Genomic DNA, 115,343 nt, shown 5'->3' on the forward strand with positions numbered 1-115,343 from the left:
AGCACGGCCACCGACAACATCACGAACTGAAGCGAATAAATCACGGACAATGTTTGCACCCATAATAGCTTCACCATTTACAATATCAATATACTCAATAATTTCTTTACCTTGAATTCCAGAAGTTGTTGTTACAATCATGACTGACACTCTCCTAATAAGTTGTAGTTTTGATAAGATTTCTTATGCTTTAGAAAAAGTGGTTCTGGTGCCAAAAATACTCGATAGAAACATAGAGTATTTTTGCATCAAAACCTGCAATTGTTTAACATATGTATCGCTATGACATATGCAATTGAATGAAAGTGATGCAATTGTTTAACATATGTATCGCCATAACATATGCAATGGATCTCTTAGAAATAAGATAAGCTACAGTAAGTATCACCGAGCCAGGTAAATAAATAGTAATATCCGAAAGCTGATTCGTATGAAGAACTGTAAAAATTATAATCGAAATGATAGATGCAATAGCAGTACCAATATAATGTGAAAAACGATTTAATATTATATGACAAAACACAATTTCTTCAAGCAATGGCCCTAGAATACCAAATACTAGCAATGTAAAAATAAGAGGTATCCCCGTGCCTGTTCCAAGAAGCTGTTCTTGGTTCTCTGGCTGGGCAGTTGCTAGAAAACGCATAACAGATTGTTCTACAATTACCGTAAATAAAACCACCAGAGGAACACTTACTATTTTCAAAATTGTTTTCTCTTTAAAATAAGTAAAACTTTCAATAATTTCTTTCCTAAAGAAAATTATTCCTACAATAGCAGGTACAGTCAAACCGATGGCACTAAGAGCAAATTCTGATTCAACTAAATTACTGTTAGTTAAAAGTGATAGGCCAAATAATATGAACAAGCCAATTTGGAGTAGTGCAAACATTGTATAAACTATTAGCATAATAATTTCTTTTTTATTCATTTTTATAAAGTTCACTTTATTGCCCCCGTAATTAAATTACCTATAATCTTTGATTTTTCTTTCTGCATAACGTTCTCCTTCTAAATATATTTATATTAAAAACCGGACGGTTCGGTCTGAATCGAAATCTAATGATACTACAAGTTTCTAGTTTTTTAAACCCTTTTAACGAAATCAAAATGGTAAAAAGCAAATATATTTATATCTCAGTTGCTTTGTTACAATTTAATTCCAGTAATCATTAATGATTAATCTTTTATAGAATGAAGTGAAAGTGGGGGAGTTCGAACACTTTAGCTAAACATATTAATAAAAATTATATATAATAATCATATGTCTATACGTTAAAATTAACTATATATTTTTACCCCTGCTACGAAGTTAGGTGAAAGTAGTTGTATAACATGACTGAATTGAATAATTGATCATGTTAATTTTGACAGAAAATTCATTTGAGTGATATAGATAATACAATTTGATTAACCTCTTTTCAAACCGTATTGTTTGAGGTTCAGATAATATAGGGGTTGATAAGATATTTTTGTTCCAAACTTCTTTATACTTACAAAAAAATTCAAGAAAATAGATGGTAAATATCACCTGAAATATTAAGCTCGTTTTTATTAGGAGGATTACAAAGCATGACTAAAGTTGATAAGGTTAAAGAAAAAATTATTGAAACATCTTTATATTTATTTAATACTAATGGGATAACTCGCACATCCATCCAGGATATAATGACAGCTACTGAATTACCTAAAGGATCTATTTATCGTAGATTCAAAAGTAAAGAAGAAATTGTCCTTGCTGCCTACGACAAAAGTGGTGAGATTATGTGGAGTCATTTTCATAAAGCAATGGAAAATAAAAAGACAGCAATTGATAAAATCCTTGCAATTTTCCTTGTATATCAAGATGCAGCTAATAATCCTCCTATTGCTGGAGGCTGTCCATTACTTAATAGCGCAATTGAAAGTACTGGAGTATTTCCAGAATTACAAAAAGCAGCAGCAAAAGGTTATGATGATACAGTAATGTTAATGGCTTCTCTCATAAAAGAAGGAATAGAGAAACAAGAACTTAAAGAAGATATAGATATTATATCGCTCGCTTCTTTTCTTGCATCTTCAATGGAGGGAGCTATTATGGCAAGTCGCGTATCTAACGATAATATACACCATCATTATTTTATTGAACAAATAAAACATCATCTTTTCTCTTATTCTAAATAAGTGAGAATTTGCAGTGTTTCCATCCGATTTTTATAAACTTAAATTGAATACATACCCCTTATGAACAGTATCTTTTGTTTATGAGGGGTATTTGAATAGCTTTTAGACGATGTTTCATGTTTCTTATTGAACGGCTTTGTTATCGTTACTACAGGAAAAGCAATAAAGAATGAATTACATATAAACTGATTTATATGTTGTAAGTGTTTCTATATTGAGTTTGTAAATCTACACAATAAGGTTTCATTGTATATAATACGTAGAATAGAAGTTCAGTTAGATAAAATTCGGTAGTCGAATTTTTTTGCATAAAGCTGTATAATGCTTGTAACGAAAGGGAAATACAGGAAGGGATTTGTAATGAGTTACTATGGAAAAAGATAAACAACAATTAAGCGTTGAAGTTGCAAGATTATATTATCAATCAGATTATAGTCAGCAAGAAATTGCTAACAAATTAAATATTTCAAGACCGACGATTTCTAGATTGTTAAAGTACGCGAAAGAAAAAGGGTTTGTTCAAATTAGCATCGCCGATCCATTTGCGGATTTAGATAACGTTGGGAATTTACTGAAAGAAAAGTACAACTTGTTAGAGGCACATGTTGTGTTTTCTCCAGTACCGGAATATGCAACGATTACAGAGTATATAAGTAAATATGCTGCTGAGTATATGGAAAAGACGGTTAAAAACGGTGATATTGTTGGTGTAAGCTGGGGAATGACGATGTATGAAATTGCTAGAAAAATCGTACCGCAACATGTAAAAGGGGTAGAGGTTGTCCAGCTAAAAGGTGGCATTAGTCATTCGAGTGTAAATACATATGCGAATGAGACGATAGCTTTATTTGCAGATGCTTTTCAAACGACGCCAAGAAATCTACCTCTTCCAGTTATATTTGATAATGCAGTGACAAAAGAATTAGTAGAGCAGGATCGACATATTCATCACATTATCGAAATGGGGAAACAAGCGAATATTGCAGTTTTCACTGTAGGAACAGTGCGAGACGAAGCGCTGTTATTCCGATTAGGTTATTTCGATAAGGATGAAACAAGTTTACTCAAAAAACAATCGGTCGGTGACATTTGTTCACGTTTCTTTGATGGAGACGGAAATATTAGTAGCGAAGAGATTAATCAGCGTACAATTGGAATTGAGTTAGAGGAACTGAAATTAAAGAAACGCTCTATTTTAGTTGCAGGTGGTAATAGAAAAATAAAAGCAATTGATGGTGCGTTACGTGGCGGGTATGCAAATGTATTAATTATCGATCAGCATACAGCAAAAGAACTGTTACATTATGAAAAAGGTTAGAAATAAAAGGAGTTCTCAAAATGTTAATTTTGAGAACTCCTTTTATTTTGTTATGTATGAATGATAGGAGTCTTTTTTGAACACAAATTGCCTTTTTAAAAATAATTATGGATATGGAGATACATACTACCATTGTTAACATAGAAAATTTGATTATATATGAAGTGTTCTTTGTTAGAATGCGCTTTATTTACTACAAGAAAATGCCTTTTAAAAAAGAATGAACAAAATTTCAAAAGTGTATTTACATTTGTTCAACTAAGAGTTAGAATGAAGTTGTTAAAAGATATGAGGAGTGAAGATAATGAACATTGCAAAGTTAATTGACCATACAATTTTAAAAGCTAATACTACTAAAGAAGATGTTATGAAAGTAATCGAAGAAGCAAAGGAATATAAATTCGCTTCTGTTTGTATTAACCCAACATGGGTAAAATTAGCGGCTGATGAACTAGCTGGACATGATGTAGACGTTTGTACTGTAATCGGTTTCCCATTAGGAGCAAGCACTACTGAAACAAAAGCATTTGAAACAAAAGATGCTATCGCAAAAGGTGCAACTGAAGTTGATATGGTAATCAACGTAGGCGCTTTAAAAGATGGCGATAACGAATTTGTTGAAAAAGACATTTATGAAGTAGTACAAGCAGCAAAAGGAAAAGCTCTTGTAAAAGTAATCATTGAAACTTGCCTATTAACAGATGAAGAGAAAGTACGTGCTTGTGAATTATCAGTAAAAGCTGGTGCTGATTTCGTAAAAACTTCAACTGGATTCTCAACTGGCGGAGCGACTGCTGAAGATATCGCATTAATGCGTAAAACAGTAGGACCAAACGTTGGTGTAAAAGCATCTGGCGGTGTTCGTACACGTGAAGATGCAGACAAAATGGTAGCTGCTGGAGCTTCTCGCGTTGGAGCAAGTGCTAGTGTTGCAATCGTATTAAATGATGCAAAAGGTGCTACAGATAACTACTAATCGATAAAAGCTTAAAGCAATAGATATACGTTTAAAGTATATCTATTGCTTTAATAATTGAAAAAAATGTAAGCGGATACGAATGGGAGGAAACGGCTTATGAAATACTTAATCGGTGTTTTTGGCCTCGTATTGATTTTAGGTATCGCTTGGCTTGCTAGTAATGATAGAAAGAAAGTCAAATATCGTCCAATCATAACGATGGTTATATTACAATTCATTTTGGGGTTTCTATTATTAAATACAAGTGTAGGGAATATATTAATTAGCGGAATAGCAGATGGTTTTGGAGAGCTATTAAAATATGCCGCTGACGGTGTGAATTTCGTATTTGGTGGATTAGTAAATCAAAAAGAGTTTTCGTTCTTTTTAAGTGTATTAATGCCAATCGTATTTATATCAGCCTTAATAGGTATTTTGCAACATATTAAAGTATTACCTATTATTGTGAAATCTATTGGTCTAGCATTAAGTAAAGTAAATGGAATGGGGAAACTAGAATCATATAACGCTGTGGCATCGGCGATTTTAGGACAATCGGAAGTATTTATTTCGGTTAAGAAACAACTAGGGTTATTGCCAGAGAAAAGAATGTATACATTATGTGCATCAGCAATGTCTACAGTTTCTATGTCTATCGTTGGATCATATATGGTTTTATTAAAACCACAATATGTTGTAACCGCTTTAGTGCTTAACTTATTCGGTGGCTTCATCATTGCTTCTATCATTAACCCGTATGAAGTTACTGAGGAAGAAGATATGTTAGAAGTACAAGAAGAAGAGAAAAAGACTTTCTTTGAAGTATTAGGGGAATACATTATTGATGGATTTAAAGTTGCGATTACAGTAGCAGCTATGTTAATTGGTTTCGTAGCTCTTATCGCATTCATTAATGCAGTATTTAAAGGTGTAATCGGTATTTCATTCCAAGAAATTCTTGGTTATGCATTTGCACCATTTGCATTTATTATGGGTGTACCTTGGCATGAAGCAGTTAATGCCGGAAATATTATGGCAACAAAATTAGTATCAAATGAATTTGTCGCTATGACAGATTTAGCACAAGGAAACTTTAATTTCTCAGATAGAACGACAGCGATTATCTCTGTATTCTTAGTTTCATTTGCAAACTTCTCTTCAATTGGGATTATTGCAGGAGCAGTTAAGAGCTTAAATGAAAAGCAAGGGAATGTAGTCGCAAGATTTGGTTTGAAATTACTATTCGGTGCAACATTAGTAAGTTTCTTATCAGCAACAATCGTTGGTTTATTATTTTAATAGATTTATATAATATAAAAAGGAATGGTGATTGTAATGAGAATGGTAGATATTATCGCAAAAAAACGTGACGGCAAAGAATTAACGACTGAAGAAATCAAATTCTTTATTAATGGATATACAGACGGAAGTATTCCTGATTATCAAGTGAGTGCACTTGCAATGGCAATCTTCTTTAAAGATATGACAGATCGCGAACGTGCAGATTTAACGATGGCGATGGTTGAGTCTGGAGAAACGATCGACTTATCAGCAATTGAAGGAATTAAAGTAGACAAACATTCAACTGGCGGTGTTGGTGATACAACAACATTAGTATTAGGACCATTAGTAGCTGCTTTAGATGTACCAGTAGCAAAAATGTCTGGTCGTGGTTTAGGGCATACAGGCGGAACAATTGATAAATTAGAAGCGGTAGAAGGATTCCACGTTGAAATTACGAAAGAACAATTCATTGATATTGTAAACCGTGACAAAGTAGCTGTTATTGGACAAACAGGAAACTTAACACCTGCAGATAAAAAGATTTATGCATTACGCGACGTAACAGGAACTGTTAACTCAATTCCTTTAATCGCAAGTTCAATTATGAGTAAAAAAATTGCAGCTGGTGCTGACGCAATCGTACTTGATGTAAAAACAGGTGCTGGTGCATTTATGAAAACAGAAGAAGATGCAAAAGAATTAGCACATGCAATGGTACGTATCGGAAATAACGTAGGACGTCAAACAATGGCAGTTATTTCAGATATGTCACAACCTCTTGGATTTGCGATTGGTAATGCTCTAGAAGTGAAAGAAGCAATTGATACGTTAAAAGGTGAAGGTCCAGAAGATTTAACAGAATTAGTACTTGTATTAGGAAGTCAAATGGTCGTACTTGCGAAAAAAGCAAATACGTTAGAAGAAGCTCGTGAAATGCTAATTGAAGTGATGAAAAACGGAAAAGCAACTGAGAAATTTAAAGAGTTCTTAAGCAATCAAGGCGGAGATAGCTCAATTGTAGACAATCCAGAAAAAATGCCACAAGCGAAGTATGTAATTGATGTACCTGCAAAAACTTCAGGTGTTATTTCTAACATTGTTGCAGATGAAATCGGTATCGCAGCTATGTTACTTGGTGCTGGCCGCGCAACAAAAGAAGATGAAATTGATTTAGCAGTAGGTTTAATGTTACGCAAAAAAGTTGGCGATGCAGTAAAAGAAGGCGAGCCGTTCGTAACAATCTACGCAAATCGTGAAAATGTAGAAGATGTAAAAGCAAAAATTTATGAGAACATCTCTATCGCTGAAACAGCAGTGGCTCCTAAATTAGTTCATACAGTTATTACTGACTAATCATTATTTCATTTACTTTGAGGGGGAAATAATATGGATAAGAAAAAATATATTGAAGAAGCAAACAAGATGTTATCGAAAGCGTATATTCCGTATTCTAAATTTCCTGTTGGCGCAGCGTTAGTTACGAAAGAAGGGAAAATCTATACTGGTTGTAATATAGAAAATGCTTCTTACGGTTTATGTAACTGTGCAGAAAGAACAGCAATATTTAAAGCAGTATCAGAAGGTGAGCGCGATTTTAGTTACTTAGTTATTACAGGAGAAACTGATGGACCGATTTCACCATGTGGTGCGTGTAGACAAGTAATTGTTGAATTCTGTGATCCGAAAATGCCTGTATTACTAACGAATGTAAAAGGTGATGAAAAAGAAGTGACTGTTGAGCAATTACTTCCAGGTGCTTTCACAATTGACGATTTAAAATAAGTTAAAAAGCCATTTTGCAATTATTAATTGCAGAATGGCTTTTTTGTTCATATTCCGTTCATAAACTTTGCGTAAAATGATTGCAGCGAATATGGAAAGTTTACAGCAGGAGGAATATAATGAAGAAATTCTATAATGCGGCATGTAGTTACTTATTGGTTTATGATTTTGCTAAAAAAGTCATTTAAATAGATAGGAGTGGAAAGTATGATAGCACTTTTATCAAGTGTCATAGCGGTTTGTATGGCTGTTGGGGTAATGTTTCTACGTTTTAAAGCAGCGAAAAAGCCGGTAACGAAAAAGAAAATTATATTACCACCAATTTTTATGAGTACAGGCGCGATGATGTACTTTTTACCAGAGTTTCGATTAACATCGTTAGAAATAGTCGAGGCAATTAGTATAGGGCTTATTTTCTCTATTTTTCTTATTAAAACAACTAAGTTCGAAATAAAGGGCGAACATATATTTATGAAACCGTCAAAAGCATTCATATTCATTTTAGTAGGCTTATTAGCTGTACGCGTGGCATTAAAGTCATATTTAAGCCAATCAATTGATTTGGCAGAGTTAAGCAGCATGTTTTTCTTACTTGCATTTGCGATGATTGTGTCGTGGAGAATTGCGATGTATCGCTCGTTTACTAAATTAGAAAAGACAATAAACAGAGCTGGAATTTCTATATAGGAAATCCAGCTCTGTTTATGTTTTATTGAAATTCTTTAGCGTGGAACTCATTTGCTTAATTTTAAACGTATTTGAGCATCTTGTAATGCAACTGGTGTAACGTTAAGACCATTCGAATCAACAATTTTTGTATTTAATAAAATGGAATCTAGGCTTCCACGAAATGTTTCTGTATAGTTTTGACGTAACATTTGTTGTTCTTGTTTTTCATCAACTGTTAATCCAGATGTTCTTTCTTTTTTTGATAATTCATTAATACGGAATAAAATATTTTGCATTTTGTTCACCTCTTGTTTTAAATTAAATTAGTAACTTACTAATTTATAGTTATTGTAACTTGTTTAGTTGTTTGTGTCAATACTATCTAAAAATAAGTTAGAAATTGACGAAAAATTATAACAATAATAGAATAAAGTGTATTGAATAATTAGTTTCACAATTATACATAAAACGCTAGGGGGATTATTATGAAATCAACATTTTTTGCTCAAAATAGAGAAAGACTAACGAAAACATTACCTGATGAATCCGTTACGATTTTATTTGCGGGACAAGCACCGCATATGTCAGCTGATGCACATTATAAATTTGTACCGAATCGTAATTTTTACTACTTAACGGGAATCGATGAACCAAATGTTATTTTTATGCTAAAAAAGTTTGGGAATAGTGTAGAAGAGACACTTTTTATTGAAAAATCAGATCCAGTAATGGAAAAATGGGTTGGGAAAACAGTTTCTAGCGAAGAAGCAGAGGGAATTTCAGGTATAAAGAAAGTTGTATATTTAGATAGCTTTGAAAAGACAATGTCAAATATACTTTTTACAGAAAATGCGAAGCATCTATATTTAGATATAGAACGTCGTGAGTGGAATGGTACGGAGACAAAAACATTAGCATTTGCTAAACATGTAAGAGAACAATACCCACACGTAACAATTGGTAATGTATATCCGAACATTTGTGAATTACGAGTATTTAAAACAGAGGAAGAAATTGAAATTATTAAAGAAGCGATTGCTATAACGCAAGACGGTATTTACAACGCACTTAAGCATGCAAAAGCAGGTATGATGGAGTATGAATTAGAAGCTCAATTTGATTTTACACTGAAATCATCTGGCATTAAGCACCATGCGTTCAATACAATTTTGGCAAGTGGTAAAAATGCTACAGTTCTTCATTATGAAGATAATGATGCACAAATTCAAAATGGTGATTTAGTATTGCTAGATTTAGGTGCTCAAAAAGACTACTATAACGCTGATATTAGTTATACATTCCCGGCAAATGGAACATTCTCTAGTCGTCAAAAACAAATTTATAATATTGTATTAAAGGCATTAAAAGAAACAACAGAGATTATTAAGCCAGGATTAAAGTTCGCTGCATTAAATGAGCATACAAAAAAGGTGCTGGCAGAAGAGTGTAAAGCAATTGGCTTAATTCAAGAAGATGAAGAGTTATCAAAATACTATTATCATGGTGTCAGCCATTTCCTTGGTTTAGATACACATGATGTAGGAACATATAAAGATAGAGTGTTAGAAGAAGGTATGGTTATAACAATTGAACCTGGTCTTTATATTGAGGAAGAGTCGATTGGTATTCGAATAGAAGATGATATTCTTGTAACGAAAGACGGGTATGAAAACTTATCAAAAGATATCATTAGAGAAGTTGAAGAAATTGAAGAATTTATGAGTGTAAATAATGAACATGTAAAAGGAAACCAAGCTGTAGTTAAATAATAAAAAAGTCATCACTAATTTATTTGAACTTTATCTCGAATCGTGGACAATTAAAAAATCCAGGATTCGGGATAGGGTTCTTTTTATCTTCGAAATACTAATCTTTAATTATTAATCCTAATAAAGTTGCAAACTGAACAGCTTGATATGTTGATACTTTACATCCTCTTAAATCGTTCACTGAAACTGTAAGTGTATCAAAGGTAGAAGAACTAATATCTATCCCCTTCAGTGATGTCTGATCAAAATTAGCTTCATCAAGACTACATAATTGGAATTCAACTTTTTTAAGTTTACAGTCAAAAAAATCTGCATTATTTAATGAAGTTTCATTAAATATAATTTTTTCTAGTTTAGAATTCCCAAATGCTGCTAAATTCAAAATTGAATTCTCAAATTTAACATTTCCTAAGCTAGATTCTGCAAAATTAACCCCGATTAATTTACTGTTTTTAAATTCGACTCTATGAACAGAAGAATTGCTTAAATTAACATTTGATAAATCGCAGTTTTCAAAACAAACATCTGTAATATCAATATTGCTAAAGTCTGTATTAGTGAATTTACAATTCTTTATCACTGCATCATACAATCGCACTCTATCTACAGATTCATTTTCGAAAGTGGAGTCTATAATTTCACACACTTCTAATGTTGGATCTTCTTCATAAAAAATATCTTGAAAATTCTTTGAAGATAACTCTGGTGAAATTTTTGGTCTATCAATTTTCATCGTATATCAATCCTCTTCTATTTGATATATTTGTGTAATTTGAGTCTATTGTCTTCTTGTAAGGAACATTAGTTCTTATTATACAAAAATGTAAGTTCTTTTGTGAAGAGCATTTTAGCTACATTTTTCTTATTTAATAATAGCAGTGTTATTGTTTCTTAAGAAATAACGCCAAAACAAATACGAGAACGGCTAGTATAGTCGCTACAAGGAAAATATTTTGTATTTCTAAAATATTCGCCTCTTGTAATGTCTCCGCTTTTAGTAATCTTCCAATTAGCTTACGTAAGATCTAATTACATCTCCTTATTTTCTTGAAAATCAACTTCTATAATGATTTTGAAAAAGAAAAAGGAGGGATTTTCCATGAAGCGATTTGTATTAGCAGCCGTTACAGTCTCTGTAATATTTTTAATTGCTGCCTGTTCTGTGACGACAAATACAACAAATGATCATAAAAATATGAATGATAAAAAAACACTACAGACTGAAACAGCTACAACACCATTGAAGGTTGAAAAAGGACCAGAAGTTACTTTAATTGCGAAAGAAGAAAAGCAAAAATTAAGTAACGGTGTTATTGTTCCAGTCTGGACATTTAATGGCTCATCTCCTGGTCCAGAAATTCGGGTGAAAAAAGGTGAAAAGGTGAAAGTGACATTAAAAAATGAATTATCTGCACCAGTATCTATTCATTGGCATGGATATCCTGTCCCAAATAACATGGATGGAATTCCAGGCGTGACGCAAGATGCGGTTGAACCAGGAAAAAGTTTCACTTACGAATTTGAAGCGAACGTACAAGGAACGTACTGGTATCACTCGCATCAAGATTCTGTAAATCAATTAGATAGAGGTTTGTATGGAGCGCTCATTGTAGAAGATACAAAGGAAAAATATGATAAAGATTACACATTAATGTTGGATGAATGGGTTACAGATAAAGAAGAAATTAATAAGCAGTTAAAAGAAATGACAAAAGGGCAAATAGGTAATAAATCTAAAGGTAATGAAAATGGGGAAAAGAATGATGATATGGACATGGACAGTGATAGAAAAGACTCTAGTAATATGGCAGGAATGGACCATGGAAATATGAAGATGGAAGGTCATGATATGAGTATGTATGATTTATTCACAATCAATGGAAAAAGCGGTGATTTAGTAGCGCCATTAAAAGTGAATAAGGGAGATAAAGTTCGTCTTAGACTCGTCAATGCTGGTTATCTATCACATGATATACATGTTCATGGTCATGATATAAAAGTAATTGCGACAGATGGTCAGCCAATAAACGATCCAAAAGTTATAAAGGATAAAGTAATTTCAATCGCACCGGGTGAACGTTATGATATTGAATTTACTGCTAATAATCCTGGGAAGTGGTATGTTGAAAACCATTCAAAAAATAAAGGTGCAAAAGGAATGAAAGCTGTTATTGAGTATGATGGCAGCAAAGAGATGAAAGATAAAGCAGACGAAAAAGAAAAATTACCGAAAGTAGATATAATGAAATATGGTACTAAAAAATTAGGTAGTTTCACGTTAAATCAAGAGTATACTGCCACATATAATATGGACTTAAATACGCAAATGAATGGAAATGAAATGGTATATACAATTAACGGAAAGGTATTTCCAGATATTGACCCAATTCAAGTGAAAAAGGGTGATTTAGTAAAAGTGAAGTTGGTAAATCGTTCTAAAATGGATGATCACCCAATGCATTTACACGGGCACTTCTTCCAGGTGTTGAGTAAAGATGGAAAACCGATAAAAGGTTCTCCAATTGTAAAAGATACATTGAACTTAAAACCGGGTGAAGAATATGAAGTAGCCTTTGTAGCAGACAATCCGGGTGAGTGGATGTTCCACTGTCACGACCTACATCATGCTTCAGCAGGGATGGTAACGGAAGTGAACTATACAGATTATAAATCTGACTATGTTCCAAACCAAAACATTCCTAATAAGCCAGAATAATAGGAAGCAGTTATCCTATGGATAGCTGCTTATTCATTTTTGTTGCAAGTACTAATGTATATGTTGATTATGCCCAGGTGAAGGAGTATGATCTGGGAATGTCGCGAATACGGCAACGATAATTACTACACTAATTGAAAGTAATAACAAAAAACGCTGTTGGATAAAAGTAGAAAAGTTCTCCGATAACAATTGAATCACACAGGACATAGTAATCGTTATAGTAAGTAAAAGGCTAATGAACAATATACTATGAGCTTGTTGAGCATTTAACATTTCTGTAATCATTGCTCCCATCATACTTGCCATTAATCCAGAGAACATTCCTTCTAAAGCAGTATATAGGTGAAAACGTAGACCGATTAAAAAACCGATAAAACCACTAATTAAAATAGCAAGCAAAGTAGAATATAGTAATTCCCCCTTAAAGAGAATGCCTAAATAAAAACCAATACTTAAACCGATACTCATACTAAAAGACATAATAAATACCATATACTCCATTAGGGTACTCTTACGTTTAGAGATATTGGATGCAATAAGAATTGAGGTACAGCAAAGTGTTAAGGTAGTTAACGTATAAGCAAACATTATGATACCTCCTTGTCCTATCGTTCATTTCATCATATGTTTATATGGAGAGTACTTATGCTTATTAATATCTGCATATTATCTGCACAATTTCATAGATGTAAGCAAAGGAACGCTTGATTTTTTAGGGCGTCTTTTTTAATTGTAAGCATGTGAAAGAAATTGTTATATTATGAGTTTCTATTGTGAAGCCATAAAGAATAAGCGTATAATATTATAGGTCTCACATTTGCGAGACAAACCGCGAATGATAAATAAGATTGTTGTTTTATCATCGCTTCTAAACATATATACAATGAAAGTAACACTGGAATACAGATAGGGAGTTATAAAATGAAATTAATTATTGCCGAGAAACCAGATCAAGGTTTGGCTCTTGTTTCACAATTTAAATATCGCCGGAAAGATGGGTATTTAGAAGTAGAAGCGAATGAGTTATTTCCAAATGGAGCGTACTGTACATGGGCAATTGGTCATTTGACGCAGTTATGTAATCCAGAGCATTATCACGCAGAGTGGAAAAAATGGTCACTTAATACGTTACCGATGATTCCAGAGCGTTTTCAATTTGAAGTAACAAAGTCAAAGTATAAGCAATTTAACGTTGTGAAACAGCTGTTACATAATCCACAGGTAACAGAAATTATTCACGCAGGCGATGCTGGGCGTGAAGGGGAACTGATCGTACGAAATATTATTAATCTTTGTAACGTGCAAAAGCCGATGAAGCGTCTATGGATTTCGTCTTTAACGAAGCAAGCTATTTACCAAGGATTTAAAAATCTACTTGATGAATCAGATACAATTAATACGTATTACGAAGCATATACAAGATCTTGCGCTGACTGGGTTGTTGGTATGAATGCATCACGTGTCTTTAGTATTTTGCTAAAGAAAAAAGGAATGAATGATGTATTTTCTGCTGGTCGTGTCCAGACACCAACGTTAGCATTGATTGTAAAGCGAGAGAAAGAAATTGAAAACTTTAAGTCAGAGCCGTTTTGGGAAGTGTTCGCAACCTTTAATATAGAAGGAAAGAAATATGACGGGAAATGGGAAAAGGATAATGAATCCCGCTTAAAAGACCCTGATATGGCGAATAAAATTGCGGCATTTTGCCAAGGGAAACCGGCTGTTGTGAAGGAAATGAAAACGGAGCGTAAAGAGTTTCAGCCGCCGCTTTTATTTAACTTATCAGCACTGCAAGCGACAGCGAATAAAGCCTTTAAATTTTCACCGAAAAAAACGCTTGATATAACGCAAGCACTATATCAAAAAGGGATTGTTTCTTATCCACGTTCAGATTCTAACTATGTTACTCAAGGAGAAGCAGCGACGTTCCCTGATATTTTACAGAAGTTAAGTCAGTTTGATGAATATAAAGGTTTATTACCGGCTCCGGTTGAATCCATTATGAACAATAAGCGTTATGTGAATGAAAAGAAAGTTACAGATCACTACGCGATCATACCGACAGAGCAAGTTACAAATCCAAGCAAACTATCAGGTGATGAAAAGAAAATTTACGATATGATCGTAAGAAGACTAATTGCGGCGCATTATGAAGTAGCGATTTTTGACTATACAACGATTACAACTCTTGTAGATGAACGTGCTGAATTCATTTCAAAAGGAAAACAGCAAATTCAAGAAGGTTGGCGTAAAGTTATTTTCCAAGATGATAAAGATGACGAAACTATTCTTCCAATTGTAGCTGAAGGCGAAGAAGGAAAAGTTGTAAAGGTGAAAGTGAAAGAAGGAAAAACACAGCCACCGAAGCGCTATACAGAAGGACAACTTATTACGTTAATGAAAACAGCTGGTAAGTATTTAGAGAATGAAGAGCTGGAGAAAGTATTAAAGAAAACAGAAGGTTTAGGTACGGAAGCGACTCGCGCAGGTATTATTACGATGCTGAAAGACCGTAAATATATAGATGTGCAGAAAAACCAAGTGTATGCGACCGATAAAGGAAAAGTATTAATTACAGCAATCGGTGATAAAATACTCGCTTCACCAGAAATGACTGCAAAATGGGAGCAACGCCTTGCGGAAATCGGGGAAGGTACAGCTTCACCAGCTACATTTATGGAACAGACGAAAAAGCTATCAGCTAAAATTATTGAAGACGCAGTTGAAATGTCTGAGAAATGGGATTTCACTGGATTACATGTTGAATCGATTGAACGAAAAGGATCGAAATTTACAACAGGTAAAAAGGTTGGTAACTGTAAAAAATGTGATGGCGATGTAATTGATAAGTCAACGTTTTATGGTTGTTCTAACTATAATACAACGCAATGTGATTTCACCATTTCAAAGAAGATATTAAGTAAAACAATTTCGCAAAAGAATATGACAAAGCTCTTAAAAGATGAAAAGACTGATTTAATTAAAGGCTTTAAAAAGGGCGAGAAAACGTTTGATGCGAAATTAGAGTGGAAAGATAATAAGATTAATTTTGTATTTGAGAATTAATTTGTTAAAAGAGCATGACATAAAACTGTCATGCTCTTTTGTTTTTCTTTTATATAAGATTTAACGATAAAAAAAATCCTTTAAATAATAATTTTTTATTGTAAAACGATAAATTTTGTATTAAAATCAAAATCATAATAAATGAGTGAGGTGCTTTTGTTAAAAGGTAACAACCTTATTTTTAAAATTAGAGGAGGTATAACTATGAACATTAACAATTTGATTGTTAAAAATATGGATAACTCCCATGAGTTGGAGAAGATGTATAGAAAAGATCCGAAAGCTTTTAAAAAAGCATTCTCACAAGCATGGGACCAAAACCCTGATTCTCAAGTTCTAGGTGCTTGGTATGAAAGGTTGCATTTCAAGGAGAAAGTAAATAAAGAAAAAACATCTTTGTTTCAAAAAGGTTTCTTATTCATGGGCCTTTTAGCTATTCTGGCCGGCATAAGCACCAGGATCATTTTCCACTTTGTTGAGCAGGAAGCAATTGCTCCAATTAATTTGGCTTTTGGTGTAATTCCCTTTATTGCTGCTTATTTTGTTTACAATAATACTCCGAAAAAAAGTATTATTTATTCCCTTGCAGCGTTGTTCCTAATTTCCGGGATGTATCTTAATACGTTGCCATTAAATTATAAAGACAGTACCATTCTTGCTTATTTGCATCTTCCTATATTTTTATGGGTCTTAGTAGGGCTTGCGTTTACAGGAAATGAATATTCAAAAGGCAGTACAAGATTAGCCTATATAAAATTTAATTTAGAATATTGTCTTCTCTACGCCAGCATGGCAGTGAGCGGAATGATACTAGCAGTATTCACCATGCGTTTATTTAGCTTTGTTGACTTAGATATAGGAGAATTCTATTTTAGTAATGTTGTTTTATTTGGAGCAGCGGCTCTCGCTATTGTGGCTGCATACTTAGTATCAATGAATCTTAAGCTTGCTAAAAATATTACACCATACATATCTAAAATTTTTAGTCCTCTCGTCCTGATCACGTTGCTTATCTATCTTATAACGGTAATTTGGGTCGGGAAAAATCCGTTCTTGGATCGCAATTTCCTAATGGCTTTCAACGGAATACTCCTTGGTGTATTGGCTGTTACCATATTTTCTATCGTTGAAAGTGACTCGGACGAGAAAAAGAACATTTCAGATTATATAAATTTTTCCTTAATTGTTCTGGCGCTTATTATTGACACTGTCGCATTGTCAGCCATAGTATTTAGACTTTCTTCTTACGGGATTACGCCTAATAGACTTGCTGTTTTAGGAGTAAACGTACTGATTTGGGCAAATCTCATTTGGATTATGTTTTCCTATATGCATTTCTTGCAAAACAAATCAGGACCGACAGCTATCCAAGATGCCGTTACGAAGTATTTGCCAATATACGGACTTTGGGCAGCTTTCGTTATATTTACGTTCCCTATCATTTTTAATTAGAAAGGATTTGTTAATGTAACGAAAAGTAAATTTTCTATAGCATATAAAATTTTTAGTGCCGATTGATTTATAATTGGTATTATTACGTTTGTAGTTTCGGTAATTTCATTTGTATCGATAAATAAGAAATAAGTGTTGTATGTAATCTTTCCATAATAAAAAACGTCCCAAAATGGGACGTTTTTTATTATGCGTATTGCCGTTTTCTCTTAATAAGCAACAAAACTTGTGACACACAAGCTAGTACCGGTAACTCAATCAACGGTCCAATAACGAGTGCAAGTGCGATAAGAGGCTCGTCTGGAAAAGCTGTTACAGCGATAGCGAGTGCAACAGGTGAGTTTCTTGCTAACGTTGTTAAGCTTAGACTTACTGTATCTTTGTAAGATAAATGCATGATGCGTCCGATAAATTGTCCTAGTAAAAAATTAATGATGAAGAACAATAGAACAGGAACGAGTAATAATAAAACGACATTCATATTTTGCAGCAAATATTTACCTTGTGATGCAAACATCGCTACTATTGCTAAACTTAAAAATACAATTTGAGCAGAGCTGAAAAACGGAATGAGTTTATTCTCGAGAGTTTCAGCTTTTTTCATTTTATTCATAATGAATTTTGTAGCGTGTGCAAGTATAAATGGTAAGACGATTACGATAACAATACTTTCTACTAAAACAGAAACCGCTACAGTTTTCATGACACCAGCAAATAAAAATAAATAAATTGGAAGGAGTAGTACTTGCAAAATTAAATTTACCGGTAAAATTGCAGTAGAAAGTGCTACATTTCCTTTCGCTATTTCAGTAAAGATTAAGTACCAATCTGTGCATGGAGTAACCATTAACATTATAAATCCAACCCAAAGTGCTGGATGATCTGAAAGAAATAGTGCTCCTAATCCCCAAGCGAGTAAAGGTGTCCATAAGAAGTTAATAGTAAGACTTGTTCCAGCAAATTTTAAATTGCGAAATCCGTTTTTTATTTCTTTTAATGGGATGCTGAGGAATAATCCATATAGCATGAAAAATAAGAAGGGGACAATAAACTTGTCTGAATACGTATGTATCATATTTAATTGTCCGAGTACGATGCCGCATGTAACAGCAAAAAGAATAATAAAAGTTTGAATCTTTTCTATAGTGCTCATGAATAAATCCTTTCTATATATGAATTTTCCTCTCTAAGTTTATTATACAAGTAATAAAGATGTATTTGGTGTTCAATTGTATTTTAGTTAATATTTTTAAATTGAGATTTTGTTTTTTATTAAAAGTTACTTGACTAAAGTAAGTGACTATATTACAATAACTTACATAAGGTAATTAAATAACAAAAAGTTTCGGAGGCTTAACTTAAGGTATCTATTGGAACTTTTTCTTAGAATAAGAATTTTTATGATGATGAATAATGAATATGAAAAGAAAGATTAGGTGAAGAAAATGGGACTATTTAGTTCATTATTTGGTAAAAAAGAAGAAAATACGAATGTAGAGGGGAATAAAAAAATGTCAAAAGTATTATTTGTAAAAGCAAACGATCGTCCAGCGGAGCAAGCAGTTAGTTCAAAAATGTATGAAACATTTGTAAGTACTTATAAAGAAGCAAATCCAAATACAGAAATTACGGAATTAGATTTATTTGCATTAGATCTTCCTTATTACGGAAATATCGCGATTTCAGGTGGATATAAACGTAGCCAAGGCATGGAGTTAACAGCTGAAGAAGAGAAGGCGGTTGCTACAGTAGATCAATATTTAAATCAGTTTTTAGAAGCTGATAAGGTTGTATTTGCATTCCCATTATGGAACTTTACAGTACCAGCACCATTAATCACATATATTTCATACTTATCTCAAGCTGGAAAAACGTTTAAATATACAGCAAATGGTCCAGAAGGTTTAGTTGGTGGTAAGAAAGTAGTTGTGTTAGGTGCTCGTGGTTCAGATTACTCTTCAGAGCAAATGGCTCCTATGGAAATGGCAGTTAATTACGTAACAACTGTACTTGGATTCTGGGGAATTACAAATCCAGAGACAGTTGTAATTGAAGGACACAATCAATATCCAGATCGTTCACAACAAATTGTTGAAGAAGGTCTAGAAAACGTTAAAAAAGTAGCAGCGAAATTTTAATTTATGATAGTAAATGGAAAAACCAACATGGATGACCGTGTTGGTTTTTTAGTCTATTTTTCATGTTAAAAAATGTATATTTATAAAATAAAAGAAAAGTTCGAAAATAGTATTGCAAAATATTATATAGCAAACTATAATGAGTTCAAGAATAGTTGATACTTAAATTAAATATTCAGAAAATTCAATTAGTTAAAATTGGAAAATGAGATAAGGAAATTTGAATGGGGGTTATATTATGGCGAATAAAGTACCGTTTTCGTTCATAGTAGTTATTGGATTAATGTTATTTGCACTATTTTTTGGAGCAGGAAATTTAATTTTCCCAGCGATGCTTGGTCAATCAGCAGGAGAGAATGTATGGATTGCTAACGCTGGATTTTTAGTAACTGGTGTTGGATTACCATTACTAGGTGTACTAGCATTTGGTTTTTCAGGTAAAGATGATTTACAGTCATTAGCAAGTCGTGCTCACCCAGTGTTCGGGATTGTATTTACAACAGTCTTATACTTAGCGATCGGTCCGTTATTTGCAATACCGAGAACAGGAAATGTATCTTATGAAATTGGTCTTAAGCCGTTTATGCCAGAGGGAGTAGGTTCTACACCTTTAATTCTTTTCACAATTATATTCTTTAGCATCACTTGTTTTTTTTCGCTAAATCCCGCGAAAATTGTCGATATTGTTGGAAAAATTTTAACGCCAATTAAGTTGACTTTCATCGGTATTTTAGTAATCGTTGCTTTTATACATCCGATTGGAGATATGCAAGCACCAGTGGAAGCTTATACATCACATGCATTCTTTAAAGGATTCCAAGAAGGATACTTAACGATGGATACGCTTGCATCATTTGTATTCGGGATTATCATCATCAATGCTATTAAAGAAAAAGGTGCGAAAACGAAAACACAAATTATGGTCGTTTGTGCAAAAGCGACAATAATTGCAGCATCTATTTTAGCAATTATCTATACAGCTCTTTCTTATATGGGTGCTTCAAGTGTTGCAAAGCTTGGACATTTAGAGAACGGCGGAGAAGTATTAGCGAAAGTTTCTAACTACTATTTCGGATCATATGGCGGAGTATTATTAGGATTAATGATTACAGTAGCTTGTTTAACAACTAGTGTGGGACTTGTATCAGCATGTTCTTCATTCTTCCATAAGTTATTCCCAAATGTTCCTTACAAAGCAATTGCAATCACACTATGTGTATTTAGTGCAATTGTTGCAAACGTAGGATTAACACAGTTAATCGCAGTTTCTGTTCCAGTATTAACAGCAATTTATCCACTAGCAATCGTATTGATTTTCTTAACATTCTTCCATTCATTATTCAAAGGAAGAGCTGAAGTTTATCAAGTGAGCTTAATCGTAACATTTATCATCAGCTTATTCGATGGATTAAGTGCAGCTGGAGTTAACATTGAAGTAGTAAGCCAAGTGTTCACTAAATTCCTTCCGATGCAGGAAGTAGGATTAGGCTGGATCTTCCCAGCGATTATCGGTGGATTTATCGGATATGGCATTAGCGTTGTAAAAATGAAAAATCAAGTTCAACCAGCAACTAGAGCGGATAAGAAAATAGGTTAAATAAAAAAGTTATAGAACTTGTTTCTATAACTTTTTTTGTTACTATTAATAATGAGAAAAAATAAAGTAGTAGGGGAAATAAAATGAAAAAAACAATTGATCATATCGGAATCGCAGTTCGTGATATAGATAGTACTATACGTTTTTATGAACAGGTTCTATCAGGAGAATTAATAGATCGTTACGTAAGTGAGGCACCAGGTGTAGAAAGCGAAGTAGCCATTCTTGAAGTGGATGGAGATAGAATTGAATTACTTGCGCCGACAAATAACACCACTTCACCAATTGCCCGATTTATAAAACAAAAAGGTAAAGGTGTACATCACGTTGCGTATCGAGTAGATGATTTAGATGTAGCTTTAGAGGAATTGAAAGAACAAGGAATTCGAACGTTAGAGCATACACTGCGCATTAATAAGCACGGTAGAAGGTTAATTTATCTTAACCCAGCGGATACAGAAGGAACGATTATCGAGTATTGTGATTATCCGGAAGAGAAATAGAAGAAGGGTATTTTTAAAAAGGTGTTACGTAATAACGTAACACCTTTTTATTTATGTATTTCACATTTTCTTCACAAATGATTCACGATAACTTTTCTTTTTTAATAACTTACATAAATATATTTTATGATATAATAACAATCGGCTTTAAAAATGTAAGTTGTATCTATCATAATAGTTACTATTATATTGGAAGTTTAGAGGTGGAAGAGAAATAAAGAGTTATACTTTATAGAAATTTATATTTAATCAGGTTAATATTTCTACGGAGAATCAAACTTTGGAAGTTAAAGTAATGAAAATAGAGCAATGAGGAAGAGAGAAGTGAAATGAGTGTGAAAGTAATGAGAAGATTAGGGATATGGCTATTACTTGTGTGTGTGCTTATCATATTGATACCGCAAAGTGCATTTGCTCATGCGTACGTTGTGAAATCAAACCCTACTGAAAATGAAACATTGAAGAAAGCACCATCTGTTGTAAAAATCGAATTCGATGAGGACATACAAGTTTCAAGTTTTAATACATTGTACGTGAGAGATACATCAGGTAAAAGAGTCGATTTAAAAGATGCTCATATTGATAAAAAAAATAAAAAGCTATTAGAAGCTGGATTAAAAGACAATCTCAAAAATGGTCTTTACTCCATTCAGTGGAAAGCTATTTCAGCTGATGGACATCCAATTCAAGGGGTTATTCCATTCCGTATTGGATTAGCGGAAGCGGGAGCAGACGATGTACAAGTGGAAGAGATGGGGTATGTCCCGCAAATCGATATGATTATGGAACGGGGGATTCTATATACGAGTTTCTCGCTATTTTTAGGAGTTCTCTTCTTTAATCTTATTATGTATAAAGGGAATGCAACCTCGGTTCGATCAAGGAGTAAGAACATAATATGGATCTCCTTATTTGGGATATTTATTAGCTTGTTATTCAACCTACCATTGCAAGCAAAAATAAATGCTGATGTTTCGTGGCTAGAAGCATTCAACCCTTTACTATTAAAAGAAACATTACAGCTTTCTGTTTTTGGTTATATATGGATCACTCAAATGGTTCTCATTAGTACGCTTATAATTGTTACGTATTTTGCGGTGAAGCATGAGAAGTTTTCGTCGTTTAAAGTATGGAGTATTCCAATACTATTATTTATAGGGTTACTTGTTATGAAAGCATTTAATAGTCACGCATATGGTTTAAAGTTTAAAGAGATTGCTGTCGTTATGGATTTTCTACATTTATTCGCAGCTTCATTATGGGTTGGTGGTTTATCATCTATTATTCTTCTTTTACGTAAAGAGGATAACAAGTGGCATATGTATTGGGATATGATTAAGCGTTTTTCACCGTGGGCAACAGGTGCTGTCATCGTGATTTTAATAACAGGCCTTTTTAACAGTACATTTTTTATTCCAACAATCCACTCGTTATTTGATACGAAGTATGGATTGGCTTTATTAACAAAGATACTTTTATTCATTTTCATGGGGATATTGGGAATTATTCATTATGTGAAAGGGAGAATGCGAGCGCAGCAAGGATTAGGAGCTACGGTGAAAGTAGAGTTTGTCATTGGAAGTATTATTTTCGTAATCGTAGCTTTTATGACAAACGTACAAACACCACCGATGCCTCCTACTGGACCTTTTACAGAGAGTAAGCAATTAGATAATGGATATGAACTTACGCTAAATGTAAGTCCGAATAAGGTAGGACAAAATAAATTCCATATTACACTAAAGGATGAAAAGGGACAGCCTATTACTGATATGGAACAAATGATATTGACGACTCAATCATTAGATATGAACATGGGAAAAGGTTCATTTAAAGTTTCGGTAGTTTCACCGGGAGAATATGAAGCAGAAGGTATGTATATTAACATGACAGGAAACTGGAATATACATGTTCATGGATTAACAAAATCTCTTGATAGTTTCGATACAGATTTTAAATTTATTGTCGGTGGCAGATAAAAAGAAGCTATGTATGAAAAGGAGCTAATAGAAAATGAAACGTATAAAAAAATTAGGAACAACAATGATCGCAACAATTATTGCAATGGGAATTTTTTCGTTACCTGTTAGTGCGCACGTCACTGTAAAACCAGCAACTTCTGACATTGGTTCTTGGGAGACTTATACGATAAAAGTACCAGTTGAAAAAAATGTAGCAACGACAAAAGTTACACTGAAAATACCGTCTGGAGTAGAGTTCCAGCAGTATGAACCAGTGCCAGGATGGAAAATTGAGGAGCAAAAAGATACAGCCGGAAAAGTTAAAACTGTAGTATGGGAAGCGACAGGAGAAGGGATTTTAACTGGCCAGTTCCAGCGATTTACTTTCGTCGCTAAAAATCCGGATAAAGAGCAAAAAATAGCTTGGGACGCATATCAACAATATAAAGACGGAGAAATTGTTGAATGGACAGGTGATGAAAAAGCTGAAAAACCGCATTCACTTACTACAATTGCAAAAGGTACGTCATTAACAGGAGAACATGGTGAAGTGTCTAGTGTAGAAAAGAATGAAGGTGCTAGTAATATGCAATTGATAGCAATTATTTTATCTATTTTGGCGATTGTATCGTCGGTAAGTGCGTGTGTTTTTGTAGTACGTCGTAAAAAGTAAGACGTAAGAAAGAGCCTACAAACAGTAGGCTCTTTCTTACGTTTATTTCACTTCAACCCGCTGCCTTACAGCAAATGCTTTCGGTTTTATATTTACAAAACAAATGCTCACAACAATAAATAATAGCCCAATAAATAAGCTCATTGTAATGGCCTCATGTAAGAAAATTGAACTTACAATAATAGCAATTAGTGGAATGAGGAATGTATAAGCCCCAACTTTACTTGCTTCACCAGCTCCAACAAGTGTGAAGTATGCAAGCCACCCCATTGCAATAACAAAGAATGAAATAAAGAGAAGTACGCTAACAAATGGTATACTCCAAGCGATACTAGACCAGCTTTCAAACTCTGAACCAAATCCGATTAAGCAAAGGCCACCAATAATAAGCTGAAGTGTTACCATCCAAATGGCATTAACACGGTGACCAGTCTTCTTAATAAATACTGTGCCAAGTGCCCAGCCAATAGCGCATCCTAACGCGAGAAGGATTCCAATAATAGAAATATGTCCTGTTAAACTGCTAGAGCTAATAACACCTACACCAATAAATCCGAGAACAAGCCCGAAAATTTTCAAGCCGTACATTGATTCTTCAAGCCATATCCACGAGAAAATACCGAGTAAAACTGGTTGTAGAAATACAATGGCGGAAAATAACCCAGCAGGCATATATTGAAGGCCGACAGTTTGTAACCCGTAAAATATAATGATGTTAAGTAAAGAAGAAATAACGTATAAATGCCACGTTTCTTTTAAATGTAACTCTTTGTATTTCGGTAATGCGAACAGGAGTAAAATGAATCCTCCAATTAAAGTTCGAACGCCTGCAAATAAAACAGGTGGTGTATAATGCAGGGCAAACTTTGATAAAGGCCAATTGATTCCCCACATGAAAACGAGAAAGGTAAGGATTATGGCCGTCTTAGTTCGAGAAAGCTGTGTCACTGAAAGACCTCCTTGTTGTTATTCATTTCACTATGATATGATATCGACTGTAATAAATAAAATGAATCTTTTTTATAAGGAGTATAAGTGATTAGTTATGACCATTACACAACTGCAAGTATTAATAAAAACTGTTGAGTTAGGTAGTTTTACGAAGGCCGCCAGGGTATTAAATATGACGCAGCCAGCTGTTAGTCATGCGATTTCAAGTATTGAGTCAGAGTTAGGCGTTACTATTCTTATACGTGATAAACGAAAAGGGCTCCTCATTACGGATGTAGGAAACAGGATTCTTGTACATATTAGAGAGATTTTGAACGGTGTAGAGAAGATTGAACAAGAAGTTGCGATGGAGAAAGGACACGAAGTTGGGACGATTCGAATTGGTAGTTTTCCGAGTGCTTCTGCACATTTCTTACCCAAAATGATAAACCTTTTTAAGGAGAAGTATCCGAACTTAGAAGTAGTTCTTTGTGAAGGAACGATTAAAGAAGTTGAAGATTGGTTAGTATCGAGGGTTATTGATATAGGAATTGTTATTTTGCCTAATAAAGATATGGAGATTGTTCCATTAACGAAGGGGAAAATGGTTGCTATCTTAAGAGAGGATCATCCTCTCTGTAAGAAGGACTCTATTACCATTAGTGATTTAGAGAATGAACCAATCATATTATGTAAGGGCGGATACGAACCACCTATTATTGACATGTTTAAACAAGCAAACGTACCACTTCGGACTGAGTATGTAATTTCGACAGTTACTACAGCTTTAAATATGATTCAAGAAGGATTAGGCATTGCAATATTAGCTGAATTATCTTTAACAAATTTACCAAAAAATGTGCAAACGAGAGAATTGGAACCACAAGTATGGAGAGAAATTGCTTTAGCTGTTCCTTCATTAAAGGATTCTTCAATCGCTGTGCAGCTATTTATTGAAGAATTTCAAGCGCTATTTGCAGAATAAAAAGGGGTGTCTCATATATTATAATGGGACACTTTTTAATTTACTTATAAAAAAATCTATGAAAAGGATTGACTTATCTTTTTGTTGTAACTATAATGATTACAACAAGGTGGTGATTACGATGAAAATTAGTAGCCGCTTTTCTATAGCTGTTCATATTTTATCTATTTTAAAAAACAATCCATCTTCACTATGCACTTCAGACTTTATGGCTGAGAGTGTGAATACAAATCCAGTAGTCATTCGTAAAATTATGTCGTATTTGAAACAAGCTGGCTTTGTTTATGTAAATCGTGGACCAGGTGGCGCGGGATTACTAAAAGATTTACATGAAATCACATTGTTAGATGTGTATCATGCAGTGAATGTAGTAGAAGAAGACAAGCTATTTCACATTCACGAGCAACCAAATCCAGATTGTCCAATTGGGGCGAATATTCAAGCGGTGTTAGAAATTATTTTAATTCAAGCGCAATCCGCGATGGAAGAAGTTTTGAGAACTATTACGATGGGGCAATTGTTTGAAACTTTGCAAGAAAAAATGAATGCTTAAATAATATTTGTATTTTTTTGCCATTAATGTAACCGATTCAATTACAACGATGAAGGTAAGGTGTAAAAGTTATGACTGTAAAAATGAAAGTATACTCAGATTTTATATGTCCGTTTTGTTTTTTAGCAAAAGGTCCACTAGATGAGGTAGCGAAAGAGAAAGATGTAGAGATTGAATGGATGCCATTTGAATTACGTCCAAGTCCATATTCAAAAATTGATCCATGGAATGAGCCAGAAAAATTAGGTTCATGGGATGCTTTCATTCTTCCGACAGCGAAGAAATTAGGAATTGATATGCGCTTGCCACGTGTTTCACCACATCCATATACGCATTTAGCTTTCGAAGGATGTCAATTTGCGAAAGAACGTGGACTAGGTAATGAGTATCATCACCGCGTATTCACAGCATTTTTCCAAGAAGAGCAAAACATTGAAGATATTGATGTGTTAACAACATTAGCGGTAGAAGTAGGACTTCCTGAAGCAGAATTTAAAGATGCTTTAGTAACTCGTAAATATAAAGAAAAACATCAAGAAGCAATTCAGCACGCATATGATGAAGCAAAGATTATGGCTGTTCCAACTGTCATGATTGGAGATGAAGTCATTCAAGGACTTGCTAGTAAAGAAACACTAGAAAGGGTCATTGATAAAGAAATTGAAAAGGATAAAACAAATTCATTTGAAGGTATGTAATGTAATACTGATGGATATTGCTAATTCGCTTGTTATGAAATAACAAAATAAATTATAAAACAAACATTTGGAGGAATTAAAATGTCAGCAACTACAACAAACTTAAAAGAAGCAATCGTGAACCGCCGTTCAATTCGTAAAGTAACAAAAAACGATGCAATTACGAAAGAAAGAATTGAAGAAGTGTTAAAAACAGCTTTACACGCACCAACATCTTTCAATATGCAAAGTGGTCGTATGGTTGTATTAATGGATGGAGAGCATGAAAAGTTTTGGGATATTGTTAAAGAAACACTAAGAGCTCGCGTACCAGCAGAAAACTTTGAAGCGACTGTAGAAAGACTAAAAGGCTTCCATGCAGGTGTAGGAACAGTTCTATTCTTTGAAGATCAAGCAACTGTAGAAAAAATGCAAGAAAATGCACCATTATATAAAGATCAGTTCCCATTCTGGTCTCATCAAGGAAATGCGATGTTACAACACACTGTGTGGATGCTATTATCTGCTGAAGGAATTGGGGCGTCATTACAACATTACAATCCAATCGTAGATGCTGAAGTGAAAGAAACTTGGAACATTCCGGCAGAGTGGAGCTTAGTAGGTCAAATGCCATTTGGTGAACCAAACGAACAACCAGCAGAAAGAACGTTCTTGCCTACTGAAGATGTAGTGAAATTTTATTAAGAAATACAATATGTAACGAGAAGGAAGCTGTGCTTAAAAACAGCTTCCTTTTTTGTAGTGGTGTTAATTTATACGCATTTAGGGAAGAAATATAAGAAATAATCCGGTGAGAAGGGAATTAGAAAAATGAATGATGAGAAAAAATATACAGTGGTAGGTACTGATGTTGAGGAAGTAAAGCGTTTAAATAAAAATTCAGGGTTAACGTATAATCAAGTGAAAGAAATGTTAGCGAAGCAAATGCAAAAAAAGAAGTAATTAGATTGAAATCTTTCGTTTTTTCATTTAGCATTTTGATTGGAGAGAGTTAAGTAAAAGGTAACTCTCTTTTTCGTATTAAAGAAGCACCTTATAGAGTGGAGGAAACAACATGAAGAAATGGGTAAAGGTAACGCTGTCTATCTCTGGAGGCATTGTCTTATTAGCATGTGCCGGCGGATATTACGTGTATAAAAATTATTTTCCAAAGGAACCAGAGCGTATTGTATATGATAAAGAAAGAGTGCTACAACCGATACATAATCAGCTTAAAGGAATCAATATAGAAAATGTAAAGATAAAAGAAAAAGAAGTCGTAAATGCGACTGTAGATGAGCTTCAAAAAATGATTGATGATGGAAAGTTGTCATATGAAGAATTAACGAGTATTTATCTCTTTAGAATACAAGAACATGATCAAAATGGAATAACATTAAATTCTGTTACAGAGATAAATCCTAATGCGATGGAAGAAGCAAGAAAGTTAGATCAAGAGCGAGGTAGAAACAAAAAGTCGAATTTATATGGTATTCCTGTCGTTGTAAAAGATAATGTACAGACGGAAAAAGTGATGCCGACTAGTGCAGGAACTTATGTATTAAAAGATTGGATTGCAGATCAAGACGCAACAATTGTGAAGCATTTGAAAGAAGAAGGGGCATTTGTTTTAGGAAAAGCGAATATGTCTGAGTGGGCGAACTATTTATCTTTTACAATGCCAAGCGGGTATAGTGGGAAGAAAGGACAAAATTTAAATCCGTACGGTCCGGTCACATTCGATACTTCAGGGTCAAGTTCAGGATCTGCTACAGTAGTTGCGGCAGATTTTGCGCCGCTTGCAATTGGAACAGAAACGACGGGATCGATTGTTGCACCTGCAACGCAGCAATCAGTAGTTGGTTTACGTCCATCTTTAGGTATGGTAAGCAGAACAGGAATTATTCCATTAGCTGAAACTCTTGATACAGCAGGACCAATGGCAAGAACGGTAAAAGATGCAGCAACGTTATTTAATGCAATGATAGGTTATGACGAAAAAGATGTTATGACAGAAAAAATGAAAGATAAAGAAAGAATTGATTATACAAAGGATTTATCAATAGATGGATTAAAAGGGAAAAAGATAGGCCTTCTTTTTTCTGTAGACCAACAAGATGAAAATAGAAAAGCAGTAGCAGAAAAAGTTAGAAAAGACCTTCAAGATGCAGGTGCAATATTGACTGATTATATTCAGTTAAACAATGGGGGGGGGAGATAATTTGCAAACATTAGAATATGAGTTCAAGCATAATGTAAACGACTATTTTTCACAGCAAAAGAATGTACCGGTAAAATCGTTAGAAGAGATTATAGCGTTTAATAAAAAGGATAGTAAAAGACGAATAAAATACGGACAAACATTAATTGAGGGGTCTGAAAAATCTGCTATAACGAAAGAAGAGTTCGAAAACGTAGTACAAACGAGTCAAGAAAATGCAAAAAAAGAGCTAGATAGGTATTTAGTAGAAAAAGGTTTGGATGCTCTAGTTATGATTAATAACGATGAAGTTCTTCTATCAGCTGTAGCTGGTTATCCGGAATTAGCGGTTCCTGCTGGATATGATAAAAATAGAGAACCAATCGGTGTAGTGTTTGTAGGGAAACAGTTTGGTGAAAGAGAGCTTTTCAATATTGGATATGCGTATGAACAGCAGTCTAAAAATAGAAAATCACCTAGTGTATAAAAAGATTATATGAAAAATAACTGAGATCCACCGAAATATGTTGGTGGATCTCAGTTAAAAGAATCTAACAATATGAAAAGAAAAAAAGGATTCTTCTCAATTAGTAAGAAAGATTGTCTATAGGAGTTCATAAAATGTAATATATTCAATTTCCATCCATTGAAGGGGGAGGTTAATTCTTAATGAATGAAGTAAAGAGTTTTTTTCGAAGTAGAGGGTTTCAACGGTTTCTCGTTTTAATAATAGTAGCGCTTGTATTATATGCATTAAAAAGTATGATCAATTTAATATTAATTACGTTTATACTGACGTTTTTAATGGATCGATTTCAACGTTTTATTTCAAGAAAATTGAAAGTAAACCGGAAAATTGTTATTGCATGTTTGTATATAATACTAGTTTCCTTTATAGGCACAACATTATATAAATATTTACCTGTGCTGACGATACAAATTTCACAATTAATTTATCAATTTAAACTGTTTTTTCAAAATCCACCTGATAATGAAATCGTTAAATATGCACTTTCGACAATTAATGGGATGGAAGTATCAAAATATATAGAACAAGGTGTAGATGTCATATATCAATCAATAGCAAATATAGGGAAGGTAAGTTTACAAATATTATTATCTCTAATTTTAAGCTTATTTTTCTTATTAGAAAAAGAGCGTATTATTACATTTACATCTAAGTTTAAAGACAGTAAGCTAAAGATCTTTTATGAGGAAATTGCATATTTTGGTGAAAGATTTGCAAGATCGTTCGGTAAAGTAATTGAAGCTCAGTTTTTAATTGCCGTTGTAAATTGTATTCTTACTGTCATTGCATTAATCGTTTTAGGATTTCCACAGCTACTCGTATTAGCTGTTATGATTTTCTTACTAGGGTTGATTCCTGTTGCAGGTGTGATTATTTCTTTGTTTCCACTTTGTATCATTGCTTACAACGTAGGCGGGGTTATGTACGTAGTATACATAATCGTGTTCATAACAGTCATCCATGCTCTTGAAAGTTATTTTTTAAATCCGAAGTTTATGTCTGCAAAAACAAATTTACCAATCTTTTATACATTTATGATTCTCATCTTCTCAGAGCATTTCCTCGGAATATGGGGGCTTATTATCGGCATACCAATCTTTATTTTTTTATTAGATGTGTTTGATATAAATAATGAGGATACGACTGGAAAATAAGAAATGATAGAAAATCATTAAAAAGTCATAGGGGATAATGAAAATAAAAAAAGCAATCCAAAATAAATTGGATTGCTTTTTTATCTTAATTAAAGAACTGGAGCCATTGTTTCTTTCAATACTTGAACAGAGTGATCGAATTTTAATTCTTCTTCTTCACTTAGTTCAACTTCTAAAATTTCACGAACACCGCCGCGATTTAAAACAGCAGGTACCCCGATGTAAACATCTTTTTGACCATATTGACCTTCTAAGTAAGCTGATACAGTTAATACACTATTTTCATCGTTTAAAATTGCTTTTGTAACACGTAGAAGTGACATACCGATACCATAATAAGTTGCGCCTTTACGCTCAATAATATGGTAAGCTGCATCACGGACGTTTATGAAAATTTTGTCTAAATCTTCTTGATTATACGTGTTGTCTTTTTCAAGCAGTGTTTGTAGTTTTTGGATACCAACGGAAACATGACTCCAAACTGGAAGTTCAGTATCGCCGTGTTCTCCGATAATATAAGCGTGAATGTTGTGTGGGCCAATATTGAAGTACTCACCTAACATATAGCGGAAACGAGCAGAATCAAGTGTTGTACCAGAACCAATTACACGTTCTTTCGGTAAACCAGATTCTTTCCAAGTTACGTAAGTTAAAATATCTACAGGGTTTGTTGCGATTAAGAAGATGCCATCAAATCCGCTATCCATAATACTGCGAACGATTTGTTTAAAGATTTTAGCGTTTTTCTCAACTAAATCTAAACGTGTTTCGCCTGGCTTTTGTGGTAATCCAGCTGTAATAACTACAAGGTCAGCATCTTTACAATCTTCGTAGCTGCCTTTCCATACTCTAGTTGGAGCTGGTGCGAATGGAACAGCATGACTTAAATCCATTGCTTCCCCTTCAGCTTTTGCCTCATTTACATCGACTAAAACAAATTCTTCAGCTACGGCTTGGTTAATCATGCAGTAAGCATAACTACATCCAACTGCTCCTGTTCCTACTAATACAACACGGTTAATACCTTTTTTCATTTCAAAATTCCTCGCAATTTCATTGATTTTATTATGTAAGATAATACGTCTTACTTCTATAGAGTCATATCTAGTTTATTACATTTTATAAAAGATATTCAAGTATTTGAAAATGTATCCGTGTAATTCCTTGCCCAAAACATAGGAATGAAGGTAACCGAATATAATTCAGTAAAATCCTTTATAAAAGGGGAAAAGGACATGGAGCAGCCATTAACGATGGAAAGAATGCTTCATATTATTAATGTGGGGCTCGTTAAAACGAACAATCCAAAGCAGATTATTATTGTTGGTGCAGGAATTTCAGGGTTAGTTGCAGCATCGTTATTAAAAGAAGCAGGTCATAAAGTAACGATTTTAGAAGCGAATAACCGAATAGGCGGGAGAATATATACGATTCGTGAATCGTTTAGCGATGGTTTATATTTTAATGCAGGACCAATGAGGATTCCTGAAACTCATAAGTTAACTTTAGCTTACATTCGTAAATTTAAACTACCGTTAAATCTTTTTATTAATAAAACTCCTTTAGATATCATTTATACGAATAATATTAGAACGAGACTGAGTGTGTTTGAAAACGATCCGAGTGTACTTAAATATCCAGTTTTAGAGAATGAAAAAGGAAAAACGGCAGAAGAATTAATGTTAGTGGTATTAGAACCCATACTTAATTTTATTAAAAAAGATCCTAATACAAACTGGATTATCGTAGAAAAAAAATATAAAACATACTCGCTTGGGTCATTTTTAACAGAGTATTATTCAGATGGTGCAATAGATATGATCGGGGTACTTCTTGATATGGAAGCTTATATGGGAATGTCCTTAATTGAAGTATTACGTGAAATGATTTTCTTTACTTCAACAACGAAATATTATGAAATAACTGGTGGAATGGATAAGTTATCGAATGCATTCTTACCACAATTAAGGGAACATATTTTAATGCCATATAAGGTTGATAAAATCATACAAGAAGATAATAAAGTAATGATGCAAGTAAACAACGGAGAAACGTTAAAGCGGTTTATAATTACAGGTGACAGTGCAATTGTCACCATTCCATTTTCCGCGTTACGATTCGTAGAAATCCAGCCGTATCACTTATTTTCTTATTTTAAAAGACGCGCAATCCGCGAATTAAATTATATCGCTGCGACTAAAATTGCAATACAATTTCGAAGTAGATTTTGGGAAAGAGAAGGGCAGTGCGGAGGTAAGTCTATTACCGATTTGCCTATAAGATTTACATATTATCCGAGTTATGGCATTCATACGCCGGGACCGGCTGTTATGTTGGCTAGTTATACGTGGGCGGATGAGGCTTTAACTTGGGATAGTTTACCTAATGGGGAACGTGTGCGGTATGCATTAAATAATCTAGCACAAATATATGGAAATGTAGTTTATAGTGAATTTGTTACTGGTACATCATTTAGTTGGAGTAAGAATCCGTATTCTTGTGGAGCATTTACAGCTTTTGAACCAGGGCAAGAGCTAGAGTTATTCCCATATATGACATCACCGGCAGGGAAAGTCCATTTTGCTGGTGAGCATACGACATTAACACATGGATGGATGCAAGGAGCAATTGAGTCTGGAGTTAGAGTTGCATATGAAGTAAATGAACAGTGAATCTGTTATATTTACAAATGGTCATTCTTTTAATAAAATGATAAATATAAATCGTAATTATTACGCTTTGAATACATTTGAAGTAAAGAAATGGATGGTCGGTTGAATGAATAAAGTGGAGATTCATATATTAGGTGGTTTTTTAGGTAGTGGAAAATCAACATTATTACAAAATTTATTGTTAGCAGAGAAAAAGAAGAATAGAAAAGTTGCAGTATTAATGAATGAAATTGGTGAATACTCGGTAGATACAGATATTATTGGAAAAGAGAATGTTTTAAGAGAACTTCTTAAAGGCTGTATTTGTTGTACGTTAAAAGAAGAGCTTGAAATACAATTACATTCGTTATACCAACAAGAAAGACCAGATGTAATTTATATAGAAACGACAGGTGTTGCGCATCCAATTGAAGTGTTAGACGCATGTGTCTCACCAATTTTAGCTCCTTTCCTGGAAGTGAAATCAATTGTAGTCGTTTTAGATGCAGTAAGGTGGTTAAACCGAAGTATATTAAGTGCAAATGTACAACAGCTATTGCATGAGCAACTGAAATTTGGTAGTCATATTCTTGTTAATAAAGCAGATTTACTAACAGATGAAGATAAGAACACAGTACTTGAAGAAGTAAAGGCAATAAATGATCATGCGAAAATATATGAGACGAAGTATTGTAATATATCTTTACAAGATATAGAAGAAGCAGAATTTACAAATGATGAGGAACATGAGACACTACATGTCAAACAGCATTTACATATACAAACGATGACGTATCAATTTACGAAACCGATCGATCAAGACAAATTATATGAATGGCTTTCGAATTTACCAGATAGTATTTATCGAGTGAAAGGTTTTGTGAAATTCCATGGAGATAAATACCCTCACCTATTCCAATATTCTTTCGGAGTACCGACTTTACTAGAACAAGACTTCGGTTTCCCGACAAACTTAGTAGTAATAGGAGAAGGACTAGATAAGAAACAATTGGCTGAAGGGTTAGAGAAAGTAGAACTTAACTCTAATTAAGGGGAAAAGACTAACTTAAAAATAAGTTAGTCTTTTTGTATGGTCATTACTGAAATGAAACAGTATTTTCAATTGGATTGCAGAATATATATTGATTGTATGTCCGTTTCCATTACATAGGAAGGTGATTATATATTTGTGCCGAATGTAGAGGGTACTACAAGAGTCTTCCATTATCTATCGAATTAGTTAGTCATGATTACGGACAGGGGATTTTGGCGTGTTTGATTCTATCAGAAAGTAAAGTATGGGGAGGATCACAATGTCGATGAAAAAACGTAAGTGGCTAAAGACGATGTTTACTGGTTGTGTTCTAGGTTCATTATTAATAACGGCAGCTTGTTCAGGGAAGAAAACAAGTACAGAGGATGAAAGAACGATTAAAGTAGGGGTTCTTGCCTCATTAACAGGTCCATTAGAATCGTATGGAAAACAAACAGTGAACGGATTTGAATTAGGGTTAGACTATGCAACTGGTGGAACTGGGAAAGTAGATGGGAAAAAGATTAAGTTTGTTGTAGAAGATACAGAAACGAAAGCGGATGTAGCAGTTAAAAAAGCTACGAAGTTATTAGAAGAAGAGAAAGTTGATTTTTTAGTTGGATCGTCTAGTTCAAGTGATACGTTAGCGGTTTTACCACTGGCTGAAGAATATGAAAAGATTATGGTTGTAGAACCGGCAGTTGCGGATAGTATTACCGGGAAGAACTGGAATAAATATATTTTTAGAACTGGAAGAAGTTCCTCACAAGATGCGATTGCAGGAGCAGCAGCAATTGCGAAAAAAGATGTAAAGATTGCGACATTTGCCCCAGATAACGCTTTTGGTCGTGAAGGGATTGCTGCATTTAAAGCGGGTGCGAAAAAATTAGGTGCGAACATTGTAAATGAGCAATACGCGGATACAAATTCAACAGATTTTACAGCGAATATTCAAAATGTCATTAGTTCAAAACCAGATTATTTATTTATCGTTTGGGCAGGGGCAAATTCACCTTGGAAACAGTTGAAAGATATGAATGTGGAAGCGCAAGGTATTAAAATTTCTACAGGTGCGCCAGATATACCAGCATTAAAAACAATGGATGCATTAGTAGGTATGCAAGGTTTTTCTGTATATTATCACACACTTCCAAAAAATAAAGTGAATGATTGGCTAGTTGAAGAGCATAAAAAACGTTTTAATGGTGCAGTGCCAGATTTGTTTACAGCGGGAGGAATGTCAGCAGCAATTTCTATTGTAGAAGCCTTAAAGAAAACAAAAGGTGATACAGATGTAGATACCTTGATTAAGAAAATGGAAGGAATGGAATTCGATACACCGAAAGGAAAGATGAAGTTTAGAGAGAAGGACCACCAAGCGATGCAGACGCTGTATTCTATCACATTGAAAAAGCAAGATGGTGTTGATTATCCGGTGCCGGTGTTAGAGCGAGAATTAACGATGAAAGAAACAGAACCACCAGTTCAAAAATAAATAGACTGAATTTTCTGTTGTTTCATTATATAAAGAGGGGGGACCCTCTTTATATGTATTTCTTTCAAACTCACGGCTTTAAAGGGAGGGATTTCGTGACACATTTGCTAGAGACGAAAAATCTTAGCGTATCTTTTGGTGAACATCATGTTATTAAAGATGTGAATTTAACTGTCCAAAAAGGAAAGCTCATTTCTATTATCGGGCCAAACGGTGCAGGGAAGACAACATTGTTTAATTTACTAAGTGGCCAGATTTCACCCACAACAGGTGAAGTGTATTTTAAAGGGCAAGATATTACAAAACTATCGATTTCAGATCGAACACGCTTAGGAATCGGTCGCTCTTTTCAACTTACAAACATATTCCCAGAATTAACGGTACTTGAAAATGTCCGTTTAAGTGTTCAATCATTCGTACAAGATTACTATAGTTTTTTCCCGAGTCCAGCAAAATTAAAGCAACAAGTTGGAGAGGCGAGACGTTTCTTAAAAACAGTATTACTTCACGAGAAAGAGAACGTATTAGCGAAAGATTTGGCACATGGAGAGAAAAGAAAGCTAGAACTTGCGATGTTATTAGCTTTAAAAACGGATGTGTTATTACTTGATGAGCCGACGGCAGGTATTTCGGTTGAGGAAGTACCTGCTATATTACAAGTGATTGAAAATATTAAGAAACATCCAGAGAGCACAATTGTACTTATTGAACACAAAATGGATATGATATTAGGTTTGTCAGATCATCTTATCGTTTTATTTCATGGAGAGTTATTAGCTGAAGGATTGCCAGAAGAAATTATGAAAGATGAGCGTGTACAAAGTGCTTATTTAGGGGGATTATATAGTGGCACTATTACAAGTGAATAATATAGAGACGTATTTAGATCAGTTTCATATTTTGCAAGGAGTATCTCTTGCTGTTGAGAAAGGGACGATTACTGTACTGTTTGGTAGAAACGGGGCAGGGAAAACAACGACATTACGTTCAGTTATGGGGTTTCACCGGATTGCAGATGGTGAAATTTATTATGATAGTGCAAAAGTAAGTGGATTAGCTACACATTTAATTTCAAGGAAAGGAATAGGGTATGTACCAGAAAATCAAGGTATTTTTCATGATTTGACAGTAGAAGAAACATTCGCTCTTGCTAGGGGAAAAGGTGAAGAAGTAGAAGGGAAAATAGAGTGGATGCTGGAACTATTTCCGGATTTAAAGCAGTTTTGGAACAAGAAAAGTGGGCTCTTGAGCGGAGGGCAAAAGCAAATGTTGGCTATTTCAAGAGCGTTTATTAATAGTGATGGATTATTACTTATTGATGAGCCGAGCAAAGGGCTATCCCCGATAATGGTGGAGAAATTAATGGTAGCTATTTTGAAGATGAAAGAGAAAACAACAGTTTTACTTGTTGAGCAAAATTTTATGATGGCTAGTCAAATTGGCGATTATTTTTACATTATGGATAACGGACGAATTGTTCATAACGGTTTTATGAATGAATTAAAAAAGGATAAGGAAATGTGTCATAAATATTTAGGAATCTCTTAACATGAACCCGAGGTGAAAAGGATGGATGTGTTAATAAATTTATTTGTAAATGGGATTTCAACAGGGATGCTCATTTTTTTGTTAGCATCAGGTCTTTCACTTATTTTCGGTCTAATGAGCGTTTTAAACTTTGCACACGGTGGTTTATTTGCGTGGGGAGCATTTACAGGTGTTTGGTTATTTAATATGACAGGAAGTTATATATTAGCTTTAGTTGGAGCAGTAGCTATGGGAATGTTCCTAGGATTTATTTTAGAAAGGTTTCTTATTAGACCAGTATATGGAAATCATGTTCGACAGCTGCTCGTTACGCTTGGAGGAATGCTCGTTCTTAGTGAGTGTATTAAAATATTTTGGGGGCCAAACCCTATTAGTGCAAAATTACCGTTATGGTTACAAGGAAGTTTTACATCCGGAGGTATTATATTAATTAAATATCGTCTATTTGTTATTTTGATTGGGATAATTATTTACATTGCACTACTATTATTACTCAAAAAGACGAAGATAGGTCTTATGATCCGTGCTGGTGTAATAGATAAAGAAATGGTTCAAGCGCTTGGTATTAATGTAAAAGCGATATTTTCTTTCGTCTTTTTATTAGGAGCAGGGATGGCAGCTTTGGGAGGTTTCTTATTAGCACCGTATTCGGGCGTTATTTTCGCCGAGATGGGCATGCAGTATGCAATTTTAGCTTTTATAGTAGTAATTATCGGAGGATTAGGAAGCGTACAAGGTTCAGCTCTTGCGTCTTTAATTGTCGGATTAGCTGGTGCTTTTACAGCGTATTTTATACCAGATTTATCACTTGCAATTAATATGCTAATGTTACTATTTTTCTTAATAGTAAAGCCAACTGGGCTTGTTGGTGAAAAGGGGTGAAATGGTGAACAACACATCGGACCGAATTAAAGTATACTTCGGAGTATGTATGCTAATTTGTTTAAGTGTATTTCCGTTCGTAAATGATTCACGGAGCCTGTTAATTTTGTTCACTCAAATCTTCATCTTTGCTATTTTTGCAATGAGTTTTGATGTATTGCTTGGGTATACAGGGATTGTATCGTTCGGTCATTGTATGTTCTTTGGGATAGGAGCATATGGGGTAGCGCTTTTATTTGATCGGCAAGGCGTATCAATAACGAATTTTTTAATAGGGATAGTAGCTGCAATTATTGTTTCAGCAATCGTTAGTTATATAATTGGTTTGCTTTCTTTACGGTTGAAAAGTCATTTTTATGCAATGTTAACACTTGCTATTTCACAGTTGTTTTTCGTACTTGCTGAAAAATGGCGTGGGCTTACTCACGGAGGAGATGGTTTTACATTTGGGGTACCAGAAATATTCCGTGATCGTTTTACTTTTTATTATGTATCACTTATATGTTTACTCTTCATTTTTATTCTATTACGTCTTTTTACAAAGTCTTCTATTGGGAAAGTATTAAAGGCGATTTCACAAAATGAACAACGTGTTGAAGCACTTGGATATAAAGTCCTCCATTATAAAATAATCGCAAGTGTAGTGGCAGGAATAGTAGCTGCAATTAGCGGTGGTTTATTTGTTATTACATTACGCTTTGTCAATACGACTGTATTTTCAATTGAAATGACATTAAATGCATTATTGATGACGATGATTGGAGGGGTTGGAACGTTAATTGGAGCTATTGCTGGATCTGGGATTATTGAATCACTAAAATATTATTTATCAGAACTGGCGACGGAATATCCGATTTTTGAAAGATGGACGATTATTCTAGGTTTATTGTATATTATCGTGCTACTTGTTTTTCCGAAAGGATTGGTTGGGACGGTTAAGAAATTGAAGGGTTTTAAAAGGAATAAGAAGGAGAAAAGTACAGAAGTGGAGCAAAACGTGTGAAAAATCAATTGTATTCAAAATAAAAATCCCTCTTTTAGATTCGTTAAAGAGGGATTTTTATTTTGAAAAAAGTTTGTCAACGAAGTCATTTTATTAATCAAATAGTTCATCAGGGATATGCTTTATAAAGGTTTGATTCGTAAAAAAATGAACAGCGAAATTCTCAATGGGAACATCTGCAATTATTACTAATGTATCATTTTTAATCGGTAAAAAAGCTATTCCTTTTCCATCATTAATAAACTCTTCCATAAGCGAATAAGAATCCAACTGTTGAAGTTGGCGCTGAGATAAATTGTTTTCTTTTAGGAATTGTATTGTCTTATTCCTAAAAGGGCACTTTTTGTCATTGCTAACGAAGAAAATTTCTTTTGAATAATCAATGGTACATTTTTCTTTCGCTTTTAATAAGCCTACAGAAATTGAGGTCGTGAACACTTTTTTAAACGATGCGTCAGGATAATCCTCATAAGTTATGACCATATCAACTTTTTGTTGCTGCAGTAATTTTTGCAAATGACTACTACTTTCTACATATATTTCATAATTTCTGAAGTTTTCTGCAATACGCTTACTTAAATAATTTGTCAAAATAGATTGTGACGTCGCTATTATATAAGAAGAACCACTCATTTTAATTTCATCTTTTACTTCTTCTAATAGAGTTAATATTTTATTCGTGTAATCTAATAAAATGTCACCAGCAGGTAATAAGGAAACGCCTTTGTTATCTCTATGTAGTAAAGGTGTTTCTAACTCTTGTTCTAATTTTTTGATTCGCTCAGTTACGTTCGGTTGAACATATCCTAACTCTTTAGCAGCTTTACTAATAGAACCCTCACTGGCCACAGTTTTGAATATAATAAGATCATTTATTTCCATGTATCTCAGCCCCTTATGCACTATCATTATAAATGATACCAAACATAATTTATACCTATTTTACGTTAGCCGCTTATCGATTTATCATAATGTATATAAGATTGAAAGCGAGTGATAAACATGATTGGAATGCAATATAAGGTCATTCTTCCAAAGGATTATGACATGGAAATTATTAAGAAAAGGGTAAAGGATAATGGCTATAAAACTGATGGTTTCCAAGAACTAAATTTTAAAGCTTATTTAATTACGGAAACGGAGAAAGACGGGAATTTTTATAACTGCTATGCACCTTTATATATTTGGAATGGTCATGAAGGGATGAATAAATTTATCTTTGAAGGGTATTACGATAACATTTTACAATCTTTTGGATGGCAACAAATACATATAGGTGTTCCATTAGTGGTTAATCTAAGTGATGGATTTAAGAAAAGTAGATATGTTGTTGAATATGCAGGAAGTATTTCTCAAAGTAAAACACTGATTGGGACTCAATTAAGCACTATGAATGAAGATGTACAAAACAACGAAAAGTGTTTAGGGAATGTAATCGTTTATAATCCGGATAAATGGGGATATAGTAGGTTTGAGTTTTATGAAGAGAAGCCTAATATTGTAGTGAATAAGGGTGTTACAGTATATGAGATTTTACACATTTCACGATGAAATTTTGTTGTATATTAAAAATAAGAAAAGGAATGAAAGTCTATGCCTTTTGTGAAGGTTTATTATCCTGAAAACATATTAAATGAGGAAAAGTTGTGGGAAATAGGTAAATGTATCCATCTTTCATTAATTGAACATTTTAACATCCCTGAAAATGATTATTTTCAAATGTTCTTACCTTATCAACAAAACAAATTTTTATATAATCCATATTATTTGTTGGAAAGAGGAGAAAAGAGAACAGAGAATATGATATATGTTTCTATTACATGTGGACCGGGAAGAACGGTGCAACAGAAAAAAGATTTGTATCAATCTGTATCCTTAAAAATCCCGCAATATTCCGACGTTAAAGTTTCGGATATTTTTATTACACTAAATGAGACAGCTGCTGAAAACTGGTCATTTGGTCAAGGAATAGCACAAATGGTGAAAATAAAGGGAGAAAAAAATGAAGAATGAACTTATTGAAGTACAGATTAAAAAGAAAATGAGAGAAATGGCACCTGCATTTGCTCATTATAGTGAAAAGATATTGTTTGAGGAAGTGTGGCGGGATGCCACTTTAACATTAAGAGAAAGAAGTTTGTGTACTGTGTCAGCACTAATCAGTCTCGGTAATACAGAACAATTACCATTTCATCTGAAGCTAGCTAAACAAAATGGGGTTATGGAGAATGAATTGGTTGCATTAATAACACATATGGCTTTTTACGTTGGTTGGCCAAAAGCTATGGCAGCTTTAAATATAGTAATGAATGAAATGAAAAGTTAAGAATAATGATAAGTAAGAATTCATGTTTATATGAATTCTTACTTATCATTATTTATGCAATACTCTATCGCTATATTTATTACATTTTCTCTTGCTTTTTTATCACTTGCGTAGTAAAGTGATAGTAAGATGAACGCTAGGAAGTGATGAAACATGCGTGATAATACGATAGGATCATTAATATGGTTACGTTTAATACGATTTACGAACCAAAGTAATCAAATGTCAAATGAGTTTTTAAAACGTTTTGATTTAACGACAGCTCAATTTGATGTGCTTTTGCAAATACGTACGTATCAACCACTAACACAAATGGAGTTAGCTGAAAAGGTAACTGTTACACAAGGTGGCATTTCTCGAATGTTAACTCGTCTTGAAAAAGAAGGATATATTGTACGAAAACAAGATTGGAAAACGAAAACAATTAGTCTTACAGAGCAAGGAGAAGCAGCTTTAGAGGGAGCCTTGCCAGAGCAACTTGCATTTCAATCTTCGTTTTTTGATGATGTATTAAATGAAGAAGAGCAGAAAATATTATACGAGCTGATGACGAAAGTTCATAAACATAGTGAAAAAAAAGAATTACCGCAAGAGTAATTTTTTTTACATTATCAATTGACTAATCAATTGAAGAGATAGGTAATACGAAGATATGCTTGACTTACCAACGTTTTTAGAAGAAAAACTAATACTACTTTATTAAAGGGGAGAGTAACTATGGAAAAATCCCGTATAGATACAAGAAAAGGAATTGAGTTTGGGTTATATTCAATTGGCGATCATGTTTTAAATCCACATAATGGGGAGAAAATTACGCCAGAGAAAAGAATTAACGAACTAATTGAAACAGCTAAGTTAGCAGATGAGGCAGGGCTTGATGTGTTTGCTGTAGGCGAAAGTCATCAAACGCATTTTACAACGCAAGCTCATACAGTTATTTTAGGTGCGGTCGCGCAAGTTACGAAAAATATAAAAATTGCAAGTTCCGCAACGATATTAAGTACATCTGACCCAGTTCGAGTATATGAGGATTTCGCTACCATTGACTTGATTTCTAATGGTCGTGCTGAAATCGTAGCTGGTCGTGGATCTCGTATTGGAGGATATAGTTTACTTGGTTACGATGTAAATGATTATGAAGAGTTATTTGAAGAGAAGATGGATCTTTTATTAAAAATTAATAAAGAGGAACATGTAACATGGAATGGGCAGTTCAGAGCACCACTTGAGTATGCTTCAGTTATCCCTAGAGCTAAAAATAATAACCTGCCAATTTGGCGTGCGGTTGGTGGACCGCCAGCTAGTGCAATTAAAGCAGGACGTGCAGGTGTGCCAATGATGATAACAACACTTGGTGGCCCAGCAATTAACTTTAAAGTGTCAGTAGATGCTTATCGCGAGGCTGCTCAGCAAAGTGGATTTGATCCAGCTAGTTTACCAGTTGCGACAACGAGTTTATTTTATACGGCAAAAAATTCACAAGATGCACTTAGTGAATATTACCCTCACATTAATGCTGGTATGCTTACACTGCGCGGTGGTGGGTATCCGAAACAGCAATTTACAAATGCAATAGATTACCGTGATGCTTTAATGGTTGGTAGCCCACAACAAATCATTGAGAAAATGCTTTACCAATATGAATTGTTTGGCCAACAACGCTTTATGGCACAAATTGATTTTGGCGGTGTACCATTTGATAAAATTGAGAAAAATATTGAATTAATTGCTACTGAAATTTTACCAGCCGTTAGAAAACATACAGCAAAATAAATAAAAAAACTGGGAGTCTAATTGACTCTCAGTTTTTTATTTGTTATGGAAAAATGACAAAAAAATGAACTTTTAATCGAGGGAGAGGGAAGTTATTTTCTATTTTTGAATAACATTATTTCGAGTTTGAATTTTGGAAATACATTTTTCTCTTGACAAAAAACAAGCATTTATCGAGGGTGGATGCGAGGACATTTTTTCGGTTAAAAGTCAAGTGTATGAAGAAAAACACGATTGTTTTATAGATATAAAAGTAAGCCGTATATTGAAAAAACACATTTTACTAATGAGGAAAATCTGATTCAAAAAAATGACAAAAGACATATTTCAGACAAAATGATGTCAATAATACGTCAAAAATAACCTGAATTTACTATGTAGGTATATTATACAATTCGATTAACGAATAAAACACTACAGAAATAGTGAAAAGGTAAAAATTAGCATTGCAATAGTTTGAAAAACTGAAACTTCATATTTTTCGACAATACATACAAAATGTTTTTGTCTTTTCGTATTTCTTAATAATTGAGTTTGATAAGATTGCTCAATTAACTTTTATTATAAAAACTATGAAGGAAGTGATTTTAGTATGGAAACGCTCGAATTGGCACGAATACAGTTCGCATCAACAACGATTTTCCATTACTTTTTTGTTCCGCTGTCAATTGGTTTAGCTTTTATTATTGCGATAATGCAAACGTTGTATGTGGTAAAAGGACAAGAAGTATATAAGAAGATGGCAAAGTTTTGGACGCAATTATTCCTTATTAACTTTGCAGTAGGTGTAGTAACAGGTATTTTACAAGAATTTCAGTTTGGTATGAACTGGTCAACGTATTCACGTTTTGTAGGTGATGTATTTGGTCCCTCGCTTGCAATTGAAGGATTACTGGCATTTTTCATTGAGTCTACATTCCTAGGTTTATGGGTATTCGGTGAGGATAAATTACCGAAGCGAATTCACTTAATGTGTATTTGGCTCCTTTCAATTGGAACGATGTTATCAGCATTTTGGATTTTAACTGCAAGTGCATTTATGCAGTCACCTGTCGGGTATGAAATGGCAGCTGATGGTCGTGCACAAATGAATGATTTCTTAGCCATTATTCAAAACCCACAACTATGGGTACAATTCCCGCATACAATTACAGCAGCAATTGCAACAGGTGCATTCTTTATTGCGGGTGTAAGTGCATGGAAAATTACAAAAGGACAAGAAACTGTAGTATTTAAAAAATCTTTCCGCATTTCTATCATTGTTGGAACAATTACAACGGCGCTTGTATTATTCTTCGGTCATGCACAAGCGCAACAATTAATTAAGACACATCCAATGAAGATGGCGGCAGCTGAAGCACTATGGAATACAAGTGAGGATCCAGCGCCATTTACAGTATTTTCGAAAATTGATACAGAGAAGAAAGAAAATTCGTTTGAAATTCAAATCCCTTATATGCTAAGTCTATTATCGTATGATAAGTTTAGCGGTCAAGTTGAAGGGATGAATCAAATTCAAAAACAATATGAAGAAAAATATGGACCTGGGGATTATATTCCTCCAGTGCATACAATGTTTTGGAGTTTTAGAGCGATGGTAATGAGTGGAACATTCATGCTTCTTCTAGGAGCTTACGGATGGTTCTTATCAAGAAAAGATCGTTTAGCTGAAAAAACGTGGTATTTAAAATTAATGGTGTATGCAATTTCTCTTCCATTCATCGGTAATACAGTAGGGTGGATTATGACTGAAATGGGTCGTCAACCTTGGGTTGTATTTGGTGTAATGAAAACAGAAGATGCTGTATCACCAAATGTAACATTCGGTGAAGTATTATTCTCACTTATTTCATTCACATCAATGTATTTAATTATGGGTGGAATTTGTGTGTACTTATTTGTTCGTACCATTAAGGGCCACACAAATAAGAAAATGAAAAAGGATTATCAAAGCCATGATCCATTTGATAAGGAGGAAGAGTATGTTATCTCTTAATGAGTTATGGTTTTTAGTTATTGCAATCTTATTTGTTGGATTCTTCGTACTGGAAGGTTTCGACTTTGGGGTAGGAATGGTTTCGAGGTTTTTAGGAAAGAATGATTTTGAAAAACGAGTTTACTTAAATACAATAGGACCGTTCTGGCACGCGAATGAAGTATGGCTTGTTTGTGCTGGTGGAGCCATGTTTGCGGCATTTCCGCACTGGTATGCAACTTTATTTAGTGGTTTTTATATTCCGTTTGTATTTATGCTTCTTGCTTTAATTTTAAGAGGTGTTTCTTTTAAATTTCGTGCGAAAATAGATAATCATAAATGGAAGAGTGCGTGGGATTGGGGGATGTTTATTGGAAGTATGTTACCTCCTATCCTTTGGGGAGTTGCGATTGCAAACTTTATGGTAGGTGTACCTATTGATGAGAGCAAAAATGTTGTTGGTGGATTCCTGCAATTACTTCATCCATTTGCGTTACTTGGGGGAGTAATGTTTCTCCTACTATGTATTGTTCACGGATTACAATTTCTTACGATACGTACAACTGGTAAATTGAGAGAACGTGCACGAATTGCTGCAATAAAAATTGCACCATTTTCATTAATTACACTTCTTGTTTTTGCTGGTGTGGGGTTATGGAAAACCGACATTTTCACTGCTCATGGAACAGAATGGATTATGGTACCAATCGGAGCTTTTGTAGCACTATTAGTGTCCACGTTATTAAATAAAAGAAGAAGAGATGGTTGGGCTTTCTTTATGACGAGTTTAACAATCATTTTACTAAGTGCGAGTGTATTTATCGGTATGTTCCCACGTGTTATGATTAGCTCTTTAGGAGCAATGAATGATTTGACAATTTACAACGCAGCATCAGGAGCTTATGCATTAAAACTTATGACTTACTTTGCGATTGCTATTTTGCCTTTCGTTATCGGAAGTCAAATATGGAGTTATTATGTATTTAGACAACCTGTTAAGTCAGACAACGATTTGGAGTACTAATGAAAAGAAAAAGAGGACTTCCGTCTTATCCCGGTAGCCGTATTTTATATGTAGCGTTAACGATTATTAGTATTTTAGAAGCTTTTAGTATTATTGCGCAAACAATCTTTTTAGCACGAGCTATTACGTTTTTATTTCATGGAGAGACAGTACAAACAATATTAAGTGAAATTGTTTATTTTGGTATCGCGTTTGCAGCGCGTAACATAGTAGTTCGAACATCACAAATATTAGTGGAACGTTTTGCCGAAAAAACAGGGTCGTTACTAAGAAAACAATTGATAGAGGCATATTTCACATTAGGTCCAAGGTATGTTCAAACGGTTGGAACGGGTCATCTGGTTACCTTATCAATTGAGGGGATTGAGAAATTTAAAACATATATTGAATTAACGATTCCTAAAATGATTAGAAGTAGTATCGTTCCAGGTCTAATTGTACTATATGTTTTTACGCTAGATATTGAGTCTGGAATCATTTTAGTTGTAACGATTCCTATCGTGATCATATTTATGATTCTTCTCGGATTAGCAGCGCAAAAAATGGCAGATAGTCAGTATGAGATATATCGTGTACTTTCGAACCATTTTGTAGATACGTTAAAAGGTTTAGAAACATTAAAGTATTTAGGGAAAAGTGAACAGCACGAAGGAAAGATTGAAAAAGTAAGTAAAAGATATAGAAAAGCAACGATGCGTACTTTGCGAGTTGCTTTTCTTTCTTCTTTTGCATTAGATTTCTTTACGAGTTTATCAATCGCGTTTGTGGCAGTTGGATTAGGGATACGCTTAATAGATGGAACGATTATACTATTACCAGCCCTTACAATTTTGATTTTAGCTCCGGAATATTTTCTGCCGATTAAACAAGTGGGAGCAAATTATCATGCGACATTAGATGGACAAATTGCGATGGAGCAAATAGAAGAGATTTTGCAACAACAAAAAGGAATAGAAAAGAAAGATTTAAATGAAGATATAGTATGGAATGCCTCTAGTAGCTTGAAATTACAAGATATCAAAGTTAATAATACTGAATCTGAAAAGGCTATATTAGAAGGAATTAATTTTACTTGGGAAGGTAACGGTGCTATTGGTGTTATTGGTGAAAGTGGTGCGGGGAAATCGACGTTAATCGACGTATTAGCCGGGTTTTTATCTCCTTCGAGTGGAAAGATGTTAGTAAATGGTCTAGAAGTTGATGGATCTACTCGTGAAGATTGGCAAAAAAATATTGCTTACATTCCGCAGCAACCTTATATTTTTCCGCTTTCATTAAAGGATAACATTCGTTTTTATGAAACAAAAGCAACAGATGAAGAAGTTGAAAGAGTTATTAATGAAGTCGGCCTTCGTTCACTCGTTACATCACTTCCAAATGGGATGCACGAAAGAATTGGAGAAGGTGGACGTATGCTAAGTGGCGGACAAGAACAGCGTGTTGCTATGGCGCGTGCACTTTTAAGTAAAAAACCAATCATTTTATTAGATGAGCCTACGGCACATCTTGATATTGAAACCGAATTTGAAATAAAGCAAGCGATGTTACGTCTATTTAATGGAAAGTTAGTATTTTTAGCAACTCACCGTCTACATTGGATGAAACAAATGGACCATATCCTTATTTTAAATAAAGGGGAAATGATAGAAAGTGGGACGTATGAAGAACTTTTAGAGAGTGAGACATTACATTTTCATAGGGAAGAGAGGGGAGAGAAATGAGTAACTGGGTTAAACCTTATATAAAACAAAATAAAGGTAGAATGACTTTAACTATTTTCCTTGGTCTTCTTGGAGTTAGTTCAGGAGCGATGTTACTTTTTATTTCAGGTTATTTAATCTCAAAATCTGCCCTTAGACCAGAAAATGTAATGGCTGTATATGTTCCTATTGTTGCAACAAGAGCGTTTAGTATAGGGCAAGCTGTGTTTCATTATATAGAGCGCTTAGTCGGACATGATGTCGTACTACGTATATTAGAAAAAATGAGAACGAAGCTATATAGAATAGTAGAACCACAGGCGTTATTTTTCCGTTCTCGATTTCAAACGGGTGATATGTTAGGAGTGTTATCCGAAGATATGGAGCATTTGCAAAACCTATATTTACGTACAATATTTCCTAGTATATTAGCGCTAGTTGTTTATAGTATCTTCGTACTTGTTATCGGTGCATTTGACCTTGTGTTTGCACTTATTGTAGGTTGTATGTTAGCTATTATCGTGTTTCTTCTTCCATTTGTATCATTACTTTTGATGAAGAAACACCATGTTACTTTAAAGCAAGGCAGAAGCCGTTTGTATCAACAACTGACGGATGCTGTTTTTGGATTATCTGATTGGCAGGCAAGTGGTCGTAAAGGTGAATTTATTAATGAGTATGTAAAACAAAATGATCAGTTGTTAAAAATCGAAAAGAGAGTGAAACGCTGGTATCATATTCGGGACAGTATCATTCAATTAGTAGTAGGTATTGTAGTTATTTCGATGATTATATGGACTGGAAATGAAGCGGCAAGTGAGCAAATTGCTCCTACAGTTATCGCAGCTTTCGTATTAATGACTTTATCTGTAACGAATGCGCTTATTCCTATTGCAGATGCCATCGATCGAATCCCGTCGTATGTAGAATCTACCCATCGTCTTAATGGCGTAGAAAGTGATAGTGTTTTACATGATAAAATGGATTTGTATGGAGATAATGATTACGTTGAACCAAGACATGTAGATATTGAACTGAATCACGTATCGTATAGTTATCCAGATAGTAATGAGATTGTATTAAAAGACGTATCATTACAAATAAAAGCAGGGAAGAAAATTGCTATTTTAGGCAGAAGTGGGACAGGGAAATCTACTTTACTAAAATTGTTAACAGGGGCGTTAAGCCCAGTAAACGGCCAAGTTGTATTGAATGGTGAACGAGCTCATACGAATCTTTTATCTAAATATATTTCTGTATTAAATCAAAAGCCCCATTTGTTTGATACGACAATTGGAAATAATGTACGAATTGGCAAACCAGAGGCGACGGATGAAGAGATATGGAAAGCTTTAGAGAAAGCACAACTAGCTTCACATGTTACTTCTCTTCCAGACGGATTACAAACAAAAATGCATGAAATGGGAAAGCGGTTTTCTGGTGGTGAAAGACAAAGGGTTGCTTTTGCTAGAACTCTTATGCAAGAAACACCCATCATTGTACTTGATGAACCGACTATCGGTTTAGATCCGAAAACAGAATTGTCTTTAATTGAAACAATGTTTTCTGCAACGGAAGAAAAGACGGTTATTTGGATTACGCACCATCTTGTAGGAATAGAACATGTAGACGAAGTTATATTCCTTGATCGTGGCCAAATTGTCATGCAAGGTAGTCATAAACAACTTTTGAAAGAAAATGAAAAGTATCGTAAACTTTATGAGTTAGATAAAGGAATATGATTTGAATAAGCAATAATTGTAAAAATAGCTACGCCTAATGGTGGAGCTATTTTTTTGTTAGATTGCAGGTGTATATGATTGTTACGAATTAAAAATGAATTTCATATTATACATATAATGGAGGGGATGCACATGAAGGAGCAGTATAAAATCATTGTTTTAAGTGATGAATTATCCGGGGAGAGGATTCGAAATACATTAGACAAAAATAAATGTAAAACAATAGTTCATGTTGTAGACGTTTCAGATGTTGTTCGAATAGAAAATTCTTTTCAATATATAGTCATTTGGAGAGTGGACGCAGAAAAACTTACAAATGACTTGATAAATAGGGGCGTGCAAAGTTCAAAAATTATTAATTTAACAAAATACATGTATGAATGGAAGGATAAATTAATTTCTATCTATCAAATAAATCCAGAGCTTATGTCTTTATACATTTCTATGAAAAAAGCAAAGAGTGATCCGACGTATGAATTGTTTGCTACCGGTTTGTCTTATCCGCATTGTGGCATAAGTACGGAGCTCCTCTCAAAAAAGTCAATAAAATTAACACTTCCATCGCAAGATCTATACTATGATTATTTAATAGCGTCACAACTCCTATCAAACACTCATTCATTTCAATATTGTTTAATAGGAATAGCCTATTTCTCGTTTTTCTTTGATATGTCGTTATCATCTGAATCATATAGAATTCACAAAGTATATTATCCATTGTTTCAAGATGGTCATCATACTGTAGTTCATTCTCCTCTACTCACTGATGGATTCTCACATCTAAATACTCCGAAACCACTTCTTTCTATTTTTAATTTGCATTTTGAATATATTTTATTAGATGAACTAAAAGATGAATCATTGGTACTGCCTTGGATAAATGCTGAATGGAATACTACTCCTCTTTACATTCCTTTTGAAGAACACGGGAAAATAAGAGCAGCTTCACACGCTAAATTGGCGTATCCTCATACTTTAGTTGAAAATAAAATGATTTTTAAGAAATATTTAGAATTACTATTAAAAAACGATATAAAGCCATTAATTGTTGTATTCCCTGTTACTTCACATTATTTCAATTGTAGTAGTAAGAAATTAAAAGAAGATTTTTATAAAGTTATAAATGAGTTTCAAACTCAATATTCTTTTCAAATCATAGATCTATTTGATTCGCCATTATTTTGTGAGGATGATTTTTATGATAGTGATCATATGAATAAAAAAGGTGCAAATAAAATGTCCGCGTTATTAAATATGTTTATTCAGGAACGAAAAGTATGATATTTTGTTTCATGTTTGCATAAAAGTATATAGGCTCCATACAGTTAAAGTAATGTGATTTTTGTGTCGCGTATATAAATAATATGCGAAGAGGTGAGAGAGTTAAAATGAGAACTTGTATTGAAAGAACTGAAGAGGTCGTAGAGCAACTTCCATTGGTAAGTGTGTTAATTCCTACGTATAATCGTCCTCGCTACTTTGAAAAGGCGTTATGTAGTGTGTTAGAACAAACGTACCCTAATATAGAAATTATAGTTGGAGATGACAGCACGAATGACGAAACAGAAAAGGTGTTACAAAAATATTTATGTGATCATTTAAATATTATTTATATAAAAAACAGATCAACTCTCGGACAATTTGAAAATGCGCTAATGTTATTTCATGAAGCGAACGGTGAGTATATAAATTTTTTAATGGATGATGATATATTTCATGTGAATAAAATTGAAAAGATGATGAAGTATTTTTTCAATGATCTAGATAATGAAATTAAGCTAGTAACATCTCATCGTCAAGTAATTGATGATAAAGGGAAAGAACTACGACATATTTATTCAACTGTCCGTTTATTTGAAGAGGATACGATTATAGAGGGAGTAGAATTAGGAAATAAGGTAATTGTGGATCAAAAAAATTATATTGGAGAACCAACAACAGTTTTATTTCGTAAAAATGAGTTACAAGAACCGTATGGGATTTTTGATAAGAGGCGGTATTTATGTAATGTAGATATAGCTTCATGGTTATCTTTATTAAGTGAAGGAAAAGCAGTATATATAGCAGAGACACTTAGTTACTTTCGATTACATCCAGATCAACAGTTAAATGAATCTAATAAAATGATGGATGGGTTAGAAGATTTTTCACACAGTATTATAGCGGGAGAAAAATATGGTTTCTTATCCAACGAAAAAGATTTAGACAAAGCGATAACTAATTTTCTAGATTATGCAAGAAGGATAGTTCCATCATCGATATTATATACATTAGACTATTACCAAAAAATTAGAGGAAAGAAAATAAATATAGAAAAGAAAAAACAGCATATAAATAATAATTCTTCTTTACCGAAAGTAAGTATACTTATTCCTGCATACAATAGACCTTATTACTTGGAATTAGCGCTCAACAGTGCTCTGAATCAAACATATGAAAATATAGAAATTATTATTTCTGACGACAGTACAAATAATGAAGTCAATGTTATGATTCAACCGTACTTACGTGAATATGAGTGTATTACATATGTTAAAAATGAAACGCCATTAGTTGCCGAAAACTTTAATAAGTGTATAGAACTTGCGAATGGGGATTATATAAATTTTTTATTAGATGATGACTTATTTCATCATGAAAAGATCGAGAGAATGATGAAATACTTTTTGGCATTAGAAAACATTTCATTTGTGACGTCATATCGTGAACTGATTGATGAGAATGGAGAGATATTACCACCGTCAACATTGAATATGAAAATCGCGAAAGAAACAACACTTTTTGAAGGAAAAGAATTAGGGAATTATATGTTAAAAAACTTAAAAAATATAGTTGGTGAGCCGACAACTGTTTTGTTTAATCGGGATTTGTTTGAAGGTAAGTTTGGGTATTTTAAAGGAAAGGCTTATTCTGCTATTAATGATATTGCAACTTGGATAGATATGATGAGAAAAGGAAAAGTAGTTTATATACAAGAACCTCTTAGTTATTTTAGACAACATAGTGGACAAAATCAAAAACAAATGCATTTTATGTTAATGACAATTGAAGAGTGGATTGAATTAATTATAGATGCATATAATAGTGGATTTTTAAGTTCTGAAAGTGAGTATAAAGAGAGTTTATCTTATTGTTTAGAAAATGCGGGATTTATAGTTAAGGATGCAGTAAGAAATGGCGAAATAGATCAAATTTATAATGAAAAGATAAAAAAAGGGTTACACAAATTAGTTGCTCACATGTTTGAGAAAGAATTTTGTTATTGTCAATATTGCAATCAACAATTTGAAAAATTTTCACCTTGGCCAGCACATTATGATTTTCCGAAATATAAATTTGAGATGTGGAATAAAGATACAGGGATATGTCCAGTTTGTAATTCGATGGATCGTGAAAGATTGTATCGTACATACATTGAAACGGAAACAGACTTGTTAAATAGAAACTATACTATGCTTCATATTGCACCTGAAGCGAAGTTAAGAGATTGGTTTAACGAGTATAAAAATATTACGTATGTATGTGGTGACTTAGAACCAAAGGATCCATTAATGAAGGAAATTGATGTTACAAGGATTACATATGATAGTAATACTTTTGATGTAATATTATGTAGCCATGTGTTAGAACACGTTCCTGATGATGACAAAGCAATGCGAGAGTTATATAGAGTGTTAAAGCCAAATGGATGGGGAATTATTCAAGTACCAATCGTAATGAATGTAGATTTTATTGTAGAGAATGAATTAATTGTAACACCACAATTGAGGAAATTAGCTTTTGGTCAAGAAGATCATGTGAGAATTTATAATCAATCGGGATTTATTCAACGATTAATGAATGCAGGATTTAAGGTGGAATTATATAACATAGCGGAAAAACAAGGAATGAAAAGTGCTAGGAAATTTGGATTATCTGAAACAGATATGCTCTATATTGTCCGAAAATGATAGAAAGGAATAGATAGATATGGAGAATATTCCTTTTTTACGTGCTTCAACTGTACCTGTAATTGAGTATTTGGACGAATTGAAGGAAATTGATACATCTCACATATATACGAATTATGGACCTATAAATCAACGTTTTGAGGAAACAATTATGTCGGCATTTTTTCAAAACAGGGGAGCTGTTACAACAGTAGCAAATGCAACGTTAGGGTTAATGGCGGCTATTCAACTAAAGAAAAGAAGAAAGGGAAAGTATGCTCTTATGCCTAGTTTTACATTCCCTGCGACTGTCTTAGCGGCTATTTGGTGTGGATTGGAACCTTATTTTATTGATATTTCAATCGATGATTGGTATATGGATAAAACCGTACTTTTGGATAAGATAGAAGAATTAAAAGAAGAGGTTGCGATTGTTGTCCCGTACGCAACTTTTGGATCATGGATGGACTTAGAAGAATATGAAGAATTAGAGAAAATCGGGGTTCCGGTTGTCGTAGATGCGGCACCGGGATTTGGATTAATGAATAGTGGTATGCATTACGGTCAGGATTTTAGTGGAATGATCGTATATAGCTTTCATGCAACAAAGCCTTTCGGAATTGGTGAAGGAGGGCTCATATATAGTAAAAACGAAGAAGATATACAACGTATTAAAAGAATGGGGAATTTCGGATTTGATAAAAATCGTGAATGCACGATGATGGGGTTTAATTGTAAAATGTCTGAATACGCAGCAGCTATTGGGATAGCGACTATAAAAAGATGGGATCAAAAATTAAAAGAACGCACCCGTATTTCTGAATGGTATAAACAGTTATTGCAAAGTACTGGGTTAATGAAAAAAGGGTGGGAAGTCCAAAAGACAGAAGCGGTTATTCATCAATTTATGCCTATCATTTGTCCAGAAGAAGTTCACAACATACAAGTAATAGAAGAACTGAAAAAACAGAAAATAGAAGCTAGATTATACTTTTCACCATCTTGCCACCAACAAGTTCTTTTTAGAAAATATAAGTCTACAGATTTAACAAAAACGAATAAAATAGCAAACCGAATTGTAAGTTTACCTTTATGGGAAGGAATGACGAAAGAACTAGTAGAGCAAATTGTAATCTGTTTAGAGCAGAAGGTGGTGTTGGTAGATGAATAGTTTTTATAGTCAAGAAGAACTAAAGAAAATTGGATTTTTATCTGTTGGGAAAAATGTATTGGTTAGTAAAAAAGCAAGTATATATAATCCGGGTGCTATATCAGTTGGCAATAATGTAAGAATTGATGACTTTTGCATTTTAAGTGGCAAAATCACAATTGGAAGTTATTCGCACATCTCGGCGTATACAGCGTTATATGGAGGGGAAATTGGGATTGAAATGCATGACTTTGCAAACATTTCAGCTAAAACAATCGTATATGCAGTACTTGATGATTTCAGTGGAAATACATTAATGGGGCCAACCGTCCCGAATCAATATAGGAATGTGAAAGTAGGAAAAGTTATTTTTAAAAAACATGTGATTATTGGTGCTAATTCTATTATTTTTCCAAATGTAACTGTAGGAGAAGGTACGGCAGTCGGCGCGATGAGTATGGTAAAAGAGAGTTTAGATGATTGGTATATTTACGCTGGAGTTCCCGTAAGGAAAGTAAAACCTCGTCAAAAAAAGATGCTAGAGTTGGAAATTGATTTTTTAAAAAGCATTCATTCTTAATAAAAAAGAATGAATGCTTTTTATTTTTATCCCGCTATTTGCCGGGCAGTAAGACTTCACCTCAAAATTCAGCGAAAGCAAAGAAATTAGGTGGGAGCTGATTAAAGTTTCACTTTATGATAGAGCAGAGTGTATCTTAACTTATTATGTTTTAAATTTTGCTGACCAAGGCAATACTGAGCCATAGTGAATGTAAAGTTGGAGGGCGAGCGTATATGTTTGATGAGGATGGGATTGTTTTAATTATGGAACCAGCTGATGAAAGAAACTTGAGGAGATTTATTTTTTCAGTGCCACAGTCAGTGTATGAAAAGAAGGGGATTACATTACACTATGGAGCAGCTATAGGACAAGGATATATGGATATAATTGAAGATATTATAAGCGTACATATAGAAATAGATGTTGTAACAATAATAGGGCATGTAAGAGTATAAATAGCTATTTGAAAAAAGGTTGTAAGCAATTTAGCTAGAAGTTATGATAGAGAAAATTATAGACAATTATAAAGACGAAGGGAGTCTGAAATGAAAATAAAATCAATTTTATTAGTATTTATAGTTTCAATTGGTTTAATGGGATGTTCAATAGTGGAGGAAGGAAAGAACTCCATAGATTATGCTCAAAAGGCGACAGACTATGTAAATGAAATAAGCGCATTTGCAAATGAAGCACCGGCATTAGCAGAGAAAGCTATTAACGATGGGACAGCTCGAAAAGAATTAGAAACGAAGCTGAATGAAATTAAACAAGATATACCAGCTTTCAATGAATTAACGCCACCAGATGTAGCGAAGGATCTTCATCAACAAATCGTTGGATATAATGAAAAGCTAAATTCGTTAATTGATACGTCTATGAAAAAGATAGAGGAAGGAAAAATGGACGTAGAGCAATTTAAAAACTCAGAGCTCATGCAGACGATAGATCAAGTTCGTGATTTGAAAGATAAGGTGCAAAATTTAGGTCAATAACAAAAAGCTCCGTTTGTAACAAACGGAGCTTTTTGTTATTGGATACAATAAACGATTACACCAACGATAATAATCATGTTGCCGATGAGTTTACGTTTCGTTATTTTTTCCCCTAGGAAATACCAACCGAAAATTAATATGATGATATAACTTAAGGATTCTAATGCTGATGCTTGTTTTAATTCCATGCCCTTCATGGCGATTACATTTAATCCAGCATTAAGTACAAATAAAGAGTAACCGATAATAACATAAGGATTCACATATTCTTTTATTCTAGAATCGTATTGTTGTAAAGTAGCTTTTTTTAATAATATTTGTGAGTAATTTGCTAAAATTATCCCGAAAATAAACAATAGCATATAACTATTCATCTTTTGTCACCACCACAATTCCGACGATAATAATAGCTGCACCAAGTAAATGATTCCACTGAATTGTATCTCCAAATAGAAATACTGACCAAAGCATTGACCATAGTATAATAATCCCTCGATGTGAATATGCTTTTGAAATTTCGAAATGTTTAATTACTTGTTGCCATAAAATTGCATATCCGAATAAAAGTATAACTAGTCCGAAATAAGCAACAAAAAATGAGATTGAAGCAATTGGAAATTGAGCTGCCCATTTCATGTAAACCATAATGATAGAATATATCAAAAAAGCTACATGTAAAAATACATAATTTTTAATAGTTGGTTTCATTTATTCACTCTCTTTTACATATAAATATCTATTTATATCTGTTTTTTTAATGATAGATATAGAAATATATTTTGTTTAATCTTTCACATTCCAAATTATATAGTATCATGGCTTTTATTGTAAAACAATAGAAGCCATGCATTCATTTTTTCCAAGATTCTACAATATGTATCGTTTTATTTGTTGCATCCAACTCTACTTGAACACCGAAAGGTATAGTAATCATTGGATGTGTATGACAACAATCGAAGTCAGCTAGAAAAGGAATTCTTTGATTTTGAAGTACTTCCAACAGTATTTCAAAAGGTTTTCGATTTGTACCACAATCATCAAATTGCTCATGTTTTCCAAGAATGATACCTGAAATTTTATCAAATACACCGTTAATTTTAAGGAATGAAAAGCTTCTTTCGATAGTAGCTGCATCTTTTGAACTGTCCTCAATAAAGAGAATATCGCCTTCTTGAATATGTGGCATATAGGGGCTAGCCCAAATTCCTTGTATCGTGTTTAAATTCCCGCCAATAATACGCCCAGTAGCTTTTCCGTCAATTACTGAAATCCAATTGTTTGGTCGAAGTTCTTTCTCCTTCGTCTTTTCTTCCCAATTAATAAATTCATCTGACCAAAATAATGGTTGTTTTATATGATAAGGAAGAGATTGATCATGTAGTAAAGTTTCTGCAAAATATTTGTATGTGCAGTTAACAAAAGGTTCAAATTCGCCAAAGGAAGGGACGAGAGCGGGCCCATAAAATGTAGGGATTCCTGTTTTAGCATAAATTCCTAGTAATAAAGCAGTTGCATCTGAATATCCAATCATTATTTTAGGGTTATTTAGAAAAGCATCATAATCAATATAAGGTAATATTGAATTTGAATTCATCCCACCAATTGTTGACATAATACAAGAAATATTAGGGTTTCTTATCAAGGCATTTAGTTCATCAGCACGCTCTTGTATACTACCAGAACGATAAAAATCATATCGACCTGTTAATGAACCTTCTAATATACGAAACCCTTTCTGTTGTAAGTAAGATTTTGCTCGTTCAAATCTTTTTGGAGAAGTGTAGGTTACTGGTGAAGAAGGGGAGTAGATCCCAATTGTGTCACCATATTTTAATGATTTTGGAAGTAGCATTTGTATGAATCCCTTCTATTAAATAGTTTATTTACAAGATTTTATTGTTGAATATTCTTATATTTCAGTATTATAAGTGTAACATAAACAAATTAAAATAATAATTACTGTATATGAATAAATATACTTTTTACCTTGACTGTATAAAGGAAATGTTGTTAAGGTTAAATGTGAGTGTATAAAAGGTTTGCTAAAGGAGTTTTGAAATGAATCGGTTAAAATGGGGAAGGATGACAGTCCTATTAGTCATTATTTTAGGGATATGTTGGTTCTTATTCCAAGGAAATCAAAAGAGCGTAGCGAATGTAGAAGGACAACCTTTGCAAGTGGCAGAACTACCTAAAGCAGGATTTACTGAAAAAGTAGTCCCGCCAAAGTACATCCCACCAGAAATTAACGCAAAAGCGGCTATGATTATCGATGCGAGTGATGGAGATATTATTTATCAATATAATGAAAATGAAGCTTTTGCACCGGCTAGTATGTCTAAGATGATGACAGCGTATCTCCTACTAGAGAGTATACATAACGGGAAAGTTCGCTGGGAAGATCCAGTTAAAATGAGTGCGAAGGCGGCACAAACAGAGGGAGCGAGAATCCCAGTACAAGTTAATGACACATTAACTGTTAAAGATTTATATCATGCATTAATGATTGAGTCAGCTAATAATTCAGCTGTGGCTTTAGCAGAACATATGGCAAAATCGGAGAAAGATTTCGTTCAGCTTATGGATGCAAAAGCGAAACAGTTAAAAATGTCGGAACATGCTAAATTTGCAAATGCTTCTGGATTACAAGAGCCAGATGGAAGTGAAACAAAAATGACGGCTGCTGATGTAGCACAATTGGCGTATCATCTTATAAAAGATTATCCGGAAATATTAGAAGTGACTCACTTGCGTCAAAGTCAGCTAGCATTTAATAATATTAATGTTATAAGCACAAACGACATGTTAAACAAAAATAATAAAAGTTTATATATAGAAGGAATGGACGGACTAAAAACAGGATTTACAGATAGTGCAGGATATTGTTTTACTGGGACTGCCAAGCAAGGTGATAACAGAATTATTACAGTAGTCATGGGGACCTCAAGTAAAACAAAACGTTTTACAGAGACGAATAAGTTAATGTCGTATGCATTTGGATTAGTTAATTAAGTAAGTAAAATACCAATCTAGATCGCTACATAAGTAAGGCTGTTTGTTGTTACTAATTTTAGATAACAATAAACAGTCTTTTTATTTTAACTTTAAAAAGGAAAAAGATTCTAAATACAAGTGTTATCATTTGAGTTTAATTGTTGCTGTGATATTATAAAGTTATAAGCTTATTAATAATAAGTTTGAGGGGCGTAATATGCTGTATACATATGAAATAGCCTCAATTGAAAATTGGAGGGAATTATGATGGCAAAAGATTTTTACTCAGCAATTGAAGACAGAAGATCTATTTATGCAATTAGTAAAGAGCAAGTAGTTTCTGATGAGAAAATTCAAGAAGTGATTTATCATGCTGTAAAACATACACCTTCAGCTTTTAATTCTCAAAGTGCTCGTGTTGTTGTTTTATTAGGAGAACAACATGATAAATTATGGGATATTACGAAAGAAACGTTAAGAAAAATTGTACCTGAAAATAACTTTGCACCTACTGAAGAAAAAATGAATGCATTTAAAAGTGGTTATGGGACGGTTTTATATTTTGAAGACAGTGAAGTAGTGGAAGGCCTTCAAGCAAACTTTGCATTATATAAAGATAATTTCCCAACTTGGTCTCAGCAATCATCAGGAATGTTACAATTTGCAATTTGGACAGCTTTAGAAATTGAAGGGTTTGGTGCTACGTTACAGCATTACAATCCGCTAATTGATGAAGAAGTGAGAAAAGAGTGGGATATCCCAGGGAATTGGAAACTAACTGCGCAAATGCCATTTGGTAAACCGGTAGTACAGGCTGGTGAAAAAGAATTCCAACCGTTAGAAAACCGTGTGAAAATTTATAAATAATTTGATAAAAGGTGAACAGGAATATAACCTGTTCACCTTTTATAAGTAGTAAGGGTTTTTTTGTTCGGCATTTTTCATCTGATTCTTTAATTCATTTTTACGTGTTACAATCGCTGATACTTTTTGTAATGTTATCATTGAAACGAATTGAATAAAAGCATAGTATAGCTCTATATTTTTTTGTATTGGATCATCTATTATATTTCTCATAAATATGCCTCCTCTTTTTATTCAAATAAAACTCCGCATTAATGGGCAACCCGAGTGGTGAGGGTTAATAATTAGCGGAGGATGTATAAACCCCTTACTGATTAAAGTTTCATTTTATAAGGGAATGAAACTTTAATCAGTTCGCTAAAATTCTTTTTTATTAAGATATGTATATAATACTATAAACATCCTATAAATTCCATTATCGGAAAAAGAGAACAGTTGATATAGTGTGTGTTCTCTTTAAAGGAGAAATGACTTTTGTGAAATAAATCTTACAATTCGTCAAATTATTTCAAAATTGTAGATAGTATAGAAAATTAGTTTTCTAAAAATATTATACTATTGATAAATAGAGTGATTTTTGTCATGATGAAAGTATACTTCATGTAAGGAGCTTTATAAGGAAATACATACTTTAGTTTGTATTAGGTTAATAGAATTTTTTGTAATAGATAGAAAAGGGATATTTTATATTAAAATATTAAATAGAATGTCGAATTTTCATGCGATATATAAGAAATTTGAAAAAACCATTGCAAAAACACTATATTTAATGATAAAGTTCACATGAAGTTCACACGGATTTCACTTTGTTCATTTAAAATGAACTCTGTGTGAAAAATAAAACTCTTGCTAAAAAATGGAACTGGATGAATATTTTACTTTGATAATATTGTAAAGTATTAAAGTTTTAAGTTTTTTTTAAGAGGATAGTAGGGAAAGGAAGTAAAGACAACTTATGAAAAAAGTAATTGCAGGTTTAGCAGCAGCTTCTGTAGCTGGCGTTGCAGTTCCAGGAATGGATTCTGCTCATGCACAAGTTTCAAATGAAGCGCTAAAAGAAATTAATGGACAAACTCAAACTCAAACTCAAACGACTGTAACTGAAACAAAAACTGTAGAAACAACTTCTGAATTAAAATACACAGTAACTGCTGATGTATTAAATGTTCGTTCAGGTGCTGGTACAGGACATAACGTTATTTCTAAAGTGAAATCAGGTCAAGTGCTACAAGTAGTTGGACAAGAAAATGGTTGGTTCAAAGTAAACGTAAATGGTCAAACAGGTTATGTAAGTGGTGACTTCGTAACGACTGGTGGCAAAACAGGAACGACTGTTCAACAAGGAACAGGTACTTACACAGTAAACGTTTCTTCACTTAACGTACGTACAGGCCCAAGTACATCTCATACAGTATTAGGTTCTGTAAACAAAGGTAAAACAGTACAAGTTGTAGGTGAAGTACAAGATTGGTTTAAAATCAACTTCAATGGTGGAACTGGATACGTAAGCAAAGACTTCGTAACAAAAGGTGGTTCTGCTGTATCTAACGAAACACAACAACCAACTACAAACAACAATACTACAACAGTTCAAACTGGTGGTTCTTATGTTGTTAACACTGGTGCTTTAAAAGTACGTACAGGCCCAGCTACATACAACGCTGTAATCGGTGGAGTAACAAATGGTAAAGTATTAAACGTTACTGGTGCTGAAAATGGTTGGTACAAAATTAACCATAACGGCCGCACGGGTTACGTAAGTGCAGACTTCGTTAAGTTTGTAAAAGGTGGAGTAAACAACGTTACAAATAACAATAACGTTACAAATAACGTTCAACAACCAGGTAAAGATGTACAAAAACCAACAACAGGTGGAGATACATCTTCAATCGCTGGATTCGCTAGATCTTTAAATGGTTCACCATACAGAACTGCTGGTACAACACCTGCTGGTTTTGACTGCAGTGGATTCATTCACTACGTATTAAATCAAACTGGTCATAAAGGCGCTCGTCAAACAGTTGCTGGATACTGGAGCTCTAAAACAAAAACTAGCAATCCACAACCAGGTGATTTAGTATACTTCCAAAATACTTATAAATCAGGTCCTTCTCACATGGGTGTTTACTTAGGAAACGGTCAGTTCATTAGTGCAGAAACAGATGCAACTGGTGTACGTATTAGTTCTGTAAGTAACTCTTACTGGAGCAAGCACATTTTAGGTTACACAAAAGCATACTAAGAAAAAGTAGTTTATATACTTTTCGTATAGAGAAAAGGCTTTCCAAGGAAACTTGGGAAGCCTTTTTATAGTTGAATGAATTGGAAGTTTAATAGTTTTTATTTTAACTTTCCATTTAAAAATCGATCATATAAGTCGTGGAAATAGTTAGGACGAAATAAGTTAGCTGCATGTCCTGCTAAAGGTATTTCCTTGTATAGAACGTTAGGTAAAATAGATTTCAAATCAAATAGACAAGATTTATAGAGATGATCATGCTCTCCCATTACCCATAGTATAGGGTGAGGAAGTGATTTTAATTTAGACTTTAAATCGAATTCTAACCGATGTCGTAATGACTGGGCAATAATGGATGAATGTAATTGTAATCCGAAACGGTAGTAAATATTTCTTGAAATGACTGCAAACGGATTTGATTTTAGTATACCACTTGGAAAAATAGTATTTGCGTATTGAGAGAGCCATTTAGAGTATTCATCTCCTCGTTTCTCCCAAAATTTTTGGAATACGTTATATAAGCGAGAAGGATTATTGTAATGTCCTCCAATATGACAAATACTTAATACTTTTTCTGGATGCATTTGTGCAAAAATTGTAGAGATGTAACAGCCGTAACTTAGCGCACAAATATGAGCTTTTTTAATACCTTCTTGTTCATATAAGTTTAATAATTGATCTACGAGGCGCTGTAATGAAAAGTCGATTGCTTCTCCTTTATCATCACCGTGACCTAATAAGTCATAAGTTATAATGTTGTAGGAGGCAGAAAATCGTTTTTGCTCCTTTTTGAAGGCGCGACGGTTGCCAACTAATCCATGAATAAAAATAATTGTTTCCTTTTCAGAATGTATATTTGTTTGCAAAAAGGATACTCCTTTCACTAACTGGAGATTTATATCGTGTTGTAAATTATTTATCTATAATTTACATAGAATAATATTAAGTACCAGGTAATAATATCAGATGTTTATATCTGTTGTAAAGATGAGTTTTTATGTATATTTTGTAAAAATGGAAAAAGTGTGTTTACATTCAGTTTACATTTGTATCGTATTCTAATTTTAGAAAGAACAGTTTGGTTTAACACGAGGAGATGAACAGGAATGGAAGTTAGAAATGAAATGAAGAAAAAAGGGAGCTGGAGGCAGTTTTTACGCCTTATTCAAGATACAAATCCTCCGAAAGGAATTTTAATTTTTGCGTTATTAATGAGTTTGCTTTCTACGGGAGCGAGTTTATTTATTCCTATGCTGACAAAAGGATTAGTAGATAATTTTTCGCTTTCTTCAATTAGTGCAGGACAAATTGTTGGGTTAGTTGCTTTCTTTGTAATGCAAACTATTGCGGCAGGGTTGTCTATATATTTACTAAATTATATTGGGCAGAAGATTGTAGCGGGACTAAGAGAACGTTTGTGGAAAAAGGTACTTATCTTGCCGGTATCTTATTACGATCAAAATAGAACAGGTGATACCATTAGCCGTATGACGAATGATACAGGTGTTGTGAAAACGTTAATTTCTGAGCATTTGTCAAACTTATTAACAGGTGGTATTTCAATTGTTGGATCGTTAATTGTATTATTTGTGTTAGATTGGAAAATGACTGCGTTACTTTTAACGGTTATTCCGTTGTCTGTATTAATTTTAGTTCCACTTGGACGAAAAATGTATAAGATTTCAAAAGCGCTTCAAGATGAAACGGCATCTTTTACAAGCGTGTTAACGCAAGTGTTATCAGAAATTCGTTTAGTGAAATCTTCAAATACAGAAAAAAGAGAATATGAAACGGGTAATACAGGTATACAAAAGTTATTACAATTTGGTTTGAAAGAAGGAAAAGTGCAAGCATTAATTTCGCCAGTTATGTCGTTTGTTTTAATGGCACTACTTGTTATTATCGTAGGATATGGCGGGATGAGAGTTTCTAGCGGTGCATTAACAACTGGTGAACTTGTAGCGTTTATTTTGTATTTAGTTCAAATTATAATGCCGATGAGTCAATTATCTATGTTCTTTACACAATTTCAAAAGGCAATTGGTGCAACGGAAAGAATTAGTACGATTTTAGAATATAAAGTAGAAGATCATGAAACTGGTGTGAAAGTGACAAATGCTAAGCAGCCGATCGTTCTTGAAAATGTACATTTTGAGTATAACGAAGAAGAGCAAGTTTTGAAAAATATTGATTTCACAATTGAATCAGGAAAAGTGACAGCGATTGTAGGACCAAGTGGTAGTGGGAAAACAACGTTATTCTCATTACTGGAACGTTTTTATGAGCCAACTAGCGGTGCCATTAAATTAGGAAAAGAATCAATTACGAGTTATTCATTACAGTCATGGCGACGTCAAATCGGTTACGTATCACAAGATAGTCCGTTAATCGATGGAACGATTCGTGATAATATTTGTTACGGCGTTGAAGGCGAAGTAACGGATGAAGAAATTGAAAAAGTAGCAGCAATGGCATATGTTGATGCATTTATTCATGACTTACCAAACGGTTATGCAACAGAAGTTGGAGAACGCGGTGTGAAGCTTTCTGGTGGACAAAGACAGCGAATTGCCATTGCCCGGGCGTTACTTCGAAATCCGCAAATTCTTATGCTCGATGAGGCAACTTCAAGCTTAGATAGTAAATCTGAGTCTGTCGTTCAAAAAGCGTTAAATAACTTAATGAAAGGCAGAACAACGTTAGTGATCGCGCATAGACTTTCTACTGTTGTAGATGCAGATAAAATTATCTTTATTGAAAAAGGGAATCTTACAGGTAGTGGTACGCATGATGAATTATTACAGACGCATGATATGTATCGCGAGTTTGCAACGCAACAATTGAAAATTAAAGAGGGTGCATTATAAAATGAATCATCAGTGGGATTTTACTCCACTGATGATTCATTTTAAAAAAAATATATTAGATGCTAAGTAGAAAGGAAATGGTTCCTTTGATACCTAAAATTTTAATAGTAGACGACGATCCACACATTAGGGAACTCGTTTCTGTATTTTTAGAACGAGAAGGTTTTCAAACATATGAGGCAATTGATGGAGTAGATGCACTTCGGAAAATGGATGACGTAAAAGTCGATATGGTTATTCTTGATATCATGATGCCAAATATGGATGGATTTGATGTATGTTTTGAATTAAGAAAATACTATGATATCCCGGTTCTGATGCTAACTGCCAAAGGAGAAACATCACAAAAAGTAAAAGGATTTCACCTTGGGACAGATGATTATCTTGTAAAGCCATTTGATCCTATAGAACTAGTAGTGAGAGTAAAGGCATTATTGAAACGTTACCAAATTACAGTTTCACAATCGATTCAAGTTGGAAATGTATTATTAAATCGTAAAACATTCGAAGTTACATCTGGAGAACAAACGGTTACGTTACCGTTAAAAGAATTTGAGCTGCTCTTTACTTTAGGGTCTAAATCGGGAAGAACTTGTTCGAGAGAGCAATTAATTGAAGAAATATGGGGATATGATTTTGAAGGGAATGAACGTACACTAGACGTTCATATTAATCGGTTACGTGAGAAGTTTCAAGAAGAGCAGTCGAAATTTAGTATTAAAACAATAAGAGGATTAGGGTATCGCTTAGAGGTAAGTAAATGAGAAAAGGAAAACGAATGAGTAAGTTGAAGATGCTGAAAGTATTTGGAGCGGTATTAGCGCTCTTTTCTTTTCTTACTATCATTTGGTCTATCGCATTTTATGTAGCAACTAGTATATTGAATGCTTTTGACGTAAACGTATCGCCATTTGTTGCCTTTCTAATTAGTGATATGGTCGGTTTTGTATTTATTATTCTTATTTGGACATTAATTGGAATATTAATGAGGCCAAAACGAGAGGCAATGATTTGGACTATTATTGAACCGATACAAAAAATTGCAAAAGGAGATTTCTCCGTAAAAATACGAAATGAAGAAAAGTATGATGGAGAAATTGGCGTGCTCGTAAAAAGTATAAATGATATGACAGATGAACTGAATACGATGGAGAAAATGAGACAAGAATTTGTATCGAATGTTTCTCATGAAATACAGTCACCATTAACTTCTATAAAAGGATTTGCTAGAGCACTACAAGACGATAATCTTTCTGAGAAAAAAAGAAAGCATTATCTTACCATTATTGAAACTGAAACAACGAGATTATCTAAACTAAGTCAAAACTTATTAAAGCTAACTCTTTTAGAATCAGAAGAGTATATACCAGAAAGAGTGAGTTATCGATTAGATCAGCAGTTAAAGCAAATTGTGTTAAATAGTGAACCACTCTGGGCTGAAAAAGAAATTGAGTTAGAACTAGATTTAGAAAAAGTACATGTTATTGCTGATCAAGAAAGTATGAGTCAAGTGTGGATTAATTTAATTCATAATAGTATTAAATTTACTCCAAGCGGTGGTACGATTATTATTCAGTTAAAGGAACATGAAACAGTAGTGGAAGTGCGTATCCGTGATTCAGGAATTGGTATATCTGAAGAACAGAAACAACATATTTTTGAGCGTTTTTATAAAGCGGATTCTTCACGAAATCGTGCTTATGGAGGAAGTGGCTTAGGTTTAGCTATTGTAAAAAAAGTACTCGATCTTCATCATGGGGAAATAAAAGTTGAGAGTGAGGAAGGGAATGGTACTGAATTTATTGTGTGTATTCCTAAATATAAAGAGAAATAGTGTTAGGGTGATATCTTCTAACACTATTTCTCTTTATAAATACATTTACCATTGTTGCAGCTATATTGATAAGCTCTTCCTTCGCTATTCATACGGTATGAGTAATCTGATTCTTTATCTTTCTTAAAGTCAACGTACGCTTCTGCACCGTTTTTATCATCATCTATATCAATGAATTGAACGGATCGTATAGAATAATCTTCCTTTTCACTTAATCCCTTTTCTTGCAAATTTTTATGTATACTGTCTACTAACTCGTCAAACAATGACCAGTTTAAATTAAGATTTTCAAATGACTCAGTATGTCTTCCTAAAATGCCTTCGTCTTGTATTATTTTATTATTATCGTATGTATAAGAGTATGTAAAATAGGGTTCGTCTTTATATACTACTGTTGCATAATAGCCGATATTATAAAGGGGAGTATATTTTCCGGTTATGCTTTGTATTTCTTTTTGCTTATATCCTTTTATAGTATGGAGATAGTCGCTAGTATCTTTTTCTATTACTTTATAATGTAGTGGATTACCAAATATAAAATACATAGCCAAAAATATGATACATAGTCCGACTGCAGTTAGTGATAAGAACCATTTTTTTCTTTTCATACACATACACGCTCCTATGCTGGATTTATTTTTATTTTATATGAATAATGGAAAAAACATGATACTTATAAATAAAAACTTTTTATAGTTACCTACAAGTAACCTACGCACATGAAAGTGCATCATTGCCTTTTTACATAAACATAGATACAATTTTAATATAATACATAACTGAGATGATTAAGGAGTGTTATACTTGGCAGAATTATTACAAGGCAAAAATGCTTTAATTACAGGAGCAGGTAGAGGGATTGGTCGCGCTGTCGCAATCGCATTAGCGAAAGAAGGCGTAAATGTAGGACTATTAGCTCGTTCAGAAGAAAACTTAAAAGCTGTAGCGAAAGAAGTAGAAGCAGAAGGTGTAAAAGCTGTTATTGCAACTGCTGATGTTTCTTCATACGAAGAAGTAACAACTGCGATTGAAACGTTAAAAAATGGTTTAGGATCTATCGATATTTTAATTAATAACGCTGGTATTTCTAAATTCGGTAAGTTTTTAGAATTAGATGTTGCTGATTGGGAAAAAATCATTCAAGTAAACTTAATGGGTGTATATTATGCAACTCGTGCTGCTTTACCAAGCATGATTGAACAACAATCTGGTGATATCATTAACATTTCATCTACAGCAGGACAAAAAGGTGCACCTGTAACAAGTGCATATAGTGCTTCTAAATTTGGTGTTCTTGGTTTAACAGAATCGTTAGCGATGGAAGTTCGTAAGCATAACATTCGTGTAACGGCTTTAACACCAAGTACAGTAGCAACAGACATGGCTGTAGATTTAGGATTAACTGACGGAAATCCTGATAAAGTTATGCAAGCTGAAGATATTGCAGAATTTATCGTAGCACAGCTGAAATTAAATAAACGTACATTTATTAAATCAGCTGGACTTTGGTCTACTAATCCATAAGAATTACATTTATTAATAAAAGAAGGGATATCTATTCTGTAATGGGATAGATGTCCCTTCTTTATTTTTTGTGTTTAAGACAGAATTTTCTGTATAATCAAAAGGGAATGGTAGAAAGTATTGGAAAATTGAAAGGGGTGGTATTTGCATGATTGGAATTGAGAAATGGACGGCTGTTGATCAATATATGAGTGATGTATTAATACCGAAAGATTCTACATTAGAAGGGGTTCTTCAAACTAATGCTGCAGCTAATTTGCCAGCACATGATGTATCACCAACGCAAGGTAAGTTTTTACAACTATTAGTACAAATTCAAGGGGCCCGTAATGTTTTAGAAATTGGTACGCTAGGCGGATATAGCACGATATGGATTGCTAGAGCATTGCCATCTGGAGGCCGAGTTGTTACATTGGAAGCAAGTGAAAAACATGCAGAAATTGCACGTAGCAATATTGAGCGTGCTAATTTGACTGATAAAATTGAAATACGAACAGGATTAGCGTTAGATTCTTTACAACAAATAGAAAACGAGAAGTATGAACCGTTTGATTTTATTTTTATAGATGCTGATAAACAAAATAACCCTGCTTATTTTGAATGGGCACTAAAACTATCACGACCGGGTACTGTAATTATTGGGGATAACGTAGTACGTGAAGGAGAAGTTATTGACAATACTAGTACCGATCCTCGTGTACAAGGGATACGTCGTTTCTATGAATTAATAGCTGATGAGCCACGTGTTAGTGCTACAGCGCTTCAAACTGTCGGAAGTAAAGGATACGATGGGTTTGTAATGGCAGTAGTAAAAGAGTGATACCGTTCGAAAGTCTATTATATTTATAGTAGACTTTAGGGGAGTGAGAGATAATGAATGAAGCAGCACAACAATACTGGGCGGAGTATTGGAAAGATGCTGAGATACCAAAAACGGTGAGTGCTTGGAAATTTGGTGATACCGCAAATCGTCTTGCTAAGCAAGTAGTTGACGGAACGAAAACGGCAACTTGTTCTGCATATCTCTTCTATGAATTAAAGAATGTACCGTTACCAACTACAGAGGACTACTCTGTTATTTTGGATTACGATGAAAATCCGGTAGCAATTGTAAAAACAATTGAAGTAACAATAGTACCTATGAATGAAATTACAGAAGAGTTTGCAATTGCTGAAGGGGATGAAAGATATAAAAAAATAGGAGGAGAGAAAATGAAAAAGAAATTTCAAAAATTATAACATGTATCTTGTACAACGCAGCTACCTCGTGGACCTCCAACATACTTGGAAATATAAGTTTATATAAAAATTGGAGGTTAGGAATAGATGAGAACTGAAAAAGAAATGTTAGACTTAATTATAAATACAGCAAAAGAGGATGAAAGAATCCGAGCAGTTATCATGAATGGATCACGTGTAAATTCAAATGTGAAGAGAGATTGTTTTCAAGACTACGATATTATGTATGTTGTACATGATATACAATCTTTTACGTCTAATCATAATTGGATTCATAGATTTGGAGAAATAATGATTGTACAAATGCCAGAAGAAATGTCATTAATTCCAGCGGACGAAGACGGGAAATTTCCGTATTTAATGCAGTTTATGGATGGAAATCGAATTGATTTAACGCTCGTTCCATTTGATTTGATAAATAAGTTCGTTGGACAAGATAGTTTAAGTAAGCTGCTTCTTGATAAAGATAATTGTATTGTTGAATTTCCACCAGCAAGCGATAAAGACTACTTAATAAAAAAGCCTACAGAAAAAGAGTTTTTAGATTGCTGTAATGAATTTTGGTGGTGTAGTACGAATGTAGGGAAAGGACTATGGAGAGAAGAACTTTCTTATGCGAAAGGGATGCTTGATGGTCCAGTACGAGATATGTTCATCGTAATGCTAGAATGGCATGTTGGTATGAAAACAGATTTTACAGTTAATGCAGGTAAGTTTGGAAAGAATTTCGAGCAATATGTTGAAGAAGATATGTGGAAGCAATTTAAAAAGACATTTTCTAATGCAGAATACGAAAACATATGGGGCTCATTCTTTGTCATGGGTGATTTATTTAGAGAAGTGGCGAATGAAATTGCTAACACATATGGATATCAATATCCGCAAGATGATGATGATAAAGTGACGAACTATTTAAAACATGTGAAAGCTTTGCCAAAAGATAGTACATCGATTTATTAATAATATAAAGCAGTAAGACTGTCCTGTTAACGGACAGTCTTATTTTTGCTTATGAATAACAATTTCTCTAACAAAGTGCAGATGAATCACATATGAAAATTTAGGGAGGTTTTTATCATGTATTATTTTTATTCGCCAGAAATGTTCGTTCCATATCAATGGGGACTAGAACGAGATGTTTCGTATGCTTATATGCCATATAACTCATTTTATTATGGAGACTATAAAAGCTCATTACCTTACGTATATACCCCTCAAAATTATGAAGTACCAATGAAAGCATATGAGCGTGGATCATGGACACCATTTTCGTGGGTCGAAAAATATGCGTATGCATTTTCAGGTTCTTACAATAAAGCGGAAGTAGCCCTTACATTTGATGATGGGCCAGATTTAGTCTTTACGCCAAAAATATTAGATAAGTTAAAACAACATAATGTGAAAGCGACTTTCTTCCTGCTTGGTGAAAACGCAGAAAAGTATCCAAACGTAGTAAAGCGTATTGCAAATGAAGGGCATGTAATTGGTAATCATACGTATAGTCATCCGAATTTAGCAAAAGTAAATGACGTTGAGTACCATAATCAAATAATAAAAACGGAAGAAATATTAAATCGTTTAGCTGGTTACGCACCAAAGTTTATACGTCCGCCATACGGTGAAATACTTGAAAATCAATTAAAATGGGCAACAGAGCAAAATTTTATGATCGTACAGTGGAGTGTTGATACGGTTGATTGGAAAGGTGTAAGCGCTGATACGATTACAAATAATGTGTTAGGGAATTCATTTCCTGGAAGTGTCATCCTCCAGCATTCAACACCAGGTGGGCATTTACAAGGATCTGTAGATGCACTAGACAAAATCATTCCGCAGTTAAAAACGAAAGGGGCACGTTTTGTAACACTTCCAAGTATGTTTCAGACATCAAAAGAAAGAAAGAAAGTGAATGTGTTATGGATTGGAAAAAATAGGGTTATGCCGTATAATGAAAGTGTAAGTTTAGGAGGGATATAATTGATTTATGCACTAGTAAACATAGGAATAAGCATATTGATTGGAATTATATTTATACTTGCGGCACTTATCCTTCAAAAAAATCCACCGACAGATATTAATGCGGCATATGGTTATCGTACGAAACGATCTATGAAAAATAAGGAATTATGGGATGCGGGTAATAGGTATAGTGCAGCAGTGATGAAGCAAAATGGATTCATCATGATGTTAATTGGGAGTGTTATTAGTATACTGTTTAGATATCCACATACAATGATAGCGATTATGGTGGTTATGCTGTTATTAATTATGCGTTTATTTATACAAGTAGAGAGTAGATTAAAAGTACTTGAGCAATAATGAAAAATAGGACTCCACGCAATATGATGCTGAGAGTCCTATTTTATTTATAAACTATTATTTTTTAATACTTCTTTTCCTTGCTCTATAACAAATTCATAGTATGCAAGATCATACGGATAAATATCTTCAAATGTTATCGTAATCGGTGTATTGTTTAAGACTGAAATAGTCTTTAAAGATGAAATTTCTCTTTTTAATAGTTGTAGAAAAGAAGTTGCATGTACTTTCATCACATCGTCTACTTCTTCACCTGGTGCGAATGGAAGTGGATTGATAACATTGTGAAAATACATATGACAAAATTCACGATCAGTAAGATTTGAAATTTCATAATCTATTTTAAAGATGCCTTTGTATATTAAATCAGTAGTTTGAAAGGAAAGCCCCAATTCTTCTTCGATTTCACGAAGGCCACCAATTTGTACATCTTCATCATGCATAATATGTCCAGCTGAAGTAATATCCCATATACATGGAGCTTCTTTTTTATTTTTAGAGCGTAATTGGAAATATAAGAACATATCTTCAGCATCTTTTTCTACAAACCAACAATGAAATGTTTCGTGCCAATCACCGTCACGATGCACTTCATCACGTAATTTCTTCCCAAGTGTATTTCTTTCAGGATCAAATATTGTTAACCACTCTGTCATTTTAATTCCCCTTTCTGCAAATTTCATTATACAATATTTGTATTGAATTTTGGGAAAATAAAGAAAAAGGAGTGGTTATAAGTGGGGATAGAGCGTGCGGAAATAAAATCGATTATTTCAACAGAGGAAGAGCTACGGAAAATATTGGGGCAACCAAGTGAGCGAGCGTTAAAGAAAGTTATTTCATCATTAGACCACCATTGCGTAGATTTTCTGTCTAAATCTCCTTTTCTAGTATTATCTACTGCAAATAAATTAGGAGAGTGTGATGCTTCGCCGAGAGGAGATGCACCTGGATTTGTATACGTATTAAATAATAAAATTATCATTCCAGAAAGACCGGGCAATCGTCGTATAGACTCCATTTTGAATATTATTTCAAATCCACGTGTAGGACTAATCTTTTTTATTCCAGGTCTTGGGGAGACGCTCCGGATAAATGGCCGAGCGTATATTACAAACGACGAAGAAGTTTTGAAAGAAATGCAGGCGAATGGACGTAATCCGTTGCTTGGAATTGTTGTTGAAATAGAAGAGTGTTATATTCATTGTGCAAAAGCTTTTATTCGTTCTAAGATGTGGGATTCAGAATCTTGGTTAAATAAAAAAGAGTTACCTTCAGTAGCAAAAATGTTGCTGGAGCATGCGAAAGTGAATACTTCAGAAGAAGATGTTGCTCGTTCTTTAGAGGAAAGTTATACAAAAAGATTGTATTGAAAATTTTATTGATATAGTTTTGTAAGGTGGATATGTACGGGTTTTAGAATGGGGAACTTATCCCGCATTAACGGGCAGTAAGACCCCTACCTTAAAATTCAGCGTAAGTAAAGAAGTTAGGTGGGTATCAACTGCCCGTAAAAGCCCGATTGGTTCGACTAATAATCAGTGGGGATGAACAAAATCCCCACTGATTAAAGTTTCACTTTATATATGAACCGTTGATTTATAAACTGGAGAAGTAACAAAATAGGTAAATTGAGTGGCGGTTGCATAATGCTATTGTAAAATATAATAAAAAAATTCTTGAAAATAGTTAGTAAAAATAGGCTTGCTTTTTAAAAAGTTGATAACTATAATAAGTTAACAAATAGACATGAACGAAAAAGTAACGATAAGGACAAGAAATCATTTTTACGGTTTACAGAGAGGGAAGTCTAGGGTGTGAGCTTCCTAACACGAGAAATGATTTTACCACCTTTGAACTTCAATAGTGAACGAGTAATCTAGTAATTATTGACGGTATCAGCCGTTATCTGAACTTGAGCAATCTAGAAGGAGATACGTCTAGATTGGAACAAGGGTGGAACCACGAAAACACATTCGTCCCTTTCCTAGGGGTGAGTGTGTTTTTTTACGACCTTAGAGATTGAAAATTTAAAATGATTAAAAAATAGTATTGATTTTGTTTTTTATGCGAGTATAATGAGTTAACAAATAAACATGAACGAAAAAGTAACGATAAGGACAAGAAATCATTTTTACGGTTTACAGAGAGGGAAGTCTAGGGTGTGAGCTTCCTAACACGAGAAATGATTTTACCACCTTTGAACTTCAATAGTGAACGAGTAATCTAGTAATTATTGACGGTATCAGCCGTTATCTGAACTTGAGCAATCTAGAAGGAGATACGTCTAGGTTGGAACAAGGGTGGAACCACGAAAACACATTCGTCCCTTTCCTAGGGATGAGTGTGTTTTTTTATTACTTTGAAAGGAGGTGCTTGTAACATGAAACAATTTGTACGTACGGAAATAACCACCACCTGCATGGCCAAAGAGCAGGATAAGGTGATTTATAGGTGTAACAATTAAACTTTTAGGAGGAGATTAGAAGATGAATAACGTTATAAATGTTGGGGTATTAGGCTTAGGTACGGTCGGAAGTGGTGTTGTTCATATTTTGAAAGAACATTATAAAAAAATCGCTCTTGATACAGGATACGAAGTGAAAGTGAAAACAGTCGTTGTACGTGATTTGGAAAAAGAACGCGATGTTTGTATTGATGGAATTGCAGTAACAAGTCATGCAGATGAAGTTCTAAATGATTCAAATATTGATATTGTAGTAGAGGTAATGGGCGGAATTGAAGAAGCAAAACAGCATATTGTTAAGGCTTTACGAAATAAAAAACATGTCGTAACAGCAAATAAAGATTTAATGGCTGTATATGGTGCGGAGCTTCTTCAACTGGCGAACGATAATGATTGTGATTTATGTTATGAAGCGAGCGTAGCAGGCGGTATTCCAGTGTTAAGAGGACTAACTGACGGGCTAGCATCAGATCAAATTGAAAAAATAATGGGAATTGTAAATGGTACAACAAATTATATGTTAACAAAAATGAGTCAAAATGGGTGGTCTTATGAAGAGGCTTTACAGGAAGCTCAAAAATTAGGTTTTGCAGAATCGGATCCGACAGCAGATGTAGATGGACTAGATGCGGCGCGAAAGGTAGCAATTCTTGCAAACTTAGGTTTTTCGATGAATGTTTCATTAGATGATGTGCAAGTAAGAGGGATTCGAAAGGTTGAAAAAGAAGATTTACAAATGGCTGAAAAGTTAGGATTTACTATGAAGTTAATTGGGAAAGCAGAAAAACAAGGATCAGCCATTCATTTAAGTGTAGAACCGACACTTTTACCAAGTCGTCATCCATTATCGAATGTAAATAATGAATTTAATGCAGTATATGTTCACGGTCAAGCGGTAGGAGAAGTAATGTTTTACGGACCTGGAGCTGGAAAGTTGCCAACTGGTTCTGCTGTAGTAAGTGATATTATTTCCATCGTTAAAAATATGAATCAAGTGCCGAAAAATAAAAGTGCGTTAAAAGAACCAGTTCCTTATGAATTACAAGGTGATGAAGAAGTAGTTTCGAAATATTTCTTGCGTATTTCATTACGAGATGAGCCTGGGATGTTGCAAAAAATAACAGAATGTTTCGTTAATTACTCTGTAAGTTTAAAAGAAGTTATTCAATTACCTTTAAACCGTGAACTGGCAGAAGTTGTTGTTGTGACACATCGAACTTCAAAGTATCAATTCGAACGGGTTTTAGGAGCGATAGAAGATGTCGCAAGTGAAATAAACAGTTACTACATTATCGAGGAGGAAAAACAATATGTATAAAGGACTATTAAAACAGTATGCTTCTTATTTACCGGTGAATGAAAACACACCTAATGTCAGCTTAATGGAAGGAAACACACCTCTTATTCCGTTATTAAATATATCAAAGCAATTAGGGATTCAGCTATATGGTAAGTACGAAGGAGCGAATCCGACAGGTTCTTTTAAAGATCGTGGTATGGTGATGGCAGTTGCTAAGGCGAAAGAAGAAGGTTCAGAAGCAATCATTTGTGCATCAACAGGTAATACATCAGCATCAGCTGCAGCATATGCGGCACGTCTTGGGATGAAATGTATAATCGTAATCCCTGAAGGAAAGATTGCGCATGGAAAATTAGCGCAAGCGGTCGCTTATGGAGCTGAAATTATTTCAATAGAAGGGAATTTCGATGATGCACTTAAGGCTGTAAGAAATATTGCTGCAGAAGAGCCGATTACATTAGTAAATTCAGTGAATCCTTATCGAATTGAAGGGCAAAAAACGGCAGCATTTGAAATTTGTGACCAATTGCAAAATGCACCAGATGTTCTAGCTATCCCTGTTGGGAACGCAGGGAATATTACAGCATATTGGAAAGGCTTCTGTGAATATGAGAAAGAAAAAGGTTATAAGAAGCCAAGAATTCATGGCTTTGAAGCAGAAGGAGCAGCGGCAATTGTAAAAGGGCATGTAATTGAAGAGCCTGAAACAATTGCAACAGCAATTCGCATTGGTAACCCAGCAAGTTGGTCGTATGCAGTAGAGGCTGCCGAGCAGTCTCGTGGTGAAATAGATATGGTATCAGATGAAGAAATTTTACATGCGTATAGGTTATTGGCAAAAACTGAAGGAGTTTTCGCTGAACCGGGATCAAATGCTTCATTAGCCGGCGTAATTAAACATGTTAAATCTGGAAAAATCAAAAAGGGAGAAACAGTTGTTGCAGTATTAACTGGAAATGGTTTGAAGGATCCTGATATCGCTATTTCTTCAAATCAACTAGACATCGCAAGTTTGTCAAATGATATAGAACAAATTAAAGATCATATTAAAGGGGTGATTATGTCGTGATACCATTAAGCGTTCGTGTCCCTGCTAGTACGGCAAATGTTGGTCCTGGATTTGATTCAGTTGGAATAGCTTTGTCATTGTATTTAGATGTGGTGGTCAAAGAAAAAGCTGATAAATGGCAAGTAATCCATTCCTTTGAAGAATCAATTCCGACAGACGATAAAAATTTAATCGTTAGCACGGCATGTAAAGTATGTCCTTCTATATCACCCCATATAATAGAAGTTACTAGTAATATTCCATTAACAAGAGGGCTAGGAAGTAGTGCATCAGCGATTGTAGCTGGGATAGAGGTTGCGAATCAACTAGGCAATTTGAACTTAACTGCTGATCAAAAAGTTCAAATTGCTACAAATTTTGAAGGACATCCTGATAATGTTGCTGCCTCCATTCTAGGAGGAACTGTAATCGGAGCACTTGATGGAAAGAATGTTTCGGTTGTAAGAATTGAAAGTAAGGAATTAGGTGTAATTTCTCTTATTCCGAATGAAGAGTTAAATACAGAGGAAAGCCGATCTGTATTACCAGATGTGTTTCCGTTTCATGAAGCAGTTAAGGCTAGTGCAATCAGCAACGTATTAGTAGCTGCGTTTTGTCAAAAGAAGTGGGAAGTTGTAGGTGAAATGATGGAAAGAGATCATTTTCACGAGCCGTATCGTTTAGAACTCGTACCGTTATTACCATCTATTCGTAAATGTGCAAAAGAATTTGGTGCATACGGCACAGCACTTAGCGGTGCGGGACCATCTATTTTTATTTTAACGCCGTATGAGAAACGTCAAGAAATCGCTGAGCAATTAGCGAGAGTATTTACAGATATGAAAGTATGTGAGCTTGAAATCGACCATAAAGGTATTATTGTAAATAAGGAAGAGCATATTGGATTATAAAGAAAGCTGGCATGGCTAGCTTTCTTTACGTTGCAAACCTATTTTAAATTAGGTTTTTTCGGGAAAAATATAAAACAAATGTTAATTTTGAATAATGTAGCAAAGAGTGCATTCATTTTGGGGGTGATTAAATGAATAAAGATTCACCAGAAGAAAAAAGAGAGCGTATGAGACAAAGTGAATTAAAAAGTAATCTTACTGGTTCTTTACATGACGGACTCAATAGAGCGGAAACAGGTAGTCCAGTTGATATAGCAGGCGGTATGAATTGGAAAAGTACAGGGATAATCATTTTAGTACTACTTTTAGGATACATTGTATACACTTATTTTTTCAGTTAAAGAATGCTTGTTAAAATTTTGATTTGTTTAGTTTCATAATTGTTGAGAAAAAAATGCAGTTACTGTATTACATATCTTTTAAGCGAATTATAGTTGTTCATATCAACTTTTAATACTCCAAATAGAGCTAGCAAAATGCTAGCTCTATTATTTTTTGCCACATTCCTGTAACAAACCACCTGTATATTCATTGGTGGAGGTGCAGAGGATGAAAAAAATGATAGCGATATGTCTTCTTACAACTATGTCATTTTCGACTTTAGTCGGTTGTGACGTAAAAGGTAGTAATGCTGTACAAGAGTCTAAAATAAAGAAAGCGAAGTATAAAGATTTTACTTATGATGTAAATCCAGAAACATTCACATTAACTGTAGAACATGAGGGTGTAAAGGAACAGGCATCACAACCCCTACCGAAAATGAAGGTATCGAATGTAAAAAAAGAAAAGGATCGTACATCGTGGGAATATCCAGATCAAAAAGTAAAAATAAAATTAGAAAAGAAAAAAGACCACTTAAACATTGAAGTGGAATCGACTGGTGCAGAAAGCTTTACATGGCCGAAAGTAGAAGCTGAAAATTATACACTTCCGTTATGGGAGGGTAAGCAAATTCCGAGCAATGATGAGAATTGGAAGAAGTTTTTAAAGGATGATGCATATTCATTTGCTGAATCATTTTCTATGAAGTTTTTCGCATTAAATGGTTCGAAATATTCAATTGTATATATTGCAAACAATATGTTTAATAATGAATTGAAATTTCATTCGGATCCGAAAATAGGATTTGATTTTACACATGAATTTCCGAGCATAAATCAAAATAAAACATATGGATTTCAATTATATGTGACAAATAATGATGCGGTAAGTATTGCTAAACTGTATAAGGATGATATTGTTCGAAAAGGTGAATTTAAAACATTACAAGAAAAGGCTAGAAAAAATAAAGAAATCGAAAAGTTATATGGAGCGGCGCATTTTTATTTTTGGAATCAAAATGGTTTATCAGAAAATAATATAAATTGGCCAAAACTAAGGGAGCAAATAAATAGCCCGCTGTTTAGTCATATAAAAGAACTTATTCAAAAGAATAGTTCAGAGCCTGGGGAACTGAATGTATTAGATCAAGTAAGTAAACAAGATTTCATTGATAAGTATCAAAAAAATGTTATTTTACGTTATATAAACGAAGTATTATCCATGAAGGAATTTTATAAAGAGGATATTTTTCAAAACGTTGACCAGGAAGCTAGTGTGCTATTAAAGAAAGGTGTAGGTCACTTAACGAATACAGAATTGTATAGCTTAAATAAGCATTTATTAAAGTCGCTACTTGGCGATGCGGTTGAAGAGGTAAGTAAATGGGGTAATGCAGATGGAACGGACATACTAAAGGAAATGACAGAGGCCGGAATAGAAAAAGCGTGGATTGGTCTGCCGAACTGGGAACAAGGATTTATGCAACCGAATTTCGTGGCAAAAGCTAAGGAAATGGGGTATTTAGTTGGTCCGTATGATTCATATCATTCCATTCACGAAAAAAGTGATAAAAATTGGAACACAGCATCCTTTAATGACCCATCATTATACGAAGAGGCTACTGTAACGAAGAAAAACGGAGAAAAGGTGCAAGGCTTTTTAGGCAGAGGTCGCAAGTTAAACCCGACTTTATCGCTGCCTAGTGTAAAGGAACGCATGAATGATATATTACAAAATGGTCCTAAATATAATTCATGGTTTATTGATTGTGATGCGACAGGTGAAATTTACGATGACTATTCAGCGAAACATATAACGACACAAGAGCAAGATTTAAAAGCACGTTTAAAACGAATGGACTACATTGCGCAAGAAAAGGGTATGGTCGTTGGTTCTGAAGGTGGAAATGATTTTGCTAGTAGTACGATTGCATTTGCACACGGAATTGAAACACCTGTTATTAAATGGGACGATGAAGATATGCGAAAAAATAAAACAAGTCCGTATTATGTCGGTGGATATTGGTCACCAAATCAAAATGTTCCCGAAAAATATGCAAAACAAGTACCATTGAAAGAAGAATATAAACAAGTATATTTAAATCCAGTATATTCGGTACCATTATATAAATTAGTATACAATGATTCCGTTATTACAACGCATCATTGGGAATGGGGAAGTTTAAAGGTAAAAGATGAAGTTGGAAATCGAATGCTGTCTGAATTATTGTATAATGTTCCTCCGTTGTACCATTTAGATGAAGTAGAGTGGAATAAACATAAAAAAGAAATTACAGAGCATCTAAAAGCTTGGAATGAAGTTCATGAAAAAGCAGTAAAAGAAGAGATGACGAATTTTGCGTATTTGTCAGAAGATAAGCTAGTACAATCTGTTTCTTATGGAAAAGATATTAAAATCATTGTGAACTTCTCAAATGAAGAAATGGAAGTAGAAAAAACGAAAATAAAAGCAAAGTCGGCTTTTATTGATAATCAGGGGAAGAAAAGCATGTATACGCCGTTTGAGAAATAATAACGTGAAATATATTGTATTCATAGAGGTTTTATCATTAGCTGGACTCTTTATTCATATCGTTTATCTGGAAAAAGATATCCTAATTTAAAATGAAAGAGTTAATGAATTTATAAATTTGCATGTTGCGAAGTGCTAAATTTTTGAAATTGGTAAATAGTGACTTGCCAAAAATAAGTACGAGAGTATAATGTGAAATGGAATACATATTGGGTTTAAGTAGTAACCTTACAAAATTGTAAGGTTAATGAAAGGAAATTCAATATGAAGATAAATAGACTTACATTATACTTGGTAAAGAGAAAGAGAGGCGAATGGGTATGAGCTCTGAATTAGAACAAAATACGAGAAGTAATAAAAAGCGTTCTAAAAGAAAGTCAATAAAATGGTTCATATTAATTCCATTTTTCCTACTTATTTTTGGAGGAGTAGGATATGGTTCGTTTATATATAATAAAGCAAAAGCTGTTGTAAATGATGCGTATGCAAAAATTGAAAAGTCATCAAAGCGTGATAAAGAAGTTGAACCTTTAAAGGATAATATTTCAATATTAATCATGGGTGTAGATGGAAGTGAAATGAGAAAAAGCCAATATGGCGAAGCAGTTCGAACAGATGCACTTTTATTAGCAACAATTAATAAAGATGATAAATCTGTTAAGCTAGTAAGTATTCCACGTGATTCACGTGTTTATATTCCAACTAGAAAAAAATTAGATAAAATTACTCATGCTCACGTATTTGGTGGCGTAGAAAGTACACGCGATACGGTGGAAAGATTTTTAAATGTCCCTGTTGATTATTATGTGAAGTTTAACTTTGAATCATTCGTACAAATTGTCGATTCAATTGGTGGTATTGATATTGATGTACCAGTTACTTTCACTGAACAAGATAGTAAAGACCAAGCTGGTATGATCCATTTAGAAAAAGGTTACCAACATTTAAATGGAGAACAAGCACTTGCACTTGCAAGAACGCGTAAAATTGATAGTGACGCAATGCGTGGACAGAGACAGCAACTTGTAATAGAAGCAATTGCCAAAAAAGCGATGTCTGTTCAATCAATTAGCAAAATGGGCTCTTTACTAGATGCGGTTGATAAAAACATGAAAACGAACTTAACATTTGACGATATGCTTGCCATTACAAAAAATATGGCAGGATCTAATTTGGAAATGGAAAAAATGCAAATAGAAGGTACAGATAAACGTATCGGTGGTATTTATTATTACATTCCAAATGAAAAAAATGTAAAAGATATTTCAAAAAAATTAAATGATCATTTAGGTGTAACGCCAAAACCAGTTCGAAACGAATAATAAAAAAAGATTGGCTTTTGCCAATCTTTTTTTTGAAGTGGATTAGCAACTTTTTAATAACGGTTTTTTTGTTGCGGAAAAATTATACTAAAATCATTTTAATTTATATAAACAAAAGGTGTAATTATACGATATACTAGAGGGGACTATTTGGAAATTAGCTCCTAAAGTTGAAGGGAAGGAAATTCAATTTATTACTATTTATAGAACAATTGAATTGGTGGAAATTGAAACAGGTTAAAGAAAGACTGTTCAAAATGCAATTACATATTTATACACAATGAAGCGATTAAGGTGAAAGACGAAGAGATAGTAATTGCGAAAGATCATGTATCATATATTGACCAGCTATTTTACCAGATTAATAATCATACAAGAGGTGCTTAGCTATCGTCAAAAAAATGGTGGACCTTCATGGAGATACGTTTAGTCGTATAAACACATGGAACAATACTTTTGATAAAACTCCCATTATAATACAAAAAAATCTGTTTACATGGTGAAATAAAAATAAATAGATGTATAATTATATTGGGCGATTTATATATAAGATTAATAGGGAGAGGAATTCGATAGAATGGAAAAAGCTTTAAAAATTAAACAAATAGTAGTCGTTTTAATAGCGATTGCCGCAGTAGCTATTGGGTATTACATGTTCCAATCAATTACTTCACCAGCAAAAGCTGTCGCGAAACAAGAAAATGTAGTGCAGCTTGCAAGTGAACAGCCGAAAGTTGAAATGAATAAAACGGCACCAAGTCGTTTTAATGGAAAAGAAAGAAAAGTTGCTTATCTTACATTTGACGATGGGCCAGGGAAATATACGGCTGAATTATTAAATACGCTAAAACAACATGATGCGAAGGCAACGTTCTTTTTAATTGGAGCGAATGTCAAAGAATTTCCTGATTTAGTGAAACGTGAAAATGCTGAGGGTCATTATGTAGGCATGCATAGTATGACACATAATTTCGCAAAGTTATATAAAAATGGCGAGTATGTAAATGAGATGAAAGAAGATCAAGGTTTAATCGCTAATATTATTGGGAAATCACCTAAATTAACACGTCCTCCATATGGTTCGATGCCTGGATTGAATGAAGGTCTTCGAAATAAAGTGGTAGAAGGTGGATTTAAAGTATGGGATTGGACAATTGATTCATTAGATTGGAAATACAATAAAATACCAGTTGATGCAGCTGCAGCACAAATTGCTCAAAACGTATTAACAAACGCAACAAAACCACAAGAAGTAATTTTAATGCATGATATTCACCCACAATCAGTTGCTGCTGTGCCAGCAATTTTAAAAGGGCTAAAAGAAAAGGGTTATGAGTTTGAAGCTTATCATGAAGAGAGTCACTTCCCAGTGAACTTCTGGCATGATAACCGTATGTAATGGAGGAATGAACGTTGAAGTATGGAAAAGTAGCAGTAGTTGGAGCATTATCAGTAGGACTTTTAACAGGTTGTTTCGGTGAAAAACCAGAAGAAAATTTATATACAGCTTTTGAAACAGCAGCAACACAAGAAAAATCTTTAGTGGATGAAGCAAAAAAATTAGAGCAGTTAGAGAAACAAGGTCAAGAACTATATGCTCAAATTTTGCAAGAAGGTAAAGATCATAATGAAGCAGTTGTGAAGAAAATAGAGCAAGCTACTGCAAATGTAGATGATCGTGAAAAAGTATTGAAAAGTGAGAAAGAAATGCTAGAAAAAGCACAGAAGGAAACGAAATCTGTTCAAAGTAATATAGAGAAGATTGAAGATAAGAAGTTACAAAAACAAGCAAAAGCAGTAGAAGAGTCGTATAAGAATCGTTATGATGCATTCAAAAAGATGAATGAAAATTACACGAAAGTGTTAGTGACTGAAAAAGAACTGTATGAAAAATTAAAAGTAAAAGAAACGAAATTAAAAGAAATCGGTGAAAAAGTTAAAACTGTTAATGAATTAAATGTGGAAGCACAAAAGTCGAAAGAGCAGTTTAACAAATTTACAAAAGAGTATAATGACAGTAAATTAGCATTCTACAAAGATGCAGAAATTAAGATTAAAGATCAGAGATAAAGAAGAATCTAAAGTGTAATAAAAAGCCGGAGAAACATCGTTATAAATGTTTTTTCGGTTTTTTACGTTAAATGAATAGAAAAGACTGGAATTGATATCATAAAAGAGTTATAGTGAGTTATTCTAAGGGAAACATTGTAAAGTAAGGAGAATGGAAATATGTCATATGAATTTTTACTCAAATTAGGTTTAGCACTCTTTTTAGGATTATTCATCGGGATAGATAGGCAGCTAAAGAATAAACCACTTGGTGTGAAAACAAGTATGGTTATTTCTGTAGCAAGTTGTTTAATTACGATGGTTTCAATTGAATCTGTGCATGTATATTCTGTTCCAGGACATACAAATATGGATCCGATGCGACTGGCTGCTCAAATTGTTAGTGGAATTGGTTTTCTTGGCGCAGGTGTCATTTTACGAAGAAGTAATGATGTTATTTCTGGATTAACGACAGCTTCTATGGTGTGGGCTGCTTCAGCTTTAGGGATTGCAATTGGTGCGGGATTTTATTTACAAGCGACAGTTGCTATGGTTTTAATTATTTTAGCGATTAATGTACTTCCGCAACTTGTGAAAATTGCAGGACCGTATTCATTAAGACAAAAGGATTTATCTATAAAAATTACTGTTAAAGAGCATCATGAGTTAGATGGTATATTTAAGCAAATTAAAAATTTAGGCATGCATGTGAAACGCGTGAAAATTAAAGATATAGATAGTGGAGCATTTCAGCAACTGGAGATGGTTATTTTAGCTCCAGAAGATTTATATACAACAGAGTTATATAGTTCCCTGAAAGAGATTGATCGAGTAGTTTCAGTTGAAGTGGAAAGTAGATAATTGTGATAAAAAAGAGTGAAGTGAATTCACTCTTTTTTATTTGGATTTTTAAGGAATGAAATTGATATAATGATGAGTAACGAGGGGGAGAAATGATGGGAATACATATTAGAAGAGCAATAAAGGATGATATACCAGGTATAGCAAAGGTGCATGTTGATAGTTGGAAAACAACGTATAAAGGGATATTTGCTGACGAAATTTTAGATAATATAGCATATGAGAAACGAGAAAAACAATGGGAAGATATTTTTCGAAAAGAAGGTAATCATCAATTTAGATTTGTAGCAGAGAATTCGGATAGAGAAATAGTTGGATTTGTAGATGGGGGAGTAGAAAGAACTGGTACATATAATTGTGACGGAGAATTATATGCAATCTACCTTTTACAAGAGTATCAAGGAATGAAAATAGGACAAAAGTTATTTCAAGCTTTATTATCGGATTGTATAAACAATGATATGCAATCACTTTTAGTTTGGGTTGTTACGAATAATCCTTCTACAAAGTTTTATGAAAAATTTAACCCTGAAAAAATTGATATGAAATTTTTAGAGAGAGTAAAGATAGAAGAAACAGCGTATTGTTGGAGAGATTTGAATTTGTTATACAAACAGTTATATAGATTTGCTTAAATAATATTATTATGTAAACTTGATGTTTGAAAGAGGTATACCAATTAAGGTATACCTCTTTTGTTTAACCATTTTGGATAGATTACTAATGAAAAATAGTAAGTATGTACTTTGAAACTGAGTATTTCTTTCGCGTATTTTTAACTAGATTAAAGAAAAGAGAGAAAACAAGGAAAATTAAATCAGATAAAAAAATTCTGAAATATACTATTGAATTGAATATCATTATCAATTAGAATCATAATTGATAACGACATTCAATTATCGTTTATTATATAAAATTTCGATAGCTTTAATATAAAGAGGAGGACCAACATGCAGCATGCGAAACAAATCGCAGAACATGCAACATTACAAAGCTTTTTAAACTGTTATTTAAGAGAAACAGGGAGTGGAGAATGGATTACAGAGGATGAAAGAATGAAAACTATCTTCAGTAATACGTTGAATAGAGATACAGTCCCCACATATTTATGTTGTCGGCTATCGGCACAGAACGTTACTTTGTATGGAGAAGTTATATATAAATCATCAACAGATCGTCATTTGTTTGGAGAACAATTTTATTATCAAATTGGAGATAGTAATTCTGTTATTAAAGCAGATTACGTTACAGTTATTACATTTTTAATAAAAGAGATGTCTATCAACTACGGAGAAGGGACGAATCCTGCGGAACTTATGCTTCGAGTTATCCGTAGTTGTCAAAATATTGAGGGATTTACAAAAGAGAGAATAAAAGATACGTCCGCATTATACGGTTTCCATACAACTTTTATAGAAGCGGAGCAGTCTTTATTATTTGGGCATTTAACTCATCCTACACCAAAGAGTAGACAGGGGATAGTGGATTGGAAAAATGCAATGTATTCTCCAGAATTAAAAGGAGAATGTCAGCTTCATTATTTTCGGGCCCATAAAAGTATAGTAAATGAAAAATCATTATTATCAGATTCTACAACAACGATTATAAAAGAAGAATTAAGTAATGATGAGATGGTTAGTAAGGAATTTATAGCGAAGTACTGTAAGGAAGATCAATATGCATTAATTCCAATTCATCCGCTTCAGGCAGAATGGCTCTTGCATCAAGCTTACGTACAAGATTGGATAGTTCAAGAATTGCTTGAGTATATTGGTCCTGTAGGTAAGTATTATATGGCAACATCATCACTAAGGACGCTATATCATCCCGATTCGAAGTATATGCTTAAGTTTTCATTTCCGGTGAAAGTAACGAATTCAATGCGTATTAATAAACTGAAAGAACTTGAGAGTGGTCTTGAAGGGAAGGAAATGTTAAATACGGCTATTGGTGAAGTACGAGAAAGATTTCCAGGCTTTGATTTTATTTGTGATCCAGCCTATATTACATTAAATTATGGAACACAAGAATCTGGATTTGAAGTGATTATTCGCGAGAACCCTTTTTATAGTGAACATGCGAACGACGCAACATTAATTGCTGGGCTAGTTCAAGATGCTATACCTGGGGAGCGTACGCGGTTATCAAATATTATTCATCGCCTAGCAGATTTAGAAGGTAAAAGCTGTGAAGAAGTAAGTTTAGAGTGGTTTAGACGATATATGAATATTTCTTTAAAGCCGATGGTATGGATGTATTTACAGTACGGTGTTGCACTAGAAGCTCATCAGCAAAATAGCGTTGTGCAGCTAAAGGATGGTTATCCGGTCAAATATTATTTCCGTGATAATCAAGGATTTTATTTCTGTAATTCAATGAAAGAGATGCTTAATAATGAATTAGCTGGCATTGGAGAACGTACTGGAAATTTATATGACGACTATATTGTGGATGAGAGATTTCGTTACTACTTAATTTTTAATCATATGTTTGGCCTCATTAATGGTTTTGGCACAGCAGGATTAATTCAGGAGGAAATTCTTCTCTCGGAATTAAGGTCTGTACTTGAATCGTTCCTTCCGTATAACCGGGAACCTTCAACATTTTTAAGAGAATTATTGGACGAAGATAAGTTAGCGTGTAAAGCAAATTTACTAACGAGATTTTTCGATGTCGATGAGTTAAGTAATCCATTAGAGCAAGCAATTTATGTGCAAGTACATAATCCGCTCGTTAGAGAAGTGGCTGTTCGTTCATAAATAGCGTTAAAATTTCACGTAATACAAATAATGGTATTTTGTCATAAGGTGGAGGGTTTTATGAGAGTGGACATGTATCATACGAAAGTATTGAAGGCGCTCGAATCAGAAGATTACATTTCAGTACGAAGAAGAGTGCTACGTCAATTAGTAGAATCGTTAATTTATGAGGGGATTATTACACCGGTTCGCATAGAAAAAGAAGAACAAATTCTTTTTATAATACAAGGATTTGATGAAGAAGACAAAAGTGTTACGTACAAATGCTATGGCAGGGAACGGATGACATTTGGACGTATTTCTTTAGACTCATTAATAGTAAGAGTCCAAGATGAACAGCAAGAAATACAATCTGTCTCGCAATTTCTAGAAGAAGTTTTTCGGGTTGCTAGTGTAGAACAAGCTAAATTAGATTCTTTTATGCACGAATTAGAACAAACAATATTTAAAGACACGATTGCACAATATGAAAGAAATAATAAGAAAGAATATACTCAAAAATCTTACGATGAGTTTGAAAGCCATTTAATAGACGGCCATCCATATCACCCTAGTTATAAAGCACGTGTTGGATTTCAATATCGTGACAATTTTCAATATGGATATGAATTTATGCAGCCAATAAAACTCATATGGATTGCAGCGCATAAGAATTATGCGACTGTAGGTTATGAGAATGAAGTGATGTATAACGACCTTTTAAGAGAGGAGATTGGCGATCGTAAATTAGAAGAGTTTATGGAACGAATTCGTAATAAGGGATGTAATCCAAAACAGTACGTGTTTATACCTGTTCACCCATGGCAGTGGGAGAATTTCATCATTTCAAATTATGGGGATCATATACAGGGTAATTTTATTATTTATTTAGGAACATCAGAGGACGATTATTGCGCGCAACAGTCAATGAGAACGTTAAGAAATATTACGAGTCCAAAGAAACCGTACGTTAAATTATCGATGAATTTACTCAACACTTCAACACTCCGTACGCTGAAACCATACTCTGTTGTGAGTGCACCAGCAATATCAAATTGGTTAAATGATGTTGTAAGTAATGACGCCTATTTAAGCGATGAAGCACGTTTAATTTTGTTAAGCGAGTTTTCAAGTGTAACGTATGACACGAATAAGAAAGCTATATATGGTTCATTAGGATGTATTTGGCGCGAAAGCATTCATAAGTATTTAGATGCACAAGAGGATGCAATTCCTTTTAATGGTTTATACGCTAAAGAGAAAGATGGTACACCAATTATTGATGCGTGGTTGAACAAATATGGAATGAAGGATTGGCTACAATTACTTATTCAAAAAGCGATAATACCAGTTATACATCTTGTTGTAGAGCATGGTATCGCACTGGAATCACATGGACAAAATATGATTCTAGTCCATAAAGAAGGGGTGCCTGTTCGTATTGCGTTAAAGGATTTTCATGAAGGGCTTGAGTTTTATCGTCCATATTTGAAAGAAGTTGACAAATGTCCCGACTTTACTAAAATGCATAAAACATATGCGAATGGAAAAATGAATGATTTCTTTGAAATGGATCGCATCGAATGTTTGCAAGAGATGGTGTTAGATGCACTTTTCCTGTTTAATTTAGGAGAATTAGCGTTCGTACTTGCGGATGAATATGGATTGAAAGAAGAACATTTTTGGATAATGGTTGTTGAAGAAATTGAAAATCATTTAAGAATATATCCACATCTGAAAGGTAGATTTGAAAATATTCAATTATATGCACCTACATTCTATGCTGAACAATTAACGAAACGTCGATTATATATGGATGTGGAATCGCTTGTTCATGAAGTTCCAAATCCATTGTATAGAGTAAGACAACTTATGAAACAAAAATCAGTTGTTACAGGGGGAAATTATGCTAATCGTTAATAAACAAGAGTATAGCAAAAGTGATTTTGATTTGAGATTACAAGTTTATGAGGAAATGGAACAATTTCAAGAAGCAGAAGGAAATAGATTTGCACTTTGTCTGAAAGATCCATTCGATATTATTACGCTTGTGTTTTTCTTAAAAGAAAAGAAATCATCAGTATTACTTATACATGAAGATACGCCAAAAGAAACGGCTATTGAAATGGCAAAGCGTGCAAATTGTGTAGGAGTTTTATATGGAGAATATGGCGATTTTACAAAATTAGAAGTAGGGAACTTTTTACTAGAAGAACCTTCTTTATTGCAATATAGTTCGGGAACTACGGGAGAACCGAAACTGATTCGTAGAGCATGGACGGAAGTTGATACAGAAATTACTGCCTATAATGAAGCTTTAAACTGTGAAGTAGATGAAGTGCCAATCGTTATGGCTCCTGTTTCACATTCATACGGACTAATATGTGGTACGTTATCAGCAATTACGAGGGGGAGCAAGCCTGTAATCATTACGAACAAAAATCCTAAATTCGCATTAAATATAGTTCGTAATACAGAAAAACATATCATATATGCAGTACCACTTATGTTACACATTATGGGGAGTTTTCCATTAGGAACGTTCCAGTTTCATAAAATTATGACATCAGGATCGCCTTTGCCAGAAGCACTATTTTATAAACTAAAAGAAATGACAACATATATGATGCAGCAATACGGTTGTTCTGAAGCAGGTTGTATTAGTATATGCCATGATATGAAAAGCCATTTAGATTTAGGAAACCCTCTACCTCATGCGAGTATAAGCATAGGTTCAGAGGAAAATGCACCGGAAGAAATCGTCGTGAAAATGAACGGTAAGGAAATTTTCACGAAAGATTTAGGGTATAAATCTGAGCGTGGCATTCATTTTATGGGGCGTATGGACGATGTAATTAACGTTTCAGGATTAAAAGTCTTTCCTATAGAGGTAGAAGAAACGATGCTTCGATTGGAAGGTGTGCAAGAGGCAATTGTATATCGAGGGAAACATCCTGTGATGGGAGAAATAGTTAAAGCCAAAGTGATCTCTCATATTGATCCGGTGCAAATAAGAGAATGGTGTATTCAGCACTTACCTTCTTATAAAGTTCCTCATGAAATTGAAAGTGTAACTGAAATTCCGAAAAATAAAACTGGAAAAGTAAGTAGAAAGTTACTAGAGATGGGAGAGGTTACAACATGAGACGAGAAGCGTTAAAGAATGCAGTGTTAAAAATTATGGTAGAAAAAATGGAACTGAAAAATGTAACGTATTTAGAAGAAGAGATGCGCTTAAATCAAGATTTATATATAGATTCGGTAATGATGTTGCAGCTTATTGTATACATAGAAATGGATGTAAAGCTATGCGTTCCAGAGGATGAGGTAGATCCAAAGGCATTTCTTACTGTAGGATCTTTGCTTGATTTTATGGAGGAGTTACAGCCGTTGCAGGAAGTAAATGTAAATAACTAACCTTTAAGAAAGTGGATGAGAGTATGACTTCAATTAAAGTGCACTGTTTAGTGAGTTGTTTTTGTGAAATTATAAAAAGGCGTAGCGACATTGATTTTCGTCCATTTTATTTTGGACTATGGGATGGAGATTTTGATATAACAGAAGGCGGAATTATTTCGTATCACTCTGAAAACATTAACCATGATCATTATTTACTTTGGTTTGAAAAATTGTACGGTATTAAAGTAAACGAATGGTATGATCATGCAAAAGATAAAGATAGCAATGTAGAAATGTTTTTAGAATTAGTAGAAAACAAGCCGGAAAATCGTTATGTCATTGTAATGGTTGATATGTCTCTATTACCAGAGAGGGAAAATAAATTTCATCAAAAACCGTTTCCACATTATTTAATGATATCAAAAACAGAGAAAGAAGAAGAGTGGTTCATGCTAGATCCTGATTTTCGTTGGGAAGGGAATATGGAAAGAGAAAAAGTGCTTCACTCTATTCAAGATAACCCATTTGGTGGAGGATATTTCATTGATATAGAAGGAATTGGGGAGCCAACACAAGAAACAGTAGCTAGTTATTTCACAGAAACATTCAAAAAGAACGACAATGAACTGACTATGGAACTGAAAAATTTAATTGTAAAAATGGCAAATGAGGAAGAAGGATATGCGCTTTCTGGACTTGTAGCAGCAGTAAAACAAATACCAGTACTTGCAATTCGTAAATATAGTTATGAGCATGCCTTTGCATACTTCCGTGAAACGTTGCAATATTCGGAGCAAGAATTTGATTATTGGTGTGATCGGGTAGAGGATATTGTACAAGGATTTACAAATGTACAGTATCGTGCAATTAAAATGGCGATGACGAACAATAAAGATATGCTAGTAGCGATTATTGAAAAACTGGATGAAATGAATGCAATTGAGCTGCAAATTAAGAAGGAATTAGAGAGACAGTTTCTATCATGGAAAGGTATGAAAACAAATCAGTCTGTCGTAACTTTTTAAGAAGCTAACTTAATTTAAGATAGGGGAGTTTAAAGCTATGAAATATTCGCTATGTACCATTTCATTTCGTCATCAATTAATTTCATTTACTGATATTGTTCAATTTGCATATGAAAACAGTTTTGAAGGAATTGAATTATGGGGGACTCATGCACAAAATTTGTATATGCAAGAGCGTGAAACGACAGAACGAGAATTGAATTTTCTAAAGGATAAAAACTTAGAAATTACGATGATAAGTGATTACTTAGATATATCATTATCAGCAGATTTTGAAAAAACGATAGAGAAAAGTGAACAACTTGTAGTACTAGCTAATTGGTTTAATACGAATAAAATTCGCACGTTTGCTGGGCAAAAAGGGAGCAAGGACTTCTCGGAACAAGAGAGAAAAGAGTATGTGAAGCGAATACGTAAGATTTGTGATGTGTTTGCTCAGCACAATATGTATGTGCTGTTAGAAACACATCCTAATACACTAACAGACACATTGCCTTCTACTATAGAACTATTAGAAGAAGTAAATCATCCGAATTTAAAAATAAATCTTGATTTTCTTCATATATGGGAGTCTGGCGCAGATCCAATAGATAGTTTCCATCGATTAAAGCCGTGGACACTACATTACCATTTTAAGAATATATCTTCAGCGGATTATTTGCATGCGTTTGAACCTAATAATGTATATGCTGCAGCAGGAAGCCGTATTGGTATGGTTCCGTTATTTGAAGGTATTGTAAATTATGATGAGATTATTCAGGAAGTGAGAGACACGGATCTTTTTGCTTCGTTAGAATGGTTTGGACATAACTCAAAAGAGATATTAAAAGAAGAAATGAAAGTATTAATAAATAGAAATTTAGAAGTAGTAACTTCGTAATGTGAAATGATGTGAGAGTCTCGTTTAGAGGCTCTTTTTTTACGGTAAAAAAATAACCAAAAATTTCCATGTATTTTAATTTGAATTTAACACAATTTATATATAAATAAGGAGGTGATTGGTAATGGCTAGAAATCGTAATTCTAATCAATTAGCATCACATGGAGCACAAGCAGCTTTAGATCAAATGAAGTATGAAATTGCACAAGAGTTCGGTGTACAACTTGGAGCTGATACTTCTTCACGTGCAAACGGTTCTGTAGGCGGTGAAATCACAAAGCGCCTAGTAGCGATGGCAGAACAACAGCTTGGTGGCGGATATACTCGCTAAATGTAGAAGGTTATAGGAGAAAGGAAGGATTCTTCCTTTCTTTTTTTTTCAATTAATTGGTATGGATATATAGCGAACAGAATTCAAAGAATAGAAGTAATACTATATTTTACCCAATTTCTTTTGTTGTGAATGGGAAGTATTAAAGGTGTAATAGCCCTGGTGGAATGAAAATTATGTTCCAGCAGGGCTATTATATGGTAAGAAATATATGATGAAAGGTTCCGAAATCAACATGTTAAAAAAAGAAAACTGTTGTTTAATTGCGCTTGCATCAGTTCCACTTGTCATGACATTAGGGAATTCAATGCTCATTCCAATCTTGCCGACAATTGAAAAGAAATTACATATTTCATCGTTTCAAGTATCCATGATTATTACAATTTACTCTATCGTAGCCATTTTACTTATACCGATTGCTGGTTATTTATCAGATAGATGGGGACGAAAGATGGTAATGGTTCCGAGTTTGCTGATTGCGGCTATAGGAGGAGCGATAACTGGTTGGGTATCATGGAAAGTTGATAATCCCTACATTTGGATACTAATCGGTAGAGCGATTCAAGGTATTGGTGCTGCTGGTGCAATGCCGGTTGTTATACCGTGTGTTGGTGATTTATACAAAGATGAAAAACAAGTTAGTACAGGTTTGGGAATCATTGAGACATCCAATACATTTGGAAAAGTGTTGAGCCCTATTTTAGGATCTGCTCTTGCTGCCATTGTATGGTTCTTACCATTTTGGGCGATTCCAGTTTTATGTGTCGTATCAATTGTTTTATTGCTGGTATTAGTAAAGGCAAAAAAACAAGAAGGGGAAGTACCGCCATTAAAAGAGTTTATTCGATCTATTATCTCTACGTTTCGAGAAAAGGGAAGATGGTTAATTGCCATTTTTGCATTAGGTGCAATTATTATGCTTATTTTATTCGGAATTCTCTTTTATTTGTCGACTATACTGGAATCAAAGTATGACATTCATGGTATATGGAAAGGGTGTGTGCTTGCTATCCCGTTACTTGTATTGTCACTTAGTTCCTATATGGCCGGTAAAAAAATTGGAGATAATCAAAATGTTATGAAGAAGTGTATTTATATTGGTTTTTTAATGGCAGCTGCATCAGTCATCATTCCTTTATTTATAAAAGGGATTTACTTACTACTTCTTTGTCTCGTTATTATGGGGATAGGAATTGGTATGGCACTCCCATGTTTAGATGCCCTCATTACACAAGGAATTGAAAAGGAGCAAAGGGGAACGGTTACGTCCTTTTATAGTTCAATGCGATTTATCGGTGTAGCAGCTGGACCACCTTTATATTCTTTTTTTATGAAAGGGGCGGACCATGAAGTGTTTTATTTGACAAGTATTTTCGCTGCCATTGGTGCTGTTATAGCAATCATTTGGATTAAACCAGCAAAAGATGCAAAGACGGTAAAACAGAAACCGGAACCTACTTCATAATTTGTAAGAGAATTGCATGATGTTTTCAGTAACATGCAATTCTCTTTCGTTCATTAAGAATAAATAACTTGTTTTAACATGTAAAGCGCGACACCCCATATGATGAGACCAGAAAATTTATTTAATAATAAGATTGTCTTTCCGGTTGAGTCTAGTCTTTTTAGAAATTTCCCCGCCAAAGCTAAGCTTATAAACCAAATCCAAGAAACGATAATAGTTGCAAGTGTAAAAGCCCATTTTTCACTTCCTATGTATTGAATAGAATTTGTTCCAATTACACCGATTGTGTCTAAAATTGCATGTGGATTTAATAACGAAACTGATGCTGCGAAAAGGATTTGCTTTTTTAAGGGCATACTTTTTTCTTGTTTTACATCGTTGGAAGGGTTACTTCTCCAAATAACAAAGCCCATATATAGGAGAAAGAAAAATCCAATTATATATAACGAGTTAGTTAACCAAGAAAAAGTAAGGAGTACAAGGGAGACACCTTGCACCGCAATCAATATGAGTAACGTATCACATATAGAGGCAGTTAATACTACAGGGGCTGCCCTCCAAATGTTTGGTTGGCTAGCACCTTGGTTAAAGACAAAAACATTTTGTACACCTAATGGAATGATAAGTCCAAATGCAAGAATGATACCATGAATAATTGCTTCACTCATCATATTACCTCCTATTTTAATTCATTATGATAGTGTATATTGTATAGAAGAAATGAAAATTTGTATCCATCCATATGGTTGGGGAGGTTACCAACCAAAAAGAATATAAGGTGATATGATGGAAAGATTCGTTTGGAAACCGAATATGTCTCTAGCGACGCCGCTGTATAAACAAATAGAAACGTATATAAAAGAAAGGATCGTTAATGGAGAATGGACTGTTGGAACAAAATTACCTTCACAAAGAGATTTGGCCCATACATTTGGTGTGAATCGAAGCACAATTGTAATGGCTTTCGATGAACTAGTTGCGAAGGGATATATTGAAGGGAATGGCAGGAAAGGAACAATTGTTGTAAATAATAATGAGAATGCTTCAACATACGCACCCCCGCCTAATTGGCAGTCTTATGTAGAAACAGGAGTTCATTATCCGAATCTCCCAGCTATTCAAGAGATTAATCAAGCTGAATTTTATCCACATGTAATTCGATTAGGAACGGGTGAGCTCGCGCCGAGTCTCTTACCTGAGAAAAAGATGAAAGAAATTATGAATAAGCTTTTAAAGTCAAATGTGACGCTTGGGTATGAAGAGCCGAAAGGAAATTTTTATTTAAGGGAAAAGATTTCCGAATACTTAAAGGAGCATGGCGTATATGTATCTCCTGCCTCTATATTAATTGTTTCAGGAGCAATTCAAGCGCTGCAACTTATTTCTATGGGGCTTCTTTCGAAAGGGGCATCAATCTTATTAGAGAAACCATCCTATTTGTATTCGCTTAATGTTTTTCAATCAGCAGGGGTACGTTTAATTGGAATCCCAATGGATGAGAGCGGGTTACATACATCATATATTAAGAAATATAAGAAGCAATTCAATGCCTCTATTTTATATACAATCCCGTCTTTTCATAATCCAACGAATTTTAGTATGAATACTAAGAAGCGAAAAGAAATAATGGAAGTATGTAATGAAATTGGATTACCTATTATAGAGGACGCAGTGTATCAAGACTTATGGTTTGATGCACCTAGTTCGAAACCTTTAAAAGCCTATGATAAAAATGGAATTGTACTACATATTGGAAGCATGTCCAAAGTAATTAGTCCAGGTTTAAGAATTGGATGGATTGTTGGACCCGAGCCAGTAATTCAAAGATTGTCAGACATAAAAATGCAAACAGATTATGGTTCAAGCACTATATCCCAGCAAATTGCAGCAGAGTGGTTTACAAATGGTCTATATGATGAGCATTTGCGATTTGTAAGAAGTGAATTGAAAAAACGAAGAGACTTTATGTTACTAATGTTAGATAAATATCTTCATGAAATAGCAACTTGGCATGAACCAACAGGCGGGTTTTATATATGGGTACATATAAAAGTACCCATTTCATATCGCAGTTTATTTGATAAAGCTCTGCAAGAAAAGGTTTTATTAAACCCAGGTACTTTATATGATAGAAGTGCAAATCAATTTTTGCGCCTATCGTATTCATACGCAACGTTAGAAGAAATTGAAATAGGTATAAAAAAACTCGCACAACTAATGAAAAAGTAAAAGGAGAAAGTAATGAAACAATATGTAATTTGCCAAATGATCAATGGAGAAAAATATTTAGCTGCTTATGCGGAGACGAAGCAAGAGGCGATTGAAAAAGCAGAACTGTTAGGATTAAGAACGGGAAATCGTTACATAGTTATTACTGCAGAGGAAGCCGAAGGGTTAACGTATCCTTAAACAATGTACGAGATTATATAAGAAGTAAATAAGCCTAGTAATATAAGAAATTACTAGGCTTATTTACTATTAAGTTGTTAAACGTTCTCGTATTTATATGCAAAGTAATAATATTATGAGTCAAGTTGACGGAAAAATCGATTTGTCTTTCGGTCTTGATTTCCTTTTCTATACTCATCGATATATTGCCTAAAGTTCCAAGCTTGTAAAAATTTATTAGCAGAGTTATAACCAGAATTGTAAAGCCATTCTTTTTCTTCCTTTGTCAGTTCAAAATTAGTACTTGTAATCGTTCCTGTTGGAATTGTAATGGTTCTTGCTTTTGATTCCTTATCTAAATGACGTAAATCATGAGCTTGCATCATTGTTTTAAATAGTCCTTTGAACATAGAAATAGGCTCGTTATAGTGAGCAGGGTCAGCTTGAATCTCATCTTTTACAAAATGAAATCCGAAAGTCGGCCAGCGAGGAGCGGTAGGTGAATCGAAGATCCAAATTGGATAATTACTTAGAATTCCTCCATCAACCATATAACAAGGCTGCTTCCATTTTGGAGTTCGCCATTTTACGGGTTCAAAGAAGAAGGGGATTGTACTACTCATTCTTACCGCTTTAGCGATAGAGAAGCGATAATTTAAAAATCCGTAGTTTGGTAAGTCGTCAGGAAAGACAACCATTTTACCATTACTAATGTCAGAGGCAATGATTTTGAGTTTGTTTAGATCTGGTAAATCAGTAAATAAATGAACACCTTTTTTTCGAAGTAATTCTTCAATCCATTCTTCTATAAATACATTAGAGTATATACCTAGAGTAGTCCATGCACTTAGTCCCTTACCGATAAAAGGAATTCTATCAATAAAAGTTCTTTTCGTAAATTTATTATAATCAATATCAGTAATAATCGTTTTTAACTCTGAACAAGAATATCCTGCTGCTAGGAGCGCTGCAATAATCGAACCAGCCGATGTACCAGCTACACGTTCCCATTCATAACCTTTTTCGGCTAACGCACAAATTGCCCCGACATGCGCAATACCGCGCACACCGCCTCCTTCAAAAACACCATCAATCTTCATTAAACATACTTCCTTTCGAATGAAAGATTTGGAAATGGCAAAAAAGCACGTATGGTACGTGCTTTTTTACAATAGTTTTTAAGTTTACTAGCAGCCTACAAAGCCGCCCCAACAGCTAGCTCCGATGATGATTAGAAGGATAAATAAAACGATTAATAAAGCGAAACCTCCGTAACCACAACCACCACAGCTACCGCCGTAACCGTAACCGCCGCAACTATATCCGTAACCCATGTGGAATTCCTCCTTATATTAAAAATGAAAATGAACGAGGGGAAAATGTACTGGAAGAACTAAAGAATTATCGTGTTTGTAGGAACAATGTATAGTATGCTTTTTTAAACTTGTTCGCGTACGAAGGATAAGCCCGTTTTTTGGAGGCTTGTTGATTTTGTAAAGAATGAAGTATAATCTTTGTACTATGATATAATTAAGTATGTAAATGTAAGGAGAATTTATGAATAAAAAAATTGAAGTATTAATTGATAAATATGAACTAACACACTTGAAAGAGGAACTTATTAATACTGTATTTCCTTGTATAAAAGTTGTGCCAAAGCAACAGGAAACTGTTGCGATAGGTAGTTCGAAAATGGGGGGAGTTCCTGATTTACCAGCTTTGTTTGAATATCCAAAGCATAAAGGAAAGCCACTACAATTTATCGCGCAATTTAACTTAAGTGATTTACAAAACGTTGGTATGGATCACAATCTTCCTAAGACGGGGATGCTGTATTTCTTTTGCATTGAAAATTATTTTGAAGAAAATGTGAATCTAACAGAAGCTGGGCGTGTACTTTATTATGATGTTCCTGTAGAGCAACTACGAAGAGAAAATGAAATACAAACGAAATATAACCAGTGTGCAATTACTTTTGAACTGACATACAAATTACCAGAGCTTTTCATTGAAGATGAGGCTGATTCAGATCGTTTCTTACAATTACTTGAAGAGCTAATTCCGGATAACTACGATAACCATCAAATGTTTGGTGAACCATTCTCTGTACAAGAAGAAGTGTTATATGAGACAGGAGAATATATGGGAGTAAACCCGCAGCAAATGACTCTTTTATTCCAAATTGATTCAGATCATAAAAATTGTAATATGGTTTGGGGAGAACTAGGGATGCTATATTTCTGTATTAGTAATGAAGATTTGAAAAATCAACGTTTTGAAAATACATGCTGCGTATTACAAACTTGCTAATGAAAAAAGGTTGTTCTTTTAAAAAGAACAACCTTTTTATGTGAATTAGTTAATATGCATAATCTCATATGACCTATACGAAAAAGTATTGTATACTCTGAAACTATACGATACTTTTTCGTATAGTTATAGAATGTAAGGAGTGACAAGATGGGAAAGACAAGCAAGTATGTGACAGCTGCCGCACTTTGTTCAACTATAGTAATGGGAGGCTTACAAGCGTCATCTGTATCTTATGCAGCTACAAATCCGACTGCAGTGACAGCACAATCAGATGTAAAGTTATTAGATGATTTCAGAAAAGAATTAAAAAAACAGATTGATAATCGAGAAGAAAATATTACAATCACATATAAAACAAAAGATAGAAATGCTAGAAATATTATGGATCAATTGTATGGTGAGTTTAATAAAATTGTAGATGCTGATGAGTATGTAAAGTATAATGTAGCGTCTACTAGATATTCTATTAAAGGAATGCCAGGGAACTATACGTTTACACTACAAGTGAAATACCGTGAGTCAAAAGAACAAACTCAATATGTAAAAGCGCAGGCGAAAGCAATTGTTGGATCAATTGTAAAACCAGGGATGGATGAGCATGAGAAAGTAAAAGCTATTCACGATTACGTTGTGAAGCATGTGTCTTATGATACGTCTTATCAAGCGTATACAGCATATGAAGCGTTAGCGAACCGTTCTGCCGTTTGCCAAGGATATACTTTATTAACGTATGAGTTGTTAAAAGAGGCAGGTATTCAAAACCATATTGTAACAGGCACAGGAAATGGACAAGCTCACGCGTGGAATTTAGTGAACATCGAAAACAAATGGTATCACCTAGATACTACATTTGATGATCCAGTACCAGATAAAGCAGGGCGTATAACTTACTCATATTTTAATATGTCTGACGAACAGTTAAGTAAAGATCACGAATGGGATCGTAGCAAATATCCAGCGGCTACTACAAGTTATTTTGGTGAATTAACAAATAAAATAAAAGCTGGTAGCTCAAAAACTATCATATATGAGCAAATGTTAAAAGAAACAAATTTACAATACTTATCTGCAGAATACGGAGCAGAAAATTATAATGAATTTAAGCAAAAGTTGCAGCAAAAGTTTGCAGCAAAACCAGAAAAAGTAGAAGTACGGTATAAGCAATCCATGGATGGAACGATGCAAGATATAAAGAAAGTATTAAATGAAATAAATTGGCCAAAAGGTGCAAAGCGTGTGTCTTATCAAGTAGCACCTTATAGTGCACTGGCGGGTTATTCATTGGCGACAATTACATTTACGTATTAAGAAATGAGAAAGAGCATCTGTAAAAGATGCTCTTTTTATATTTGTTGATCACTTTAAAATATTGGGAATTATGTGATAAAATAAAAAGGAGAGGATGTGAATGCTGAATGAACTTGTTCGAAAGTAATATTTTTACATTGATATATACTTGTTTAGTAATCGGACTTATCGTTTTGTTTTTCATATCATTTACTTTGTTTATTAGAAGAGTATTACAAAGCAGTGCTGCAAAGAAACACCACGTGATTAATATGAACCAGAAGCTAGATCGAATTATTGAATTGCTTGAAAAAGATAAGAAATAGCGATAGAAGAAGTATGAAAAGGGGAAAGAGAATGGCCAATTATATAAAAGAATTACGTGAAAAAGTAGGGCATGATTATGTTTTCTTAAACTTTGCCGGTGGTTGTGTATTTAATAAAGAAGGAGAAGTATTACTGCAAAAAAGAGGAGACTTTAACGCTTGGGGCTTTCCAGGTGGCGCAATGGAGATAGGAGAATCGGCTGCGGAAACTGCAATCCGAGAAATAAAAGAAGAAACAGGGTATGATGTAGAAATAAATGAGCTTATTGGAGTGTATACAAAATATTTTCAATCATATCCAAATGGAGACAAGGCACAGTCAATTGTGATGTGTTTTTCATGCTCAATAGTTGGGGGCGACAAAAAAGTAGATGGTGATGAAACGTTGGATTTGAAGTTTTTCCCGTTAGACGACATGCCACCGTTATTTTGTAAACAGCATGAAGATTGCCTGCAAGATTTATTGGAGAAAAGAGTAGGGGTATATCGTTAACATATAAAAAAGAAGCTAAATGAGATTAGCTTCTTTTTTATGTTTTATTTATTTCCACCAATCATCAAACATTGACGCTGGTACTTGTCTTTTATGCTCACTCACTGTGTAACGTTTTTCAATTTTCTCTGCAACGTCAGCTGGAACTGCTTTACCTTCTAAATAATCATCTAATTGATCATAAGTAATACCTAACTCTGTTTCGTCAGCTTGACCTGGTTTTTCATCTAATAAATCAGCTGTTGGCATTTTTAAGTAAAGTCGCTCGTCTGCACCTAACTCTTGTAATAATGCACGTCCTTGGCGCTTCGTTAATCCCGTTAATGGTAATAAATCTGCACCACCATCTCCGAATTTTGTAAAGAACCCTGTTACAGCTTCTGCAGCGTGATCTGTTCCGATAACAAGTAGCCCTTTTTGTCCACCAATTGCATATTGAGTAACCATACGGATACGTGCTTTCACGTTACCTTTATTGAAATCTGTTAATGATTCACCCAATAAGTTTTCATATTGATTTGAAAAAGCATCAACAGTTGAAGCAATATCAAATGCAACAGATTGATCTGCTTGAATGAATTGTAATGCTAATTGTGCATCATCTTCATCTTTTTGTACTTTATAAGGAAGACGTACGGCGATAAACGTTACATTACCACCTTCGTTACGAATTTCTTCAACTGCAAGTTGTGCTAAGCGTCCTGCTAATGTAGAGTCTTGGCCGCCGCTAATACCAAGTACAAATCCTTTTGCGCCTGTTTTTTTTACATAATCTTTTAAGAAATCAACTCGTTTACGAATTTCAACTTTTGGATCAATTACAGGCTGAACATGTAATGCTTTCATAATCTGTTCTTGTAATGTCATTATGTTTTCCTCCTATTCATATTAAAGCGGTAAATAAGTTTATATGTATAATGGTACATACTTCTATCCTTTATTATTTCGCAAAACTAACGAATATACAATAGGATGTGTGTATGAATATGAATGTAGTCATTATAAATAAAGTACTACGTATAAGCAATTTTTTTAAACCTTTCAAAACTGTAAGGTTTTTGTCATTTGAATCGATGGAAGGTATTTCCGTACTTTACTAATATAAAAACATAGTTAGTAGAAAGAAGGGCGGAGAAGTAATATGAACATTAGAGAACTCGCATATCGGAATGTAACGCGAAATAGACGGACATACTCAGCCTATTTTTTGAGTAGTGCATTTGCTATTATGGCCTTTTTTGTGTATTCATTTTTTGCGTTTCATCCGGCATTAAGTGCAGGAGAATTGGGTCAGTACGTATTCGTAAGTATGTCTTTTGCACAGTCTATTATTTACTTATTTACATTCTTCTTTATTTTATATTCGATGGGAATGTTTTTAAAAACGAGAAAGCGTGAGCTAGGAATTTTAATGATGCTAGGTATGACGAAATATCAATTAAAGCGTCTTATCTTTTTTGAAAATATTATGATTGGAATAGGGGCAATTATTTTTGGTATTCTTTCAGGTATGTTATTTTCAGGGGTATTAATATTTGTCGCCCCGATGATATTAAAACTAGATATCTCCTTATCCTATTACATACCGATGAAAGCAATTGTTGTAACGAGTATTATGTTTTTCATATTATTTATGATCATATCATTGTTTAGTGCAGGAATGATTCGTAAAAATAAAATTATGAAGTTGTTTAGAGGTTCAGCAGAGGCAAAACCGGAACCGAAAGCATCAATCATTTCTTCAATATTAGCAGTAGTATTGCTTAGTGCTGGCTATGTAGGAGCTCTTCTATCGCATGGCGCAATGGTATTTATTATGATGATTCCTGTTACAACGGTAGTTATTATTGGGACGTATTTGTTGTATAAGCAGCTGAGTGTCTTTATTATTCGATTATGTAAAAAAAGTAAACGTTTCTATTGGACACAGACTAATATTATTACGTTATCAGATTTAGCGTATCGCATGAGAGATAACGCAAGAATGTTCTTTATTGTAACCATTATTTCTACTGTAGCATTTTCAGCAATAGGGACATTAGTTGGCTTCGCATCCATGACGAAAGGGATAATGGAGAGACCAATTGCGTTTCATTACCATTCTAAGCAAGGGAATAGTAACGAATCACAACATATACAAATGATTGACAAAGGATTAAAGAAACATAATATAGCAGCTTCAAAAACTAATATTTCGACAAAGAAAACGGAGGAACAGTCGTTAAGAAGCGCCACTTTTATAAAAGAATCAGACTATAAGGAATATGCAAAGTTAACAGGAGAACCATTTAATACTGTAGCAAATAAAGAGGTTGTATTTTTGTCAGCTGATATACCAGGGCCAGCGATGAAAGAAAGAAAAGAAATTACTTTACCCAATATGAATGAAAGTTTAAAGGTGAAAAAAGTTACTTCATCTTCATTGGGGAAAATATTAAGAGGAAATGTTTATGTAATCTCTAATAATCAATATGATTCATTACATGATGGATTTATAGAGACAAAAGATTATATGTATAAAACTGAAAGAACGAAAGATGAGATTGAAATTGGTAAAGAGCTTACTCATCAAATTAAACCGTATCAAGAACAGTCAACGTTTAGTGCGGAAGAGTACGAACAAAACCAAAGTTTACAAATTGCAGGACCGATTTTATTTGTAGGTTTCTTTATTGGTATAGTATTTTTCGTTTGTGCAGGAAGTTTCCTTTACTTCCGTTTATTCGCCGATTTGGAGGATGATGTTCGCTTGTTCGAAATGATTCGAAAAGTTGGATTGACGAGTGGGGAATTATCGAAGGTAGTTACAATTCGATTGGCGCTTTTATTCTTCGTTCCAATTGGTGTTGCAACATTACATGGGGCAGTAGCCTTAACTGCGTTAGGGCAAATGTTTGAGTACTCATTGTTTAAAGAAAATACAGTTGTATTAAGTATTTTCATAGGTATTCAAGTTGTATACTTCTTACTTATAAGATCCCGTTATGTAAAACAATTGAAAGAGAGATTACGTATGCATTAAATGTGTTTTTTTAACTCGAGTACAAAATTTTCTAAAAAGAGGCAAGTATTGCCAAAAAGTGATAAAATGGAAAAAGCGAGGTGAAAAAAATTAATATAGAGTAAGGGGGGAGAAATATGAAAGCAACAGGAGTTATTCGAAAAGTAGACGAATTAGGACGAATTGTTATCCCTAAAGAATTACGCGATGTATTGGGAATACAAATCAAATCACCGCTTGAAATTTTTGTAGAAGCAGATAAAATCATTTTACAAAAATATCAACCTTACAATGCTTGCCAAATCACAGGTGATGTTTCAGAACAGAACATATCATTAGCTAATGGAAATATTACTGTTGGGATAGAGGGAGCGGAATATTTAGTAAAAGAAATAGAAAAGTTTTTAAACAAGAGTGAGGTTTAGTCTTAATTTATATTATTTTTCAAATTACATATCATTCTTTTAAAAGAATGTAAGAGGACCATTAATTGGTCCTCTTATTTTGGTTATTAGTTGAACGACATGGGGTGTTACTTCCTACAAATCATAGGGAAAATAAAAAAGTAGTATAGAGTTAGTAAATGATGTTGAGAAATATTTGAAAAGAAGGAAAACAAAAAGAATAAAACGAATGTTACATTTACACGTATTCAAAAGTGGTCTGAAATGAAAATAATACATTTTCAGGAGGGATTACGATGAGTAGTACAGTGAATAAACAAAAAGGTATACAATTGATTCCGTTTACCGTAAATAAGGTGGTAGAACAAGTAAATGAAATTCCACCAGGTGTACAAATGATTCACGCTCCGCAAGTATGGGAAAAAAGTGTGAAGGGGCAAGATGTAGTCGTTGCCGTATTAGATACAGGGTGTGATACTAATCATATAGATTTAAAGGATCGTATTATCGGCGGAAGAAATTTCACAAAAGATTATGAAGCTGATCCAAATGTGTATCTTGATAATAACGGACATGGTACTCATGTAGCGGGGACGATTGCCGCAACTGAAAATGGTGTCGGTGTATTAGGAGTTGCACCACTTGCTAAAATGTTAGTATTAAAAGTTTTAGCGGGAGATGGTTCTGGAAGTTATGAGCAAATTATTGAGGCAATTCATTATGCTGTAAATTGGAGAGGGCCGAATCAAGAGAAAGTGAGCATTATTTCAATGTCACTTGGTGGTCCGCAAGATGTTCCAGAATTACATGAAGCAATTCAAAATGCGGTAAAGCAGGATGTTCTCGTTGTATGTGCTGCTGGAAATAATGGAGATTGCGATGATGAAACAGAGGAACTAGATTTCCCAGGTGCTTACTCTGAGGTAATTGAAGTTGGTGCTGTTAATTTAGAGCGGAAGATTGCATGTTTTAGTAATTCAAATCAAGAAATTGATCTAGTAGCGCCAGGTGATGAAATATTATCTACGTATCCAGATGGGAAATATGCTGTGTTAAGTGGAACTTCCATGGCGACGCCGCATGTTGCTGGGGCGCTCGCCTTGCTCATTAAACAGTGTGAGAAAGAATACGGTCGAAAGTTATCAGAGCCGGAAATATATGCACAACTCATTAAAAGAACTGTACCTTTAGGGTACGAACGTACATCTGAAGGGAATGGATTAATAGATTTATTAAAAGAATAGCCATATTAAAAAACATCTCATATTCATATGAGATGTTTTTTAATATGGCTCTGTCGCATGTAATACAACTTGTAACAAACCTGGGAATCTAGCATTTAAATCTTCTTTACGAATTGAAATGAAACGTTGTGTTCCTTCAAGGCGTGTGTACATAACACCTGACTCACGTAAAACTTTGAAATGGTGAGATAAAGTTGATTTCGCAATAGGAATGTTTAAAGCACCACAAGATTGTTCATTTTTCTCTAGTAACATATTTACAATTTGTAAACGAATTTGATCGCTAAGTGCATATAAGACAGAAGAAAATTGAATTTCTTCTCGATTTGGATGATAGAGTGTACGCATATTTCACCTACTTGTATAAGTTAAGATATTTGCACTATAACATATAAAGTGATATATTTCTATTGTTCGAATATATTCGAACAATAGAAATATAGGGGCAGAAAAAATGAAGTATACAAAATTGCAAAAGGCAGGATTAAATATTTCAAAGTTGGGTTTAGGTACAAATGCAGTAGGGGGACATAATTTATATGCTAATGTGAATGAAGAAGAAGGAAAGTAATTAATAGAAGAAGCTATTCAGCAAGGGATTACATTTTTTGATACAGCAGATTCATATGGTGTCGGTAGATCTGAGGAATTGGTAGGAGAAGTATTAAAGGGAAAACGCCATAAGTTTATACTTGCTACAAAAGGTGGAATTCAACCGTTATTAAATGGAGAAACGTATATTAACAATGAACCAAGTTATTTAAGAAATGCTGTGGAGAATAGCTTAAGAAGATTACAGACTGATTATATTGATTTATATTATTTACATTTTACAAATCCTGAAACAAGTTACATAGATTCAATCGGAGAGCTTACTCGTTTAAAAGAAGAAGGGAAAATTCGTTCAATTGGAATATCGAACGTAAATATAGAACAATTAAAAGAAGCGAACCAACATGGTCATATAGATGTTGTACAATCTCCGTACAATATGTTAGAACGTACGGCTGAGGAAGAACTGTTGCCGTATTGTATAGAAGCGGGTATCTCATTTATTCCATATGGGCCTCTTGCTTTTGGAATATTAGGCGGGAAATATACAGAAGGTTTTAAATTAAACAAAGTCGATTGGCGCCAAAATGTAAATCTATTTGAAGAAAATACATATAAGAGTAACTTTAAGAAAGTGGAAAAGTTAAAAGGGCTAGCTAAAGAAAATGATATTGAAGTGTCTCATTTAGCGTTAGCATGGTTATTAAATAAAGAAGGAATTGATACTGTTATACCTGGTGGAAAGCGGGCAGAGCAAATAAGAGAAAGTGTGGAAGCGGTACACGTTTCATTGAATGAAAGAGTCATGAAAGAAATCCAATCTATTTTAGAAGATTAGTGAAACAGAGGGATAGTACCCTCTGTTTATATAAGGAGAAGGTCTAAATGAACAGAGTGCTAGCTGTATTTTTCACGATAATGTTTATGATCGGTACAGATACTTTCTTAATTTCACCACTGCTGCCGATATTACAACAGGTGTATCATGTTTCAACTGAGCTGTCAGGATGGATGGTGAGTTCGTATGCTCTAGGGTATGCTGGATTTGCGCTTATCGCTGGTCCTATATCAGATGGATTAAACAGAAAAAAAGTGATGGTACTAGGTATGAGTTTTTTTGCAATAAGTACGTTTTTGTGTGGAATTGCACCGAGTTTTTTATGGATGCTAACATTTAGATTTTTAGCAGGTGTAAGTGCAGCTTTTGTATCTCCACAAGTGTGGGCATCCATTCCGCTCCTTATAGAGAAAAAGCAAATTGTGAAAGCAATTGGGGTTGCAACAGCAGGGTTATCAATCTCTCAAATTTTAGGGCTGCCACTAGGAGCTTATTTAGCAACGATACATTATACAATCCCATTCTATTTCATTGGTATATTATCAGCACTACTTGTCATTCTTATTTATGTTGTATTACCAGAAATACAGTCGGTTCATATAGGTGGAAATAAAAAAGTTATTTTACAGCGTTATAAACAATTACTTACAGATTCAAAGGTTTCACTTTCTTATTTTGCATACTTTGTTTTTCAAACCGGAAATTTTGCTGTATTTTCATTCTTTGGTGTATGGCTTTCCATGCAATTTGGCTTACAGGTTCATGAAGTAGGTACGGCTATGCTTGTACTAGGATTAGGAAATTTAGCTGGTAATATTTTTGGCCCTAGACTTGTAAATAAAATTGGATACAATCTTTCTTTCTATGGTGGAATTGTATTTACGGCAGTGTTATATGTAATACTTCCCTATTTAAAGAATCTTATTTTTGTTGAATTCTTTTTCTTTGTTTTATTTTTTGTGACAGGAATTTTGTTTGTATTAATGATGGGACATTTACAAAACATGTCTACTATAGCACGGGGAACAGGTGCTGCCCTTGCTAACGCCTCGATGTACATTGGTCAAATGATTGGTGCGGTAATAGCAGGAATGTTATTTGCAACATCTCACAATTTTATACTAGTAGGTAGCTTTATTTCTGTTTAGAAAAAGTGAAAATATTAGTAAAGATAATGAAAAAGGAATTGCATCATAAAGTTTTAGCAAATCAAAAAACAATTTTTTAGGATAAGTCTAAAAGTTGCTTTTTGATTGCTTAGTTGCTGTATTTTTAATAATTCGTCGTTGAGCTGTATGATTGAAAAGGATTTGTAATAAAATTATGGGAAAATAAAAAACCCCTAAATAGATAGGGGTTTATATATCGGCATATAGCTCCTCGGAAAAGGATATACCTAGTTTAACATATAGGAGTACTTATAATTGTGAAATAGATGTGAAAGTAATGTGAAAAATGTTGTAATAAAAAGCACTGTTTTAGCTAATGTAGCTAAAACAGTGCTTTTCTCTTTGATTGAACAGTTGCAGCATTTTCATCATGTATACCTGCATCTTTAATAATTCGTTGTTTTGCTTTATTTAATAGATGGTTTACTGCTTCACCAAAATAGTTAGCTTCGCTTTTTGTGCGGGCTTCTCGTAAACATTTATAGTTTTCTAGCAGTTCCTCTTTTTCGGAGTTTGTTAAGAAATCTTCTATTTTCTTTTTTGTCATACGAAACACCCTTTCTCCTGACAAACGACGCAATAGAAAATATTTATTTCTCATTATAACAATAATTTTAAAAGAAAGTATACACTAACGTCGCAATAATTTGTCAATTTCTTGAATCTTCTCATCAGCTTTCCCAATTTGCGTATTTTTAGCCTGTTCGCCACCAAGAGCTTGATGTAGTAAGAAAGTTTGACCGGAAATAGCAGTTACAATGGATACTTTTATAATTTCTTTTATTGCGGTGACATCGAATAAAACGAGTCCAAGAAGTGCAGCTAGGCTACCGGTAAAAACATCAGTTAAAAATCCAAAGTGAAAAAAAGTTTTCAAACGGCGTGGAAGCAATAACTTACCTTGGTTATTGATTAGATGGGAAACGAAGCCAGTAATGCCACCAACGAGAACAGCGGTTAGCCATTGATACATTTCCATCGAATCCACTCCTTTTAGTGAATAAGATTCGATTATTTTATATTGATTCCTTTTAATATTTCATATAAGCATATTGAGAAAGTTTGTTTGGGTATATTTTGTATTCAATTTAATTATAACAGAAAATTTCGATAGATTTTAGTCTATTATATGAATCATGTTTACAATAATATGAATGCAGAAAGGGGTGCGTCATATGAATATAGATTATCGAATAAGAAGTGTAGATGGTTATACAAAAAAAATAGGGGAATTAGTAAGCATGCTTGAGCATACGAGAGCTGTAACATTAGGCGAAGTAAAAAATTTATCAGTTGAGCAATTAGATTTAATTATGCAGAGCAATGGAAATTCAATTGGCGCCTTATTAAAGCATATAGCAGCTATTGAAAAAGTTCATCAGCTTATTTCATTTCAAGATCGTGACTTTACAAAAGAAGAATTAGAAATATGGGAAGATGCATTGTATTTAGGGGAAGCAGGTAGAGCGATCTGTGGTCATGAAATACAGTATTATGTACAACTTCTACAAAGTGTTCGAGAAGAATCTCTGAAGTATTTAAGTGAACAAGGTAATGAGTGGCTCATGTCAGAAAGAAAGTGGCCTAACGGTGTAGTATATAACCAGCACTATCTTTGGTTTCATGTGCTAGAAGATGAAATTAGTCACCGAGGACAAATTAGAATGCTCAAAAACGAGTTATTTGAAAATTACGTTAAATGATGTAGCTTTTTATAGGAGAATTCCATATAATGAGAGTAATTAAAATAAGAACGGGGTGATGTATTATGGCGAAAATAACTTATATGAATAATAAACCAAATACAAAGGTGGATGGAAAGGGCGAAACGATATAAGTGAGCGCACTATCCTTCCACTTAGCTTAAACTAGGGAGGATATCAATTTGAATCAAAATATTTTAGAATCGTATGGCTGGGATTCTTTTTTTGAGGAACAAGCTGTAGAGAACTTTGAAGTAGGGCGTATTTTACTTGAGCATAAGCATATATATCGAATTATTTGTAATGACGGTGAATATATGGCAGAACTGTCTGGAAAGTTTCGGCATGAAGCAGTAACGAAGGGAGATTATCCAGCTGTTGGTGATTGGGTGTATATAAAGAAAATAGAGAATGAAAAGAAAGCTATCATTCATCGTATTTTTCCGAGAAGAAGCTCTTTTTCTAGACAAGAGGCTGGTACTCGAACGGAAGAACAAGTAATAGCAGCAAATGTAGATTATTTATTTTTAGTAAATGCACTTAATCATGATTTTAATGTTAGAAGGATGGAACGTTATTTATTATTAGCGTATGAAAGTGGCGCTATGCCAGTTATTGTTTTAACAAAGAGTAGTATATGTAATGATGTAGAACAGAAAATTGTAGAAACGGAAGCTATAGCAATTGGTGTTCCTATTTTCGTTGTTGATAGTTTAGAGCATACAGGTATTGATTCGTTGAAACAATTCGTTTCTTCAGGGAAAACAATTGCTTTAGTTGGGTCATCAGGGGTAGGAAAGTCAACTTTGTTAAATGCGCTAATAGGAATTGAGGTAGCAAAAACGGGAGATATACGTGAAGAGGATAGTAGGGGGAGGCATACTACAACGCATCGAGAGTTATTTCAATTGCCAAGTGGCGCTCTCGTAATTGATACTCCCGGCATGAGAGAATTGCAACTTTGGGAAGGAAGCGAAGCGATTCAAACAACATTCTCTGATATTGAAAAACTTGCGACAACATGCCGTTTCCGTGATTGTAAGCATGAGAATGAACCAGGATGCGCGGTGCATAGTGCAATTGATAACGGACTTATTACGATAGATCGTTTGAAAAGCTATAAAAAATTACAAAGAGAACTGGCGTATTTTATGAGAAAACAAGATGCAATCCTTGCCAGAGCAGAGCGTGATAAGTGGAAAAAGCTTTCTAAACAACATAAAAAAATGTAAAAATCAAAGGGTGCCCCTTTGGTTTTTTCTATTTGTAAATTTTATAATAATATTATTTATATATATAGACAAAGGGAAATTAATTGTTTAAACTTTACAAAGTATTCATCATAATAGGTTATGAAAATAATAATTAGGGATTGGGAAATATTCATAATTAACTCAATTTAACTTTTAAATTTGAAAATTAGGAGGTTCATAATGGGTAAACTATTAAATTTGTTTCGTGATATGAAAGTAGCAAAAAAGCTATTAATTTCATTCTTTGTAATTTTAATTGCGGCTGTGTCTATTATCGGAGGCATGTCTTATCAAACAGCCAAAAAGAATTTTGAATCGCAAATTAAGAGTAGTGCCAACGACAATATAAAAATACTGGATAATTTAATCAATCAAATGATTGATGCAAAATTTAATGATGTGAATAATTTTGCACGGGTGATTCAGGGGAATATGTATCAAGGAGATAATCAGGATGAATTAAGAAAAATGTTATCTCAATATATAAATTTAAATAAAGATGTTGAACAAGTATATGTTGCCGGAAATGATAAAAAATTTGTACAAGAACCAAATATACAAATGGCAGCAGACTATGATCCAACAGAGCGTTCTTGGTATAAAGATGCGGTTGCAAAACAAGGTGGTATTGTTGTTACTGAGCCATATAAGGCAAAAGGAAATGGACATATTGTCGTAACAATCGCAAAACAAACAGAAGATAAAAATGGGGTTGTTGCGCTAGATTTAAGTTTAGATAATTTATTAAAAACATCAAAGTTAATTAATATTGGTAAAAAAGGATATGCCTTCATTTTAGATGGAAAGCAAAAAATAATTGCTCATCCACAAGAAAAATCAGGGGAAAAAGCGGCTGATTCTTGGGCAAAGAAAATTTATGAAGATAATCACGGTGCTTTTTCATATTCTTATGGCGGTAGTGAAAAGAATATGGTATTTGCTACAAATGTAAAAACAGGTTGGAAAATTGGTGGGACTATGTACTCAAGTGAAGTAATTGAAGCTGCTCAACCTGTATTTTATAATATGTTAATTGTTATGCTTATCTCATTAGTAATAGGTGGAGCACTTATTTATTTTGTAACACTTTCAATTACGAAGCCTTTAAAGAGATTAGTTGTTACCTCTAAAGAAATAAGTGAGGGGGATTTAACGCAAACAATTGAAATTCATTCTAATGATGAAATCGGCCAACTTGCTAAAGGCTTTAATGAGATGACGAATTCGTTACGGACGTTAATCGGAAGAATTAACGATTCAGCTGGGCATGTTGCAGCGGCATCAGAAGAGCTAACTGCAAGTGTAAGGCAAGCAAGTGAAGCGACTGAGCAAATCACAATCGCAATGGATGAAATATCAAGTGGGGCAACGACGCAAACAACAAGCGTAGAAAATGGCGCTATGTTACTGTTTAATGTAACGGAAGGAATTCAACATGTAGCAAATAGTTCATCATCTATTAATACGGCTTCTGCACATACTCGTGAAAAAGCAGAAGATGGTGGGAAACTAGTAGGAAGAACAGTAAACCAGATGCAGTCTATTGCAGAATCTGTGTCACAATCAGATGCAGTTATACAATTACTAAATAATAAATCAAAACAAATTGGTGATATTTTAGAAGTAATTCAAAATATTGCAGATCAAACAAACCTTCTAGCTCTAAATGCGGCGATTGAAGCCGCAAGAGCCGGTGAGCATGGAAGAGGTTTCGCAATTGTTGCAGATGAAGTGCGTAAATTGGCAGAGCAGTCTAGCGTATCTTCTAGTGAAATTAGTAAATTAATATGTGAAATACAAGATGATATGGGTAAGACAGTCAAATCTATGAATCATGTAAATGAGGAAGTTCAATCTGGACTTGTTATCGCAAATGAAACGAAGCAAAACTTTGCTGAAATTTTACAATCTACAAATGAAATAGCTAATCAAATTAAGACGATGGTTGAAACGGCTAATGGAATGTCAAAAGGGGCAAATGAAGTATCTATCTCGGTAGGACAAATTGCAATGACAGCGCAAAATAATGCGACAAGCACACAAAATGTTGCGGCTTCAGCTGAAGAACAGCTAGCTTCGATGGAGGAAATTGGATCCGCAGCGGGCACGTTATCTCAAATGGCTGAAGAGTTACAAGGACTAATTGACAGATTTAAAGTTTAATAGAGAACAGACTATCCCCTAGTAGCATTATGCCACTAGAGGGTAGTCTGTTTTATTGTGTAAAATCAAATAGGGATGTAGACTTCCTTTATGACGTTTAAAATGGCATTTTGCATAATGTTTGTCGAAAAATAGAGGTATTTGTTAGCTTTGTGTATAATTATTAACGTATAGAATACAAATAAAAGGAGAGTATTATGGGAGTGTATTGGGGGACAAAAAGACATTCTTGGCTTAGTTACGTCTCATTTTGGCTAAGTATTTCATTTTTTATTGTTTTTCTAATTGAAGTGTTTATATTAAAAACACTTTCGAATAGCTCGGTACAAATTGTTAAATATTTTTATTTTATACTTGTACCAGTAAATATTTTTCTTAGTTTAAAGTTACTATTTAAGAAGAATGAAAAGAAAGCGTTACCTATTTTTAGTTTCATTGTCTCATTATTATTTGCAATTTTAATAATCGTATTAGTTTTAGCAGCTATAGGGAAGTTCTTTTAAGGGGAGTGGTATAAGTCACGCTCCTTTTTTATTTGTGTTAGTCTTACTATATATAAGTGTGAATGCTGTGAGCTAATAAAAGAAGAGAGTAGACAATATTTGTATGGATTAAAGTCTGACGTTATTTGAACTTGTAAGAGTGTATGGAGTAATGAGGTAATATACATAATAATGGAGATAGAGTTAGTTATTTTATAAGTATTTATAAAGCAAATGAATACGGTAAGAACGGTGATATATGGTACAATAGCTATGGATAGTGATAGAGATAAAGGGTATATAAAATACTCATCGTTTTTTAGTAAGAGAGGG

The 115,343-nt window shown here is 33.9% G+C and carries 112 protein-coding genes, 3 pseudogenes and 2 other annotated features; of the genes and pseudogenes, 92 read left to right on the plus strand and 23 right to left on the minus strand.

Annotated elements, in window-relative coordinates:
- Together RT27_RS32260 and RT27_RS00005 are read right to left on the minus strand one after the other, a co-directional pair.
- The coding region (locus RT27_RS32260) for a heavy metal-binding domain-containing protein (RefSeq protein WP_156137694.1) at positions 1-141 on the minus strand (141 nt) is incomplete at its 3' end.
- A 139-nt stretch (positions 142-280) separates the two neighbouring features.
- Positions 281-946, minus strand: coding sequence for a CPBP family intramembrane glutamic endopeptidase (locus tag RT27_RS00005; RefSeq protein ID WP_043935004.1), 666 nt, complete (start codon positions 944-946; stop codon positions 281-283).
- A 626-nt stretch (positions 947-1,572) separates the two neighbouring features.
- Between RT27_RS00005 and RT27_RS00010 the strand changes: the two genes are divergently transcribed.
- The 7 genes from RT27_RS00010 to RT27_RS00040 all read left to right on the plus strand — a co-directional run bounded on the left by RT27_RS00010 (position 1,573) and on the right by RT27_RS00040 (position 8,192).
- On the plus strand, positions 1,573-2,163 hold the full coding sequence (locus RT27_RS00010; RefSeq protein ID WP_016082055.1) for a TetR/AcrR family transcriptional regulator: 591 nt from the start codon (positions 1,573-1,575) through the stop codon (positions 2,161-2,163).
- A gap of 370 nt (positions 2,164-2,533) precedes the next feature.
- Entirely contained in the window at positions 2,534-3,481 is a 948-nt protein-coding gene (locus tag RT27_RS00015) for a sugar-binding transcriptional regulator (RefSeq protein WP_016082054.1), read from the plus strand.
- Positions 3,482-3,785: 304 nt separating this feature from the next.
- Entirely contained in the window at positions 3,786-4,457 is a 672-nt protein-coding gene (gene deoC / locus RT27_RS00020; RefSeq protein ID WP_001017440.1) for a deoxyribose-phosphate aldolase, read from the plus strand.
- Positions 4,458-4,556: 99 nt separating this feature from the next.
- Complete coding sequence (locus RT27_RS00025; RefSeq protein ID WP_016082053.1) at positions 4,557-5,738, plus strand: NupC/NupG family nucleoside CNT transporter; 1,182 nt, start codon at positions 4,557-4,559, stop codon at positions 5,736-5,738.
- Positions 5,739-5,774: 36 nt separating this feature from the next.
- Entirely contained in the window at positions 5,775-7,076 is a 1,302-nt protein-coding gene (locus tag RT27_RS00030) for a pyrimidine-nucleoside phosphorylase (RefSeq protein WP_001983022.1), read from the plus strand.
- Positions 7,077-7,109: 33 nt separating this feature from the next.
- On the plus strand, positions 7,110-7,505 hold the full coding sequence (locus RT27_RS00035; protein WP_043935005.1) for a cytidine deaminase: 396 nt from the start codon (positions 7,110-7,112) through the stop codon (positions 7,503-7,505).
- Between the two features lie 207 nt (positions 7,506-7,712).
- Complete coding sequence (locus RT27_RS00040) at positions 7,713-8,192, plus strand: cytochrome c biogenesis protein CcdC (RefSeq protein ID WP_043935006.1); 480 nt, start codon at positions 7,713-7,715, stop codon at positions 8,190-8,192.
- A 47-nt stretch (positions 8,193-8,239) separates the two neighbouring features.
- Here RT27_RS00040 and RT27_RS00045 read toward each other — a convergent pair whose 3' ends face one another.
- Complete coding sequence (locus RT27_RS00045; protein WP_001179618.1) at positions 8,240-8,470, minus strand: DUF896 domain-containing protein; 231 nt, start codon at positions 8,468-8,470, stop codon at positions 8,240-8,242.
- A gap of 189 nt (positions 8,471-8,659) precedes the next feature.
- On the opposite strand from RT27_RS00045, the gene RT27_RS00050 reads away from it, so the two are divergent.
- Complete coding sequence (locus tag RT27_RS00050; protein WP_029442004.1) at positions 8,660-9,943, plus strand: aminopeptidase P family protein; 1,284 nt, start codon at positions 8,660-8,662, stop codon at positions 9,941-9,943.
- A gap of 97 nt (positions 9,944-10,040) precedes the next feature.
- Here RT27_RS00050 and RT27_RS00055 read toward each other — a convergent pair whose 3' ends face one another.
- Entirely contained in the window at positions 10,041-10,676 is a 636-nt protein-coding gene (locus tag RT27_RS00055) for a pentapeptide repeat-containing protein (protein WP_000687268.1), read from the minus strand.
- 366 nt (positions 10,677-11,042) lie between these two features.
- Here RT27_RS00055 and RT27_RS00060 point away from each other — a divergent pair, with 366 nt between their 5' ends.
- Positions 11,043-12,659, plus strand: coding sequence for a multicopper oxidase family protein (locus RT27_RS00060; protein ID WP_029442006.1), 1,617 nt, complete (start codon positions 11,043-11,045; stop codon positions 12,657-12,659).
- A gap of 51 nt (positions 12,660-12,710) precedes the next feature.
- Here RT27_RS00060 and RT27_RS00065 read toward each other — a convergent pair whose 3' ends face one another.
- The gene (locus tag RT27_RS00065; protein WP_016082040.1) at positions 12,711-13,250 is read right to left on the minus strand and encodes a hypothetical protein; all 540 of its coding nucleotides are present in this window, start codon (positions 13,248-13,250) and stop codon (positions 12,711-12,713) included.
- A 333-nt stretch (positions 13,251-13,583) separates the two neighbouring features.
- Between RT27_RS00065 and topB the strand changes: the two genes are divergently transcribed.
- Together topB and RT27_RS00075 are read left to right on the plus strand one after the other, a co-directional pair.
- The gene (topB, locus tag RT27_RS00070; protein WP_043935007.1) at positions 13,584-15,728 is read left to right on the plus strand and encodes a DNA topoisomerase III; all 2,145 of its coding nucleotides are present in this window, start codon (positions 13,584-13,586) and stop codon (positions 15,726-15,728) included.
- 204 nt (positions 15,729-15,932) lie between these two features.
- Positions 15,933-17,180 (plus strand): DUF4153 domain-containing protein, encoded by a 1,248-nt coding sequence (locus RT27_RS00075; RefSeq protein WP_043935008.1) that lies wholly within the window; start codon positions 15,933-15,935, stop codon positions 17,178-17,180.
- 187 nt (positions 17,181-17,367) lie between these two features.
- Here the strand turns inward: RT27_RS00075 and RT27_RS00080 are convergent, their stop codons facing one another.
- Positions 17,368-18,333, minus strand: a complete 966-nt coding sequence (locus tag RT27_RS00080) for a bile acid:sodium symporter (protein WP_043935009.1) — start codon at positions 18,331-18,333, stop codon at positions 17,368-17,370.
- 292 nt (positions 18,334-18,625) lie between these two features.
- Between RT27_RS00080 and RT27_RS00085 the strand changes: the two genes are divergently transcribed.
- The 5 genes from RT27_RS00085 (at position 18,626) to RT27_RS00105 (ending at position 24,052) form a co-directional block, all read left to right on the plus strand.
- Complete coding sequence (locus tag RT27_RS00085; protein ID WP_000522528.1) at positions 18,626-19,318, plus strand: FMN-dependent NADH-azoreductase; 693 nt, start codon at positions 18,626-18,628, stop codon at positions 19,316-19,318.
- Between the two features lie 238 nt (positions 19,319-19,556).
- The gene (gene brnQ / locus RT27_RS00090) at positions 19,557-20,915 is read left to right on the plus strand and encodes a branched-chain amino acid transport system II carrier protein (protein WP_029442011.1); all 1,359 of its coding nucleotides are present in this window, start codon (positions 19,557-19,559) and stop codon (positions 20,913-20,915) included.
- Between the two features lie 83 nt (positions 20,916-20,998).
- Entirely contained in the window at positions 20,999-21,418 is a 420-nt protein-coding gene (locus tag RT27_RS00095) for a VOC family protein (RefSeq protein ID WP_000750855.1), read from the plus strand.
- Between the two features lie 329 nt (positions 21,419-21,747).
- Positions 21,748-23,397 (plus strand): copper resistance CopC/CopD family protein, encoded by a 1,650-nt coding sequence (locus RT27_RS00100; RefSeq protein WP_043935010.1) that lies wholly within the window; start codon positions 21,748-21,750, stop codon positions 23,395-23,397.
- A 34-nt stretch (positions 23,398-23,431) separates the two neighbouring features.
- Complete coding sequence (locus RT27_RS00105; RefSeq protein WP_043935011.1) at positions 23,432-24,052, plus strand: DUF1775 domain-containing protein; 621 nt, start codon at positions 23,432-23,434, stop codon at positions 24,050-24,052.
- Positions 24,053-24,094: 42 nt separating this feature from the next.
- On the opposite strand, the gene RT27_RS00110 is transcribed toward RT27_RS00105, so the two are convergent.
- Positions 24,095-25,000: a DMT family transporter gene (locus RT27_RS00110; RefSeq protein ID WP_016082034.1), complete on the minus strand. Its 906-nt coding sequence runs from the start codon at positions 24,998-25,000 to the stop codon at positions 24,095-24,097.
- Positions 25,001-25,097: 97 nt separating this feature from the next.
- Here RT27_RS00110 and RT27_RS00115 point away from each other — a divergent pair, with 97 nt between their 5' ends.
- The 7 genes and pseudogenes from RT27_RS00115 to RT27_RS00145 all read left to right on the plus strand — a co-directional run bounded on the left by RT27_RS00115 (position 25,098) and on the right by RT27_RS00145 (position 31,080).
- Positions 25,098-25,967 (plus strand): LysR family transcriptional regulator, encoded by an 870-nt coding sequence (locus tag RT27_RS00115; protein ID WP_043935012.1) that lies wholly within the window; start codon positions 25,098-25,100, stop codon positions 25,965-25,967.
- A 121-nt stretch (positions 25,968-26,088) separates the two neighbouring features.
- On the plus strand, positions 26,089-26,520 hold the full coding sequence (locus tag RT27_RS00120) for an Rrf2 family transcriptional regulator (protein WP_043935013.1): 432 nt from the start codon (positions 26,089-26,091) through the stop codon (positions 26,518-26,520).
- Between the two features lie 71 nt (positions 26,521-26,591).
- Entirely contained in the window at positions 26,592-27,218 is a 627-nt protein-coding gene (locus RT27_RS00125; protein WP_043935014.1) for a DsbA family oxidoreductase, read from the plus strand.
- 81 nt (positions 27,219-27,299) lie between these two features.
- Complete coding sequence (locus tag RT27_RS00130; protein WP_001277021.1) at positions 27,300-27,902, plus strand: nitroreductase family protein; 603 nt, start codon at positions 27,300-27,302, stop codon at positions 27,900-27,902.
- A 126-nt stretch (positions 27,903-28,028) separates the two neighbouring features.
- Positions 28,029-28,160 carry a hypothetical protein gene (locus RT27_RS36040; RefSeq protein WP_000997344.1) on the plus strand — a complete coding sequence of 44 codons (132 nt, stop codon included), beginning with the start codon at positions 28,029-28,031 and terminating at the stop codon, positions 28,158-28,160.
- Between the two features lie 112 nt (positions 28,161-28,272).
- Positions 28,273-29,884 (plus strand): annotated as a pseudogene (locus RT27_RS00140) (amidase family protein).
- A gap of 182 nt (positions 29,885-30,066) precedes the next feature.
- Complete coding sequence (locus RT27_RS00145; RefSeq protein WP_016082029.1) at positions 30,067-31,080, plus strand: AI-2E family transporter; 1,014 nt, start codon at positions 30,067-30,069, stop codon at positions 31,078-31,080.
- Positions 31,081-31,169: 89 nt separating this feature from the next.
- Here RT27_RS00145 and RT27_RS00150 read toward each other — a convergent pair whose 3' ends face one another.
- A complete protein-coding gene (locus RT27_RS00150) occupies positions 31,170-32,114 on the minus strand; it encodes an L-lactate dehydrogenase (RefSeq protein ID WP_000715327.1) in 945 nt (314 codons plus the stop codon).
- A 201-nt stretch (positions 32,115-32,315) separates the two neighbouring features.
- On the opposite strand from RT27_RS00150, the gene RT27_RS00155 reads away from it, so the two are divergent.
- The 7 genes from RT27_RS00155 to RT27_RS00185 all read left to right on the plus strand — a co-directional run bounded on the left by RT27_RS00155 (position 32,316) and on the right by RT27_RS00185 (position 39,692).
- Positions 32,316-33,752, plus strand: coding sequence for a flavin monoamine oxidase family protein (locus RT27_RS00155; protein ID WP_016082028.1), 1,437 nt, complete (start codon positions 32,316-32,318; stop codon positions 33,750-33,752).
- Between the two features lie 106 nt (positions 33,753-33,858).
- A complete protein-coding gene (locus RT27_RS00160; RefSeq protein WP_029442016.1) occupies positions 33,859-34,782 on the plus strand; it encodes a GTP-binding protein in 924 nt (307 codons plus the stop codon).
- Between the two features lie 262 nt (positions 34,783-35,044).
- A complete protein-coding gene (locus tag RT27_RS00165) occupies positions 35,045-36,259 on the plus strand; it encodes a substrate-binding domain-containing protein (RefSeq protein WP_043935015.1) in 1,215 nt (404 codons plus the stop codon).
- A 95-nt stretch (positions 36,260-36,354) separates the two neighbouring features.
- Positions 36,355-37,128 (plus strand): ABC transporter ATP-binding protein, encoded by a 774-nt coding sequence (locus RT27_RS00170; protein WP_000149324.1) that lies wholly within the window; start codon positions 36,355-36,357, stop codon positions 37,126-37,128.
- Positions 37,106-37,807 carry an ABC transporter ATP-binding protein gene (locus RT27_RS00175; RefSeq protein WP_016082025.1) on the plus strand — a complete coding sequence of 234 codons (702 nt, stop codon included), beginning with the start codon at positions 37,106-37,108 and terminating at the stop codon, positions 37,805-37,807. Before RT27_RS00170 ends, RT27_RS00175 begins: the two co-directional genes overlap by 23 nt.
- 21 nt (positions 37,808-37,828) lie before the next feature.
- Positions 37,829-38,689, plus strand: coding sequence for a branched-chain amino acid ABC transporter permease (locus RT27_RS00180; protein ID WP_043935016.1), 861 nt, complete (start codon positions 37,829-37,831; stop codon positions 38,687-38,689).
- Positions 38,690-38,738: 49 nt separating this feature from the next.
- A complete protein-coding gene (locus RT27_RS00185; protein WP_016082023.1) occupies positions 38,739-39,692 on the plus strand; it encodes a branched-chain amino acid ABC transporter permease in 954 nt (317 codons plus the stop codon).
- Positions 39,693-39,785: 93 nt separating this feature from the next.
- Here the strand turns inward: RT27_RS00185 and RT27_RS00190 are convergent, their stop codons facing one another.
- The gene (locus RT27_RS00190) at positions 39,786-40,574 is read right to left on the minus strand and encodes a LysR family transcriptional regulator (protein WP_043935017.1); all 789 of its coding nucleotides are present in this window, start codon (positions 40,572-40,574) and stop codon (positions 39,786-39,788) included.
- Between the two features lie 120 nt (positions 40,575-40,694).
- On the opposite strand from RT27_RS00190, the gene RT27_RS00195 reads away from it, so the two are divergent.
- From RT27_RS00195 to RT27_RS00265, 15 genes are all read left to right on the plus strand, one after another.
- Positions 40,695-41,243, plus strand: coding sequence for a DUF4865 family protein (locus RT27_RS00195; protein WP_043935018.1), 549 nt, complete (start codon positions 40,695-40,697; stop codon positions 41,241-41,243).
- A gap of 42 nt (positions 41,244-41,285) precedes the next feature.
- The gene (locus RT27_RS00200) at positions 41,286-41,705 is read left to right on the plus strand and encodes a tautomerase family protein (protein ID WP_043935019.1); all 420 of its coding nucleotides are present in this window, start codon (positions 41,286-41,288) and stop codon (positions 41,703-41,705) included.
- Positions 41,695-42,018, plus strand: coding sequence for a carboxymuconolactone decarboxylase family protein (locus tag RT27_RS00205; RefSeq protein ID WP_016082019.1), 324 nt, complete (start codon positions 41,695-41,697; stop codon positions 42,016-42,018). Before RT27_RS00200 ends, RT27_RS00205 begins: the two co-directional genes overlap by 11 nt.
- Before the next feature lie 153 nt (positions 42,019-42,171).
- On the plus strand, positions 42,172-42,615 hold the full coding sequence (locus tag RT27_RS00210) for a MarR family transcriptional regulator (RefSeq protein ID WP_043935020.1): 444 nt from the start codon (positions 42,172-42,174) through the stop codon (positions 42,613-42,615).
- Positions 42,616-42,735: 120 nt separating this feature from the next.
- Positions 42,736-43,791, plus strand: coding sequence for an LLM class flavin-dependent oxidoreductase (locus tag RT27_RS00215; protein WP_043935021.1), 1,056 nt, complete (start codon positions 42,736-42,738; stop codon positions 43,789-43,791).
- Between the two features lie 592 nt (positions 43,792-44,383).
- Positions 44,384-45,787, plus strand: a complete 1,404-nt coding sequence (cydA, locus tag RT27_RS00220; RefSeq protein WP_043935022.1) for a cytochrome ubiquinol oxidase subunit I — start codon at positions 44,384-44,386, stop codon at positions 45,785-45,787.
- Positions 45,774-46,790, plus strand: coding sequence for a cytochrome d ubiquinol oxidase subunit II (gene cydB, locus RT27_RS00225; protein ID WP_000950083.1), 1,017 nt, complete (start codon positions 45,774-45,776; stop codon positions 46,788-46,790). The genes cydA and cydB overlap by 14 nt, the downstream gene beginning before the upstream one ends.
- Positions 46,790-48,511: a thiol reductant ABC exporter subunit CydD gene (cydD, locus tag RT27_RS00230; RefSeq protein WP_043935023.1), complete on the plus strand. Its 1,722-nt coding sequence runs from the start codon at positions 46,790-46,792 to the stop codon at positions 48,509-48,511. The genes cydB and cydD overlap by 1 nt, the downstream gene beginning before the upstream one ends.
- Positions 48,508-50,232 carry a thiol reductant ABC exporter subunit CydC gene (gene cydC / locus RT27_RS00235; protein WP_043935024.1) on the plus strand — a complete coding sequence of 575 codons (1,725 nt, stop codon included), beginning with the start codon at positions 48,508-48,510 and terminating at the stop codon, positions 50,230-50,232. The genes cydD and cydC overlap by 4 nt, the downstream gene beginning before the upstream one ends.
- Before the next feature lie 132 nt (positions 50,233-50,364).
- A complete protein-coding gene (locus tag RT27_RS00240; protein ID WP_043935025.1) occupies positions 50,365-51,513 on the plus strand; it encodes a hypothetical protein in 1,149 nt (382 codons plus the stop codon).
- 107 nt (positions 51,514-51,620) lie between these two features.
- Positions 51,621-54,182, plus strand: a complete 2,562-nt coding sequence (locus RT27_RS00245; protein ID WP_043935026.1) for a glycosyltransferase — start codon at positions 51,621-51,623, stop codon at positions 54,180-54,182.
- A gap of 19 nt (positions 54,183-54,201) precedes the next feature.
- The gene (locus RT27_RS00250; RefSeq protein ID WP_043935027.1) at positions 54,202-55,332 is read left to right on the plus strand and encodes a DegT/DnrJ/EryC1/StrS family aminotransferase; all 1,131 of its coding nucleotides are present in this window, start codon (positions 54,202-54,204) and stop codon (positions 55,330-55,332) included.
- On the plus strand, positions 55,325-55,891 hold the full coding sequence (locus tag RT27_RS00255; protein ID WP_029442030.1) for an acyltransferase: 567 nt from the start codon (positions 55,325-55,327) through the stop codon (positions 55,889-55,891). Before RT27_RS00250 ends, RT27_RS00255 begins: the two co-directional genes overlap by 8 nt.
- A gap of 215 nt (positions 55,892-56,106) precedes the next feature.
- The gene (locus tag RT27_RS00260; protein ID WP_000459105.1) at positions 56,107-56,328 is read left to right on the plus strand and encodes a hypothetical protein; all 222 of its coding nucleotides are present in this window, start codon (positions 56,107-56,109) and stop codon (positions 56,326-56,328) included.
- Positions 56,329-56,418: 90 nt separating this feature from the next.
- On the plus strand, positions 56,419-56,865 hold the full coding sequence (locus tag RT27_RS00265) for a DUF6376 family protein (protein ID WP_000695205.1): 447 nt from the start codon (positions 56,419-56,421) through the stop codon (positions 56,863-56,865).
- 35 nt (positions 56,866-56,900) lie between these two features.
- On the opposite strand, the gene RT27_RS00270 is transcribed toward RT27_RS00265, so the two are convergent.
- The 3 genes from RT27_RS00270 to RT27_RS00280 all read right to left on the minus strand — a co-directional run bounded on the left by RT27_RS00270 (position 56,901) and on the right by RT27_RS00280 (position 58,717).
- Entirely contained in the window at positions 56,901-57,239 is a 339-nt protein-coding gene (locus tag RT27_RS00270) for an EamA family transporter (RefSeq protein ID WP_001089874.1), read from the minus strand.
- Positions 57,232-57,573 carry an EamA family transporter gene (locus tag RT27_RS00275; protein ID WP_000805130.1) on the minus strand — a complete coding sequence of 114 codons (342 nt, stop codon included), beginning with the start codon at positions 57,571-57,573 and terminating at the stop codon, positions 57,232-57,234. The genes RT27_RS00270 and RT27_RS00275 overlap by 8 nt, the downstream gene beginning before the upstream one ends.
- 142 nt (positions 57,574-57,715) lie before the next feature.
- Positions 57,716-58,717 carry a S66 peptidase family protein gene (locus tag RT27_RS00280; protein WP_000926326.1) on the minus strand — a complete coding sequence of 334 codons (1,002 nt, stop codon included), beginning with the start codon at positions 58,715-58,717 and terminating at the stop codon, positions 57,716-57,718.
- A 206-nt stretch (positions 58,718-58,923) separates the two neighbouring features.
- On the opposite strand from RT27_RS00280, the gene RT27_RS00285 reads away from it, so the two are divergent.
- Complete coding sequence (locus tag RT27_RS00285; RefSeq protein ID WP_001080878.1) at positions 58,924-59,877, plus strand: D-alanyl-D-alanine carboxypeptidase family protein; 954 nt, start codon at positions 58,924-58,926, stop codon at positions 59,875-59,877.
- A 246-nt stretch (positions 59,878-60,123) separates the two neighbouring features.
- Entirely contained in the window at positions 60,124-60,726 is a 603-nt protein-coding gene (locus RT27_RS00290) for a nitroreductase family protein (protein WP_103629770.1), read from the plus strand.
- A gap of 39 nt (positions 60,727-60,765) precedes the next feature.
- Here RT27_RS00290 and RT27_RS00295 read toward each other — a convergent pair whose 3' ends face one another.
- Positions 60,766-60,936 carry a hypothetical protein gene (locus RT27_RS00295; protein ID WP_001244280.1) on the minus strand — a complete coding sequence of 57 codons (171 nt, stop codon included), beginning with the start codon at positions 60,934-60,936 and terminating at the stop codon, positions 60,766-60,768.
- 742 nt (positions 60,937-61,678) lie between these two features.
- On the opposite strand from RT27_RS00295, the gene entFM reads away from it, so the two are divergent.
- Positions 61,679-62,965 carry an enterotoxin EntFM gene (gene entFM, locus RT27_RS00300; RefSeq protein ID WP_043935029.1) on the plus strand — a complete coding sequence of 429 codons (1,287 nt, stop codon included), beginning with the start codon at positions 61,679-61,681 and terminating at the stop codon, positions 62,963-62,965.
- Between the two features lie 98 nt (positions 62,966-63,063).
- Here the strand turns inward: entFM and RT27_RS00305 are convergent, their stop codons facing one another.
- Positions 63,064-63,828 (minus strand): alpha/beta hydrolase, encoded by a 765-nt coding sequence (locus RT27_RS00305; RefSeq protein WP_001194305.1) that lies wholly within the window; start codon positions 63,826-63,828, stop codon positions 63,064-63,066.
- A gap of 240 nt (positions 63,829-64,068) precedes the next feature.
- On the opposite strand from RT27_RS00305, the gene RT27_RS00310 reads away from it, so the two are divergent.
- The 3 genes from RT27_RS00310 to hitS all read left to right on the plus strand — a co-directional run bounded on the left by RT27_RS00310 (position 64,069) and on the right by hitS (position 67,663).
- Positions 64,069-65,829: an ABC transporter ATP-binding protein gene (locus tag RT27_RS00310; protein ID WP_016082006.1), complete on the plus strand. Its 1,761-nt coding sequence runs from the start codon at positions 64,069-64,071 to the stop codon at positions 65,827-65,829.
- Between the two features lie 86 nt (positions 65,830-65,915).
- Entirely contained in the window at positions 65,916-66,593 is a 678-nt protein-coding gene (gene hitR, locus RT27_RS00315; RefSeq protein WP_000612415.1) for an envelope stress response regulator transcription factor HitR, read from the plus strand.
- A complete protein-coding gene (hitS, locus tag RT27_RS00320; protein WP_001225395.1) occupies positions 66,590-67,663 on the plus strand; it encodes an envelope stress sensor histidine kinase HitS in 1,074 nt (357 codons plus the stop codon). Before hitR ends, hitS begins: the two co-directional genes overlap by 4 nt.
- Before the next feature lie 23 nt (positions 67,664-67,686).
- Here the strand turns inward: hitS and RT27_RS00325 are convergent, their stop codons facing one another.
- On the minus strand, positions 67,687-68,277 hold the full coding sequence (locus RT27_RS00325; RefSeq protein ID WP_002162839.1) for a DUF3139 domain-containing protein: 591 nt from the start codon (positions 68,275-68,277) through the stop codon (positions 67,687-67,689).
- A gap of 190 nt (positions 68,278-68,467) precedes the next feature.
- On the opposite strand from RT27_RS00325, the gene RT27_RS00330 reads away from it, so the two are divergent.
- The 6 genes from RT27_RS00330 (at position 68,468) to RT27_RS00355 (ending at position 72,745) form a co-directional block, all read left to right on the plus strand.
- Positions 68,468-69,187 (plus strand): 3-ketoacyl-ACP reductase, encoded by a 720-nt coding sequence (locus RT27_RS00330; protein ID WP_000818985.1) that lies wholly within the window; start codon positions 68,468-68,470, stop codon positions 69,185-69,187.
- A 148-nt stretch (positions 69,188-69,335) separates the two neighbouring features.
- A complete protein-coding gene (locus RT27_RS00335) occupies positions 69,336-70,007 on the plus strand; it encodes an O-methyltransferase (protein ID WP_000579239.1) in 672 nt (223 codons plus the stop codon).
- 53 nt (positions 70,008-70,060) lie between these two features.
- Positions 70,061-70,426, plus strand: coding sequence for an ASCH domain-containing protein (locus RT27_RS00340; protein ID WP_016082003.1), 366 nt, complete (start codon positions 70,061-70,063; stop codon positions 70,424-70,426).
- An 87-nt stretch (positions 70,427-70,513) separates the two neighbouring features.
- Complete coding sequence (locus RT27_RS00345; RefSeq protein ID WP_043935030.1) at positions 70,514-71,386, plus strand: aminoglycoside 6-adenylyltransferase; 873 nt, start codon at positions 70,514-70,516, stop codon at positions 71,384-71,386.
- Positions 71,387-71,503: 117 nt separating this feature from the next.
- On the plus strand, positions 71,504-72,403 hold the full coding sequence (locus RT27_RS00350; protein ID WP_043935031.1) for a peptidoglycan-N-acetylglucosamine deacetylase: 900 nt from the start codon (positions 71,504-71,506) through the stop codon (positions 72,401-72,403).
- Positions 72,404-72,745, plus strand: a complete 342-nt coding sequence (locus RT27_RS00355; protein WP_000638559.1) for an SdpI family protein — start codon at positions 72,404-72,406, stop codon at positions 72,743-72,745. It abuts the gene before it with no gap.
- 47 nt (positions 72,746-72,792) lie between these two features.
- Here the strand turns inward: RT27_RS00355 and RT27_RS00360 are convergent, their stop codons facing one another.
- On the minus strand, positions 72,793-73,401 hold the full coding sequence (locus RT27_RS00360) for an NUDIX domain-containing protein (RefSeq protein WP_016082000.1): 609 nt from the start codon (positions 73,399-73,401) through the stop codon (positions 72,793-72,795).
- 81 nt (positions 73,402-73,482) lie between these two features.
- Here RT27_RS00360 and RT27_RS00365 point away from each other — a divergent pair, with 81 nt between their 5' ends.
- The 20 genes and pseudogenes from RT27_RS00365 (at position 73,483) to RT27_RS00455 (ending at position 95,394) form a co-directional block, all read left to right on the plus strand.
- Positions 73,483-74,118 (plus strand): pyridoxamine 5'-phosphate oxidase family protein, encoded by a 636-nt coding sequence (locus RT27_RS00365; protein WP_043935032.1) that lies wholly within the window; start codon positions 73,483-73,485, stop codon positions 74,116-74,118.
- Positions 74,119-74,500: 382 nt separating this feature from the next.
- Positions 74,501-74,732: a binding site (T-box leader), on the plus strand.
- Between the two features lie 115 nt (positions 74,733-74,847).
- Positions 74,848-75,079 (plus strand) — a binding site (T-box leader).
- A gap of 155 nt (positions 75,080-75,234) precedes the next feature.
- Positions 75,235-76,530 carry a homoserine dehydrogenase gene (locus tag RT27_RS00370; RefSeq protein ID WP_016081998.1) on the plus strand — a complete coding sequence of 432 codons (1,296 nt, stop codon included), beginning with the start codon at positions 75,235-75,237 and terminating at the stop codon, positions 76,528-76,530.
- Positions 76,523-77,581 (plus strand): threonine synthase, encoded by a 1,059-nt coding sequence (thrC, locus tag RT27_RS00375; protein WP_029442039.1) that lies wholly within the window; start codon positions 76,523-76,525, stop codon positions 77,579-77,581. Before RT27_RS00370 ends, thrC begins: the two co-directional genes overlap by 8 nt.
- Positions 77,578-78,471, plus strand: coding sequence for a homoserine kinase (gene thrB, locus RT27_RS00380; RefSeq protein WP_016081996.1), 894 nt, complete (start codon positions 77,578-77,580; stop codon positions 78,469-78,471). The genes thrC and thrB overlap by 4 nt, the downstream gene beginning before the upstream one ends.
- A gap of 131 nt (positions 78,472-78,602) precedes the next feature.
- On the plus strand, positions 78,603-78,812 hold the full coding sequence (locus RT27_RS00385) for a DUF6366 family protein (RefSeq protein ID WP_016081995.1): 210 nt from the start codon (positions 78,603-78,605) through the stop codon (positions 78,810-78,812).
- A gap of 208 nt (positions 78,813-79,020) precedes the next feature.
- Positions 79,021-81,324: a glycoside hydrolase gene (locus RT27_RS00390; protein WP_043935033.1), complete on the plus strand. Its 2,304-nt coding sequence runs from the start codon at positions 79,021-79,023 to the stop codon at positions 81,322-81,324.
- 320 nt (positions 81,325-81,644) lie between these two features.
- Entirely contained in the window at positions 81,645-82,646 is a 1,002-nt protein-coding gene (locus tag RT27_RS00395; RefSeq protein ID WP_002093954.1) for an LCP family protein, read from the plus strand.
- 79 nt (positions 82,647-82,725) lie between these two features.
- A pseudogene (locus RT27_RS35670) lies at positions 82,726-83,123 on the plus strand (sensor histidine kinase); the annotation flags it as partial.
- A 100-nt stretch (positions 83,124-83,223) separates the two neighbouring features.
- The gene (locus RT27_RS00400; RefSeq protein WP_043935034.1) at positions 83,224-84,045 is read left to right on the plus strand and encodes a peptidoglycan-N-acetylglucosamine deacetylase; all 822 of its coding nucleotides are present in this window, start codon (positions 83,224-83,226) and stop codon (positions 84,043-84,045) included.
- A gap of 14 nt (positions 84,046-84,059) precedes the next feature.
- On the plus strand, positions 84,060-84,716 hold the full coding sequence (locus RT27_RS00405) for a YkyA family protein (RefSeq protein ID WP_043935035.1): 657 nt from the start codon (positions 84,060-84,062) through the stop codon (positions 84,714-84,716).
- Positions 84,717-84,875: 159 nt separating this feature from the next.
- Complete coding sequence (locus RT27_RS00410) at positions 84,876-85,556, plus strand: MgtC/SapB family protein (RefSeq protein WP_000119510.1); 681 nt, start codon at positions 84,876-84,878, stop codon at positions 85,554-85,556.
- Positions 85,557-85,648: 92 nt separating this feature from the next.
- Positions 85,649-86,191 carry a GNAT family N-acetyltransferase gene (locus tag RT27_RS00415; protein WP_048564624.1) on the plus strand — a complete coding sequence of 181 codons (543 nt, stop codon included), beginning with the start codon at positions 85,649-85,651 and terminating at the stop codon, positions 86,189-86,191.
- A 315-nt stretch (positions 86,192-86,506) separates the two neighbouring features.
- Positions 86,507-88,315: an IucA/IucC family protein gene (locus RT27_RS00420; RefSeq protein ID WP_043935037.1), complete on the plus strand. Its 1,809-nt coding sequence runs from the start codon at positions 86,507-86,509 to the stop codon at positions 88,313-88,315.
- Positions 88,316-88,375: 60 nt separating this feature from the next.
- A complete protein-coding gene (locus RT27_RS00425) occupies positions 88,376-90,214 on the plus strand; it encodes an IucA/IucC family protein (protein ID WP_043935038.1) in 1,839 nt (612 codons plus the stop codon).
- Positions 90,201-91,439, plus strand: a complete 1,239-nt coding sequence (locus RT27_RS00430) for an AMP-binding protein (protein WP_043935039.1) — start codon at positions 90,201-90,203, stop codon at positions 91,437-91,439. The genes RT27_RS00425 and RT27_RS00430 overlap by 14 nt, the downstream gene beginning before the upstream one ends.
- The gene (gene asbD, locus RT27_RS00435; protein WP_043935040.1) at positions 91,436-91,711 is read left to right on the plus strand and encodes a petrobactin biosynthesis protein AsbD; all 276 of its coding nucleotides are present in this window, start codon (positions 91,436-91,438) and stop codon (positions 91,709-91,711) included. Before RT27_RS00430 ends, asbD begins: the two co-directional genes overlap by 4 nt.
- A gap of 23 nt (positions 91,712-91,734) precedes the next feature.
- Positions 91,735-92,718 (plus strand): DUF6005 family protein, encoded by a 984-nt coding sequence (locus RT27_RS00440; RefSeq protein ID WP_043935041.1) that lies wholly within the window; start codon positions 91,735-91,737, stop codon positions 92,716-92,718.
- A 37-nt stretch (positions 92,719-92,755) separates the two neighbouring features.
- Positions 92,756-93,598: a sugar phosphate isomerase/epimerase family protein gene (locus tag RT27_RS00445; RefSeq protein WP_043935042.1), complete on the plus strand. Its 843-nt coding sequence runs from the start codon at positions 92,756-92,758 to the stop codon at positions 93,596-93,598.
- A gap of 124 nt (positions 93,599-93,722) precedes the next feature.
- Positions 93,723-93,929: an alpha/beta-type small acid-soluble spore protein gene (locus RT27_RS00450; RefSeq protein WP_000113545.1), complete on the plus strand. Its 207-nt coding sequence runs from the start codon at positions 93,723-93,725 to the stop codon at positions 93,927-93,929.
- A 235-nt stretch (positions 93,930-94,164) separates the two neighbouring features.
- Positions 94,165-95,394, plus strand: coding sequence for an MFS transporter (locus RT27_RS00455; RefSeq protein ID WP_016081985.1), 1,230 nt, complete (start codon positions 94,165-94,167; stop codon positions 95,392-95,394).
- A gap of 53 nt (positions 95,395-95,447) precedes the next feature.
- Here RT27_RS00455 and RT27_RS00460 read toward each other — a convergent pair whose 3' ends face one another.
- The gene (locus RT27_RS00460) at positions 95,448-96,062 is read right to left on the minus strand and encodes a LysE/ArgO family amino acid transporter (RefSeq protein ID WP_001287303.1); all 615 of its coding nucleotides are present in this window, start codon (positions 96,060-96,062) and stop codon (positions 95,448-95,450) included.
- A 118-nt stretch (positions 96,063-96,180) separates the two neighbouring features.
- Between RT27_RS00460 and RT27_RS00465 the strand changes: the two genes are divergently transcribed.
- The gene (locus RT27_RS00465; RefSeq protein WP_016081984.1) at positions 96,181-97,623 is read left to right on the plus strand and encodes a PLP-dependent aminotransferase family protein; all 1,443 of its coding nucleotides are present in this window, start codon (positions 96,181-96,183) and stop codon (positions 97,621-97,623) included.
- A gap of 12 nt (positions 97,624-97,635) precedes the next feature.
- Entirely contained in the window at positions 97,636-97,803 is a 168-nt protein-coding gene (locus RT27_RS32265) for a DUF3933 family protein (RefSeq protein ID WP_000816389.1), read from the plus strand.
- A 113-nt stretch (positions 97,804-97,916) separates the two neighbouring features.
- Here RT27_RS32265 and RT27_RS00470 read toward each other — a convergent pair whose 3' ends face one another.
- On the minus strand, positions 97,917-98,882 hold the full coding sequence (locus RT27_RS00470; protein WP_000686807.1) for a patatin-like phospholipase family protein: 966 nt from the start codon (positions 98,880-98,882) through the stop codon (positions 97,917-97,919).
- A gap of 87 nt (positions 98,883-98,969) precedes the next feature.
- Positions 98,970-99,116: a YjcZ family sporulation protein gene (locus RT27_RS00475; RefSeq protein WP_000540425.1), complete on the minus strand. Its 147-nt coding sequence runs from the start codon at positions 99,114-99,116 to the stop codon at positions 98,970-98,972.
- Between the two features lie 223 nt (positions 99,117-99,339).
- Here RT27_RS00475 and RT27_RS00480 point away from each other — a divergent pair, with 223 nt between their 5' ends.
- The 4 genes from RT27_RS00480 (at position 99,340) to RT27_RS00495 (ending at position 102,201) form a co-directional block, all read left to right on the plus strand.
- Positions 99,340-100,092, plus strand: coding sequence for a YwqG family protein (locus tag RT27_RS00480; protein WP_016081983.1), 753 nt, complete (start codon positions 99,340-99,342; stop codon positions 100,090-100,092).
- Positions 100,093-100,242: 150 nt separating this feature from the next.
- Positions 100,243-101,403, plus strand: a complete 1,161-nt coding sequence (locus RT27_RS00485; protein WP_016081982.1) for a transglutaminase domain-containing protein — start codon at positions 100,243-100,245, stop codon at positions 101,401-101,403.
- A 107-nt stretch (positions 101,404-101,510) separates the two neighbouring features.
- The gene (locus RT27_RS00490; protein ID WP_001048102.1) at positions 101,511-101,708 is read left to right on the plus strand and encodes a DUF4083 domain-containing protein; all 198 of its coding nucleotides are present in this window, start codon (positions 101,511-101,513) and stop codon (positions 101,706-101,708) included.
- Positions 101,709-101,739: 31 nt separating this feature from the next.
- Entirely contained in the window at positions 101,740-102,201 is a 462-nt protein-coding gene (locus tag RT27_RS00495; protein ID WP_000024996.1) for an NUDIX hydrolase, read from the plus strand.
- 48 nt (positions 102,202-102,249) lie between these two features.
- Here the strand turns inward: RT27_RS00495 and nadE are convergent, their stop codons facing one another.
- Complete coding sequence (nadE, locus tag RT27_RS00500; protein WP_000174904.1) at positions 102,250-103,068, minus strand: ammonia-dependent NAD(+) synthetase; 819 nt, start codon at positions 103,066-103,068, stop codon at positions 102,250-102,252.
- A gap of 274 nt (positions 103,069-103,342) precedes the next feature.
- On the opposite strand from nadE, the gene RT27_RS00505 reads away from it, so the two are divergent.
- The 3 genes from RT27_RS00505 to RT27_RS00515 all read left to right on the plus strand — a co-directional run bounded on the left by RT27_RS00505 (position 103,343) and on the right by RT27_RS00515 (position 106,850).
- Positions 103,343-105,223, plus strand: a complete 1,881-nt coding sequence (locus tag RT27_RS00505) for an ABC transporter permease (protein ID WP_043935043.1) — start codon at positions 103,343-103,345, stop codon at positions 105,221-105,223.
- A gap of 116 nt (positions 105,224-105,339) precedes the next feature.
- The gene (locus tag RT27_RS00510) at positions 105,340-105,627 is read left to right on the plus strand and encodes an AbrB/MazE/SpoVT family DNA-binding domain-containing protein (RefSeq protein ID WP_000648324.1); all 288 of its coding nucleotides are present in this window, start codon (positions 105,340-105,342) and stop codon (positions 105,625-105,627) included.
- 275 nt (positions 105,628-105,902) lie between these two features.
- Entirely contained in the window at positions 105,903-106,850 is a 948-nt protein-coding gene (locus RT27_RS00515; RefSeq protein WP_043935044.1) for a serine protease, read from the plus strand.
- 39 nt (positions 106,851-106,889) lie between these two features.
- On the opposite strand, the gene RT27_RS00520 is transcribed toward RT27_RS00515, so the two are convergent.
- On the minus strand, positions 106,890-107,198 hold the full coding sequence (locus RT27_RS00520) for a helix-turn-helix transcriptional regulator (RefSeq protein WP_043935045.1): 309 nt from the start codon (positions 107,196-107,198) through the stop codon (positions 106,890-106,892).
- Between the two features lie 226 nt (positions 107,199-107,424).
- Between RT27_RS00520 and RT27_RS00525 the strand changes: the two genes are divergently transcribed.
- Both RT27_RS00525 and RT27_RS00530 read left to right on the plus strand, forming a co-directional pair.
- Positions 107,425-108,240: an aldo/keto reductase gene (locus RT27_RS00525; RefSeq protein WP_231577685.1), complete on the plus strand. Its 816-nt coding sequence runs from the start codon at positions 107,425-107,427 to the stop codon at positions 108,238-108,240.
- 47 nt (positions 108,241-108,287) lie between these two features.
- Positions 108,288-109,437: pseudogene (locus RT27_RS00530) on the plus strand (MFS transporter).
- Between the two features lie 294 nt (positions 109,438-109,731).
- Here RT27_RS00530 and RT27_RS00535 read toward each other — a convergent pair.
- Positions 109,732-109,956: a hypothetical protein gene (locus RT27_RS00535; protein ID WP_000162602.1), complete on the minus strand. Its 225-nt coding sequence runs from the start codon at positions 109,954-109,956 to the stop codon at positions 109,732-109,734.
- Between the two features lie 84 nt (positions 109,957-110,040).
- Positions 110,041-110,388 (minus strand): DUF4257 domain-containing protein, encoded by a 348-nt coding sequence (locus RT27_RS00540; protein WP_000426321.1) that lies wholly within the window; start codon positions 110,386-110,388, stop codon positions 110,041-110,043.
- A 196-nt stretch (positions 110,389-110,584) separates the two neighbouring features.
- Between RT27_RS00540 and RT27_RS00545 the strand changes: the two genes are divergently transcribed.
- From RT27_RS00545 to RT27_RS00560, 4 genes are all read left to right on the plus strand, one after another.
- Positions 110,585-111,112 (plus strand): DinB family protein, encoded by a 528-nt coding sequence (locus RT27_RS00545; protein ID WP_043935046.1) that lies wholly within the window; start codon positions 110,585-110,587, stop codon positions 111,110-111,112.
- Between the two features lie 182 nt (positions 111,113-111,294).
- Positions 111,295-112,344 (plus strand): ribosome small subunit-dependent GTPase A, encoded by a 1,050-nt coding sequence (gene rsgA, locus RT27_RS00550; protein ID WP_043935047.1) that lies wholly within the window; start codon positions 111,295-111,297, stop codon positions 112,342-112,344.
- A 201-nt stretch (positions 112,345-112,545) separates the two neighbouring features.
- Complete coding sequence (locus RT27_RS00555; RefSeq protein WP_000517287.1) at positions 112,546-114,528, plus strand: methyl-accepting chemotaxis protein; 1,983 nt, start codon at positions 112,546-112,548, stop codon at positions 114,526-114,528.
- A 197-nt stretch (positions 114,529-114,725) separates the two neighbouring features.
- Positions 114,726-115,031 carry a hypothetical protein gene (locus tag RT27_RS00560; RefSeq protein WP_000539571.1) on the plus strand — a complete coding sequence of 102 codons (306 nt, stop codon included), beginning with the start codon at positions 114,726-114,728 and terminating at the stop codon, positions 115,029-115,031.
- The last annotated feature ends 312 nt before the right edge of the window (positions 115,032-115,343 follow it).

This window comes from Bacillus sp. L_1B0_5 (assembly GCF_000836715.1).
Classification (GTDB): domain Bacteria; phylum Bacillota; class Bacilli; order Bacillales; family Bacillaceae_G; genus Bacillus_A; species Bacillus_A thuringiensis_S.

Bases quoted from the DNA above. Each gene is read 5' to 3' on its own strand.
- RT27_RS00450 (WP_000113545.1), top strand. From the start codon at position 93,723: ATGGCTAGAAATCGTAATTCTAATCAATTAGCATCACATGGAGCACAA.
- RT27_RS00010 (WP_016082055.1), top strand. From the start codon at position 1,573: ATGACTAAAGTTGATAAGGTTAAAGAAAAAATTATTGAAACATCTTTA.
- RT27_RS00210 (WP_043935020.1), top strand. From the start codon at position 42,172: ATGCGTGATAATACGATAGGATCATTAATATGGTTACGTTTAATACGA.
- RT27_RS00415 (WP_048564624.1), top strand. From the start codon at position 85,649: ATGATGGGAATACATATTAGAAGAGCAATAAAGGATGATATACCAGGT.
- RT27_RS00240 (WP_043935025.1), top strand. From the start codon at position 50,365: ATGAAGGAGCAGTATAAAATCATTGTTTTAAGTGATGAATTATCCGGG.
- RT27_RS00495 (WP_000024996.1), top strand. From the start codon at position 101,740: ATGGCCAATTATATAAAAGAATTACGTGAAAAAGTAGGGCATGATTAT.
- RT27_RS00420 (WP_043935037.1), top strand. From the start codon at position 86,507: ATGCAGCATGCGAAACAAATCGCAGAACATGCAACATTACAAAGCTTT.
- RT27_RS00050 (WP_029442004.1), top strand. From the start codon at position 8,660: ATGAAATCAACATTTTTTGCTCAAAATAGAGAAAGACTAACGAAAACA.
- RT27_RS00390 (WP_043935033.1), top strand. From the start codon at position 79,021: ATGAAAAAAATGATAGCGATATGTCTTCTTACAACTATGTCATTTTCG.
- RT27_RS00190 (WP_043935017.1), bottom strand. From the start codon at position 40,574: ATGGAAATAAATGATCTTATTATATTCAAAACTGTGGCCAGTGAGGGT.
- RT27_RS00180 (WP_043935016.1), top strand. From the start codon at position 37,829: ATGGATGTGTTAATAAATTTATTTGTAAATGGGATTTCAACAGGGATG.
- RT27_RS00545 (WP_043935046.1), top strand. From the start codon at position 110,585: ATGAATATAGATTATCGAATAAGAAGTGTAGATGGTTATACAAAAAAA.
- RT27_RS00350 (WP_043935031.1), top strand. From the start codon at position 71,504: ATGTATTATTTTTATTCGCCAGAAATGTTCGTTCCATATCAATGGGGA.
- RT27_RS00270 (WP_001089874.1), bottom strand. From the start codon at position 57,239: ATGAATAGTTATATGCTATTGTTTATTTTCGGGATAATTTTAGCAAAT.
- RT27_RS00085 (WP_000522528.1), top strand. From the start codon at position 18,626: ATGGGACTATTTAGTTCATTATTTGGTAAAAAAGAAGAAAATACGAAT.
- RT27_RS00555 (WP_000517287.1), top strand. From the start codon at position 112,546: ATGGGTAAACTATTAAATTTGTTTCGTGATATGAAAGTAGCAAAAAAG.
- RT27_RS00505 (WP_043935043.1), top strand. From the start codon at position 103,343: ATGAACATTAGAGAACTCGCATATCGGAATGTAACGCGAAATAGACGG.
- hitS (WP_001225395.1), top strand. From the start codon at position 66,590: ATGAGAAAAGGAAAACGAATGAGTAAGTTGAAGATGCTGAAAGTATTT.
- RT27_RS00105 (WP_043935011.1), top strand. From the start codon at position 23,432: ATGAAACGTATAAAAAAATTAGGAACAACAATGATCGCAACAATTATT.
- RT27_RS00030 (WP_001983022.1), top strand. From the start codon at position 5,775: ATGAGAATGGTAGATATTATCGCAAAAAAACGTGACGGCAAAGAATTA.
- RT27_RS00410 (WP_000119510.1), top strand. From the start codon at position 84,876: ATGTCATATGAATTTTTACTCAAATTAGGTTTAGCACTCTTTTTAGGA.
- RT27_RS00150 (WP_000715327.1), bottom strand. From the start codon at position 32,114: ATGAAAAAAGGTATTAACCGTGTTGTATTAGTAGGAACAGGAGCAGTT.
- RT27_RS00425 (WP_043935038.1), top strand. From the start codon at position 88,376: ATGAGAGTGGACATGTATCATACGAAAGTATTGAAGGCGCTCGAATCA.
- RT27_RS00475 (WP_000540425.1), bottom strand. From the start codon at position 99,116: ATGGGTTACGGATATAGTTGCGGCGGTTACGGTTACGGCGGTAGCTGT.
- topB (WP_043935007.1), top strand. From the start codon at position 13,584: ATGAAATTAATTATTGCCGAGAAACCAGATCAAGGTTTGGCTCTTGTT.
- RT27_RS00370 (WP_016081998.1), top strand. From the start codon at position 75,235: ATGAATAACGTTATAAATGTTGGGGTATTAGGCTTAGGTACGGTCGGA.
- RT27_RS00280 (WP_000926326.1), bottom strand. From the start codon at position 58,717: ATGCTACTTCCAAAATCATTAAAATATGGTGACACAATTGGGATCTAC.
- RT27_RS00515 (WP_043935044.1), top strand. From the start codon at position 105,903: ATGAGTAGTACAGTGAATAAACAAAAAGGTATACAATTGATTCCGTTT.
- RT27_RS00260 (WP_000459105.1), top strand. From the start codon at position 56,107: ATGTTTGATGAGGATGGGATTGTTTTAATTATGGAACCAGCTGATGAA.
- cydD (WP_043935023.1), top strand. From the start codon at position 46,790: ATGAAAAGAAAAAGAGGACTTCCGTCTTATCCCGGTAGCCGTATTTTA.
- RT27_RS00345 (WP_043935030.1), top strand. From the start codon at position 70,514: ATGAGAACTGAAAAAGAAATGTTAGACTTAATTATAAATACAGCAAAA.
- RT27_RS00460 (WP_001287303.1), bottom strand. From the start codon at position 96,062: ATGAGTGAAGCAATTATTCATGGTATCATTCTTGCATTTGGACTTATC.
- RT27_RS00395 (WP_002093954.1), top strand. From the start codon at position 81,645: ATGAGCTCTGAATTAGAACAAAATACGAGAAGTAATAAAAAGCGTTCT.
- RT27_RS00125 (WP_043935014.1), top strand. From the start codon at position 26,592: ATGACTGTAAAAATGAAAGTATACTCAGATTTTATATGTCCGTTTTGT.
- cydB (WP_000950083.1), top strand. From the start codon at position 45,774: ATGTTATCTCTTAATGAGTTATGGTTTTTAGTTATTGCAATCTTATTT.
- RT27_RS00145 (WP_016082029.1), top strand. From the start codon at position 30,067: ATGAATGAAGTAAAGAGTTTTTTTCGAAGTAGAGGGTTTCAACGGTTT.
- RT27_RS00290 (WP_103629770.1), top strand. From the start codon at position 60,124: ATGATGGCAAAAGATTTTTACTCAGCAATTGAAGACAGAAGATCTATT.
- RT27_RS00185 (WP_016082023.1), top strand. From the start codon at position 38,739: ATGCTAATTTGTTTAAGTGTATTTCCGTTCGTAAATGATTCACGGAGC.
- RT27_RS00215 (WP_043935021.1), top strand. From the start codon at position 42,736: ATGGAAAAATCCCGTATAGATACAAGAAAAGGAATTGAGTTTGGGTTA.
- RT27_RS00045 (WP_001179618.1), bottom strand. From the start codon at position 8,470: ATGCAAAATATTTTATTCCGTATTAATGAATTATCAAAAAAAGAAAGA.
- RT27_RS00335 (WP_000579239.1), top strand. From the start codon at position 69,336: ATGATTGGAATTGAGAAATGGACGGCTGTTGATCAATATATGAGTGAT.
- RT27_RS00035 (WP_043935005.1), top strand. From the start codon at position 7,110: ATGGATAAGAAAAAATATATTGAAGAAGCAAACAAGATGTTATCGAAA.
- RT27_RS00080 (WP_043935009.1), bottom strand. From the start codon at position 18,333: ATGAGCACTATAGAAAAGATTCAAACTTTTATTATTCTTTTTGCTGTT.
- RT27_RS00155 (WP_016082028.1), top strand. From the start codon at position 32,316: ATGGAGCAGCCATTAACGATGGAAAGAATGCTTCATATTATTAATGTG.
- RT27_RS00120 (WP_043935013.1), top strand. From the start codon at position 26,089: ATGAAAATTAGTAGCCGCTTTTCTATAGCTGTTCATATTTTATCTATT.
- cydC (WP_043935024.1), top strand. From the start codon at position 48,508: ATGAGTAACTGGGTTAAACCTTATATAAAACAAAATAAAGGTAGAATG.
- RT27_RS00465 (WP_016081984.1), top strand. From the start codon at position 96,181: ATGGAAAGATTCGTTTGGAAACCGAATATGTCTCTAGCGACGCCGCTG.
- RT27_RS00275 (WP_000805130.1), bottom strand. From the start codon at position 57,573: ATGAAACCAACTATTAAAAATTATGTATTTTTACATGTAGCTTTTTTG.
- RT27_RS00560 (WP_000539571.1), top strand. From the start codon at position 114,726: ATGGGAGTGTATTGGGGGACAAAAAGACATTCTTGGCTTAGTTACGTC.
- RT27_RS00195 (WP_043935018.1), top strand. From the start codon at position 40,695: ATGATTGGAATGCAATATAAGGTCATTCTTCCAAAGGATTATGACATG.
- thrC (WP_029442039.1), top strand. From the start codon at position 76,523: ATGTATAAAGGACTATTAAAACAGTATGCTTCTTATTTACCGGTGAAT.
- RT27_RS36040 (WP_000997344.1), top strand. From the start codon at position 28,029: ATGAATGATGAGAAAAAATATACAGTGGTAGGTACTGATGTTGAGGAA.
- RT27_RS00445 (WP_043935042.1), top strand. From the start codon at position 92,756: ATGAAATATTCGCTATGTACCATTTCATTTCGTCATCAATTAATTTCA.
- RT27_RS00065 (WP_016082040.1), bottom strand. From the start codon at position 13,250: ATGTTTGCTTATACGTTAACTACCTTAACACTTTGCTGTACCTCAATT.
- RT27_RS00165 (WP_043935015.1), top strand. From the start codon at position 35,045: ATGTCGATGAAAAAACGTAAGTGGCTAAAGACGATGTTTACTGGTTGT.
- RT27_RS00520 (WP_043935045.1), bottom strand. From the start codon at position 107,198: ATGCGTACACTCTATCATCCAAATCGAGAAGAAATTCAATTTTCTTCT.
- RT27_RS00285 (WP_001080878.1), top strand. From the start codon at position 58,924: ATGAATCGGTTAAAATGGGGAAGGATGACAGTCCTATTAGTCATTATT.
- RT27_RS00015 (WP_016082054.1), top strand. From the start codon at position 2,534: ATGGAAAAAGATAAACAACAATTAAGCGTTGAAGTTGCAAGATTATAT.
- RT27_RS00075 (WP_043935008.1), top strand. From the start codon at position 15,933: ATGAACATTAACAATTTGATTGTTAAAAATATGGATAACTCCCATGAG.
- RT27_RS00510 (WP_000648324.1), top strand. From the start codon at position 105,340: ATGAAAGCAACAGGAGTTATTCGAAAAGTAGACGAATTAGGACGAATT.
- RT27_RS00295 (WP_001244280.1), bottom strand. From the start codon at position 60,936: ATGAGAAATATAATAGATGATCCAATACAAAAAAATATAGAGCTATAC.
- RT27_RS00055 (WP_000687268.1), bottom strand. From the start codon at position 10,676: ATGAAAATTGATAGACCAAAAATTTCACCAGAGTTATCTTCAAAGAAT.
- RT27_RS00455 (WP_016081985.1), top strand. From the start codon at position 94,165: ATGTTAAAAAAAGAAAACTGTTGTTTAATTGCGCTTGCATCAGTTCCA.
- asbD (WP_043935040.1), top strand. From the start codon at position 91,436: ATGAGACGAGAAGCGTTAAAGAATGCAGTGTTAAAAATTATGGTAGAA.
- RT27_RS00115 (WP_043935012.1), top strand. From the start codon at position 25,098: ATGACCATTACACAACTGCAAGTATTAATAAAAACTGTTGAGTTAGGT.
- RT27_RS00100 (WP_043935010.1), top strand. From the start codon at position 21,748: ATGAGTGTGAAAGTAATGAGAAGATTAGGGATATGGCTATTACTTGTG.
- RT27_RS00060 (WP_029442006.1), top strand. From the start codon at position 11,043: ATGAAGCGATTTGTATTAGCAGCCGTTACAGTCTCTGTAATATTTTTA.
- RT27_RS00200 (WP_043935019.1), top strand. From the start codon at position 41,286: ATGCCTTTTGTGAAGGTTTATTATCCTGAAAACATATTAAATGAGGAA.
- RT27_RS00360 (WP_016082000.1), bottom strand. From the start codon at position 73,401: ATGACAGAGTGGTTAACAATATTTGATCCTGAAAGAAATACACTTGGG.
- RT27_RS00250 (WP_043935027.1), top strand. From the start codon at position 54,202: ATGGAGAATATTCCTTTTTTACGTGCTTCAACTGTACCTGTAATTGAG.
- nadE (WP_000174904.1), bottom strand. From the start codon at position 103,068: ATGACATTACAAGAACAGATTATGAAAGCATTACATGTTCAGCCTGTA.
- RT27_RS00245 (WP_043935026.1), top strand. From the start codon at position 51,621: ATGAGAACTTGTATTGAAAGAACTGAAGAGGTCGTAGAGCAACTTCCA.
- RT27_RS00470 (WP_000686807.1), bottom strand. From the start codon at position 98,882: ATGAAGATTGATGGTGTTTTTGAAGGAGGCGGTGTGCGCGGTATTGCG.
- RT27_RS00160 (WP_029442016.1), top strand. From the start codon at position 33,859: ATGAATAAAGTGGAGATTCATATATTAGGTGGTTTTTTAGGTAGTGGA.
- RT27_RS00255 (WP_029442030.1), top strand. From the start codon at position 55,325: ATGAATAGTTTTTATAGTCAAGAAGAACTAAAGAAAATTGGATTTTTA.
- RT27_RS00095 (WP_000750855.1), top strand. From the start codon at position 20,999: ATGAAAAAAACAATTGATCATATCGGAATCGCAGTTCGTGATATAGAT.
- RT27_RS00325 (WP_002162839.1), bottom strand. From the start codon at position 68,277: ATGTGTATGAAAAGAAAAAAATGGTTCTTATCACTAACTGCAGTCGGA.
- RT27_RS00340 (WP_016082003.1), top strand. From the start codon at position 70,061: ATGAATGAAGCAGCACAACAATACTGGGCGGAGTATTGGAAAGATGCT.
- RT27_RS00205 (WP_016082019.1), top strand. From the start codon at position 41,695: ATGAAGAATGAACTTATTGAAGTACAGATTAAAAAGAAAATGAGAGAA.
- RT27_RS00385 (WP_016081995.1), top strand. From the start codon at position 78,603: ATGAATAAAGATTCACCAGAAGAAAAAAGAGAGCGTATGAGACAAAGT.
- RT27_RS00265 (WP_000695205.1), top strand. From the start codon at position 56,419: ATGAAAATAAAATCAATTTTATTAGTATTTATAGTTTCAATTGGTTTA.
- deoC (WP_001017440.1), top strand. From the start codon at position 3,786: ATGAACATTGCAAAGTTAATTGACCATACAATTTTAAAAGCTAATACT.
- RT27_RS00040 (WP_043935006.1), top strand. From the start codon at position 7,713: ATGATAGCACTTTTATCAAGTGTCATAGCGGTTTGTATGGCTGTTGGG.
- RT27_RS00535 (WP_000162602.1), bottom strand. From the start codon at position 109,956: ATGACAAAAAAGAAAATAGAAGATTTCTTAACAAACTCCGAAAAAGAG.
- RT27_RS00025 (WP_016082053.1), top strand. From the start codon at position 4,557: ATGAAATACTTAATCGGTGTTTTTGGCCTCGTATTGATTTTAGGTATC.
- brnQ (WP_029442011.1), top strand. From the start codon at position 19,557: ATGGCGAATAAAGTACCGTTTTCGTTCATAGTAGTTATTGGATTAATG.
- RT27_RS00440 (WP_043935041.1), top strand. From the start codon at position 91,735: ATGACTTCAATTAAAGTGCACTGTTTAGTGAGTTGTTTTTGTGAAATT.
- entFM (WP_043935029.1), top strand. From the start codon at position 61,679: ATGAAAAAAGTAATTGCAGGTTTAGCAGCAGCTTCTGTAGCTGGCGTT.
- RT27_RS32265 (WP_000816389.1), top strand. From the start codon at position 97,636: ATGAAACAATATGTAATTTGCCAAATGATCAATGGAGAAAAATATTTA.
- RT27_RS00485 (WP_016081982.1), top strand. From the start codon at position 100,243: ATGGGAAAGACAAGCAAGTATGTGACAGCTGCCGCACTTTGTTCAACT.
- RT27_RS00310 (WP_016082006.1), top strand. From the start codon at position 64,069: ATGGAAGTTAGAAATGAAATGAAGAAAAAAGGGAGCTGGAGGCAGTTT.
- RT27_RS00430 (WP_043935039.1), top strand. From the start codon at position 90,201: ATGCTAATCGTTAATAAACAAGAGTATAGCAAAAGTGATTTTGATTTG.
- RT27_RS00490 (WP_001048102.1), top strand. From the start codon at position 101,511: ATGAACTTGTTCGAAAGTAATATTTTTACATTGATATATACTTGTTTA.
- RT27_RS00540 (WP_000426321.1), bottom strand. From the start codon at position 110,388: ATGGAAATGTATCAATGGCTAACCGCTGTTCTCGTTGGTGGCATTACT.
- RT27_RS00130 (WP_001277021.1), top strand. From the start codon at position 27,300: ATGTCAGCAACTACAACAAACTTAAAAGAAGCAATCGTGAACCGCCGT.
- RT27_RS00400 (WP_043935034.1), top strand. From the start codon at position 83,224: ATGGAAAAAGCTTTAAAAATTAAACAAATAGTAGTCGTTTTAATAGCG.
- RT27_RS00480 (WP_016081983.1), top strand. From the start codon at position 99,340: ATGAATAAAAAAATTGAAGTATTAATTGATAAATATGAACTAACACAC.
- cydA (WP_043935022.1), top strand. From the start codon at position 44,384: ATGGAAACGCTCGAATTGGCACGAATACAGTTCGCATCAACAACGATT.